The organism is Citrobacter sp. Cf118, assembly GCF_030334095.1.
Taxonomy (GTDB): domain Bacteria; phylum Pseudomonadota; class Gammaproteobacteria; order Enterobacterales; family Enterobacteriaceae; genus Citrobacter; species Citrobacter freundii.
This window is the reverse complement of sequence record NZ_JAOWES010000088.1, coordinates 230687-346029: the sequence shown is the minus strand read 5'-3', so window position 1 is coordinate 346029 and position 115343 is coordinate 230687. Positions and strand designations below refer to the sequence as shown.

General features: G+C 52.2%; 109 protein-coding genes, 1 other RNA gene, 2 pseudogenes and 1 other annotated feature (1 of these 113 cut by a window edge). Of the genes and pseudogenes, 59 read left to right on the top strand and 53 right to left on the bottom strand.

Features of this window, described 5'->3' with window-relative positions:
• The first annotated feature begins 73 nt into the window (after positions 1-73).
• The 3 genes from purE to mnmH all read left to right on the top strand — a co-directional run bounded on the left by purE (position 74) and on the right by mnmH (position 2829).
• On the top strand, positions 74-583 hold the full coding sequence (purE, locus tag OGX67_RS21795; protein ID WP_032948733.1) for a 5-(carboxyamino)imidazole ribonucleotide mutase: 510 nt from the start codon (positions 74-76) through the stop codon (positions 581-583).
• Positions 580-1647: a 5-(carboxyamino)imidazole ribonucleotide synthase gene (gene purK, locus OGX67_RS21790; RefSeq protein ID WP_003835757.1), complete on the top strand. Its 1068-nt coding sequence runs from the start codon at positions 580-582 to the stop codon at positions 1645-1647. Before purE ends, purK begins: the two co-directional genes overlap by 4 nt.
• Before the next feature lie 96 nt (positions 1648-1743).
• Positions 1744-2829 carry a tRNA 2-selenouridine(34) synthase MnmH gene (gene mnmH / locus OGX67_RS21785; RefSeq protein WP_128298725.1) on the top strand — a complete coding sequence of 362 codons (1086 nt, stop codon included), beginning with the start codon at positions 1744-1746 and terminating at the stop codon, positions 2827-2829.
• On the opposite strand, the gene OGX67_RS21780 is transcribed toward mnmH, so the two are convergent.
• From OGX67_RS21780 to ybbA, 6 genes and pseudogenes are all read right to left on the bottom strand, one after another.
• Positions 2830-3489, bottom strand: a complete 660-nt coding sequence (locus tag OGX67_RS21780) for a methionine ABC transporter permease (protein ID WP_003021866.1) — start codon at positions 3487-3489, stop codon at positions 2830-2832.
• Positions 3482-4498, bottom strand: coding sequence for a virulence-associated ABC transporter ATP-binding protein SfbB (sfbB, locus tag OGX67_RS21775; protein WP_257651678.1), 1017 nt, complete (start codon positions 4496-4498; stop codon positions 3482-3484). The genes OGX67_RS21780 and sfbB overlap by 8 nt, the downstream gene beginning before the upstream one ends.
• 63 nt (positions 4499-4561) lie before the next feature.
• The gene (locus OGX67_RS21770) at positions 4562-5392 is read right to left on the bottom strand and encodes a MetQ/NlpA family ABC transporter substrate-binding protein (RefSeq protein WP_071696856.1); all 831 of its coding nucleotides are present in this window, start codon (positions 5390-5392) and stop codon (positions 4562-4564) included.
• Between the two features lie 275 nt (positions 5393-5667).
• A pseudogene (locus OGX67_RS21765) lies at positions 5668-6801 on the bottom strand (porin).
• A gap of 188 nt (positions 6802-6989) precedes the next feature.
• Positions 6990-9404 carry a putative ABC transporter permease subunit YbbP gene (ybbP, locus tag OGX67_RS21760; RefSeq protein WP_268043477.1) on the bottom strand — a complete coding sequence of 805 codons (2415 nt, stop codon included), beginning with the start codon at positions 9402-9404 and terminating at the stop codon, positions 6990-6992.
• Positions 9401-10087, bottom strand: coding sequence for a putative ABC transporter ATP-binding protein YbbA (gene ybbA / locus OGX67_RS21755; protein WP_003021853.1), 687 nt, complete (start codon positions 10085-10087; stop codon positions 9401-9403). The genes ybbP and ybbA overlap by 4 nt, the downstream gene beginning before the upstream one ends.
• Between ybbA and tesA the strand changes: the two genes are divergently transcribed.
• Genes tesA through OGX67_RS21740 form a run of 3 tightly spaced genes read left to right on the top strand, consistent with a single transcriptional unit; the run spans position 10058 to position 12393 of the window.
• Positions 10058-10681 carry a multifunctional acyl-CoA thioesterase I/protease I/lysophospholipase L1 gene (gene tesA, locus OGX67_RS21750; protein ID WP_502873750.1) on the top strand — a complete coding sequence of 208 codons (624 nt, stop codon included), beginning with the start codon at positions 10058-10060 and terminating at the stop codon, positions 10679-10681. The two genes, ybbA and tesA, sit on opposite strands and share 30 nt — an antisense overlap.
• 28 nt (positions 10682-10709) lie before the next feature.
• On the top strand, positions 10710-11480 hold the full coding sequence (locus OGX67_RS21745; RefSeq protein WP_003835790.1) for an SDR family oxidoreductase: 771 nt from the start codon (positions 10710-10712) through the stop codon (positions 11478-11480).
• A gap of 58 nt (positions 11481-11538) precedes the next feature.
• Positions 11539-12393 (top strand): co-chaperone YbbN, encoded by an 855-nt coding sequence (locus tag OGX67_RS21740; RefSeq protein WP_003847508.1) that lies wholly within the window; start codon positions 11539-11541, stop codon positions 12391-12393.
• 78 nt (positions 12394-12471) lie between these two features.
• Here OGX67_RS21740 and fetB read toward each other — a convergent pair whose 3' ends face one another.
• Both fetB and fetA read right to left on the bottom strand, forming a co-directional pair.
• A complete protein-coding gene (gene fetB / locus OGX67_RS21735) occupies positions 12472-13251 on the bottom strand; it encodes an iron efflux ABC transporter permease subunit FetB (protein ID WP_003835795.1) in 780 nt (259 codons plus the stop codon).
• Positions 13238-13915, bottom strand: a complete 678-nt coding sequence (gene fetA / locus OGX67_RS21730) for an iron efflux ABC transporter ATP-binding subunit FetA (RefSeq protein ID WP_257651681.1) — start codon at positions 13913-13915, stop codon at positions 13238-13240. Before fetA ends, fetB begins: the two co-directional genes overlap by 14 nt.
• Before the next feature lie 134 nt (positions 13916-14049).
• Between fetA and OGX67_RS21725 the strand changes: the two genes are divergently transcribed.
• Genes OGX67_RS21725 through OGX67_RS21710 form a run of 4 tightly spaced genes read left to right on the top strand, consistent with a single transcriptional unit; the run spans position 14050 to position 18272 of the window.
• Positions 14050-14967 carry an SPFH domain-containing protein gene (locus tag OGX67_RS21725; protein ID WP_003021835.1) on the top strand — a complete coding sequence of 306 codons (918 nt, stop codon included), beginning with the start codon at positions 14050-14052 and terminating at the stop codon, positions 14965-14967.
• Entirely contained in the window at positions 14964-15422 is a 459-nt protein-coding gene (locus OGX67_RS21720) for an NfeD family protein (RefSeq protein WP_003021832.1), read from the top strand. Before OGX67_RS21725 ends, OGX67_RS21720 begins: the two co-directional genes overlap by 4 nt.
• A gap of 19 nt (positions 15423-15441) precedes the next feature.
• Positions 15442-17586 carry a PA5441 family protein gene (locus OGX67_RS21715; protein ID WP_257651682.1) on the top strand — a complete coding sequence of 715 codons (2145 nt, stop codon included), beginning with the start codon at positions 15442-15444 and terminating at the stop codon, positions 17584-17586.
• Positions 17556-18272 (top strand): DUF3142 domain-containing protein, encoded by a 717-nt coding sequence (locus OGX67_RS21710; RefSeq protein ID WP_003021825.1) that lies wholly within the window; start codon positions 17556-17558, stop codon positions 18270-18272. The genes OGX67_RS21715 and OGX67_RS21710 overlap by 31 nt, the downstream gene beginning before the upstream one ends.
• Here the strand turns inward: OGX67_RS21710 and cueR are convergent.
• On the bottom strand, positions 18269-18679 hold the full coding sequence (gene cueR, locus OGX67_RS21705; RefSeq protein WP_003021822.1) for a Cu(I)-responsive transcriptional regulator: 411 nt from the start codon (positions 18677-18679) through the stop codon (positions 18269-18271). The two genes, OGX67_RS21710 and cueR, sit on opposite strands and share 4 nt — an antisense overlap.
• Before the next feature lie 289 nt (positions 18680-18968).
• Between cueR and OGX67_RS21700 the strand changes: the two genes are divergently transcribed.
• The 10 genes from OGX67_RS21700 (at position 18969) to ybaK (ending at position 30463) form a co-directional block, all read left to right on the top strand.
• Positions 18969-21113, top strand: a complete 2145-nt coding sequence (locus OGX67_RS21700; protein ID WP_257651683.1) for a TonB-dependent receptor plug domain-containing protein — start codon at positions 18969-18971, stop codon at positions 21111-21113.
• Between the two features lie 2 nt (positions 21114-21115).
• Positions 21116-21940: a heme/hemin ABC transporter substrate-binding protein gene (locus OGX67_RS21695; RefSeq protein ID WP_257651684.1), complete on the top strand. Its 825-nt coding sequence runs from the start codon at positions 21116-21118 to the stop codon at positions 21938-21940.
• Between the two features lie 18 nt (positions 21941-21958).
• Positions 21959-23296, top strand: a complete 1338-nt coding sequence (hutW, locus tag OGX67_RS21690) for a heme anaerobic degradation radical SAM methyltransferase ChuW/HutW (protein WP_046669822.1) — start codon at positions 21959-21961, stop codon at positions 23294-23296.
• Between the two features lie 12 nt (positions 23297-23308).
• The gene (gene hutX, locus OGX67_RS21685) at positions 23309-23803 is read left to right on the top strand and encodes a heme utilization cystosolic carrier protein HutX (protein ID WP_032948717.1); all 495 of its coding nucleotides are present in this window, start codon (positions 23309-23311) and stop codon (positions 23801-23803) included.
• On the top strand, positions 23803-24426 hold the full coding sequence (chuY, locus tag OGX67_RS21680) for an anaerobilin reductase (protein ID WP_044699392.1): 624 nt from the start codon (positions 23803-23805) through the stop codon (positions 24424-24426). The genes hutX and chuY overlap by 1 nt, the downstream gene beginning before the upstream one ends.
• A gap of 51 nt (positions 24427-24477) precedes the next feature.
• The gene (locus OGX67_RS21675; protein ID WP_003021806.1) at positions 24478-25470 is read left to right on the top strand and encodes a FecCD family ABC transporter permease; all 993 of its coding nucleotides are present in this window, start codon (positions 24478-24480) and stop codon (positions 25468-25470) included.
• On the top strand, positions 25467-26237 hold the full coding sequence (locus OGX67_RS21670; RefSeq protein WP_071696863.1) for a heme ABC transporter ATP-binding protein: 771 nt from the start codon (positions 25467-25469) through the stop codon (positions 26235-26237). Before OGX67_RS21675 ends, OGX67_RS21670 begins: the two co-directional genes overlap by 4 nt.
• A 148-nt stretch (positions 26238-26385) precedes the next feature.
• On the top strand, positions 26386-28887 hold the full coding sequence (gene copA, locus OGX67_RS21665) for a copper-exporting P-type ATPase CopA (RefSeq protein ID WP_016149721.1): 2502 nt from the start codon (positions 26386-26388) through the stop codon (positions 28885-28887).
• A 100-nt stretch (positions 28888-28987) separates the two neighbouring features.
• Positions 28988-29782, top strand: coding sequence for a TraB/GumN family protein (locus tag OGX67_RS21660; RefSeq protein WP_057063198.1), 795 nt, complete (start codon positions 28988-28990; stop codon positions 29780-29782).
• A gap of 201 nt (positions 29783-29983) precedes the next feature.
• Entirely contained in the window at positions 29984-30463 is a 480-nt protein-coding gene (ybaK, locus tag OGX67_RS21655) for a Cys-tRNA(Pro)/Cys-tRNA(Cys) deacylase YbaK (protein WP_003021794.1), read from the top strand.
• A gap of 107 nt (positions 30464-30570) precedes the next feature.
• Here ybaK and ushA read toward each other — a convergent pair whose 3' ends face one another.
• Positions 30571-32223, bottom strand: coding sequence for a bifunctional UDP-sugar hydrolase/5'-nucleotidase UshA (ushA, locus tag OGX67_RS21650; RefSeq protein WP_003021791.1), 1653 nt, complete (start codon positions 32221-32223; stop codon positions 30571-30573).
• Between the two features lie 174 nt (positions 32224-32397).
• Here ushA and fsr point away from each other — a divergent pair, with 174 nt between their 5' ends.
• Positions 32398-33618 (top strand): fosmidomycin MFS transporter, encoded by a 1221-nt coding sequence (gene fsr / locus OGX67_RS21645; protein WP_003021788.1) that lies wholly within the window; start codon positions 32398-32400, stop codon positions 33616-33618.
• A gap of 225 nt (positions 33619-33843) precedes the next feature.
• Positions 33844-35523: a YbaL family putative K(+) efflux transporter gene (gene ybaL, locus OGX67_RS21640; RefSeq protein WP_003021783.1), complete on the top strand. Its 1680-nt coding sequence runs from the start codon at positions 33844-33846 to the stop codon at positions 35521-35523.
• 44 nt (positions 35524-35567) lie between these two features.
• Here the strand turns inward: ybaL and gsk are convergent, their stop codons facing one another.
• Positions 35568-36872: an inosine/guanosine kinase gene (gene gsk, locus OGX67_RS21635; protein ID WP_003021781.1), complete on the bottom strand. Its 1305-nt coding sequence runs from the start codon at positions 36870-36872 to the stop codon at positions 35568-35570.
• A gap of 152 nt (positions 36873-37024) precedes the next feature.
• Here gsk and aes point away from each other — a divergent pair, with 152 nt between their 5' ends.
• Positions 37025-37984: an acetyl esterase gene (gene aes / locus OGX67_RS21630; RefSeq protein WP_032936962.1), complete on the top strand. Its 960-nt coding sequence runs from the start codon at positions 37025-37027 to the stop codon at positions 37982-37984.
• On the opposite strand, the gene hemH is transcribed toward aes, so the two are convergent.
• The 8 genes from hemH to OGX67_RS21590 all read right to left on the bottom strand — a co-directional run bounded on the left by hemH (position 37981) and on the right by OGX67_RS21590 (position 46133).
• Complete coding sequence (gene hemH / locus OGX67_RS21625) at positions 37981-38943, bottom strand: ferrochelatase (RefSeq protein ID WP_286527221.1); 963 nt, start codon at positions 38941-38943, stop codon at positions 37981-37983. The genes aes and hemH overlap by 4 nt on opposite strands.
• Positions 38944-39106: 163 nt before the next feature.
• Positions 39107-39751 carry an adenylate kinase gene (gene adk, locus OGX67_RS21620; RefSeq protein WP_003021773.1) on the bottom strand — a complete coding sequence of 215 codons (645 nt, stop codon included), beginning with the start codon at positions 39749-39751 and terminating at the stop codon, positions 39107-39109.
• A gap of 232 nt (positions 39752-39983) precedes the next feature.
• Positions 39984-41858, bottom strand: a complete 1875-nt coding sequence (gene htpG, locus OGX67_RS21615; protein WP_003021770.1) for a molecular chaperone HtpG — start codon at positions 41856-41858, stop codon at positions 39984-39986.
• A gap of 110 nt (positions 41859-41968) precedes the next feature.
• Positions 41969-42574, bottom strand: coding sequence for a recombination mediator RecR (gene recR / locus OGX67_RS21610; protein ID WP_003021767.1), 606 nt, complete (start codon positions 42572-42574; stop codon positions 41969-41971).
• Positions 42574-42903 carry a YbaB/EbfC family nucleoid-associated protein gene (locus OGX67_RS21605; protein WP_003021764.1) on the bottom strand — a complete coding sequence of 110 codons (330 nt, stop codon included), beginning with the start codon at positions 42901-42903 and terminating at the stop codon, positions 42574-42576. Before OGX67_RS21605 ends, recR begins: the two co-directional genes overlap by 1 nt.
• A gap of 57 nt (positions 42904-42960) precedes the next feature.
• Positions 42961-44892: a DNA polymerase III subunit gamma/tau gene (dnaX, locus tag OGX67_RS21600; protein WP_032948710.1), complete on the bottom strand. Its 1932-nt coding sequence runs from the start codon at positions 44890-44892 to the stop codon at positions 42961-42963.
• Positions 43564-43628: a sequence feature (DnaX frameshifting element), on the bottom strand. Its footprint overlaps the gene before it by 65 nt.
• A 118-nt stretch (positions 44893-45010) precedes the next feature.
• Complete coding sequence (gene apt / locus OGX67_RS21595) at positions 45011-45562, bottom strand: adenine phosphoribosyltransferase (RefSeq protein ID WP_003021759.1); 552 nt, start codon at positions 45560-45562, stop codon at positions 45011-45013.
• Between the two features lie 193 nt (positions 45563-45755).
• Complete coding sequence (locus tag OGX67_RS21590) at positions 45756-46133, bottom strand: DUF454 family protein (RefSeq protein ID WP_003847534.1); 378 nt, start codon at positions 46131-46133, stop codon at positions 45756-45758.
• 69 nt (positions 46134-46202) lie between these two features.
• Between OGX67_RS21590 and priC the strand changes: the two genes are divergently transcribed.
• Together priC and rsmS are read left to right on the top strand one after the other, a co-directional pair.
• On the top strand, positions 46203-46730 hold the full coding sequence (gene priC / locus OGX67_RS21585) for a primosomal replication protein N'' (protein WP_257651685.1): 528 nt from the start codon (positions 46203-46205) through the stop codon (positions 46728-46730).
• Between the two features lie 14 nt (positions 46731-46744).
• Entirely contained in the window at positions 46745-46906 is a 162-nt protein-coding gene (gene rsmS / locus OGX67_RS21580) for a pleiotropic regulatory protein RsmS (RefSeq protein ID WP_003021750.1), read from the top strand.
• Positions 46907-46981: 75 nt separating this feature from the next.
• On the opposite strand, the gene mscK is transcribed toward rsmS, so the two are convergent.
• Positions 46982-50347 carry a mechanosensitive channel MscK gene (gene mscK / locus OGX67_RS21575; RefSeq protein ID WP_048219469.1) on the bottom strand — a complete coding sequence of 1122 codons (3366 nt, stop codon included), beginning with the start codon at positions 50345-50347 and terminating at the stop codon, positions 46982-46984.
• Between the two features lie 126 nt (positions 50348-50473).
• Positions 50474-51124 carry a multidrug efflux transporter transcriptional repressor AcrR gene (gene acrR, locus OGX67_RS21570; RefSeq protein ID WP_003021744.1) on the bottom strand — a complete coding sequence of 217 codons (651 nt, stop codon included), beginning with the start codon at positions 51122-51124 and terminating at the stop codon, positions 50474-50476.
• A gap of 141 nt (positions 51125-51265) precedes the next feature.
• Here acrR and acrA point away from each other — a divergent pair, with 141 nt between their 5' ends.
• The 6 genes from acrA to OGX67_RS21540 all read left to right on the top strand — a co-directional run bounded on the left by acrA (position 51266) and on the right by OGX67_RS21540 (position 58185).
• Positions 51266-52459 (top strand): multidrug efflux RND transporter periplasmic adaptor subunit AcrA, encoded by a 1194-nt coding sequence (gene acrA, locus OGX67_RS21565; protein WP_003835922.1) that lies wholly within the window; start codon positions 51266-51268, stop codon positions 52457-52459.
• Positions 52460-52481: 22 nt separating this feature from the next.
• Positions 52482-55631 (top strand): efflux RND transporter permease AcrB, encoded by a 3150-nt coding sequence (gene acrB, locus OGX67_RS21560; RefSeq protein ID WP_286527216.1) that lies wholly within the window; start codon positions 52482-52484, stop codon positions 55629-55631.
• Between the two features lie 488 nt (positions 55632-56119).
• Positions 56120-56494 (top strand): Hha toxicity modulator TomB, encoded by a 375-nt coding sequence (gene tomB / locus OGX67_RS21555; protein WP_003021733.1) that lies wholly within the window; start codon positions 56120-56122, stop codon positions 56492-56494.
• A gap of 27 nt (positions 56495-56521) precedes the next feature.
• On the top strand, positions 56522-56740 hold the full coding sequence (gene hha, locus OGX67_RS21550; RefSeq protein WP_002892050.1) for a hemolysin expression-modulating protein Hha: 219 nt from the start codon (positions 56522-56524) through the stop codon (positions 56738-56740).
• A gap of 306 nt (positions 56741-57046) precedes the next feature.
• On the top strand, positions 57047-57598 hold the full coding sequence (gene maa / locus OGX67_RS21545; protein WP_003835924.1) for a maltose O-acetyltransferase: 552 nt from the start codon (positions 57047-57049) through the stop codon (positions 57596-57598).
• A 116-nt stretch (positions 57599-57714) separates the two neighbouring features.
• A complete protein-coding gene (locus tag OGX67_RS21540) occupies positions 57715-58185 on the top strand; it encodes a YlaC family protein (protein ID WP_003021724.1) in 471 nt (156 codons plus the stop codon).
• A gap of 78 nt (positions 58186-58263) precedes the next feature.
• Here the strand turns inward: OGX67_RS21540 and ykgO are convergent, their stop codons facing one another.
• Complete coding sequence (ykgO, locus tag OGX67_RS21535; RefSeq protein WP_005125190.1) at positions 58264-58404, bottom strand: type B 50S ribosomal protein L36; 141 nt, start codon at positions 58402-58404, stop codon at positions 58264-58266.
• Position 58405: 1 nt separating this feature from the next.
• Positions 58406-58666 (bottom strand): type B 50S ribosomal protein L31, encoded by a 261-nt coding sequence (locus tag OGX67_RS21530; protein WP_003021719.1) that lies wholly within the window; start codon positions 58664-58666, stop codon positions 58406-58408.
• A gap of 188 nt (positions 58667-58854) precedes the next feature.
• Here OGX67_RS21530 and pdeB point away from each other — a divergent pair, with 188 nt between their 5' ends.
• The gene (gene pdeB / locus OGX67_RS21525; protein ID WP_257651688.1) at positions 58855-60408 is read left to right on the top strand and encodes a cyclic di-3',5'-guanosine monophosphate phosphodiesterase PdeB; all 1554 of its coding nucleotides are present in this window, start codon (positions 58855-58857) and stop codon (positions 60406-60408) included.
• A gap of 51 nt (positions 60409-60459) precedes the next feature.
• Here the strand turns inward: pdeB and OGX67_RS21520 are convergent, their stop codons facing one another.
• Together OGX67_RS21520 and yczE are read right to left on the bottom strand one after the other, a co-directional pair.
• Positions 60460-60813, bottom strand: coding sequence for a DUF1428 domain-containing protein (locus OGX67_RS21520; RefSeq protein ID WP_003831033.1), 354 nt, complete (start codon positions 60811-60813; stop codon positions 60460-60462).
• Positions 60814-60877: 64 nt separating this feature from the next.
• Positions 60878-61507, bottom strand: a complete 630-nt coding sequence (gene yczE, locus OGX67_RS21515) for a membrane protein YczE (protein WP_003021707.1) — start codon at positions 61505-61507, stop codon at positions 60878-60880.
• 87 nt (positions 61508-61594) lie between these two features.
• Here yczE and yczR point away from each other — a divergent pair, with 87 nt between their 5' ends.
• Positions 61595-63022 (top strand): MocR-like transcription factor YczR, encoded by a 1428-nt coding sequence (gene yczR, locus OGX67_RS21510; RefSeq protein ID WP_071696872.1) that lies wholly within the window; start codon positions 61595-61597, stop codon positions 63020-63022.
• A 58-nt stretch (positions 63023-63080) separates the two neighbouring features.
• On the opposite strand, the gene OGX67_RS21505 is transcribed toward yczR, so the two are convergent.
• From OGX67_RS21505 to OGX67_RS21495, 3 genes are all read right to left on the bottom strand, one after another.
• Complete coding sequence (locus OGX67_RS21505; protein ID WP_003831030.1) at positions 63081-63299, bottom strand: hypothetical protein; 219 nt, start codon at positions 63297-63299, stop codon at positions 63081-63083.
• Positions 63296-63547, bottom strand: a complete 252-nt coding sequence (locus tag OGX67_RS21500; RefSeq protein WP_003021699.1) for a hypothetical protein — start codon at positions 63545-63547, stop codon at positions 63296-63298. Before OGX67_RS21500 ends, OGX67_RS21505 begins: the two co-directional genes overlap by 4 nt.
• Positions 63548-63918: 371 nt before the next feature.
• Positions 63919-64641, bottom strand: coding sequence for a hypothetical protein (locus OGX67_RS21495; RefSeq protein WP_061547909.1), 723 nt, complete (start codon positions 64639-64641; stop codon positions 63919-63921).
• A 948-nt stretch (positions 64642-65589) separates the two neighbouring features.
• Between OGX67_RS21495 and OGX67_RS26890 the strand changes: the two genes are divergently transcribed.
• From OGX67_RS26890 to OGX67_RS21480, 4 genes are all read left to right on the top strand, one after another.
• The gene (locus OGX67_RS26890; RefSeq protein ID WP_080296601.1) at positions 65590-65952 is read left to right on the top strand and encodes a helix-turn-helix domain-containing protein; all 363 of its coding nucleotides are present in this window, start codon (positions 65590-65592) and stop codon (positions 65950-65952) included.
• Between the two features lie 96 nt (positions 65953-66048).
• Complete coding sequence (locus tag OGX67_RS21490) at positions 66049-66540, top strand: hypothetical protein (protein ID WP_162648391.1); 492 nt, start codon at positions 66049-66051, stop codon at positions 66538-66540.
• Positions 66537-66686 (top strand): hypothetical protein, encoded by a 150-nt coding sequence (locus tag OGX67_RS21485; RefSeq protein WP_203237410.1) that lies wholly within the window; start codon positions 66537-66539, stop codon positions 66684-66686. The genes OGX67_RS21490 and OGX67_RS21485 overlap by 4 nt, the downstream gene beginning before the upstream one ends.
• Positions 66687-67483: 797 nt before the next feature.
• Positions 67484-68110 (top strand): recombinase family protein, encoded by a 627-nt coding sequence (locus OGX67_RS21480; RefSeq protein WP_061547912.1) that lies wholly within the window; start codon positions 67484-67486, stop codon positions 68108-68110.
• A gap of 203 nt (positions 68111-68313) precedes the next feature.
• Here the strand turns inward: OGX67_RS21480 and OGX67_RS21475 are convergent, their stop codons facing one another.
• The gene (locus OGX67_RS21475) at positions 68314-68895 is read right to left on the bottom strand and encodes a hypothetical protein (RefSeq protein WP_156485345.1); all 582 of its coding nucleotides are present in this window, start codon (positions 68893-68895) and stop codon (positions 68314-68316) included.
• A gap of 304 nt (positions 68896-69199) precedes the next feature.
• Here OGX67_RS21475 and OGX67_RS21470 point away from each other — a divergent pair, with 304 nt between their 5' ends.
• Genes OGX67_RS21470 through OGX67_RS21460 form a run of 3 tightly spaced genes read left to right on the top strand, consistent with a single transcriptional unit; the run spans position 69200 to position 71881 of the window.
• Positions 69200-69535 carry a type II toxin-antitoxin system HigB family toxin gene (locus OGX67_RS21470; RefSeq protein WP_231877185.1) on the top strand — a complete coding sequence of 112 codons (336 nt, stop codon included), beginning with the start codon at positions 69200-69202 and terminating at the stop codon, positions 69533-69535.
• Complete coding sequence (locus OGX67_RS21465; protein WP_040236485.1) at positions 69525-70733, top strand: ImmA/IrrE family metallo-endopeptidase; 1209 nt, start codon at positions 69525-69527, stop codon at positions 70731-70733. The genes OGX67_RS21470 and OGX67_RS21465 overlap by 11 nt, the downstream gene beginning before the upstream one ends.
• A 20-nt stretch (positions 70734-70753) precedes the next feature.
• Positions 70754-71881 (top strand): beta family protein, encoded by a 1128-nt coding sequence (locus OGX67_RS21460; protein WP_061547913.1) that lies wholly within the window; start codon positions 70754-70756, stop codon positions 71879-71881.
• 249 nt (positions 71882-72130) lie between these two features.
• Here the strand turns inward: OGX67_RS21460 and OGX67_RS21455 are convergent, their stop codons facing one another.
• From OGX67_RS21455 to ffs, 3 genes are all read right to left on the bottom strand, one after another.
• Positions 72131-73084, bottom strand: coding sequence for a hypothetical protein (locus tag OGX67_RS21455; protein ID WP_003021675.1), 954 nt, complete (start codon positions 73082-73084; stop codon positions 72131-72133).
• A 183-nt stretch (positions 73085-73267) separates the two neighbouring features.
• Complete coding sequence (locus OGX67_RS21450; RefSeq protein WP_061547929.1) at positions 73268-74356, bottom strand: site-specific integrase; 1089 nt, start codon at positions 74354-74356, stop codon at positions 73268-73270.
• A gap of 108 nt (positions 74357-74464) precedes the next feature.
• Positions 74465-74561: signal recognition particle sRNA small type (gene ffs, locus OGX67_RS21445), an RNA gene on the bottom strand.
• Positions 74562-74645: 84 nt separating this feature from the next.
• Between ffs and OGX67_RS21440 the strand changes: the two are divergent.
• Positions 74646-75035 (top strand): annotated as a pseudogene (locus tag OGX67_RS21440) (MGMT family protein).
• A 31-nt stretch (positions 75036-75066) separates the two neighbouring features.
• Here OGX67_RS21440 and OGX67_RS21435 read toward each other — a convergent pair.
• Entirely contained in the window at positions 75067-75636 is a 570-nt protein-coding gene (locus tag OGX67_RS21435) for a YbaY family lipoprotein (RefSeq protein ID WP_286527185.1), read from the bottom strand.
• 212 nt (positions 75637-75848) lie between these two features.
• Between OGX67_RS21435 and tesB the strand changes: the two genes are divergently transcribed.
• The gene (gene tesB / locus OGX67_RS21430) at positions 75849-76709 is read left to right on the top strand and encodes an acyl-CoA thioesterase II (protein WP_003021663.1); all 861 of its coding nucleotides are present in this window, start codon (positions 75849-75851) and stop codon (positions 76707-76709) included.
• 50 nt (positions 76710-76759) lie between these two features.
• On the opposite strand, the gene amtB is transcribed toward tesB, so the two are convergent.
• The 5 genes from amtB to OGX67_RS21405 form a co-directional block, all read right to left on the bottom strand.
• Positions 76760-78046 (bottom strand): ammonium transporter AmtB, encoded by a 1287-nt coding sequence (gene amtB, locus OGX67_RS21425; protein ID WP_121539794.1) that lies wholly within the window; start codon positions 78044-78046, stop codon positions 76760-76762.
• A 31-nt stretch (positions 78047-78077) separates the two neighbouring features.
• Entirely contained in the window at positions 78078-78416 is a 339-nt protein-coding gene (gene glnK, locus OGX67_RS21420) for a P-II family nitrogen regulator (protein WP_003021657.1), read from the bottom strand.
• Between the two features lie 256 nt (positions 78417-78672).
• The gene (locus tag OGX67_RS21415; RefSeq protein ID WP_003021654.1) at positions 78673-80451 is read right to left on the bottom strand and encodes a SmdB family multidrug efflux ABC transporter permease/ATP-binding protein; all 1779 of its coding nucleotides are present in this window, start codon (positions 80449-80451) and stop codon (positions 78673-78675) included.
• The gene (locus OGX67_RS21410) at positions 80444-82216 is read right to left on the bottom strand and encodes a SmdA family multidrug ABC transporter permease/ATP-binding protein (RefSeq protein ID WP_257651689.1); all 1773 of its coding nucleotides are present in this window, start codon (positions 82214-82216) and stop codon (positions 80444-80446) included. Before OGX67_RS21410 ends, OGX67_RS21415 begins: the two co-directional genes overlap by 8 nt.
• 44 nt (positions 82217-82260) lie before the next feature.
• Positions 82261-82719: an Lrp/AsnC family transcriptional regulator gene (locus tag OGX67_RS21405; RefSeq protein WP_003021649.1), complete on the bottom strand. Its 459-nt coding sequence runs from the start codon at positions 82717-82719 to the stop codon at positions 82261-82263.
• Between the two features lie 116 nt (positions 82720-82835).
• On the opposite strand from OGX67_RS21405, the gene OGX67_RS21400 reads away from it, so the two are divergent.
• Complete coding sequence (locus OGX67_RS21400; RefSeq protein ID WP_220133005.1) at positions 82836-83891, top strand: PLP-dependent cysteine synthase family protein; 1056 nt, start codon at positions 82836-82838, stop codon at positions 83889-83891.
• Between the two features lie 50 nt (positions 83892-83941).
• On the opposite strand, the gene cof is transcribed toward OGX67_RS21400, so the two are convergent.
• A complete protein-coding gene (gene cof, locus OGX67_RS21395) occupies positions 83942-84760 on the bottom strand; it encodes an HMP-PP phosphatase (protein ID WP_003021643.1) in 819 nt (272 codons plus the stop codon).
• 226 nt (positions 84761-84986) lie between these two features.
• Between cof and OGX67_RS21390 the strand changes: the two genes are divergently transcribed.
• Both OGX67_RS21390 and queC read left to right on the top strand, forming a co-directional pair.
• On the top strand, positions 84987-86687 hold the full coding sequence (locus tag OGX67_RS21390; protein WP_257651691.1) for an SgrR family transcriptional regulator: 1701 nt from the start codon (positions 84987-84989) through the stop codon (positions 86685-86687).
• 65 nt (positions 86688-86752) lie between these two features.
• Complete coding sequence (gene queC, locus OGX67_RS21385; protein WP_204583979.1) at positions 86753-87448, top strand: 7-cyano-7-deazaguanine synthase QueC; 696 nt, start codon at positions 86753-86755, stop codon at positions 87446-87448.
• A 117-nt stretch (positions 87449-87565) separates the two neighbouring features.
• On the opposite strand, the gene fadM is transcribed toward queC, so the two are convergent.
• The 9 genes from fadM to bolA all read right to left on the bottom strand — a co-directional run bounded on the left by fadM (position 87566) and on the right by bolA (position 97981).
• Positions 87566-87964 (bottom strand): long-chain acyl-CoA thioesterase FadM, encoded by a 399-nt coding sequence (gene fadM / locus OGX67_RS21380; RefSeq protein ID WP_003021636.1) that lies wholly within the window; start codon positions 87962-87964, stop codon positions 87566-87568.
• Between the two features lie 102 nt (positions 87965-88066).
• Entirely contained in the window at positions 88067-88441 is a 375-nt protein-coding gene (locus tag OGX67_RS21375) for a helix-hairpin-helix domain-containing protein (RefSeq protein ID WP_003021633.1), read from the bottom strand.
• 146 nt (positions 88442-88587) lie between these two features.
• The gene (gene ppiD / locus OGX67_RS21370; protein ID WP_016149702.1) at positions 88588-90462 is read right to left on the bottom strand and encodes a peptidylprolyl isomerase; all 1875 of its coding nucleotides are present in this window, start codon (positions 90460-90462) and stop codon (positions 88588-88590) included.
• A 267-nt stretch (positions 90463-90729) separates the two neighbouring features.
• Positions 90730-91020 carry a nucleoid-associated protein HU-beta gene (gene hupB, locus OGX67_RS21365; RefSeq protein ID WP_219352570.1) on the bottom strand — a complete coding sequence of 97 codons (291 nt, stop codon included), beginning with the start codon at positions 91018-91020 and terminating at the stop codon, positions 90730-90732.
• Positions 91021-91210: 190 nt separating this feature from the next.
• On the bottom strand, positions 91211-93565 hold the full coding sequence (gene lon / locus OGX67_RS21360; RefSeq protein WP_003021627.1) for an endopeptidase La: 2355 nt from the start codon (positions 93563-93565) through the stop codon (positions 91211-91213).
• Positions 93566-93749: 184 nt separating this feature from the next.
• Complete coding sequence (clpX, locus tag OGX67_RS21355; protein ID WP_003831013.1) at positions 93750-95024, bottom strand: ATP-dependent protease ATP-binding subunit ClpX; 1275 nt, start codon at positions 95022-95024, stop codon at positions 93750-93752.
• 126 nt (positions 95025-95150) lie between these two features.
• Positions 95151-95774 (bottom strand): ATP-dependent Clp endopeptidase proteolytic subunit ClpP, encoded by a 624-nt coding sequence (gene clpP, locus OGX67_RS21350; RefSeq protein ID WP_003021624.1) that lies wholly within the window; start codon positions 95772-95774, stop codon positions 95151-95153.
• A 247-nt stretch (positions 95775-96021) separates the two neighbouring features.
• Positions 96022-97320 carry a trigger factor gene (gene tig, locus OGX67_RS21345; RefSeq protein WP_003021622.1) on the bottom strand — a complete coding sequence of 433 codons (1299 nt, stop codon included), beginning with the start codon at positions 97318-97320 and terminating at the stop codon, positions 96022-96024.
• Positions 97321-97663: 343 nt separating this feature from the next.
• The gene (gene bolA, locus OGX67_RS21340; RefSeq protein WP_003021619.1) at positions 97664-97981 is read right to left on the bottom strand and encodes a transcriptional regulator BolA; all 318 of its coding nucleotides are present in this window, start codon (positions 97979-97981) and stop codon (positions 97664-97666) included.
• A 305-nt stretch (positions 97982-98286) separates the two neighbouring features.
• Between bolA and OGX67_RS21335 the strand changes: the two genes are divergently transcribed.
• From OGX67_RS21335 to cyoE, 7 genes are all read left to right on the top strand, one after another.
• The gene (locus tag OGX67_RS21335) at positions 98287-98865 is read left to right on the top strand and encodes a lipoprotein (RefSeq protein ID WP_003021617.1); all 579 of its coding nucleotides are present in this window, start codon (positions 98287-98289) and stop codon (positions 98863-98865) included.
• A 44-nt stretch (positions 98866-98909) separates the two neighbouring features.
• Positions 98910-100385, top strand: a complete 1476-nt coding sequence (ampG, locus tag OGX67_RS21330) for a muropeptide MFS transporter AmpG (RefSeq protein ID WP_003021615.1) — start codon at positions 98910-98912, stop codon at positions 100383-100385.
• A gap of 458 nt (positions 100386-100843) precedes the next feature.
• Positions 100844-101791 carry a cytochrome o ubiquinol oxidase subunit II gene (gene cyoA / locus OGX67_RS21325; RefSeq protein WP_003847580.1) on the top strand — a complete coding sequence of 316 codons (948 nt, stop codon included), beginning with the start codon at positions 100844-100846 and terminating at the stop codon, positions 101789-101791.
• Between the two features lie 19 nt (positions 101792-101810).
• Entirely contained in the window at positions 101811-103802 is a 1992-nt protein-coding gene (gene cyoB, locus OGX67_RS21320) for a cytochrome o ubiquinol oxidase subunit I (protein ID WP_003831008.1), read from the top strand.
• Positions 103792-104406 (top strand): cytochrome o ubiquinol oxidase subunit III, encoded by a 615-nt coding sequence (locus tag OGX67_RS21315; protein WP_003021608.1) that lies wholly within the window; start codon positions 103792-103794, stop codon positions 104404-104406. The genes cyoB and OGX67_RS21315 overlap by 11 nt, the downstream gene beginning before the upstream one ends.
• Entirely contained in the window at positions 104406-104735 is a 330-nt protein-coding gene (locus tag OGX67_RS21310) for a cytochrome o ubiquinol oxidase subunit IV (RefSeq protein WP_003021607.1), read from the top strand. Before OGX67_RS21315 ends, OGX67_RS21310 begins: the two co-directional genes overlap by 1 nt.
• Before the next feature lie 11 nt (positions 104736-104746).
• Positions 104747-105637 (top strand): heme o synthase, encoded by an 891-nt coding sequence (gene cyoE / locus OGX67_RS21305; RefSeq protein ID WP_003835956.1) that lies wholly within the window; start codon positions 104747-104749, stop codon positions 105635-105637.
• Between the two features lie 56 nt (positions 105638-105693).
• Here the strand turns inward: cyoE and OGX67_RS21300 are convergent, their stop codons facing one another.
• The 3 genes from OGX67_RS21300 to OGX67_RS21290 are packed head-to-tail and all read right to left on the bottom strand — an operon-like array spanning position 105694 to position 106978.
• On the bottom strand, positions 105694-106017 hold the full coding sequence (locus OGX67_RS21300) for a DUF1493 family protein (protein WP_071696878.1): 324 nt from the start codon (positions 106015-106017) through the stop codon (positions 105694-105696).
• Positions 106017-106484, bottom strand: a complete 468-nt coding sequence (locus tag OGX67_RS21295) for an STM2901 family protein (RefSeq protein ID WP_071696879.1) — start codon at positions 106482-106484, stop codon at positions 106017-106019. Before OGX67_RS21295 ends, OGX67_RS21300 begins: the two co-directional genes overlap by 1 nt.
• An 11-nt stretch (positions 106485-106495) precedes the next feature.
• Positions 106496-106978, bottom strand: coding sequence for an Hcp family type VI secretion system effector (locus tag OGX67_RS21290; protein WP_003021598.1), 483 nt, complete (start codon positions 106976-106978; stop codon positions 106496-106498).
• Between the two features lie 182 nt (positions 106979-107160).
• Here OGX67_RS21290 and OGX67_RS21285 point away from each other — a divergent pair, with 182 nt between their 5' ends.
• Entirely contained in the window at positions 107161-108525 is a 1365-nt protein-coding gene (locus OGX67_RS21285; RefSeq protein ID WP_257651692.1) for an MFS transporter, read from the top strand.
• 80 nt (positions 108526-108605) lie between these two features.
• Here the strand turns inward: OGX67_RS21285 and OGX67_RS21280 are convergent, their stop codons facing one another.
• On the bottom strand, positions 108606-109097 hold the full coding sequence (locus OGX67_RS21280; RefSeq protein WP_003831002.1) for a YajQ family cyclic di-GMP-binding protein: 492 nt from the start codon (positions 109095-109097) through the stop codon (positions 108606-108608).
• Between the two features lie 174 nt (positions 109098-109271).
• On the opposite strand from OGX67_RS21280, the gene panE reads away from it, so the two are divergent.
• Genes panE through OGX67_RS21265 form a run of 3 tightly spaced genes read left to right on the top strand, consistent with a single transcriptional unit; the run spans position 109272 to position 111851 of the window.
• The gene (gene panE, locus OGX67_RS21275; RefSeq protein ID WP_040232714.1) at positions 109272-110183 is read left to right on the top strand and encodes a 2-dehydropantoate 2-reductase; all 912 of its coding nucleotides are present in this window, start codon (positions 109272-109274) and stop codon (positions 110181-110183) included.
• The gene (gene yajL, locus OGX67_RS21270) at positions 110146-110736 is read left to right on the top strand and encodes a protein deglycase YajL (RefSeq protein WP_003021591.1); all 591 of its coding nucleotides are present in this window, start codon (positions 110146-110148) and stop codon (positions 110734-110736) included. Before panE ends, yajL begins: the two co-directional genes overlap by 38 nt.
• Before the next feature lie 32 nt (positions 110737-110768).
• A complete protein-coding gene (locus tag OGX67_RS21265) occupies positions 110769-111851 on the top strand; it encodes a hypothetical protein (protein WP_257651693.1) in 1083 nt (360 codons plus the stop codon).
• A 65-nt stretch (positions 111852-111916) separates the two neighbouring features.
• On the opposite strand, the gene thiI is transcribed toward OGX67_RS21265, so the two are convergent.
• The gene (gene thiI, locus OGX67_RS21260) at positions 111917-113365 is read right to left on the bottom strand and encodes a tRNA uracil 4-sulfurtransferase ThiI (protein WP_032948689.1); all 1449 of its coding nucleotides are present in this window, start codon (positions 113363-113365) and stop codon (positions 111917-111919) included.
• 196 nt (positions 113366-113561) lie between these two features.
• Between thiI and xseB the strand changes: the two genes are divergently transcribed.
• The 3 genes in view from xseB to dxs are tightly spaced (at most 24 nt apart) and all read left to right on the top strand, a layout consistent with a single transcriptional unit that may run on beyond the window.
• The gene (gene xseB, locus OGX67_RS21255) at positions 113562-113804 is read left to right on the top strand and encodes an exodeoxyribonuclease VII small subunit (RefSeq protein WP_003021586.1); all 243 of its coding nucleotides are present in this window, start codon (positions 113562-113564) and stop codon (positions 113802-113804) included.
• Complete coding sequence (gene ispA, locus OGX67_RS21250) at positions 113805-114704, top strand: (2E,6E)-farnesyl diphosphate synthase (RefSeq protein WP_003021584.1); 900 nt, start codon at positions 113805-113807, stop codon at positions 114702-114704.
• A 24-nt stretch (positions 114705-114728) separates the two neighbouring features.
• A protein-coding gene (gene dxs, locus OGX67_RS21245) for a 1-deoxy-D-xylulose-5-phosphate synthase (RefSeq protein ID WP_286527174.1) crosses the window boundary here: on the top strand, positions 114729-115343 show its 5' portion. 1248 nt of this gene lie beyond the right edge of the window; the window shows 615 of its 1863 coding nt (coding positions 1-615); it begins with the start codon at positions 114729-114731; its stop codon lies beyond the right edge, outside the window.

The following is a 115343-nucleotide window of genomic DNA, read 5'->3' as shown; positions in this document are numbered from 1 at the left end:
CTTGAAGGTTAATTATGCTATTCTCTGTGGCCTCAAAAGTCGAGTGTAGTGCACCACAGGAGTTTTCAGACGCATGTCTTCCCGCAATAATCCGGCGCGTGTCGCCATCGTGATGGGGTCCAAAAGCGACTGGGCTACCATGCAGTTCGCCGCCGAAATCTTCGAAATCCTGGACGTTCCGCATCATGTTGAAGTCGTCTCCGCCCACCGCACCCCAGACAAATTGTTCAGCTTCGCCGAAAGCGCTGAAGAGAACGGTTATCAGGTGATTATTGCCGGAGCCGGTGGCGCAGCGCATTTGCCAGGCATGATTGCGGCGAAAACGCTGGTGCCAGTTCTCGGCGTTCCGGTGCAAAGCGCAGCGTTGAGCGGCGTAGATAGCCTCTACTCCATCGTTCAAATGCCGCGCGGTATTCCGGTCGGCACGCTGGCGATCGGCAAAGCGGGTGCGGCCAATGCGGCCCTACTGGCAGCGCAAATTCTGGCTACACACGACAACGCATTACACCAGCGTCTGGACGACTGGCGCAAAGCACAAACCGATGAGGTACTGGAGAATCCGGACCCGCGAGGTGCGGCATGAAGCAGGTCTGCGTACTCGGTAACGGTCAGCTAGGACGCATGCTGCGCCAGGCCGGCGAGCCGCTGGGCATTGCGGTCTGGCCCGTCGGGCTGGACGCTGAACCGGCTGCTGTCCCTTTTCAGCAAAGCGTGATCACCGCTGAGATTGAGCGCTGGCCGGAAACGGCACTCACCCGCGAACTGGCGCGCCACCCGGCGTTTGTTAACCGCGACGTCTTCCCGATTATTGCCGACCGTCTGACGCAAAAGCAGCTTTTTGACAAGCTCGGTCTGGCGACCGCGCCGTGGCAACTGCTGGCAGATAAAAGCGAATGGTCTGCGGTATTCGACAAACTCGGCGAGCTGGCGATCGTCAAGCGTCGCGTCGGCGGCTATGACGGTCGTGGACAGTGGCGTTTGCGCGCAAATGAAACCGCACAACTGCCGGATGATTGCTATGGCGAGTGCATCGTCGAGCGAGGAATCAACTTCTCTGGCGAAGTCTCACTGGTTGGCGCTCGGGCGCATGACGGCAGCACCGTTTTCTATCCCCTGACCCATAACCTGCATCAGGACGGTATTCTGCGCACCAGCGTGGTGTTCCCCCAGGCTAACGCCAGACAGCAGGCACAGGCCGAAGCGATGCTCTCCGCCATCATGCAGGAGCTGGGCTATGTCGGCGTGATGGCGATGGAGTGTTTTATCACCCCGGAAGGTCTGCTGATCAACGAACTGGCTCCGCGCGTGCACAACAGCGGACACTGGACGCAAAACGGCGCCAGTATCAGCCAGTTTGAGCTGCACCTGCGCGCCATTACCAACCTGCCGTTACCGACGCCGGTGGTGAATAATCCTTCGGTGATGGTAAACCTGATTGGTAGCGACCTGAACTACGACTGGCTGAAGCTGCCGCTGGTACACCTGCACTGGTATGACAAAGAAGTGCGTGAAGGGCGTAAGGTGGGTCACCTGAACCTGAGCGACAGCGATACCGCGCGCCTTAGCGCGACACTGGAAGCGCTTATCCCCCTGCTGCCGCCGGAATATGCCAGCGGTATTATCTGGGCGCAGTCAAAGCTGAAATAAGCCATTAATGCCGGGGAATGGATTTTATCCTTCCCCGGCCCCTCCCCTGGCGCGTAAAATCCCCTCCATTGCTGTTTTGTATTTTCAGGATCAAACATGAACGATGGAACGGACTATCGCGCAATTCTGCTCGCCGGTACGCCTTTAATCGATGTACGCGCCCCCGTCGAATTTCAGCAGGGCGCCATGCCGGGCGCAATAAACCTTCCTTTAATGAACGATGACGAACGTGCTGCCGTGGGTACCTGTTATAAACGTCAGGGGCCTGAGGCCGCCCTCGCGCTCGGCCATCAACTGGTCTGTGGCGAGACTCGCCAGCAACGTATGAAGGCCTGGCTGAATGCCAGTCGTCAAAATCCTGCGGGCTACTTATGCTGCGCGCGCGGCGGCCAGCGTTCGCACATTGTGCAGCAATGGCTGCACGAGTCCGGTACTGACTACCCGCTAATACAAGGCGGTTATAAAGCATTGCGTCAGGCGGCGATTCAACTGACTGAAGAGCTGGTACAAAAACCGATCGTCTTAATAGGTGGCTGTACCGGGAACGGTAAAACGCAGCTAGTGCAACAGCAGCCAAACGGTGTGGATCTCGAAGGTCTGGCGCACCATCGCGGTTCCTCGTTTGGTCGCACCGTTGAGCCGCAGCTGAGCCAGGCAAGCTTTGAAAACCTGCTGGCGGTCGAAATGCTGAAAACCGACAGCCGTCAGGATCTGCGTCTGTGGGTACTTGAGGACGAAGGCCGCATGATCGGCGCTAATCATCTGCCCGAATGTTTGCGCGAACGCATGAGCCAGGCTGCTATTGCGGTGGTGGACGATCCTTTTGAGCTACGGCTGGAGCGGCTGCGCGAAGAGTATTTTGTGCGCATGCACCACGATTTCACTCACGCTTATGGCGAGAGTCAGGGCTGGCAGGAGTACAGCGAGTATCTACACCACGGTCTGTTTGCTATCCGCCGTCGTCTGGGTTTGCAACGTTTTGCCGAGCTGACCACCCTGCTCGACGTGGCTCTGCGCGAACAGCAGGCAACGGGCAGCACCGACGCGCATATGGGCTGGCTGGTGCCGTTGCTCAACGAGTATTACGACCCGATGTATCGCTATCAGCTGGAAAAGAAAGCCGCGAAAATCGTCTTTCACGGCTCATGGCAGGAGGTGGCTGACTGGCTTAGCGTACAGTAATCAATGTCTGTCGCGCTTGTCTGCGCGTTTCGCCAACCAGTCGCCCAGCACCTGAACGACTTGCACCAGAATAATCAGCGCCACCACGGTGACGATCATGACCTGGGTTTCGTAGCGGTAATAACCAAAGCGAATCGCCAGGTCGCCGACTCCACCGCCGCCAACGATACCGGCCATTGCGGAGTAACCGATCAGACTCACCAGCGTTATCGTCAGCCCACGCAGCAGACCCGCGCTCGCCTCCGGTAACAGAACGGTGCAGATGATGCGCATCGGGCTGGCGCCAAACGCTTCCGCCGCCTCGATAATGCCTTTATCGACTTCACGTAGCGCGCTATCAACCAGACGGGCATAGAAAGCAATTGCAGCTACCGAAAGTGGGACCGATGCCGCGATGGGTCCAATGGTATTGCCGAGCAAAAACTGGGTTAGCGGCAACAACAGAACCAGCAGGATCACAAACGGCACCGAGCGGATAATATTCACCAGCACGGAGCTGAGCAGATACACAAAACGGTTCTGCCAGAATAAATGCCGGTCGGTAACGAAAATAAGAAAACCGAGCGGCAGACCGCCAATAATCGCCAACAGCGTAGAGATGCTCAGCATCTGGAAGGTTTCATTAAACGCCAGCGTCAAATCAGGCAATAAATCATCCACGAATCACCTCCACCTGTGCAGTACGTTGACGAATATGTTCCACGGCGACATCCACCGCAGAAGGGTTATGCGGCGCGGTCAGTTGCACCACCAGAATCCCCAGCGCACGTTCGCCGATATATTCAATTTTGCCGTGCAGAATGTTCACCGCCACGCCAAATTTAACCGCCACTTCTGACAACACCGGCTGTTCTGCCGAATCGCCGATAAAAAGAATTTTCAGCAACTGGCCGGGCAGATGCTGGCGCAGACGCTCGGGTAGCGTCAGATTGAGGGTATGCGACACCAGTTGCTGAGTGAAAGCGTGCTGCGGGTGAGCAAAAACATCAAACACCTCACCAGACTCCACCACCTTGCCACCGGACATCACCGCCACGCGATCGCAAATCGATTTGATCACGTTCATCTCATGAGTGATCAGCACGATCGTGATCCCCAACTGTTGGTTGATCTGCTTAAGCAACGCCAGAATCGTGGCCGAGGTTTCGAGATCTAACGCGGAAGTGGGTTCATCACACAGCAGCACATCCGGGTGATTGGCAATTGCGCGGGCAATACCCACACGCTGCTTTTGCCCACCGCTGAGCTGAACCGGAAAGCGGTTCGCCTTGTCTGACAGCCCCACCAGCGACAGGATTTCGCTCACGCGCGGGCCAATTTTACTGCGTTCCCATCCGGCAGCCTTCAGGCTAAAGGCGACGTTTTGTGCCACGGTACGGGTATGCATCAGATTAAAATGTTGAAAAATCATCCCGATACGCTGACGGGCTTTACGTAGATGCACGCCTTCCAGTGCGGAAATTTCTACGCCGTTCACCTTCACGCTTCCCTGGCTCGGACGCGTTAAGGCGTTCAGGGTGCGCAGCAGCGTACTTTTTCCCGCGCCGCTGGTCCCGACAATGCCAAATATCTCACCTGCGTCAATGCGCAAGCTAACGTCATCAACCGCTCGGGTTGATGCTCCACGGCCTGCGCTAAAATCCACGCAAACTTTCTCAATCTCAATCATAGCCACCTCAGAAATGCGAAAAGGGCAGTCGTCGCTGCCCCTGGTAACCCTTGTGCGCAGCAATTATTGGGCTGCCGACATCCATTCCGGTTTCTGGAAGGCGCTGTAGATATTTTGCGGATCGTCGATCACCGCACGATACGCCGGAGATTTCACCGCCTCGATAATATCTTTCGCGAATGGTTTATCCGCATCTTCACTGCGTACCGCGATGATATTTTTCAGATTTTCGTCCAGGTGTTCCTGCTTGATGGCGCTGGCGAGATCCAGTTTTGCCGCTACGGCAAAGTTGCCGTTGACCAGCGCACCGGTCACACCGTCCAGCGTACGCGGCAGCTGTGCCGCTTCCAGCGGTTTAAACACCAGCCCTTTCGGGTTGCTGGCAATATCGCGCTCGGAGGCTTTAGTTGGATCGATGTTATCTTTGATGGTGATAAGGCCAATAGACTGCAGGAAACGCAGACCGCGAGCCAGGTTGGTGGGATCGTTGGAAAGCGTGATCACATCCCCTTTTTTCAACTCATCCAGGCTTTTGATTTTATGTGAGTAAAAACCCATCCCGGCCGTCGGGACCACAATCAGCTTGCTCAGTTTCAGGCCTTTATCGGCGGTGAATTTGTCAAAGTAGAGTGAATGCTGGAACAGGTTAGCATCGATGCTGCCATTGGAGAGCGCCATGTTAGGCTGCACGTAGTCGCTGAATTCGCGTACTACTACCTTATAGCCTTTCTCTTTCAGCGTAGGGGCAATGGCTTGTTTTACCATATCGCCGTACGGCCCAGGTGCGACGCCAAATACGATGGTGTGCGGATCACTGTTCGCATGAGCAAATTGTAATCCACAGGCCAGTAACAGCGCCCCGGTCGCGACGCGTAAACTCTGACGCAATCCCATAATCTCTCCATTTTAACGTTGTGGTGTCATGTCTCACGCCGTTCTTGCGGCGTTGTTCTTGTTGGCCTGTTAACAGGCTGATTGTTAACATGACACAGATCACAACCTGCTGTCCTTGAAATTATTTCATGATGTTGCAGAGTGTGTTTTTAAATGTGAGAAGGCATGAAAAAGCCGGATGTCGGCACAAGTGCCTTATCCGGCCTACAAATAACGCGATCCCCCTGCTCTCGTAGGCCCGATAAGCGCAAGCGCATCGGGCGGCAGGCGTTCGATTAGAAGTCGTAACGCAGACGCACCAGGTTCATGTCGCCCAGATTGTCGGTGCTGGAGGTGAAGACGTGTTCGTAATCCACACGGAAACCGTAATCCAGCTGGAAGCTGATACCCACACCGTTGTCGGTACGCAGGTAGTTACGGCCATTCACGTATTCAATACGATCGCCCATAAAGTATGGCTGCACGGATTTCAGCGCATACTGGCCAACCGGGAAGGTATATCCCGCAAAGTATTCCAGACCCCAGGCGTCACCGGCAAAATAGTCATTAACAGAGACTTTTTTGGTGGTCATGAAGTTTTGATACCAACCGCCGCCCAGCGAGAAAGTCCAGTTGTCCGGTTTCCAGCTCAGCGCAGTACCGACGATGTTTTGATCGTAGGTTTTGCTGGTGTTGCCACGCATTTCCGCGCGGGTGTAGTTCCACGCCGTACCCCAGGTCAGGTCATCGGTGATGTGATAATCCACACCCAGGGAGCCGCCGCCTTTACGTTTGTAGCGCAAACCGTTGTTCGGATTGTAGTCATCGCTGAACAGATAAGACGCGTAAAGATCAACATCGCCTACCGTATTTTTATACTTCAGTGACTTACGTGTACGATAGGAACCGTCGTAGTCGCCATTGATACCGTTACCTGGCGCCTGGCCGATCATGTCGTAGTCCCAGATATCCGTTTTCGCGCCCACCACATCATAGTAAATGCTGTTCTGTTGACCGAAGGTCAGCGTACCCCAGGTCGCGCTCTTCAAACCGGTGTACAGCATACGACGCGTAGTATCGTTGGCGCCGTTAGCATAGTGATTGTCCCAGTTGAACATCGCCGGGAAGTTAACGCCCAGCTCGTAATAGCTCACCCAACTGATGTCATCAAACAGATAGTAGTCAGCAGCGAAGCGGAAACGCGTTCCACCGTCGAAGCCATTACGTTTGTAGCCATTCTTACCATCGTCACCGGCCATATTCTGGAACTGCGGACGAATACTCCCGCCGACGGTGAAATTAAGACGGCTCAGCGGGTTGCCCGCCTACGGATCTTGTTTCAGGACCGTGATTTCCGCCTGGGAGGCGAAAGTCGTTAATGCCACTGCTGCGCCGATCGATACCGCCAGCGCCGTTTTTTTTATAGTCATTATTTGTACCTTGATAGATAGCCTGCCAATTATTCAGCATACAAATATTAACGTTTATTAATACACTCGTGTTGTCGGGTTTTTATTGTTCTGTGCTGTTAAATATCAATGAGTTATCATTTTGTGCTACATAGATAAAAAAAAGCACCGATTTAAAAAAACCGGTGCGTAATCATCACGAATATGAATTAACTGCTGAACTGACGGAACAGCGCTTTGCCTTTAAGAAGACGTGAACCGAGCCATCCGCCACAGAGAGAGAGCAGCAATGCCCCACAAAGCGGCAACACAACCCACAGCCGCCAGTCTGGCTCCCAGGGGAAATCAAACACGCGGGTTTGCAGCACCGCCAGCGCAGTTTCCGCCCCGATGGCCGCCACCAGTCCGGCGACCATCCCGAGCATGGCGAACTCGCACCACAGCGTGGTACGCAGCAGCTTCTTGCCCGCGCCCAACGTGCGCCAGACCACCAGTTCCTGATGACGCTGACGCATCCCGACCTGCACCTGCGCCAATAGCAGCAACATACCGCAAGCGGTGACCAGCACTACCATCACCTCCAGCGCGCGGCTCACCTGCTCCAGCACCTGACTCACCTGTTTGAGAATAGCGCCAATATCCAGCAGGCTGATAGTCGGGAATTCGCGGTTAAGCTGCGTCAGCATGCCGTTGCCGTTCTCCCAGCGAAAGCTGGTTAACCAGCTTTGTGGCTGAGCATCCAGCGCGCCGGAAGGGAAGATAAAGAAGAAGTTGGGCCGCAGGCTTTCCCAGTCCACTTTGCGCAGACTGCTGACCGTGGCGCTGAAATCCTGGGTATCCCCCATAAAGGTCACCCGATCGCCAAGCTTAACGTTCAGCCGTTTCGCCAGCCCCTCTTCCATCGACACTTCGCCCGCTTTTGGCGGCCAGCTCCCGGCAACGATCGGGTTATGATCCGGGCGGGTATCCTGCCAGGTCAGATTAAGCTCGCGGTTCAGCGCTTCATCCTGATTGCCTTCGGTCGATTTCTCATTGATCGCCGTCAGACGCGCCCGCACTATCGGGTAGAACGACTCCGGGATCACCTGATGCTCAGCAAGGAAAACCTTCAGCGGAGCCACCTGCTCGGTGGCAATGTTGATCAGAAAATAGTTTGGACTTTCCGGCGGCATTTGCTGCTGCCAGCGGTCGAGGAGATCGCCGCGCAGCACCAGCAACAGCGCCAGCAGCATAAAGGACAGCGAAAATGCCGACAGCTGGCTCAGCGTTGACCACGGCTGGCGCAACAGCCGGCTGACCGCCAAACGCAGCGGCAACGAGGTCAGCGTCAGACCACGCAGCAAGTTAAGCAGCATCCAGCCCAACACGCCGCACAGCAGCGCCAGCACCACCGCCCCGGCCAGTACCGCCCACAGCAGCATACTTCCGCCCATCAATCCGGCCAGCAGCGCAACCACAACTATCGTTGCTACGGGAAGATAGACCTTAAGCGGCCAGACGTTTGCCACCACGTCGCGACGCAGTACCCGCAGCGGCTGCGTCGCCAGCAGCAAGCGATAAGGGCGTAGCCCCACCAACAGAGAAATGACGGTCATCGTACCGAGTGCCCACAGCCACGGCCAAAGGCTGGCGGGCGGTAGCTCACCGGGCAGAACTGGCTTCAGTAATACCACCAGCACCCGCTCAAATAACAGCCCGAACAGCCCGCCGGTCAAGCCAGACAGCGCCAGCACCATCAGCCACTGGCCAATAATCAGCTTGCGCAGCTGCGCCCTGCCCGCACCGAGCGTTTTTAATATCGCCACCAAATCGTAACGACTGCGACAGTAATGATTCATCGCCACGGCAACGGCAGCAACCGCCAGCAGTAGCGTTAACAGTGCCGACAGCAGCAGGAACTGTTGCGAACGCTCCAGTGATTTCCCCAACGCCCCTTCATCCTGCTCCAGCCCATACCAACGCTGTTCCGGCTTTAACTGCGGAAGCAGCCATTTTTCATAGGCTTCCAGTTGCTGTGGCGTACCGCCAAATTTATAGCGCCAGGTCACACGGCTTCCCGGCTGGACCGCCGCCGTTTTTTCGACATCCGCCATGTTCATCATCAGGCGCGGCGCTATCTGGAAGGGATTAAAACCGGAATCCGGTTCCTGCACCACTTCTCCGGCGATGCGCAGGGTGGCATCGCCAACGTCGATGGAATCACCGATTTTTAAGTTGAGTAGCGCCATCAGACGCGGGGCCAACAGCACTGAGCCCGGCTGCGGTTTCAGCCCCGGCGGATTGGTTTGCAGCGTGCCGTACATCGGATACACATCATCCACTGCTTTGACGTTCGCCAGTTGCGGCGTATCCCGGGCAAAGGTCATGGTGGCAAAGGTGAGCTGTTCACCCACCTTCAGACCACGCTGTCGCGCCTCGTCAATCCACGCTTTCGGTACGGCGCGCGAACTTTGCAGCGACCGATCGCCCGCCATAAACTCACGACTTTGCTGGCTCAACCCTTTTTCCATGCGATCGCTGATATTGCCAAGCGCCAGTACACAGGCCACCGCCAGGCTTAACGCCAGCCAGACAATCAGTAATGAAGGCGAGCGCCATTCGCGCCAGAACCAGCGTGCAATCATGCCTCCTCCTGCAACTGTCCGTTCACCAGGCGTAAACGCCTATCGCAACGCGCCGCCAACTGCGGGTCATGGGTCACCAGAATCAGGGTGGTACCGTGTTCCCGGTTCAGAGAAAACAGCAGGTCGGCGATTTTGTCTCCGGTCTGGCGGTCCAGATTGCCCGTTGGTTCATCGGCAAACAGCACATCAGGCCGTCCGTTAAACGCCCGTGCCAGCGCTACGCGTTGCTGCTCCCCGCCGGAAAGCTGGGCCGGAAGATGATCAAGGCGTTTTCCCAACCCCAGTTGCTCCAGCAGCGTTTTTGCCCCGTCACGACTTTTTCCGCTATTTTCGCCGCGTAGCAGCGCGGGCAGCTCAACGTTCTCCAGTGCGTTCAGGGTCGGAATTAACATGAATGACTGGAAGACAAAGCCTACGTGTCGCGCCCGCAGCTGCGCCCGGGCTTCTTCGTCCATAGTGTGCAGCGCCTGCCCCACCAGGCTGACTTCACCGCTGGAGCCATCGTCCAGCCCGGCGAGGATCGCCAGCAGCGTGGATTTCCCCGATCCCGACTCGCCAATCAACGCAATGGTCTCGGCGCGTTTGACAACCAGTTCAACTCCGGTAAGGATGGATAGCTCTTGATCACCCTGACCGACGGATTTCTTAAGATGATGAACTTCAACAATGTTTTCCGCTGGCATTGGCCTTTCCTGTTCCTGGTCCTGTTAACTTTCCGCGCCGCCACTGCGGACACGTTATTAATTCTGGGTGACAGCCTGAGCGCCGGATACCGTATGTCCGCCAGCGCCGCGTGGCCTGCGCTACTTAATGATAAATGGCAAACCAAAACGCCAGTGGTGAATGCCAGCATTAGCGGCGACACCTCGCAGCAAGGTCTGGCCCGTCTGCCTGCATTACTCAAGCAGCACCAGCCGCGCTGGGTGCTGGTCGAACTTGGCGGTAACGATGGCCTGCGCGGCTTTGCGCCTGCGCAAACCGAACAAACCCTGCGCACGATTCTGCAGGATATCAAAGCGGCAAATGCCGAACCGCTGCTGATGCAAATTCGTCTGCCGGCAAACTATGGCCGCCGTTATAATGAAACCTTTAGCGCGATTTATCCAAAGCTCGCCAAAGAGTTTGATATTCCTCTGCTGCCATTTTTTATGGAAGAGGTTTATCTGAAACCCCAGTGGATGCAGGATGATGGTATTCATCCTAACCGTGACGCTCAGCCGTTTATTGCCGACTGGATGGCGCAACATCTCACTCCTCTAGTAAATCACGACTCATAAAACAACGGAGATCCTGACAGGTAAAGTTATGCAAAAATCGGTCTTAATAACAGGATGTTCCAGCGGAATCGGTCTGGAAAGCGCGCTTGAACTAAAGCGCCAGGGTTTTCAAATTCTGGCAGGCTGTCGCAAACCTGACGATGTCGCGCGTATGAACAGTATGGGATTCACTGGCGTATTGCTGGATCTGGATTCACCCGAAAGCGTGGATCGTGCCGCCGATGAAGTGATCGCCCTGACCGATAATCGTTTATATGGGATCTTTAACAACGCCGGATACGGTGTCTATGGTCCCCTGCCCACCATCAGCCGTGAACAGATGGAACAGCAATTTTCCGCCAACTTCTTTGGCGCACATCAGCTTACCATGCGCCTGTTGCCCGCTATGCTCCCTCACGGCGAAGGACGTATCGTGATGACTTCATCGGTGATGGGATTGATCTCAACGCCAGGACGCGGCGCCTATGCCGCCAGCAAATATGCGCTGGAAGCCTGGTCCGACGCGCTGCGTATGGAACTGCGCCACAGCGGCATTAAGGTCAGCCTGATTGAGCCCGGCCCCATCCGTACCCGCTTTACCGAAAACGTTAACCAGACCCAGAGCGATGCTCCCGTGGAAAACCCCGGCATTGCCGCGCGTTTTACGCTGGGACCAGAAGCGGTTGTCGCCAAAGTACGTCATGCCTTTGAGAGCGATAAACCGAAGCTACGTTATCCGGTTACGCTGGTGACCTGGGCAGTGATGCTACTTAAACGCCTGTTGCCAGGCCGCATAATGGACAAAATTTTACAGGGTTGAGTTGAAGCACGCGCGTCAGCCCCCATGTAACAAGAAATCGACAAAAGAGAGTAACTCCATGTCCACACAGAATATTGTTAACATTAACGAATCGAACCTGCAGCAGACCCTTGAACAGTCGATGACCACGCCGGTCCTGTTCTATTTTTGGTCTGAGCGCAGCCAGCACTGCCTGCAATTGACGCCGGTACTGGAGAGCCTTGCCGCCCAGTACAACGGCCAGTTTATTCTCGCCAAGCTCGACTGCGACGCCGAGCAGATGATCGCTTCTCAGTTTGGCCTGCGGGCCATCCCTACGGTTTATCTGTTCCAGAACGGTCAGCCAGTGGACGGATTCCAGGGCCCGCAGCCGGAAGAGGTTATCCGCGCACTGCTGGAAAAAGTGTTGCCGAGCGAAGAAGAGCTGAAAGCGCGTCAGGCTATCGAATTCATCGAAGCCGGTAATCACGCGGATGCACTGCCGCTGCTGAAAGAAGCCTGGCAGATCTCCAACCAGAGCAGCGAAATTGGCCTGCTGCTGGCGGAAACGCAAATCGCCCTCAATCGTTCTGACGATGCCGAAGCGGTGCTGAAAACCATTCCGTTGCAGGATCAGGACACCCGCTATCAGGGACTGGTGGCGCAGATAGAACTGCTGAAGCAGGCGGCGGATACGCCGGAAATCCAACAGCTGCAGCAGCAAGTCGCCAGCAATCCGCAGGATGCGGCGCTGGCAACTCAACTAGCCATCCAGTTACATCAGGTCGGACGTAACGAGGAATCACTGGAACTGCTGTTCAGCCACCTGAAGAAAGATCTCACTGCTGCCGACGGTCAGGCACGTAAGACCTTCCAGGAGATCCTTGCCGCACTCGGGACCGGCGATGCGCTGGCCTCAAAATACCGCCGCCAACTATACGCACTGTTGTACTAATCCGTTTGATTTTGCCCGATGGCGCTTGCGCTTATCGGGCATACAAATTCTACCAATACCGATCCCTCCGGCATCACATCACGTCTTCTTCAAATGCGTTACGACTAATTGGTGGCGCGAATTATAGAACTTCCGATAAGTCAGGTAGCAGGCAATAATGGTCGACAGGCTGGCGGTAGAAAGCAGCATAAACGTCACCATAATCTGATACTTAATCGCTTTTACTGGATCAATACCCGCGAAGATCAACCCGGACATCATCCCCGGTAAACTTACCAGCCCTACCGTTTTTGCAGAGTCGATCGTTGGGATCAACGAGGCGCGAATGCTGTCGCGAATCAGCGGCGCAGAGGCCACTTTCGGCGTCGCGCCGAGGCTAAGTTTTTCCTGAATTTGCTGCTGTTCGCTGTTAAACCGCTGTCCCAGATTGTTGTAACACAGCCCCACTGCCACCATCGCATTGCCTGCAATCATGCCGGAGATCGGGATGACCTGCATCGGCGTGAACTCGATAGAGCCAGACAAAACCAGCACCGCCAGCGTTAATCCCGCCCCCACCGTGATAGCGATAAACGACGAGAGGAAAGCTTTATCAATATATTTACTGCGCTTTTGTGCGTTATAAGCCGCGTTAAAGCAGATAAACAGCACCATCAGTAAGGTCAGAATACTGTGGTTAACGCCAAAAATATATTTCAGCACATAGCCGACGATAATCAGCTGAACCACTGCCCGGCAAACGCTCCAGAGAATATCTTTCTCCAGCGCCAGTTTTTCTTTGTGGCTAATCAGGATCGCCACCACCACCAGCATCATCGCTAATGCCAGGGACTCATTGGTAATATTATGCTCGTTCATTGCGTGCTTCCTGCATTTCTCCGGCGTGCGGTCGAAGGGTTATGACATTATCCGCATGCGTAATTTCATCTTTGTCGTGCGTCACCCACAGCACCGCAATATTCTTATCGCGAACATAGTGGTGAATTAATTCGTTCACATTACGTTTATTAGCCTCATCCAGCGCGCTGGTGATTTCATCAAGCAGCAGGATTTTGGGCAGAAACTGCAAATTACGAATTAGCGAGACGCGCTGCTTCTCGCCACCGGACAGCTCATTGATGCTTTTTCTGAGGATCGTCTCGGGAAGATCAAAACGGACCAGATCGCTCAGAAACGTATCCGGTTCCGGACGTTTGTTACGGATTTGCCAGGGGAAAATGAGGTTGTCGTAAACGGTGTCACCAAACAAAGCGGGCGTTTGCGCACAATAGGAGACCTGCTGGCGATACGTTTCCGGCTTGAGGGTATTTATCTCCTTGCCTTCAAAGAGAATTTCACCGGCAGTCGGACTCATTAATGACGCCACAATCTTGAGTAACGTACTTTTCCCACAGCCGGACTGGCCGGTAATCAGCTTAAATTCTCCGGCGCGGAGATCAAAACAGATGTTATTGAGAACCTGCGTCTCCCCTGCCTGCCATGCGACATTTTTTAACTGAAGCAAAATACTGCTTTCTTCCATTACCCATTCCTTTTTTACATCTTTCGTGCAGACAGTCTATGCCTGTAATTTATTATAAGGGAGCCCACCTTGATAAATCGGGTATAATTTGATTAATGAGGCAGTAAAGGACAGCACAACAGGAGGTTTCATCAATGCTCATTTTTATTCCTATTCTTATTTTTGTCGCGCTGGTGATCGTCGGCGCTGGCGTCAAAATCGTCCCGCAGGGATATCAGTGGACGGTAGAGCGTTTTGGCCGTTACACCAAAACCCTGCAACCGGGTTTAAGCCTTGTTGTGCCGTTCATGGATCGCATTGGTCGTAAGATCAACATGATGGAACAGGTGCTTGATATCCCTTCTCAGGAAGTCATCTCCAAAGATAACGCCAACGTCGCGATTGATGCCGTGTGCTTTATTCAGGTGATCGACGCGCCGAAAGCGGCCTATGAAGTCAGCAACCTGGAACTGGCGATCATCAACCTGACCATGACCAACATTCGTACCGTTCTCGGTTCGATGGAACTCGATGAAATGCTCTCCCAACGCGACAACATCAACACGCGCCTGCTGCATATTGTTGATGAAGCCACGAATCCCTGGGGCATCAAAATCACCCGTATCGAGATCCGCGACGTGCGTCCTCCGGCAGAACTTATCGACGCGATGAACGCGCAGATGAAAGCCGAACGTACCAAGCGCGCCTACATTCTTGAGGCCGAAGGGATCCGTCAGGCAGAAATCGTCAAGGCCGAAGGTGAGAAACAGTCGAAGATCCTTAAAGCGGAAGGTGAACGCCAGTCCGCGTTTTTACAGGCTGAAGCGCGTGAACGTTCAGCAGAAGCCGAAGCTCGCGCAACGCAGATGGTGTCTGAGGCCATTGCCGCTGGGGATATTCAGGCAGTGAACTACTTCGTGGCACAGAAATACACCGAAGCGCTGCAGCATATCGGCTCGTCGAATAACAGCAAAGTGGTGATGATGCCGCTGGATGCCAGCAGCCTGATGGGCTCTATTGCCGGGATCGCCGAACTGGTTAAGGACAGCGCCAGCGAGCGGAAAAAATCATGATAGCGATGATTCTGGTGCACCCGCACATCTTCTGGCTCAGCCTCGGCGGTTTGCTACTCGCCGCCGAGATGCTGGGCGGCAACGGCTATCTGCTGTGGAGCGGCGTGGCAGCGGTGATTACCGGTCTGGTCGTCTGGCTCGTTCCGCTAGACTGGGCGTGGCAGGGGGCAATGTTCGCCGTCCTCACCCTGCTGGCGGCGTGGCTGTGGTGGAAATGGCTGGCAAGGCGCGTTCAGGAGCAGAAACCCGCCGACAGCCATCTTAACCAGCGCGGACAGCAGCTGGTTGGCCGACGATTTATTCTGGAAACCGCCCTGGTCAATGGTCGCGGACACATGCGCGTCGGCGATAGCTCATGGCCCGTTAGCGCCAGCGACGATTTGAGCGCCGGAACGCAGGTTGAAGTCATTGCCGTTGAAGGGATAACCCTGATTATTAAAGCGGTATCACACTAAAAAGACAGGAAATAAGACTATGGTCAGGAAGACACCCCTTGCCTTTGCCCTTTGCACATTACTGACCGCCGCCCCGCAGGCATTCGCCTCTTTCGATATGGAAGACTGCAAATGGAGCGACGACAGCTGCCTGCTGAAAGGCACGCCGACCTTCAACCCTGAAAACGACAGTCGCGACAACCTGCTGCGGCTGCTGAGCCAGGAAAAATCATTTGCTCTGCCGGTGCAATCAATGCCAGCAGATATCACCCGCTCCCGGGATTTCTATTTTGCCTATCACCCGCAATGGGATGAGGCAACCTCGCAGCCAGCCGCTGCTCCGGTATCCGCCGCAGACAGCCCACTCTCCCGACAGATGGCCGAACTGAACATTAGCGCAGACGAAATAAACGTCAACGACGCTGAGCTTGAGAACCGTCATGTTTCGAATAACACCGAGAGCGTCAGCGCATTTTTTGCCGCACTGCTGGCCGACTCGACGTTAACGGCGGAACAGCGCCAGGCCTTAGCCCAAGCGCGTACGGGGCTGCTATCCGGGGCAACCCGCGAGCAAATTGAGTCTTCACTTGCCACCCTCCCGGCTGATTCACCGGCTCAGTCCTATAAAAATTATCTGGCCGCAGCTGCCAGTTTCTATGCCGGTGATTATGCCAGCGCCGAACGGGATTTCACTCAGCTTGCCAAAAGTGAGCGCCCGTGGCTGGCAGAGACCGCGCAATACATGCTGATGCGTGCGGCCTTGAACAAGAGCAGCCAGAACAGCGTAGGCGAGTACGGCGATTTTGATATTGCAAAAATTAACCGCGAGGACGCGACTCAGGCTCAGACGCAGGCACAAGCCTACCTGCAACGCTTCCCGCAAGGCCTGTATGCCGACTCCGCGCGCGGTATGCTGCGTCGCATCAACTGGTATTTACAGGCGTGGCCGCAGCTGGCCGGGTTGTATGAGCAGACGCTCCAGCAGTCGGCTGACGCTCGGCAACTGCGAGAAATAGTCATCGAATACGATAATGTCTACGGTATGGCGTTCTACGAACAGTCCGTGGTGGAAGCATTCCCCGATGCGCCGCTTGTCAGCTATATCGAACTACTGCGCGCGCTGCGTCTGGATAACAACAGTAAACCCACGCTGACCCAGGCGCAGCTCGATGCCAGCAAACCGGTGTTTGAGCAGAGCCAAAAACTACCGCTATGGCGCGATCTGCAACTGAATCTGTGGCTGGCGACGGAGAACTACGCGGCGATTATTCAGGCAGTTACGCCAGCGCAGAAACTTGCCGTTCACGATACCCTCGCCTTCAGCGAACAAGTGCTGTACGGCGAAGCGCTGATGGGCCAGAAGAACTGGAGCGCGGCGCGTGATTTCTGGCTGCAGTTGCTAAAACTCAGCCAGGACAACGAACAGCAGCAGTATGTACAGGCTAAGCTCGCCGCAACGCTGGTTTATAGCGGCGACGTGGCGGCGGTATTTGCCCCAGAAAGCGCAGTAACCAACCTGCGTTTTCGCTCGCAGATACTGAAAACACAGGCCTCGCCTGAACTGCTGCGCCAGCAGGCCGTCCATGGACCTAACAATGAAGAGCGTACCATCGCCCTGCATACGCTGCTGGTACGCGATCTTACCGAAAACCGCTTTGGCGACTGGTTGAATGACAGAAAACTGGCCAGCGCCATTACTCCGCCGGTTATTGGCGACGCGTTTGATGACGTTAATCTGAGTATTTTCGACTGGAACGGCGACGCTGCCGAGCGCGGTTACACCTGTCGCAGCCTCAATGAAACGGTAACGGTATTGAGCAAAAAAGCGGATGATGCCCACGCGCTGAACTGCTTAGGCGAATTCTTCCGCACCACGCAAACCCACGTCGATTTGTGGAAAAACAGTGCTGGCAACGACGTTCTTGAATCAGCAATATCGCGCAAGGAGCCGTTCGGTCAGTTCGACAGGCAACGCTACTATCAGCAGGTGATCACTTCGCCGAAAGCAGAGGTTGAAGACAAGAGCTTCGCGCTGTATCGCGCCATCATGTGCTATGCGCCGTCAGGCTCTAACGAGTGCGGCGGTGAGGAAGTGGATAAACTGCAGCGTAAAGGCTGGTTCACCCAACTGAAAACGCAGTATCCGGGAAGTCCGTGGGCGCAAAAACTCAAATACTACTGGTAACCGCGCTGCTGACAGGCCAGCCGCAGGCGGCGGATATCGTCGCCGCCCGTGAGCATCCGGCCTTCTGGCTGTGGTCCGGCGTGAAGGCCAGTGACGAACTGAAAGACGCGCAAACGGTCTATCTGCATCAGGGTGAGGTGCTGGTTCGTTCGGGTAACGTGGTTTTCCAGCGTCTCGGGCTGCCGGTCAGCCGCCTGTCTTTTCCCTCTATCTGGCTGACCGTGCGCTTTACCACGCTCGACGTACCGGAGGCGATCCCGGCTCGCATCATAAGATTGATGCAACGCTGGCAGGCCGCCGGGAATCATGTAGTCGGCCTGCAGGTTGATTTTGACGCGGCGACCCATCAGCTTGCCGATTACGCCCGCTTTCTGCAGCAATTACGCCAACAGTTACCGGCCGAGTTTGCACTTGGCGTGACTGGACTGCTGGATTGGGCAAAAACGGGCGACGTCGCCACGCTGAATGCGCTGGCGGTCGATGAACTGGTGGTCCAGAGCTATCAGGGCCGTCATACGGTAACGAATTATCAGGCGTATCTGCCCGCACTCAGTCGTCTGCGCATTCCGTTTAAGCTGGGGCTGGTGCAAAACGGTAGCCGGGACCCGCAGGCTGAAGCGCAGCTTGAGAAATCCCCGTGGTACCGCGGCACGGTGGTATTTATGCTTAATCCCCCTCGCCGTTAAGCCTTCGCTTTATGGTGGCAGCAGCCGGAGAGGTTATCAATGATCGGGCATTCGGCGCTGTCATCGCCAGGGCAACTCTCCGCCAGTGCCAGCAAATGCAAGCGCATGGCCTGCAGCTCGCTGATATGCCGCTCAATGTCCGCGACCTTTTCTAAGGTACGCTTTTTCACATCTGCGCTATGACGCGCCGGATCGTTAAACAGATTCACCAGTTCGCCGCACTCTTCGAGATTAAAACCCACCTGGCGTGCCTGGCGCAGCAGCGTAAGTTCATTCAGATGCTGTTGGTTGTATGTGCGATAGCCATTTTCGCTACGCAGCGGCGGCGTCACTAAGCCTTTTTCTTCATAAAAGCGTATCGCTTTGCTGGTCAAACCGGTTCTTTTCGCAACATCGCTAATATTCACATTTCCCCCGCGGATCTTGTTGGTACTGAGCCCATTATAGCCCAGATTGTCCTGATGATTTACCCGTGAACCCTGCACATTCCCCACCCTCACCACGATGCACAAATCCTTTTAATTCACATTGTTATATCCGATTTAGATCACATTTATGCATTTAATGACTGCACGAAATTGACTCAAATCAAAAGATATATTGGTTCTACATCTTTCATCTTGAACAAAGGGAAACAATTTTATATATAAACGCGAATGATAATGATGATCATTTACATTCAATAAAGGTTCTCTTATGTTGCCACGGAATAACCAAAGGCCATTTATTCTTTCAGCCCTGACATTATGCATGTCCGGCACCGCTTTTGCCGCTACCTCTCCAACACACGCTTCTACGTCCGACGAAGACACGGTTATCGTCACGGCTAACCGCACAGAAAGTAGCCTTTGGGATAGCCCTGCAACCATCCAGGTTATCGATCGCCAGACACTGCAAAACTCCACCAGCGTTTCTATTGCTGATGATTTACAAGATATTCCCGGCGTCGAAGTCACCGATAACGCCCTCGCAGGGCGGAAACAAATTCGTATCCGTGGCGAAGCGTCTTCGCGGGTGCTGATTTTGATCGACGGCCAGGTCGTCAGTTACCAACGTGCCGGACAAAACTACGGAGCCGGTTTGCTGATTGACGAATCCGCGCTGGAACGGATTGAAGTGGTCAAAGGCCCCTATTCTGTCCTCTACGGTTCGCAGGCGATTGGCGGCGTCGTAAACTTTATTACCAAAAAAGGCGGTGATAAGCCTCTCGGCGGCAGCGTTAAGGCTGTTTATAACTCCGCAACGGCAGGATGGGAAGAGTCGGCAGCGGCCTGGGGTAGCATCGGAAACTTTGACTACCGCATCAATGGCAGCTATTCCGACCAGGGGGACCGCGATACGCCTGACGGAAGATTGCCCAACACCAACTTCCGTAATAACGGCCAGGGCGTATGGCTGGGTTACAACTTCGATCGCCACAAAATTGGGCTCTCCCTCGATCGTTACAAACTGTCTACTCAAACCTGGTTTGACGATCCAGAGGGCCAGTTCGACGACTTTAGCGTCAAAATACCTAAGCTGGAACGCGAGAAAATCGGTCTTTTCTACGACTACGCGGCCGATGGGGATTACCTGAAGAACATCCATGTTGACGCATACAGCCAGACAATAGAGCGCAAATTTGAAAACCGGGTCAAAACGACCCAGGTTATCCCCAGCCCGATGATTAAAGCGCTGACGGTCAGCAATCAGACCAATACCAACGACAAACAGTATACCCAAGGGGTAACGCTACAGAGCAACTTCTCCCTGCCTGCTAACAACGAGCTGGTGATTGGCACTCAATATCAGCATGACAAAATAAAACAGGACACGGACGGCAGTACGCGCCAGACCGCAGCTACCGGCTTCTTCGATACGCAAACACGTACCCTGTCATACAACGAAGCGGAGCAAAGCAACACCTCATTGTTCGCGCAAAACGACTGGCGCTTTGCCGATGACTGGACGTGGACCGTGGGCGCACGCCAGTACTGGCTGTCTTCGAAGCTCAATCGCAACGATACGCAAACCCTGCAAAGCAGCGGCAGCACCTGGCAATCCACCGGAGGAAATTCCGTTCACGATGATGAACTGGTGACCTCAACCAGCCTACGCTATTCCGGTTTTAAAGATCTTGAACTTCGGGCTGCATATGCCCAAGGCTATGTCTTCCCCACGCTGACTCAGCTGTTTATGCAGACGTCCGCAGGCGGCAGCGTAACCTACGGCAACCCAAACCTGAAGGCGGAACACTCGAATAACTATGAGCTGGGTGCACGGTATAAAGGGAATATGTGGCTGATTGACGGCGCCATTTATTACTCCGAAGCCAAAGACTATATCGCCAGCCTGGCCTGTTCAGGTCAACCCGTATGCAGCGGTAATACCACCTCTTCACGGGGCGGCTATTACTACTACGACAACATCGATCGGGCCAAAACCTGGGGCATGGAACTCACCGCAGAATACAACGGCTGGGCAGTTTCACCTTACCTGAGCGGTAATCTCATTCGCCGTCAGTACGAAGGCAATACCCTTAAAACCTGGGATACCGGCGAACCCACTCTGACCGGGCGCGTCGGCCTGAAACATACCTGGTTGATGAACGCCGCTAACCTGACGTCCGATGTCTTTATCCGCGCGGCGTCCAGCGCCAAAGATAATACCGGCACCACGGAAATCAACTACCCAGGCTGGGCCACGCTTAACCTTGCATTCAACACCGAGTTCGGTCCGCAGGATCAGTATCAGGTCAACCTCGCGCTCAACAACCTGACCGACAAGCGTTACAGAACCGCGCATGAATCTATTCCAGACGCTGGTTTCAATGCCGCCGTTGGCTTTGCGTGGAATTTCTGACGATGAAAAAACTCTTGATTGGCTTACTGAGCCTCGCCTGCGTTTTCAGTGCCCAGTCCGCCGACCGCCTGGTGGTGGCGGGCGGCTCTCTTAGCGAACTGATATACGCCATGGGCATCGGCAACCGGGTGGTCGGCGTTGATGAAACCACCTCGTATCCACCCGAAACTGCCGCACTCCCGCATATCGGCTACTGGAAGCAGTTAAGCAGCGAGGGCATTTTATCGCTGCATCCGGACAGCTTTATCACCTGGCAGGATGCTGGCCCTCAAATCGTGTTGGATCAGTTGCGGGCGCAAAAAGTTAACGTCGTGACGTTGCCGCGCGTACCGGCCACCGTCGAACAGATGTACGCCAACATTCGGGAACTGGCTCAAACCCTGCGCATTCCCGAACAAGGTGAGACGTTGATCGATCGCATACGTCAACGTCTGGATCGCGTTCAGCACAACGTGGCAGCGAAAAACGCGCCGGTCAAAGCCATGTTCATTCTCTCCGCTGGCGGCAGCGCGCCACAGGTCGCCGGAAAAGGCAGCGTTGCCGATGCCATTATGACCCTCGCAGGCGCACAAAATGTCGCCACCCATGCGCAGTATAAAAGCTACAGCGCGGAATCGCTGATCGCCGCCAACCCAGAGGTGATCGTGGTGACGTCGCAAATGGTGGATGGCGGTCTGGCTCGTCTGAGCGCGATTGCCGGGATTACCCACACTGCGGCCTGGAAAAACCAGCGCATTGTGGCGGTTGACCAGGCGCTGATTCTGGGTATGGGGCCGCGCATCGCCGATGCGGTTGAAGCCCTGCACCAGCAATTCTGGCCTCACTAACTGGATTTATAAAGAACAATGAAAACTGAACACTCGCTGGATCTCACTGCGCATTTTGCGCTCGAGGGAAGTCAGCCATTTAAGGATCGCCGCGCCACGATGCCCTGGCGTGGGGCGATCCCGGTTGCCAAAGAGCTATTGTCACAAACCTGGCAGGAGGTCATCAGCCAGCCAACCCCACCGCGGAAACGGTTGGTGTACTTGCATATCCCTTTCTGTGCAACACATTGTACTTTCTGCGGTTTTTATCAAAATCGCTTTGAAGAGGATCACTGCGCCCGCTACACCAACGCGCTATTACGCGAAATAGAGATGGAAGCCGATAGCGCATTGCATCAGTCGGCCCCGATTCACGCCGTCTATTTTGGCGGCGGTACACCGTCTGCGCTGTCGGCACGGGATCTGGCCAGAATCATCACCGCACTACGTGACAAGCTACCGCTGGCGCCGGACTGCGAAATCACCATTGAGGGGCGGGTACTCAATTTTGACGATGCGCGAATAGATGCCTGCCTTGACGCTGGCGCCAATCGATTTTCGATCGGCATTCAGTCATTTAACAGCCGGATCCGCAAGAAAATGGCGCGCACTTCGGACGGCCCGACCGCGATGGCCTTTATGCAGGGGTTGGTAAAACGGGATCGAGCCGCCGTGGTCTGCGATCTGCTGTTTGGTCTGCCAGGACAGGACGCAAAGGTGTGGAGCGAGGATCTGGCAATTGCCCGCGACATCGGCCTCGACGGCGTAGATCTTTATGCTCTGAACCTGCTCCCTAATACACCGCTTGGCAAAGCGGTTGAAACCGGGCGCACAACGGTTCCCTCTCCTGCCGAACGTCGCGACCTCTATCTTCAGGGCTGCGATTTTATGGACAGCGCGGGCTGGCGCTGCATCAGCAACAGCCACTGGGCGCGCACCACACGGGAACGCAATCTGTACAACCTGCTGATTAAACAGGGCGCAGACTGTCTGGCATTCGGTTCTGGCGCAGGAGGGTCAGTCAATGGCTATTCCTGGATGGTCGAGCGCAATCTGACCACATGGCATGAATCCATCGCCGCCGGAAAAAAACCGCTCATGATGATGATGCGCACCGCCGAGCGTGGTTTCCAGTGGCGACACACCCTCCAGGCCGGCATTGAAACGGCCCGCGTCCCGCTGGATGAACTGACGCCTCATGCACAAAAACTGGCCCCGCTACTGACCCAGTGGCATCACGCAGGACTGACGCGAGATGCCAGCACCTGTGTACGCCTGACTAATGAAGGGCGTTTTTGGGCGAGCAATATTTTGCAGTCTCTTGATGAACTGATTCAAACACTTAACGCGCCGCGCATTGCGGTAGAGCAACCATAAAAGGAGTGAAGTATGAGCCATGTCTCTTTACAGGATTTTTTGAAAACTGAGCCGGACGGTACGCTGGAAGCAATCGCAGCCCAGTACAACACCACGCTGCTGGAGGTGGTGAAAAACCTCCCCTCCCCGACGCTGGTTTCCGGCGATCAATTTGATACCGTCTGGGAAACCGTCAGCGAATGGGGCAAAGTCACCACCCTGGTCCATACTGCTGATGTCATACTGGAATTCACGGGTGAATTACCTTCAGGATTCCACCGCCACGGTTACTTCAACCTGCGCGGCAAAAAAGGCATGACCGGTCATATCAAGGCAGAAAACTGCACACATATCGCCCTGATTGAACGCAAATTTATGGGCATGGACACCGCGTCCATTCTCTTCTTTAACCAGGCGGGTAGCGCTATGTTCAAAATTTTCCTCGGTCGGGATGAGCATCGTCAGCTATTGGCCGACCAGGTCAGCGCCTTTCACGCGCTGTCTTCATCCTTAAAGGAACAAGCCTGATGGCTCCATGGCTCATTTTTGGTGCAGGTGGTAGCGGCGTCGGCGCGAAAACACTGGCACTCGCACTGGCGGAACAACGTCCGGTGATTGCCGTCGTTCGCAACGCGCAGGTCGCTGCCGGGTTGCAGGAAAAAGGTGTGCAGGTCTTCATTGGCGACGCCTGCGACAGCCAGGTCACCGCCTGTGCCTGTCGCGCAGCGGGTCAACATGCCACGGTGATCTCCTCCATGGGCGGTGCCCAGGATTATCTGGCGCACAGAACCGTCATTGATGAAGCAGAAAAAGCGCAGATCAAACGCATGATTCTGGTGACTTCGCTTGGCTGTGGCGACAGTTGGCCCTTTTTGTCCCCACGCGCCAGGGCCGCATTTGGTCAGGCTGTACGGGAAAAATCGTTGGCTGAAAGCTGGCTACAAACCAGTCAACTGGACTACGCCATTCTCCGCCCCGGCGGTTTGCTGAACGGTGCAGCCACAGGTCAGGCGCAACGGATACAGGCCGAGGAGTGCCATGGTTTTGTGATGCGTGCAGATGTTGCAAGGCACATTCACGAACTGGCTACAGCCCCGTCACTCAATAACCAGATTTACAGTTTGGTTGAGCCAGGACTGAAACCCGCGTAAACCCCTCGCGGCGCGGGAACTTCGCGCCGCAAAGACGTTATGGAGCGTTGCGTGCTTAAGGACTCGCTTTCTTCCGTCAGCATTCTGACGGGTCTTTCTCTGTTGTTGGTCGCTCTGATGCTCTTCGGAGCCAGCCAGGGGGCGCTGAACATTAGCTTCAGCGCGCTGTTCAACGACGAATACCGTGACATCTGGTTGAACATCCGCTTGCCCCGTGTGTTGCTGGCCGTTCTGGTAGGCGCAGCGCTGGCAACGGCAGGGGTTATCATGCAGGGGCTTTTTCGCAATCCGATGGCCGATCCTGGCCTGCTTGGTGTCAGTAGCGGCTCCGCGCTGATGGTCGGTATCGCGATAGTTATCCCCTTTTCGTTTCCCGTGGTGCTGGTGCTGTATGAGCAGATGATTTTTGCCGTCGCGGGCAGCATGGTGGTCTGCACGATTATTTTCCTGATAAGCCAGCGTCATAGCCACGGCGGAATGATGCAACTGCTGTTAGCCGGTATCGCTATCAATGCTTTGTGCGGTTCGGCTATTGGCGTACTGAGCTATGTGGGCGATGAGCAACAGCTACGTCAACTTACGCTGTGGATGATGGGCAATCTCGGCCAGGCCCAGTGGCCAACGCTGCTGGTTGCCAGTACCTTTGTTCTTCCAGCCATTGCTGTCACCGTCTGTATGGCGGGCACCCTTAATTTGCTGCAATTGGGTGATGAAGAGGCGCATTACCTCGGCGTGAACGTCAAACGTAAGCGCCAGCAGTTACTGTTGCTCAGCTCGCTACTGGTTGGTGCTGCCGTTTCCGTCAGCGGCGTAATTGGCTTTATTGGCCTGGTGATCCCACATCTGATCAGAATGACTACCGGCGCCGATCATCGCTGGTTGATTCCCTGCTCGACGCTGGCGGGCGCCTGTCTACTCCTGATTGCCGATACGCTGGCCCGCACTCTGGTGCAGCCTGCCGAAATGCCCGTTGGTCTGTTAACCAGCCTGATCGGAGGACCGTATTTTCTGTGGTTAATACTGCGTAGCCGGAGGGTGTCATGATCGTTGCTGAAAATCTGGTTTACCACATTCAGGGCAGACGATTGACCGACGATGTTTCCCTGACGCTACCTGAAGGAGAGATTATCGCGATTCTGGGCCCGAATGGCGCCGGGAAATCAACGCTGCTCCGCCAGCTCACGGGTTATCTGCAACCTCACAGTGGGCGCTGTAGCTTATTCGGCAAGCCGCTGAACGAGTGGTCAATCACCGAGCTGGCAAAAACCCGTGCGGTGATGCGCCAGAATAGTCATATGGCCTTCCCGTTTAGCGTTCAGGAAGTCATTCGCATGGGCAGGCATCCGTATCGCACGCGCAATACCGGCGATGAAACGGAGCACATCATGACGTTGTGCGACTGCCAGGCGCTGGCCGCGCGCGATTACCGGCATCTGTCGGGAGGAGAACAACAGCGGGTACAGCTGGCGCGCCTGCTGGTTCAGCTTTGGGAGCCCGTGCCTCGGCCCAAATGGTTATTTCTCGATGAACCTACCTCCGCCCTGGATATTCACCACCAGCAGCACCTTTTTCGTCTGCTGCGTCGCCTGGTGCGTGAACGGCAGTTTAGCGTCTGCTGCGTCCTGCACGATCTCAACCTCGCAGCGCGTTATGCCGACCGCGTGGTATTGATGGAACGCGGCAGGATTGTTGATAACGGGTATCCGCAGGATGTCCTGAAGCAACGGGCGCTGAACGCGCTGTACGGTGCCGATCTCACGGTCATAAATGAACCGGAGCATCGAACGCCGCTTATCGTCCTCAATAAATAACAGACCGGGAACGCTCTGAGGTGACGTTCCCGTTTTTTCCCCCCTTCGCCCCTTTTTTCATCTTTTCTAAAAACACCCTTGACCTTCCCCTTGCTGGAAGGTTTAACCTTTATCACAGTCAGTTAAACCTGCAATGAAGGAGTTGGTTATGTCTCAAACAATCGATCTAACCCTGGACGGTTTGTCCTGTGGTCACTGCGTAAAACGCGTTAAAGAAAGTCTGGAACAACGTCCGGATGTTGAGCAAGCGGATGTCTCCGTGACAGAGGCGCATGTTACCGGGAGCGCCAGCGCAGAAGCGCTGATTGAAACCATCAAACAAGCCGGTTACGGTGCGGAGTTAAGCCACCCAAAGGCTAAACCGCTGACGGAGTCATCAATCCCGTCGGAAGCACTGGCAGCGGTCCCTTCCGAGCTTCCGGCAGCTACGGCTGATGATGACAGCCAACAGTTGCTGTTAAACGGCATGAGCTGCGCCAGTTGTGTGACCCGTGTACAAAATGCATTGCAAAGCGTACCGGGTGTCACCCAGGCACGGGTAAACCTGGCGGAACGCACTGCGCTGGTAATGGGCAGTGCCTCCGCCGCAGATTTAGTGCAGGCGGTGGAAAAAGCAGGCTACGGCGCAGAAGCCATTGAAGATGATGCTAAGCGCCGCGAGCGTCAGCAAGAAACCGCCGTGGCAACCATGAAACGTTTTCGCTGGCAGGCGGCCGTCGCGCTGCTGCTGGGTATCCCTGTCATGGTATGGGGAATGATTGGCGACAACATGATGGTGAGCGATGACAACCGCAGCCTGTGGCTGACGATTGGTCTGGCAACGCTTGCGGTGATGGTTTTCGCGGGCGGTCACTTTTACCGCAATGCGTGGAAAAGCCTGATGAACGGCACCGCGACTATGGATACGTTGGTCGCGCTGGGTACAGGGGTGGCATGGCTCTATTCCATGAGCGTCAACCTCTGGCCGCAATGGTTCCCGATGGAAGCGCGACACCTCTATTATGAAGCCAGCGCCATGATTATTGGTCTGATTAACCTCGGACACATGCTGGAAGCGCGGGCTCGCCAGCGCTCGTCCAAAGCGCTGGAAAAACTGCTTGATCTGACGCCACCGACCGCACGCGTCGTTACTGACGAAGGTGAAAAAAACGTGCCGCTGGCAGACGTTCAGGCGGGAATGTTGTTGCGCCTGACCACTGGCGACCGCGTGCCAGTCGATGGAGAAATTACGCAGGGCGAAGCCTGGCTGGATGAAGCGATGCTGACCGGTGAGCCGATTCCGCAACAAAAAGGTGAAGGCGATAGCGTCCACGCCGGTACGGTCGTACAGGACGGCAGCGTGCTGTTCCGCGCCAGCGCCGTTGGCAGCCACACCACGCTGTCACGCATTATCCGTATGGTGCGTCAAGCGCAAAGCAGCAAACCGGAAATTGGCAAACTGGCCGACCGTATCTCCTCGGTGTTCGTTCCGGTCGTGGTCGCCATTGCGCTGGTCAGTGCGGCTATCTGGTATTTCTTTGGACCAGCACCGCAGATTGTCTATACGCTGGTCATTGCCACCACCGTTCTGATTATCGCCTGCCCTTGTGCGTTGGGTCTGGCAACGCCGATGTCGATTATTTCCGGCGTGGGGCGTGCCGCTGAGTTTGGGGTACTGGTACGCGATGCCGATGCGCTGCAGCGCGCCAGCACGCTCGATACTCTCGTCTTTGATAAGACCGGGACGCTGACTGAAGGCAAACCGCAGGTTGTCGCCATCAAAACGTTTGGCAACACCGATGAAGCGTGGGCAATTCGTCTGGCTGCAGCCCTTGAACAGGGTTCCAGCCACCCGCTGGCAAGGGCGATTCTGGACAAAGCTGGCGATGTCTCGCTGCCGCAGGTCAACGGTTTCCGTACGCTGCGCGGGTTAGGCGTCAGTGGCGAGACCGAAGGTCATACGTTGCTGCTGGGAAATCAGGCACTGCTCAATGAACAGCAGGTAGATACCACTGAAATGGAAGCTGAAATCACCGCTCAGGCTTCCCAGGGTTCAACTCCGGTCCTGTTGGCGATTGATGGTAAAGCGGCGGCGCTGTTAGCGGTGCGTGATCCACTGCGTAGCGACAGCGTGGCAGCGCTCCAGCGCCTGCACCGCGCCGGGTATCGTCTGGTGATGCTGACCGGCGACAACCCAACGACCGCCAACGCCATTGCCAAAGAGGCGGGCATTGACGAGGTGATTGCGGGCGTTCTGCCGGACGGTAAGGCCGAAGCGATCAAGCGTCTGCAGAGCCAGGGGCGTCAGGTCGCCATGGTCGGTGACGGTATCAACGATGCACCTGCGCTGGCTCAGGCCGATGTAGGGATCGCCATGGGTGGCGGCAGCGATGTGGCGATTGAAACAGCCGCGATTACGCTGATGCGTCATAGCCTGATGGGCGTTGCGGATGCGCTGTCTATCTCCCGGGCAACACTACGCAATATGAAACAGAACCTGCTCGGCGCGTTTATCTACAACAGCATCGGCATCCCGGTTGCCGCTGGGATCCTGTGGCCGTTCACCGGCACGCTGCTCAACCCGGTAGTCGCCGGGGCGGCGATGGCGCTTTCTTCCATTACCGTGGTGAGCAACGCGAACCGACTGCTGCGCTTCAAACCTAAAGAGTAACCCTTTACCGGATGGCGCTATCAACTGCGCCATCCGGCAATTCACGCATTGCGACTTTTCCGGCCACGCGCTAGCATGGTTCTCCACTTAGGGAGGTCGTATGGATTTGTTATACCGGGTAAAAGCATTATGGTCTGCACTGCGCGGCAACCACTATACCTGGCCTGCCATCGACATCTCTTTGCCCGGCAACCGCCATTTTCATCTGATTGGCAGCATTCACATGGGCAGCCGCGATATGGCGCCTCTGCCTGCCAAATTACTCAAAAAACTCAAGCATGCCGATGCGCTGATTGTCGAAGCGGATGTTTCCGGTGACGACACGCCGTTTGCCGACCTGCCGACCTTTGCCGCACTCGAAGAGCGCATCAGCCCGGAGCAGTTAGATAATCTGCATAAGGTCACCGATGAACTGGGCATTTCTCCTTCCCTGCTCTCCACTCAGCCGTTATGGCAAATTGCCATGGTATTACAGGCAACGCAGGCACAGCAGCTAGGGCTGCGGGCGGAATACGGGATTGATTATCAACTGTTGAATGCGGCTAAGCAGGCGCATAAACCGATAATTGAACTGGAAGGCGCATCCAGTCAAATCGAGCTGTTATGTCAGTTGCCTGATAACGGACTGGCCCTGTTGGACGATACTCTGACGCATTGGCATACCAATGCCAGACTGCTACAGCAGATGATGGGCTGGTGGCTTGAAACGCCGCCGCGCAATAGCGAACTGACGCTTCCCAATACCTTTAGCCAGTCGTTGTATGACGTATTGATGCATCAACGCAACACAGCCTGGCGCGATCGGCTCAGAGCGATGCCTGCTGGTCACTACGTCGTGGCCGTTGGCGCGCTGCATTTATACGGAGAAGGAAATTTGCCGGAGATGTTACGGTAAAAAAAATGGCCAATATCTCTATTGGCCCGTCAAAGAGGAATTTCATCATTATTATGATCCCGGCGCTTAAAGCGTCGGTGTAGTTCGATTGTCGCTCAAAGTCATCATCCTGCCAATACTATTGCGCAAGATGGTACTATTTTTTAGACAGACATCAGGCGTATGCTTGAGTCGTATTTTGTCTGGGCCAGGAAAATTGCTATGACACCCGCCGTTAAATTACTCGAAAAAAACAAAATTTCTTTCCAGATCCACACCTACGATCACGATCCGTCCGAGACGAACTTTGGTGATGAAGTGGTGCGAAAGTTAGGTCTGAACGCGGACCAGGTTTACAAAACGCTGCTGGTTGCCGTGAATGGCGACATGAAGCATCTGGCGGTCGCCGTCACACCGGTAGCAGGTCAACTGGATCTCAAAAAGGTTGCCAAAGCATTGGGTGCCAAAAAGGTCGATATGGCCGATCCCATGGTCGCGCAACGCACTACCGGCTATCTGGTAGGCGGTATCAGCCCGCTGGGGCAGAAAAAAAGATTGCCGACGCTTATCGACGCGCCAGCCCAAACGTTTGACACCATTTATGTTTCCGGCGGCAAACGCGGGCTGGATATCGAACTGGCAGCGAGCGATCTGGCGAAAATTCTGGATGCGAAATTCGCCGATATCGCCCGCCGGGATTAAGCGGTTATAGAATGAATGCCTGATGGCGCGCAGCTTTAAGGCCTACAAATCGCACTGACCTGTAGGCCGGATAAGGTGCCAGCACCGCCATCCGGCACTCCTCCCTGTTACTGCCAGCTCACCTCACCCTTCGGCTCATACGCACTGGCATCCAGCGGTGAGTTCTTCTGTACGTACTCTTTCAGCACTTCCGCATCAATAAACCCGGTATTCACATAGCCTGGTTTGTTATCAATGCGCGGATAGCCATCACCGCCGGTGGCGTTGAAGCTCAGCGTTGCCATACGATAGGTTTTGGCTGGGTCAACAGGTTCGCCTTTGATTTTCAAATCGTTAAGTTTGCCGTCTTTCGCTACAAAGCTGACGTTGGCAAACTGCGGGTAGGCTCCGGAGTCCGGCTTCATTTGCGCCACCGCGGTCAGATAATCAATCACTTCTTTCCCGCTCATATCGGCGTACACCACGATGTTGCCAAACGGCTGTACCTTCAGCACGCTCTTATAGGTGATATCGCCGCCTTCGATGGAGTCACGGATACCGCCGCCGCTCATCACGCCAAAATCAGCGCTGGTTCGCGCCATTTGCGCAGCCAGCAGCAAGTGCCCCATATTGGTTTGCACGAAACGGACTTTGCTACGGTCGCCTTCGAGGCGCGCATTGACGCTACCGATTTTCACGTCGAGCTGCGCTTTACCTTTATTCTGGAACGGCGTCAGCAGCGAAAGCATTTGCTGATTTTCAACAATCTCCGGGGTGTAGAGTACGCGCTCACTTTTACCGTTGTCCCAGGTCACTTTTTTCTTCAGATTAACGGGAATGAGCTGGTAGTTAACCATTTTCATTTCGCCGTTACGGAACTCAAAGTCCGCCCGGCCCACGTATTTCCCCCACTCGTGGGCCTGTACAATCCAGATCCCATTTTGCTTATCTGGCGCACACGGCGTACCCGGTACGTAATCAACCTGCTTCTTATTTTCCGCAGCCATACACACCGGATCCTGCGAGTGGCCACCGACAATCATCGCCAGCGAACCTGCTGGCAGGCTGCGCGCCATTTCGACATCGCCAGGGGCGTTCGAGCCGTGGTTGCCGTTGTCATAATGTCCCATATGGGTGGTCGCGATAATGATGTCTGGCTTTTCACCCATATGCAGTTCCTGAATAACCAGTTTGGCTTCATCAGCAGGTTTACGGAATTCGATATCGGTAAAGAACTCAGGGTTGCCAATTTTTGCCGTATCGTCAGTGGTTAAACCAAGTACGGCAATTTTTAAATCCTGGCGCTTAAAGATGGCCCACGGCTTAAATAAACGCTCGCCGGTGCTTTTCTGATAAATATTGGCCGAGAGAAACGGAAATTTGGACCATTTTTCCTGCTGGCGCAATACGCTAAGCGGATTATCAAACTCGTGGTTTCCGACCGCCATCGCGTCATAGCCAATCAGGTTCATCCCGCGAAAATCAGGTTCCGCATCCTGCAGATCGGACTCCGGTACGCCGGTATTAATATCACCACCAGAAAGCAGCAGTACGCTGCCCCCTTCCTCAGCCACCTCTTTACGAATACCGTCCACCAGCGTTTTTTGCGCCGCCAGTCCGTATTCCCCATATTCGCTACGCCAGAAGTGACCGTGATGATCATTGGTATGCAGAATGGTAATTTTGTAGGTTTTATCTTTTTCATACGCTTGCGCTGGCTGACCTGCCAGCGTAAATGCGGCTAATAACGCCAGCGCCACGCCCCGTTTTAAAAACTTCATATTTCTCTCCCTGAGCCAAAATCAACGACTGAAATTACAATGATATGAAATAATAGTCGAAAATGTTTTCAGAAATGAGACTTCCTTCAAACACCTTCCGCAGGTATGTTAGTCAGGTAATAATAACAAATTAGATTACCCTCATAATCGCAACCCAAACAGAAGTGACTTTCTATGGCAATAAGTGAACCAACCCAGCCTGTGGCTGGCGCGTCAGCGTCGGTTGCTAAAGCACGCACCTCATTTGGCATTTTAGGAGCGATCAGCCTCTCCCATTTGCTAAACGATATGATTCAGTCGCTGATCCTGGCGATTTATCCGCTATTGCAGTCAGAGTTCTCGCTGACGTTTATGCAGATCGGGATGATCACCCTAACCTTCCAACTAGCTTCTTCGCTGCTGCAACCGGTGGTGGGTTACTGGACGGACAAATATCCGATGCCATGGTCGCTGCCCATAGGAATGTGCTTCACGCTGAGCGGGCTTGTTTTGCTGGCCATGGCCGGCAGCTTCCATATGGTGCTGCTCGCCGCGGCGCTGGTTGGCACCGGCTCTTCGGTATTTCACCCGGAATCGTCCCGTGTGGCGCGTATGGCCTCCGGCGGTCGCCACGGCCTTGCCCAGTCGATTTTCCAGGTTGGCGGCAACTTCGGCAGCTCACTGGGACCGTTGCTGGCGGCTGTCATCATCGCGCCATATGGTAAGGGTAATGTGGCCTGGTTTGTTCTGGCTGCGCTATTAGCGATTGTCGTCCTGGCGCAAATCAGCCGTTGGTATGCCGCGCAGCATCGGATGAGTAAAGGAAAGCCGAAGGTCGCTATCGTTAATCCGTTGCCGCGTAATAAAGTGGTGCTGGCTGTAAGCATCCTGCTGGTACTGATTTTCTCCAAATACTTCTATATGGCGAGCATCAGCAGCTATTACACCTTTTATCTGATGCAAAAATTCGGATTATCGGTACAAAACGCCCAGTTTCACCTGTTTGCCTTCCTGTTTGCCGTCGCGGCCGGGACGGTGATTGGCGGACCATTAGGCGATAAAATTGGCAGAAAATATGTTATTTGGGGGTCTATCCTCGGCGTTGCGCCATTTACCCTCGTTTTACCCTACGCAACGCTGGAATGGACCGGGATTTTAACCGTGATCATTGGTTTTATCCTCGCATCGGCGTTTTCTGCCATTCTGGTTTACGCACAGGAGCTGCTTCCTGGGCGTATCGGCATGGTTTCTGGGTTATTTTTCGGTTTTGCCTTCGGCATGGGCGGCTTGGGAGCCGCGGTGCTAGGGCTGATAGCCGACCATACCAGCATCGATTTGGTCTACAAAATATGTGCTTTCCTGCCACTTCTGGGGATACTGACCATATTCTTACCTGATAACCGACACAAAGCCTGATTTTCTGATGGCCAAAAGTAAATTTTGGCCGTCATTACTTACAGTAGCCATCAGCCTTTACCTCTCACATATCACCGTACTTTTCCTATCCGTGCTTTTTTACGCTTAAAATCCCGTTTTCTTCAAAATTCAATAATTATTCATAAACATAAACATTAAAATTGTCATAAACTATTACTCGTAGTTTGGGTTTTTAGGATCATCACAGCAACCAAAGGAGACGGAATGCATCACGCCACCCCGCTTATCACCACCATTGTCGGCGGCCTTGTGCTCGCTTTTATATTAGGCATGATTGCCAATAAACTACGTATTTCTCCTCTGGTGGGATATCTGTTAGCGGGCGTTCTGGCCGGTCCATTTACACCTGGTTTTGTTGCTGATACTAAGCTTGCGCCTGAACTGGCCGAGCTTGGCGTTATTCTGCTGATGTTCGGCGTCGGGCTGCACTTTTCCCTGAAGGATTTGATGGCGGTAAAGTCAATCGCCATCCCCGGCGCGATTGCCCAGATAGCAGTGGCAACGCTGCTGGGTATGGCGCTTTCAGCTGTATTAGGCTGGTCGCTGATGGTGGGGATCGTGTTTGGTCTGTGTCTTTCAACCGCCAGCACAGTGGTGCTACTGCGTGCGCTTGAAGAACGACAGCTCATTGACAGCCAGCGCGGGCAAATTGCCATTGGCTGGCTGATTGTCGAAGATCTGATGATGGTGCTGACGCTGGTTCTCCTGCCAGCAGTCGCCGGAATGCTGGAAAAAGAAGATGTCGGCTTCGCTTCGCTGGCCGTCGATATGGGCATTACCATCGGTAAGGTGGTGGCGTTTATCGCGATTATGATGCTGGTGGGGCGTCGCCTGGTACCGTGGATTATGGCCCGCAGCGCCGCAACCGGTTCACGCGAACTGTTTACCCTCTCAGTCCTCGCCCTCGCCTTAGGTATCGCCTTCGGCGCAGTAGAGCTGTTTGATGTCTCCTTTGCGCTGGGCGCATTCTTCGCCGGTATGGTGCTGAATGAATCTGAGCTGAGCCACCGTGCGGCGCATGACACCCTGCCGCTGCGCGATGCGTTCGCCGTGCTGTTCTTCGTTTCCGTCGGAATGCTGTTCGATCCGTTAGTCCTGATCCAGCAGCCGTTGGCAGTACTGGGCACGCTGGCGATTATCATCTTTGGTAAATCCCTTGCCGCCTATTTCCTGGTGCGCCTGTTTGGTCACTCTCAACGCACGGCGCTCACCATTGCCACCAGTCTGGCGCAGATTGGTGAATTTGCCTTTATCCTGGCGGGTCTGGGAATGGCGTTAAACCTGCTGCCGCAGGCCGGACAGAATCTGGTGCTGGCAGGGGCAATCCTGTCCATAATGCTCAACCCGGTGCTGTTCGCGGTGTTAGAAAAATATCTCGCCAAAACAGAAACGCTGGAAGAGCAGACTCTGGAAGAGGCTATCGAAGAAGAGAAGCAAATTCCGGTGGATATCTGCAATCACGCCCTGCTGGTTGGCTTTGGTCGCGTCGGCAGCCTGCTGGGTGAGAAATTGATGGCTGCGGGGATCCCGCTGGTGGTTATCGAAACCTCACGTACCCGGGTGGATGAACTGCGCGAGCGTGGGATCCGCGCGGTGCTAGGAAATGCCGCTAACGAAGAGATTATGAATCTGGCGCATCTGGATTGCGCACGCTGGCTGTTGCTAACCATTCCGAATGGCTATGAAGCGGGTGAAATTGTCGCTTCCGCTCGTGAGAAGTGCCCGTCAATTGAGATCATCGCCCGCGCGCATTATGACGATGAGGTGGAATATATTACCGAGCGCGGCGCCAATCAGGTCGTCATGGGCGAGCGTGAAATCGCCCGCACCATGCTGGAGCTAATTGAAACACCGCCTGCCGGTGAAGTTGCTACCGCCAGTTAATGTTACGCGTAGGCCCAATAAGCGTAGCGCCATCGGGCAAGAACTCAGCGATCCCAGTACGACTCTTCAAGACTGTCTTCACGTTCCGGCAAACCGCGCGTCAGGCGCGGTGAATGCTGGTTCAGCACCTGGTAACTCACGCGGTTAGCATATTTACACACCTGGGCTAGCGACGAATAGGTCAGCCAGGTGAACTTGTGCTTGCTGGAGTTAGGCACGTTACTGCGGTGATAGCTGTTGGCGGTAATATCATGCAGCAATGCCGCCAGCGCGCCGTCGCCAGCACCGTTGGTATTCATTATCTTTTCAGGCCCGCCCATATACGGTGCAATGTGCGAATACACACGCAGCGGATTGGTACAGTCTTTATGGCGCATGGCGCGGCTGAATTCGTACTGATTGAATTCGGCAATCGCTCCAGGCAGCAGCGGATGCTGGGTTTTACGTTTGACTTCTTCTTCCGTAAAGCCCGCCATATACAGACCTGCCGGACCCGCAGTGCACAGCACCAGATCCACCCAATCCAGCGCTTTGTCGGACGCCAGTAGCGGATCGTTCTCGCCGGTCAGCGCTTCAGCCTCTTCTTCATTCATCGCCAGAATAGAGACATGCTCTTTGAGGAATGCCTGCCACCACTGCGGGTTATCGGCAATGACGAATTTGGTGCCCAGCGTCAGTACCACCGGCACATTGTGTTTTTTAGCGTATTCAATCGCCTTCATGGTCGCTTCCGGCATCGGCTCACCCGGCTCGCAGCGCACCAGATAGGACGTCAGCACCAACGCGGACGCTCCGGCAATTACCGATTCAGGGATGCTATCCGCCCGTAGCTTATTCATATGCCCAGGGCTAATGGCGAAGGTACGCTCTCCGGATTCACCAATCAGCGTAAAGCAACGACCAATCGGTCCATTAACGCCTTGCAGGTAGTTCAGATCGGTACGGCTGGAGGTATTGCATAAATAACGGTACGCATAGCTGCCAATCTCGATATTGCTGCACATCACGCCCAGCAGCACCGAGCGGTCATCCGCCAGCACGGAGTAGTTGTGCATCGTGTTACCGATCGTACCGCCCGCAAACTGATGGGTGATCAAATTTTCACGCACCAGTTCCTGATAGAGCGCTTCTGCGACATCATCGGCAATCACCAGAGAATGCCCGGCGCTTAATCCATAACGTTTTACAAAGTCATCATCCACTTTGGCTTCAATATCCACCAACGTCTGGTCGATGCCCACCACCCAGGCTGCGCTGGTTTCATTTTCTGGCTGAATTTGTTGCAGCAACGGATCGCGCGCGCTGACGGGAAAATAGTGTTTGGATTTACGTTTACCGGGAAATTTCATGGTCGATTTTACGGGTGGTTAACTGAGCGATGCATGGTAGCACATTCCCTGCAGCGCATGCGATGCGACGCTGAGTTTCAATATCGGACGGTGAGATCGCAGTTTATCCGGGATTAATTTCTACAATAACTCACCTTCACAAGGAGCGTTTTATGAAGCCGGAAAACAAAATCCCCGTACTCGACAAAATTTCGGATGAAATGAAAAGCGTGGTGAATTTTCATCGCGACGATTTGCCGCCGTGGCCCGCTGCCGATGACTTCGTGGCCCAGCGCCAACACTACATTCATGAGCGGCGATTGTGGAATACCGATGCCCCGCAGATGCATACCCGAGAATGCGTGATTTCTACCGCGTGCGGCCCCGTTGCCACACGCATCTACGCTCCGCAACCCCAAAGCCAGGCCACGCTGTATTACCTGCACGGCGGCGGTTTTATTCTCGGTAATCTGGATACCCATGACCGGATTATGCGTTTACTGGCGCACTACACCCAGTGCACAGTTATTGGCATCGACTATTCGCTGTCGCCGGAAGCGCGCTACCCACAAGCCATCGAAGAGATCGTCGCCGTTTGCCAGTACTATCATCAACATGCTGGCGACTATTCCCTCAATATCAATACGATTGGTTTTGCGGGCGATTCCGCCGGAGCCATGCTGGCGCTTGCCAGCGCGCTGTGGCTGCGGGATAAACGCATTGCCTGCGGCAAGGTGGCTGGCGTGCTGTTGTGGTATGGGCTTTACGGGCTGCAGGATTCACTGAGCCGACGGCTGATGGGCGGAGCGTGGGATGGGTTAACCCGCGAGGACTTGCAGATGTATGAAAACGCGTACCTACGTAGCGCTGACGATCGCGAGTCACCGTACTATTGCCTGTTTAATAACGATCTGACGCGTGACGTACCGCCGTGTTTTATCGCCGGTGCGGAGTTCGATCCACTGATTGACGATAGCCGCTTATTATTCCAGACGTTACAAGCGCATCAGCAGCCCTGCCAGTACAAAATGTATCCCGGTACGCTGCACGCCTTCCTGCACTATTCGCGGGTGATGAAAACCGCCGATGAAGCTCTGCAGGACGGCGCGCGTTTCTTTAAGCAACAGCTTTAGCGGTAGGCGGCGGTCAGTTTAACCATCATTTCGATATGTTCCGGTGTGGCATTCAACGCCGGAATATACTCATATTGCTTACCGCCAGCCTCAAGGAAAATTTCCCGGTTTTGCACCGCTATCTCTTCCAGCGTTTCGAGACAATCAGCCGCGAAGCCCGGACACATAACCTGGATATGTCGGGTTCCTTTCTCCGCCAGCATTTTTAGCGTTTCATCGGTATACGGCGTCAGCCAGGGTTCGCGGCCAAAGCGAGACTGGAAGGTCATCATGACTTTTTCCGGCGGCAGACCAAGCGCTGAAACCAGCTCACGCGTCGTATCGCGACAGCGCTGCGGGTAGTCATCGCCTTCATCGGCGTAGCGCTGCGGAATGCCGTGGTAGGAGAGCAGCAGTAAATCAGGTTCGCCATGTTGAGCGAATGAATCCCGGGCACTCTTGGCCAGCGCATCAATGTAGCTGCTGTCATCGGCGTAATCACGAATAAAAGAGACGCCGGGAATACCGCGTTTACGCGCTAAGATGCGCGCCAGCTCGTCCCAGACTGCTGCAACCGTCGAACAGGAATATTGCGGGTACAGCGGTAACACCACCATGTGTTCCACTCCGCTTGCCAACAGTTCATCGACCGCGCTTTCGAACGATGGCGAACCGTAGCTCATCCCCAGCGCGACAGGGGTATCAGGCAGACGTTGTGCCAGCGCCTGCTGTTGCGCCTTGCTGTAGACCATCAGTGGGGAACCGTCTTCCATCCAGATTGACTGGTACAGCTTTGCCACACGCGGCGCTCGCAGCGGCAAAATCACACCACGCAGCAGCGGCCACCACAGCGCAGGGGACGTATCGACTACGCGTGGATCGCTTAAAAACTGGCGCAGGTAGCGCTTAACGGCTTCGGGAGTTGGGGCATCGGGAGTGCCGAGGTTTGCCAGCAGGATACCGGTTTTCGTCTGACGCATTACCGCCTCTTATCGATTCAAATTGTTGATAATTGTAGCGGAAAAGCGATAAAGAAGAACTAATTGCTGTGAGAGGTAAGACGAGAATTTGCCTGATGGCGCTGCGCTTATCAGGCCTACGAGATATTGGCAGACCTGATAAGAGGTTTATTACGCGAAAAAATTAGCCGAGGATTTTTTCCAGCGCTGCGCGCACATCAGCCACGGCCTGAGTGCCGTCAACTTTCGCGTATTTGGTGTTACCCGCCTGCGCTTCTTTAGAGTAGTAGCCGATCAGCGGTGCGGTCATCTGATGGTATTCCACCAGGCGCTTACGTACGGTCTCTTCCTGATCGTCTTTACGGGTGGTCAGCTCTTCGCCGGTCACGTCGTCTTTGCCTTCAACCTTAGGCGGGTTGAATTTGATGTGGTAAACGCGGCCAGAAGCAGCGTGTACGCGGCGACCGACGATACGGTCAACGATCAGTTCGTCAGGTACGTCAAACTCCAGAACGTAGTCCACGTTGATGCCCGCTTCTTTCATGGCGTCTGCCTGCGGAATAGTACGCGGGAAGCCATCAAGCAGGAAACCATTACGGCAGTCTTCCTGAGCAATACGCTCTTTTACCAGCGCGATCACCAGCTCATCAGTCACCAGCTTACCGGCGTCCATGATGTCTTTCGCTTGTTTGCCCAGCTCGGAGCCAGATTTCACGGCGGCACGCAGCATATCACCGGTGGAGATTTGCGGAATACCATACTTCTCCATGATGAACTGAGCCTGAGTTCCTTTACCCGCGCCCGGAGCGCCAAGCAGAATGATACGCATTACGAAAATCCCCTTAAAGGTTGTCGATATTTTTTAAAAAGCGCTAAACGATACCACCATCACGCAATTGGCTCAAGGAAGGTAGTCTGCGCTGAAACGGTTAATGGCGGGAAAATTGAAAATAAGGAAAGAAATTGCCGGATGGCGGTGTAAACACCTTATCCGGCCTACGATCAAAAAGATGTTGTAGGCCGGATAAGCGTTAGCGCCATCCGGCATTACATTACAGGTATCAGGATACCAGCAACTGGTTCATACGACGAATGAACTGGTTCGGGTCTTCCAGCGTGCCGCGCTCGGCAAACAGCGCCTGATCCAGCAGCAGCTCAACCCACTCTTTGAACTGTGCTTCGTCCTGAGTATCCGCCGTGCGTTTTACCAGCACGTGGTCCGGGTTCAGTTCAAAGATATATTTCACTTCCGGTACGGCCTGGCCCGCAGCGGCAAAGAGTTTCGCCATCTGGGTGCTCATTTCATCCGCATCGGTGGTAACGATGGCTGGCGTGTCGGTCAGACGGTGAGTCAGACGCACTTCTTTCACGCGGTCACCCAGCAGGGTTTTCACACGCTCAACGAACGGCGTCAGCGCTTTTTCCGCTTCTTTTGCCGATTCGTCAACTTCATCCGCCAGCTTGTCGATGGACTCGTCAGCTTTAGCAACGGACTGGAATGCCTTACCGTCGAACTCGGTCAGGTAGTTCATCATCCACTCATCGATGCGGTCAGAAAGCAGCAGCACTTCGATGCCTTTCTTACGCAGCAGTTCCAGGTGCGGGCTGCTCTTCGCCGCCGCATAGCTGTCTGCAGTGATGTAGTAGATTTTCTCCTGCCCTTCTTTCATTCGCGACACGTAATCTTCCAGCGACACGGTTTGCGCGGAGGAGTCAGTGTGCGTAGACGCGAAGCGCATCAGCTTAGCGATAGTTTCCTGGTTGGCGTGGTCTTCCGCCGGGCCTTCTTTCAGCACCAGGCCGAATTGCTTCCAGAAAGTCTGGTATTTTTCCGCGTCGTCTTTTGCCAGTTTTTCCAGCATCTGCAGTACGCGTTTGGTCAGCGCGCTGCGCAGGTTACGGGTGACGGTGCTGTCCTGCAGGATCTCGCGAGAAACGTTCAGCGGCAGATCGTTAGAATCTATCAAACCACGGACAAAGCGCAGGTAGTTCGGCATGAACTGCTCGGCATCGTCCATGATGAAGACACGCTGGACGTACAGTTTCAGACCATGCTTGTGATCGCGGTTCCACATATCCCACGGCGCCTGCGACGGGATATACAGCAGGCTGGTGTACTCCTGCTTACCTTCCACACGGTTGTGGCTCCAGGTCAGCGGGTCAGTGAAGTCGTGGGCGATGTGCTTGTAGAATTCGTTGTACTCGTCGTCTTTGATTTCCGACTTGTTACGGGTCCACAGCGCCTGCGCCTTGTTGATTTTTTCCCAGGAAACCACGGTCTCGCCGTCTTTCTCTTCGGATTTTTCGATCTCTACCGGCAGCGCGATATGGTCGGAATATTTGCTGATGATGGAACGTACGCGCCAGTCATCGAGGAACTCGTCTTCGCCTTCGCGCAGATGCAGAGTGATTTCGGTACCACGGTCTTCTTTGGTAATATCAGCAACGGTGTACTCGCCTTCGCCCGCAGATTCCCAGAACACGCCGTTTTCCGGTTTATCACCCGCAGCACGGGTACGCACGGTGACTTTGTCCGCCACGATGAAGGCAGAGTAGAAACCAACCCCAAACTGACCGATCAACTGGCTGTCTTTCGCCTGATCGGAGCCCATGGATTCGAGGAAAGATTTGGTGCCGGATTTCGCAATGGTCCCCAGATGATCGATAACGTCATCACGGTTCATCCCCACGCCGTTATCGGCAATGGTCAACGTACGCTTATCTTTATCGAAGGAAACACGCACACGCAGTTCACCGTCACCTTCATACAGGTCCGGGTTAGACAGTGCGCGGAAACGCAGCTTGTCTGCCGCATCCGAGGCGTTAGAGATAAGCTCACGCAGGAAGATTTCTTTATTGGAATACAGAGAATGGATCATCAGGTGCAGAAGCTGTTTTACTTCTGACTGAAAACCACGAGTTTCTTGTCCTTTCATGTAGATCTACCTCAACAATGCCATATTCAATGGTAAAAACACGTTGAGGGTGAAATGGGGACAAGCGGGAAGGATTTCAAGCGGAAGCCGCCGTCGCGGCCTCCGTTTGTTCAGAATTTAATCTTGTGTCGTCCTGCCAGAGAGTGCGACAGCGTGGTGCCATCGACCATTTCCAGCTCGCCGCCTACCGGAACGCCATGGGCGATACGGCTGGCTTCAACGCCATATTGCATGCAAAGCTCAGCAATATAGTTGGCGGTCGCCTCTCCTTCGACCGTGGGATTGGTCGCCAGAATCAGTTCGTTGATTTGCTCAGACGCCAGTCGCTGTTCAAGACGATCCAGCCCGATATCATCAGGTCCGATACCGTCCAGCGGCGACAGGTGTCCCATCAGCACGAAGTAACGTCCGGAAAATTGCCCGGTTTGCTCAATGGCGTAGATGTCCGCCGGACTCTCCACCACGCAAATCTGACCGTTTTCCTGGCGACGCGGGTTCGAACAGATGTTGCAGACGTCTTGCTCTGTGAAGGTGCGGCAATCGGCACAGTGGCCGATTTCCGACATCGCCTTCGTTAACGCCTGCGCCAGACGCATCCCGCCGCTGCGATCGCGCTGAAGCAGCGTGAACGCCATGCGCTGCGCCGACTTCGGGCCAACGCCCGGCAGACAGCGCAGTGCTTCCATAAGCTGAGTTAACAGCGGGCTGGTTTGCATCAGAACGGCATCTTAAAGCCAGGCGGCAGCTGCATTCCGGAAGAAACAGAGGCCATCTTCTCTTTCTGCGTCTCTTCAATGCGACGCGCCGCGTCGTTGAATGCCGCAGCAACCAGGTCTTCCAGCATCTCTTTGTCGTCTTCCAGCAGGCTTGGATCGATCTCCACGCGACGGCAGTTATGCGCGCCGTTGATGGTCACTTTTACCAGACCCGCGCCAGATTCGCCGGTCACTTCCAGCTTGGCGACTTCTTCCTGCATCTGCTGCATTTTTTCTTGCATCTGCTGGGCCTGTTTCATCAGGTTACCCAGACCGCCTTTACCAAACATAGGCTTCTCTCTCAATCACGTTAAGGGATGACGACCGTCAAACCATTAGGCTGACGATCAAATGGGGCGAATACTCTCTTCGTCCAGCTCCGCATCGAAAAAACGACGCAGCGTCTGGATGTTATTATCCGCAATAATCGACTCACGCGCCTGCGCGAGCTTCTCTTCATAAATGGCCTGACGCCACTCCAGCGGCGTGCGCACCGCAGGATTATCATCTTCAACGATGGTCAATTCAACCGTTGACCCCGTTAAGGTACTCAGTGCTTCGGCCAGTTTTTGCTGCGCGCCGCTGGAATTAAGGTGTCGCTGCGTGGAACGCAGGTGCAGGCAAACCACGTTGCCATTCTCTTCTTTCCAGGCATTAAGCGCCACCTGCTCTACCAGTTTAGGCAGCGAGAGCTGGCTCACCTGGGCGGCCCACGGGTCGCGTTCAATGGCTTCAGCCGCAAGCTTTGCCGCCAGTTCCGGCGTTTTTTCATGCTCAAGCGCTTTTTTCAGCGCTTTCGGCGTGGCGACGACTTCTTTGACTTCTGCAACAGGATTGGTCGCTTTCCAGCGATACGCTTCTTTCTTCGCCGGTGCTTTTTCCAGCGCAGAGACTGCCGGACGCGCCTGAACACGTTCCGACACCGAAGCCAGTCTTTCCAGCGCAGCATTATTCACCGGCCGCGCGCGGGAAGCGGCTGCCGGTTCACTCTTTTTTGCTTTGGTTGCTCCCTGAGCACGTTGCAGTTGACTGCGCGCCGCCAGCACCTGACTGGTGGCATCGGAAAGCGGCACATTCTGTTGCTGTTGCGCTGGCGCAGGTTGCTGCTGTGGCACCTGCGTCGGGGTCATTACCGCTGTGGGTGCGACCGGGGCAAACGACTGGCGCGGGACTTCAGGTTCCGGGAGTGGCATGCGCGGATGAAAAGCCAGCGCACGCAGCAGCGTCATTTCGACGCCCATTCGCCTGTCCGGCGCATACGGCAGTTCTTTGCGCCCGATTAACAGGGTCTGGTAGTAAAGCTGCACATCGGTAGGCGGTACAATTCGCGCCAGTTCACGCATACGCTGTTCAATGGCGGCCATATCGCTACCGAGCGCAGCAGGTGAAAGCTGAACCATGGCAATACGATGCAGCAAAGCCGACATCTCAACCAGCAGCGCTTCCCATTCGATACCACGCGCGGCGGCGTCGTTCACCAGCGTCATCACGCGTTCGCCGTCCGCAGCCACAACCGCTTCGACAAGCGAGAGCGCCTGGTCGTCGTCCAGCGTGCCGAGCATGGTGCTGACCGCGTCGGTCGAGACCTGACCATCGCCGCTGGCAATCGCCTGATCGGTCAGGCTTAGCGCATCGCGCAGGCTGCCGTCCGCGGCACGAGCCAGCAGTTGCAGCGCACGCGGTTCATGGGCGATATGCTCTTCTTTGAGAATATGCTCAAGCTGATGGCGAATCTGTTCGACATCCAGCGCTTTAAGATGGAATTGCAGACAGCGCGACAGGATGGTCACCGGCAGCTTCTGCGGATCGGTGGTCGCCAGCAGGAATTTGACGTGCGCGGGCGGCTCTTCGAGCGTTTTCAGCAAGGCGTTAAAACTGTGGCGCGACAGCATGTGCACTTCGTCGATCAAATAGACCTTAAAGCGCCCGCGCGCGGGCGCATACTGAACGTTATCCAGCAGATCGCGAGTATCTTCGACTTTAGTGCGTGAGGCGGCATCGATTTCAATCAAATCGACAAAACGCCCCTGCTCAATTTCCCGACAGTTATCGCACACGCCGCACGGCGTAGCGGTGATGCCAGTTTCACAGTTTAATCCCTTCGCCAGCAAGCGGGCGATAGAGGTTTTTCCGACGCCACGGGTACCGGAAAACAAATAAGCATGATGAATACGCCCTAACGACAAGCCGTTCGCCAGTGCCGTCAGCACATGTTCCTGGCCGACGACGTCAGCAAAGGTTTGTGGGCGCCATTTTCGGGCTAAGACCTGATAACTCATTGGCAGGCTCTGAAAGGCTGGAGGGTGGATTCACAGGAGGGTAATGCTAACACAACCTCGCAGCAACGGCGAGGTTGTGTGTCTCGGTATTACTTCAACCGGGATAAGATAGCCCGACTTAGTGGCCCGGGAATGGAACCAGGCTATAACAAGTCAGCCCCTGCTTTTCCAGACGCTGCTCGCCGCCCAGATCAAACAGGTTAATGATAAAGGCAGCATCGGTCACTTCGCCACCCAGACGGCGGATCAGCTTCACGGTCGCTTCAATCGTGCCGCCAGTTGCCAGAAGATCGTCCACAACCAGGACTTTATCACCCGGTTTGATGGCATCAACGTGGATTTCCAGCTGATCGGTGCCGTACTCCAGCTCATAGGTCTCAGCAATAACTTCACGCGGAAGCTTACGCGGTTTGCGTACCGGAACAAAGCCGACACCCAGCCCCAACGCTACCGGCGCGCCAAACAGGAAGCCACGCGCTTCGGTGCCAACCACTTTAGTGATCCCCGCATTTTTGTAGCGCTCAACCAGCAATTCAATGCTGAGGGCGTAGGCTTTCGGATCTTCCAGTAAACTGGTGACATCACGGAAAAGAATGCCCGGTTTTGGGTAGTCGTGGATGCTTTTGATGCTATTTTTGAGAAACTCAAGCTGCTGTGCAGTCGCGGTCATAAGTTTGTGCCTGATTAATACAGTATTACTTCACGGCGCACTATACACTTCATCCTCGACGTATCTTGAATGATTTTGTGTCTATATTAGGGCCAAGGTTACACTTGGTTAACCTTTGACCATCTGCGCCTGTGCTCGAAAACGGTCGAATTTACTGGCTGCGAGAGACAATTGCAACAGCGATTATTGCGCTTTACTGCTTTTGTTGTTTTTCATCAATCACCGGGATCCGCCACATAAAAATCAGTAAACAGGCGAGAATAACCAGCAGCAGGCCGCGTACCCACATCATATTGACCAGCCAGAGGGAAATAGCAAACGTCACCAGGATCAACAAAATAGCGCGCGGTTTTGCTCCCGGCGGCATCGCGCGGTGCTTTTGCCAGTGACGCAGATACCCGCCGAACCACGAACGGTAAAGCAACCAGTCGTGAAAACGCGGCGATGAGCGGGCAAAACACCAGGCGGCCAGCAGTATAAACGGCGTCGTCGGCAACAGAGGCAATACTACGCCCAGCGTACCTAGCACTACCGCTATCCAGCCAATGATGATTAGAATAATGCGTTGCATAATATCAGTACTTAACACAGAGAATCGCTACTTTAGCATAACAGTTCTCATTTTCATCGGAGTGTTGTTGTGAAAACCGCCATGCTGTTACAGACGCTCGAAAACCAGCTTAACCGCCTGCGACAGCGTTGTGCTCCACAGGCGCACCACACAACGCTTAGCGCCCGCTTTGACAGGCATCTGTTTCACACGCGCAGCACATTGCTGCAGGCCTGCCTGGATGAAGCTGACGATAATCTTACTGCCCTACGTCGCGCCGTTGAGCAGCAACAACTACCACAAATCACCTGGCTTGCGGAACACCTTGCCTCACAGTTAGAGGCGATTTCACGTGAAACTGCCAGTTGGTCGCTACGCGAGTGGGACAGTGCATCTCCAGGTCTGGCGCGCTGGCAGCGTAAGCGGGTCCAACATCAGGAGTTTGAACGCCGTCTGGTTGAAATGACGCGTGAACGCAAAGAGCGTCTGGCTCAGGCTACCGGCTTTGCAGAACAGCAAAAACTGCATCGTGAAGTAGAAGCATTCGAGGCGCGACTGGCGCGCTGCCGTCATGCTCTGGCAAGAATAGAAAACGTGCTGGCGCGTTTAACCCGTTAATCCCCGGAGAATTTATGTCATTAGAGAACGCCCCGGACGAGGTCAAACTGGCCGTCGATTTGATTGTTTTACTTGAGGAAAATCAGGTTGCACCTGAAACCGTACTGAAGGCGCTGGAGATTGTTAAACGGGATTACGAAAAGAAACAGCTCTCTTCTTCAAAAAACGCGCTATAGCTGAAATGCCTGATAGCGTTGTACTTATCAGGCCTACGAATGAATCGAAGCTCGCAGGCCTGATGAGCTTTTCTATTAACCTACCGAAGGCGTCGGATCATCACCTTTAATGATGTCACGCTTAACCTCGGTCACGGTGTCGCCCTTCGCGTTGTGCAGGTGCACTTCGAGCTGGTTAAAGGCGATATCAATGTCGTTTTCACGGCACAAACGATCGACCGCACGGTTCAGTTCATCAACCGTGTGGCTACGATCGCGCAGTTCACGCACGTATAAACGCAGCTCATGATCCAGCGTGCTGGCGCCGAAGGCGGTAAAGAACACCGCAGGCTCCGGATCGTGCATCACTTTCGGGTGTTCCATCGCCGCCTGCAACAGCACTTTCTTCACTTTGTCCAGATCCGAACCGTAGGCCACGCCGATGCGGATCACCAGACGCGTGGTGGTATCGGAAAGCGACCAGTTGATCAAACGCTCCGTCACAAAGGCTTTGTTCGGGATGATCACCTCTTTGCGATCGAAGTCGGTAATGGTGGTGGCACGGATACGGATCTTGCTGACCGTTCCTGAGAACGTACCGATAGTCACGGTATCGCCAATGCGGACCGGGCGTTCAAACAGAATAATCAAACCCGAAACAAAGTTACCGAAGATTTCCTGCAAACCAAAACCAAGACCAACCGACAGGGCTGCTGCCAGCCACTGTAGCTTATCCCACGAAACACCGAGCGATCCGAAGACCGTCATCGCGCCGATGGCGATGATCGCGTAGTTAAGGATCGTGGTGATCGCATACGAAGCGCCCTGACGCATCTTCAGTCGCGAGAGCACCAGCACTTCCAGCAGGCCGGGTAAGTTACGGATCAGCGCCCACGCGACCATTGAGGCAATAATCGCAAACAGCAGGCTACCCATGGTGACGTCTTTCACCACTGCCGCACCCGCTTCGGTACCGTTGTAATGCCAGAGCGTAATGCTGTCGAGATAGCTGAACACGGTGATCAAATCAGACCAAATGGCCCAGAACAAGACACCAAACAGGGCAACCATCACCAGCATAGTTATACGCAGCGTTTGCTGGTTAACCTGCTCAAGCGCGATGGTCGGTTCTTCCTGCGGTTCGGCACCTTCCGCTCCTTCTTTCACCAGGTTCTGACGACGTGCCAGCGCGCGACGCCAGGCGATACGGCGTGCCGCGACGCTCAACCCACGCAGCACGGTCTGGTACAGCAGGTTCCAGAGAATGACCAGATAAACCGTTTCAATCCAGCGTCCCGCCAGGCGCAGCGTGGTGTAGAAATAGCCGGTCGCCGTCAGCACCATTAATGCTATCGGGATAATAGACAGCACGGTAATCGTCACCAGACGCAGACCATGCGACTCTTTATCACGCCAGCTTTCGCGGCACATTGGCCATACCAGGAAGGCGATCAGCAGCAGGTTGAGGAAAATCACCACCTGACCCAGCACATCGTCCATCAGATTGAGCGGTGACAGTTCAGCAATGACCGACCAAAAATTAAGCGGCAACAGCGCCAGGCTAATACGCACGATTTGGCGGCGCCAATGGCTAGTTTGTTTTGCTGGCATACCAAAATGACGAATTGCCACGCCATCTTTTTCCAGCACCTTCCAGCACAGACCAAACACCAGCCAGAAGACGGTCATCTTCTTACTGAACGCCCACAGCAGGTCGCTGATATTCAACTGCATGGTAAGCAGAATCAGACCTACCGCGAGGATAATCAGGCACGCCGGCAAGGCTCTGATGAGATCGATCAGAATCGCTTTTGGCGTGTTGAGCTGACTGTCATTACGCAGGTTACCCACCGCAGCGGCTAATTTCGCCTGATACTCTTTCAACCATTTCAGACGCCAGCGGATTAACCCAGCAATGAGCAGCAGCGGCAATCCCGCCAGGAACGCAATAAATACTGCAGGCCACGCTTTTTCCCAGTTCACCGTGATTTTCATCGACTTAAACTGGTCTTTAAGTGTTTGCGGGAAAGCTTTGATCCAGTCCCAGTCCATCGGACGGTTACTGTTAACCCAGAAAATCTGCTGCGTGAGGATCCCTTTCAGGTTTTTCGACACGCTCATTAACTGCTGCTGGTTAATTTGCAGATTAATCGCCATCATCAGTTGGTTGCCCAGTTGCTTATTGAGCTGATCCAACAGTTCACGACGCATATCCACAACCTGCAGTAAGGCATCATGGACTTCGCCGTTAACTTCGTTGCTGTGCCCTTCTTCCAGTTTGGCGACAAACGCATCATTCTGGAACAGCGCGTCGCGCTGCTGGTTGACCTCGAACTGCTCCAGACGCAAGTCGGCGATCCGGTTGGTCATATCGGCAAGTTCATCCGCCGACGGCAGCGTTTGTTGTTGCTGATACAGAATACGCGACAGCAGCAGACTGCCTTTCAGAACGGCGATCTGTTCTTTAATGTTGCGTTCGGATTGCAACGCGCGGTCAAGCCAGTTTTTGACTTTGATATTTTGCTGCATCAGGCTGTTGCCGTTTTCGGTCGCGGCAATCAGACGCTGGCTGAGCTGATGGTTAACATCAAGCTCCTGCTTCACCAACGGATTGGACTGAATACGCTCGGCTTCATCCGGCGTGACTGCTTCCTGCGCCGTTTTTTCGGTTAACGTCAGTCGCTTGCTGTTCACCGCTTCCTGCAGGAGCTGGAGCTGATGCTCAAGGCGGTTACTGTTCGCCGTCACGTAATCACGTTGTTTTTGCAAGGTATCCTGCAAAATCGTATTACCTTCGAGGCTCTTTCGCTGTTGGTCGATCTGCGCATTCAGCAGCGCCTGCTGCGCCTGTAACAGTACCTGCTGGCTGGGGCGTAAAGCACCTTCGCCTACATTAGTGCCATCAAGTCGGTTGCGGATTTGCTGCATCTGCTGCGACGCAGTGTACATCGCATTTTGTACGCGCTCTGGCTGGGTCTGGAGCGACACCAGTTGGCTGTTGTAGGCAGCAAGATCGTTTTGCGAGCTTTGCAGGTCATCAAGCACCTGCGCGACGCGTGACTCAAGCTGTCGTAAGGAAAGCGTGCTCAGCGTTTTTCGCGTTTCGTCGTCATTGTCGACATCGCTGAGCGAATTTAGCGCATCCGTCGCCTGGCGCATTTTCTCCGGCGCCTGGGCCACTTTCTGGCGAAGCTGTACGGTCTCATCTTTCACGCGATCAATTTTATCCAGCGTGGCTATAGTATCGATGAGATCCTGTTGGACCAGCTTATCCTGCGCGGAGAGATCTTTTTGTTTACTCAGTGCGTCCAGTTGGCTCTGAATATCTGCTTTGGTCGGCAGTTCACCACTCTGTTGCGCCCGCGCAAATGCAGATGACTGGCAGGATAACAATAGAATGAAGAAAAGTATGCTAATAGCAATTACATGCTGTGAACGTTTATAGAGCTGCAACATAGTCATGAGAATGAATGTTTCTGAACCGGGAAAGTGACCGGAAATAGTCAAGCGGCAAGAATATCACGGCTGTGACCGGCAGAATAGCAGCAGGCAAAACGACCAGGAGAATTCCTGGTGCAGAATGGCAAACTAGCTTGTCTCTCCAGCCTGCAGGCGCAAGCTTGGACAAAGCAGACACATCTCCAGCAGCACCGCCACGTACTGGCGAGCCTCATTCTTCAGATCAAACGATTCGGGAGCAAATAACCAGTTCTCCATGATCCCGGAAATATAGCTACGCATTAACACCGCTACACGACGTGTGTTCAGGTTTTCCGGCAACATGTTGACATCCATACAGTGGCGTAACGTTTTTTCTATACGGTCATAGTTTTCCAGACACAGGCTACGTTCGACTAACTGAACTGATGCTATTTCCCCGACAAATTCGCATTTGTGGAATATAATCTCCATCAATAAACGTCGGCGTTCTTCTGTCACGGTAGTTTCAAGAACGTAAATTAAAATTTCTCTTAATACTGATAGTGGATCGTCAGGGAATTTTGCCTGATACTCAGTCTCTAACTCATCAATGTTAGGTTTTGCTAGCTCCCAGATTTCACTGAATAAATCCGATTTGTTTTTGAAATGCCAATAGATTGCACCGCGCGTCACACCAGCGGCTTTTGCGATCTCAGCCAGCGAGGTGGATGAGACCCCTTGTTGCGAAAACATACGCAGAGCGACATCAAGAATGTGTTGTCGTGTTTCCTGTGCTTGTTGTTTGGTTTTTCGTGCCATAGGTCAGTGAATTTACAGGCGTTAGATTTACATACATTTGTGAATGTATGTACCATAGCACGACGATAATATAAACGCAGCAATGGGTTTATGGGCTTTAAGCCATTGATCAATTTGAAATCGGACACTCGAGGTTTACATATGAACAAAAACAGAGGGTTAACGCCTCTGGCAGTCGTTCTGATGCTCTCAGGCAGCTTAGCGCTAACAGGATGTGACGACAAACAGGCCCAACAAGGGGGCCAGCAAATGCCAGAGGTTGGAGTTGTTACGCTCAAAACTGAACCTCTACAGATCACAACCGAACTTCCGGGTCGCACCAGTGCGTTTCGTATTGCTGAAGTTCGTCCTCAGGTTAGCGGGATTATCCTGAAACGTAATTTCACGGAAGGTGGTGACATCGAAGCGGGTGTATCTCTCTATCAGATTGATCCTGCTACTTACCAGGCCGCTTATGAAAGTGCAAAAGGCGATCTGGCTAAAGCACAAGCCGCAGCAAACATTGCTCAACTGACGGTGAAACGTTATCAGAAACTGTTGGGTACTAAGTACATCAGCCAACAGGACTACGATAGCGCGTTGGCTGACGCACAGCAGGCAAACGCCGCCGTCGTTGCCGCGAAAGCTGCGGTAGAAACTGCACGCATCAATCTGGCTTACACCAAAGTGACGTCACCGATCAGCGGTCGCATTGGTAAATCATCCGTTACGGAAGGCGCTCTGGTGCAAAACGGTCAGGCGACCGCACTGGCGACCGTTCAGCAGTTGGATCCCATCTATGTAGACGTGACGCAGTCAAGCAACGACTTCCTGCGCCTGAAACAAGAGCTGGCCAACGGCACGCTGAAGCAAGAGAACGGTAAAGCGAAAGTCGAACTGGTGACCAATGACGGCATTAAATACCCGCAGTCCGGTACGCTGGAATTTTCTGATGTGACGGTAGATCAAACCACTGGGTCGATTACGTTACGCGCAATTTTCCCGAACCCGGATCATACCTTACTGCCGGGTATGTTCGTCCGCGCACGTCTGGAAGAAGGGATTAACCCAACAGCATTACTGGTTCCACAGCAAGGCGTTACCCGCACACCGCGTGGCGATGCCAGTGCATTGGTTATCGGTGCAGACAACAAAGTTGAAACTCGTCAAATTGTCGCCGCACAAGCGATTGGCGACAAATGGTTAGTCACTGATGGACTTAAGCCGGGCGACCGCGTGATTGTTACTGGGCTGCAGAAAGTACGTCCTGGCGCGCAGGTAAAAGCGCAGGAAATCACCGCTGATAACAACCAGCAAGGCCAAAGCGGTAGCCAGCCTGAACAGTCCAAGTCTTAACTTAAACAGGAGCCGTTAAGACATGCCTAATTTCTTTATCGATCGCCCAATATTTGCGTGGGTGATCGCCATTATCATCATGTTGGCAGGGGGGCTCGCGATCCTCAAATTGCCGGTAGCGCAATATCCGACTATTGCACCGCCAGCAGTGACGATCTCCGCGACCTATCCTGGCGCTGATGCCAAAACAGTACAGGATACTGTTACGCAGGTTATCGAACAGAATATGAACGGTATCGATAACCTGATGTACATGTCCTCTAACAGTGACTCCACGGGTACCGTGCAGATCACCCTGACCTTCCAGTCTGGTACTGATGCGGATATCGCACAGGTACAGGTGCAGAACAAACTGCAGCTGGCCATGCCGTTGCTGCCTCAGGAAGTACAGCAGCAAGGGGTTAGCGTTGAGAAGTCATCCAGCAGCTTCCTGATGGTTGTCGGTGTTATCAACACCAACGGCACCATGACGCAGGAGGATATTTCCGACTACGTTGGCGCCAACATGAAGGATGCCATTAGCCGTACTTCAGGCGTGGGCGACGTTCAGCTGTTTGGTTCTCAGTACGCGATGCGTATCTGGATGGATCCGAACAAACTGAACAACTTCCAGCTGACACCGGTTGATGTAATCAGCGCCATCAAAGCGCAGAACGCCCAGGTTGCAGCCGGTCAGTTAGGTGGTACGCCGCCGGTGAAAGGTCAGCAACTTAACGCATCGATCATCGCGCAAACCCGTCTGACCTCCGCTGATGAGTTCAGTAAAATTCTGCTGAAAGTGAATCAGGATGGTTCCCAGGTTCGTCTGCGTGACGTGGCGAAAGTGGAACTGGGCGGTGAGAACTACGACATCATTGCGAAGTTCAACGGTAAACCGGCATCCGGTCTGGGTATCAAGCTGGCAACAGGTGCTAACGCCCTGGACACCGCAAACGCTATCCGCGAAGAACTGAAGAAGATGGAGCCGTTCTTCCCGTCAGGTCTGAAGATCGTTTACCCGTATGACACCACGCCGTTCGTGAAAATTTCTATTCACGAAGTAGTGAAAACGCTGGCAGAAGCAATCATCCTCGTGTTCCTGGTAATGTATCTGTTCCTGCAGAACTTCCGCGCGACGCTGATTCCGACTATCGCCGTGCCGGTGGTACTCTTGGGTACGTTTGCCGTCCTGGCGATTTTCGGCTTCTCAATAAATACCCTGACGATGTTCGGGATGGTGCTCGCCATCGGCCTGCTGGTGGATGACGCCATCGTGGTGGTCGAGAACGTTGAACGTGTAATGGCTGAGGAAGGACTACCGCCGAAGGAAGCAACGCGAAAATCGATGGGCCAGATTCAGGGCGCATTGGTGGGTATCGCGATGGTGCTGTCAGCGGTATTTATCCCAATGGCGTTCTTCGGGGGGTCGACCGGTGCAATTTACCGTCAGTTCTCCATCACCATTGTTTCCGCGATGGCGCTGTCTGTACTGGTGGCATTGATTCTGACCCCTGCCCTGTGTGCGACCATGCTAAAACCGATTGCTAAAGGCGATCACGGAGAAGGCAAAAAAGGCTTCTTCGGCTGGTTTAACCGCATGTTCGATAAGAGCACGCATCATTACACCGATAGCGTGGGCGGTATTCTGCGCAGCACCGGTCGTTATCTGGCGCTGTATCTGATTATCGTTGTGGGCATGGCCTATCTGTTCGTTCGTCTGCCAAGTTCGTTCCTGCCAGATGAAGACCAGGGGGTATTCCTGTCTATGGCTCAGCTGCCAGCGGGTGCGACGCAAGAGCGTACCCAGAAGGTACTGGACGAAATGACGGATTACTACCTGACCAAGGAAAAAGCGAACGTTGAATCGGTGTTTGCCGTTAACGGTTTCGGTTTTGCTGGTCGTGGTCAGAACACCGGCATCGCGTTCGTTTCTCTGAAAGACTGGAGTGAACGTCCTGGCGAAGAGAACAAGGTTGAAGCGATTACTCAGCGTGCAATGGGCGCATTCTCGCAGATTAAAGACGCAATGGTCTTTGCCTTTAACCTGCCAGCGATTGTGGAGTTAGGGACCGCAACCGGTTTTGACTTCCAGTTGATTGACCAGGCGGGTCTGGGCCATGAGAAGCTGACTCAGGCGCGTAACCAACTGTTTGGTGAAGTCGCGAAGCATCCTGATCTGTTGGTCGGTGTTCGTCCTAACGGTCTGGAAGATACGCCGCAGTTCAAGATCGATATCGATCAGGAAAAAGCGCAGGCTCTGGGCGTTTCCATTAGTGATATTAATACAACGCTGGGTGCAGCATGGGGCGGAAGCTACGTGAATGACTTCATCGACCGTGGTCGTGTGAAGAAAGTTTACGTCATGTCTGAAGCGAAATATCGTATGTTGCCGGAAGATATTGGAAACTGGTATGTCCGCGGTAGCGATGGACAGATGGTACCGTTCTCCGCCTTCTCCACCTCACGTTGGGAATACGGTTCGCCGCGTCTGGAACGCTATAACGGTTTGCCTTCCATGGAAATCTTAGGCCAGGCCGCTCCGGGTAAAAGTACCGGTGAAGCCATGGCGATGATGGAGCAACTGGCCAGCAAACTGCCATCCGGTATCGGTTATGACTGGACTGGTATGTCCTACCAGGAACGACTGTCCGGCAACCAGGCTCCAGCCCTGTATGCTATTTCACTGATCGTCGTATTCTTGTGTCTGGCAGCGTTGTACGAGAGCTGGTCAATTCCATTCTCCGTAATGCTGGTTGTACCGCTGGGTGTTATCGGTGCATTGCTGGCAGCAACGTTCCGCGGCCTGACCAACGACGTTTACTTCCAGGTAGGCCTGCTCACAACCATTGGGTTGTCGGCGAAGAACGCGATACTTATCGTAGAATTCGCCAAAGACTTGATGGATAAAGAGGGTAAAGGTCTGATAGAGGCGACGCTGGACGCAGTACGCATGCGTTTACGTCCAATCCTGATGACGTCACTGGCCTTTATTCTGGGCATAATGCCGCTGGTCATCAGCTCCGGCGCAGGTTCCGGTGCGCAGAACGCCGTTGGTACTGGCGTAATGGGTGGGATGGTGACGGCAACCGTGTTGGCGATCTTCTTTGTTCCGGTGTTCTTTGTGGTGGTACGCCGCCGCTTTAGCCGCAAAAATGAAGATATTGAGCATAGCCACTCAGTAGAGCATCATTGATACATCTCTAAAGATAAGGCCGCGCAAGCGGCCTTTTTTCTGAAAAAATCATAAAAATCACTTATTGCCATTCCGTTTATTTTCTATCGGGTAAATAAGCGATATAATCCTTGCAGCCTTAAAGGCTATTCTTAAAAAAACAGCGAGAGTTCTTATTTACTTTAATAAATATTAAGATTAATCCTATCCACTGGTTTTCATTGTCGGTTGTTGCCTTTCGTTGCTAAACCTAAACAAGATAACCCGATGATTGCCCGAAGAATAAAGAAATTGTCCCATTTCGAATAGCGGCATTTATCTGTTAAAATGTAAAAATGACGTAGCATCATAATTTTACATAATTGTAATTTTTCGTGATATGACGATGAAATCTTTTTTAGAGTAGATTATAGTTAAATCATCAGGAGTCGCGGGCAAGTTCCAGGTAGTTGTTGTATCCATCCCGAAAGGTGTTCGGTTAGTTTAAGCCACTAAGAAGGGGATGCGTTATGGATGAATACTCACCCAAAAGACATGATATCGCGCAGCTTAAATTTCTCTGCGAAACTCTGTATCATGACTGTCTTGCAAACCTTGAACAAAGTAACCATGGCTGGGTTAATGACCCTACCTCTGCAACCAGCTTGCAGCTCAATGAACTGATAGAGCATATTGCAACCTTCGCACTTAATTATAAAATTAAGTACAATGAGGACAATAAGCTGATCGCGCAGATAGATGAATACCTGGATGACACTTTTATGTTGTTCAGCAGTTATGGTATTAATACGCAGGATCTGCAGAAATGGCGGAAGTCAGGTAATCGACTGTTTCGCTGTTTTGTCAATGCCACCAGGGCTAATCCTGTTAGTTTGTCTTGTTAAAAATTATTACAATCATAGGTAAGAGTTATGTCCGATAAACCATTAACTAAAACAGATTATTTGATGCGCCTGCGACGTTGCCAGACAATTGATACGCTAGAGCGCGTTATTGAAAAAAATAAATATGAATTGTCCGACAACGAACTGGCTGTATTTTACTCAGCAGCAGATCATCGCCTTGCTGAATTGACCATGAATAAGCTTTACGACAAGATTCCAACTTCTGTTTGGAAATTCATTCGCTAATTGCACTCAAGGTTAAGTCAGGTATAGCGGTACATTTGTCTGGCTGACCGTTTTCGTATTTATACCTGTCATACTTCAAGTTGCATGTGCGTTGGCTTTCCTCGCTCACCCTAGTCACGTACTAATGTACGCTCCCAGGGATTCGCTGCGTCGCCGCCTTCCTGCAACTCGAATTATTTAAGGTATACAATGGTTATTTAATTCAAATCACGTGACTATGATCACAGCAAAGAAGCGGGAACGTTCCCCTTGCTTGCATTACGTTTTACTGTGCTGAAATAACCTTCAGTACACAGGGAAATCGTAATGCGTAATGAAAAGCAAAAAATGATCGCCGGCGAATACTATCGCCCGGCAGATGAAACACTGCGCAGTGACCGACTACGCGCTCGTCAGTTGATCCATCGCTACAATCTCACCGCTCCCGATGAAAAAAATGAGCGTCAGGCAATCCTCCATGATCTGTTAGGGCAGAGTGAGGGTGCCTATATTGAACCCTCTTTCCGGTGTGATTACGGTTATAACATCTATCTTGGTAAAGACTTTTACGCTAATTTCGACTGCGTTATGCTCGACGTCTGTCCAATTCATATTGGCGACAACTGCATGCTGGCACCTGGCGTTCATATCTATACCGCGACCCATCCGCTGGATGCTACCGAGCGCAACAGTGGCCTGGAGTTCGGAAAGCCCGTGACTATCGGCAATAATGTCTGGATAGGTGGCCGTGCAGTGATCAATCCTGGCGTCACGCTGGGCGATAACGTGGTTGTGGCATCAGGTGCAGTAGTCACTAAAAGCGTTCCAGCGAACACCGTGGTTGGGGGCAATCCCGCAAGGATCATCAAAACGCTGTGATCTTAAATGTAACTGTTATGCTAAATTACGGTTAATCTGTTACTTTCTTCAAAGGGTATCCCCTTTTAAAATAGGGCGATCCCTCCTGAATTTTGCAGATATCACGAAGGCAAGAGATGACAGAAATACAGCGCCTGCTTACTGAAACAATCGACGACTTAAATATTCGCGAGAAGCGCGACAACAAACCGCGCTTTAGCATCAGCTTTATTCGCAAACACCCAGGGCTGTTTATCGGCATGTATGTTGCCTGGTTTGCCACGCTGGCGGTGATGCTACAGTCAGAAACGTTAGTCGATTCAGTATGGCTGCTGGTGGTACTGTTCGTTGTACTCAACGGCTTTTTCTTTTTCGACGTTGCGCCACGGTACCGCTTTGAAGATATCGACGTTCTGGATTTTAGAGTTTGCTATAACGGAGAATGGTACAACACGCGCTTTGTCCCCTCCTCGCTCATCGATACTATCCTGCACTCACCGTCCGTGGATAGCGAACATAAAGCACAGCTGCAAAAGATGATATCGCGTAAAGGCGAACTCTCGTTTTACGATGTCTTTACGCTTACCCGCGCCCAGACCACCCAGTAACAGCATCTCAGCGCAGATAAAAAAAGTGCGTTCCAGCCCAGGCAACGCACTTTAATCCCTGAAATGCTGGCAAAGAAACTAACGTCTCTTTTTACGCCCCTGTACTGCTTTAAAGCGCGGATTCGTTTTGCAGATAACGTACAAACGCCCTTTGCGTTTTACTATCTGGCAGTCAGGATGGCGCTGTTTTGCGCTGCGAAGTGAATTGAGTACCTGCATTTTAACCCCGCTTAACGCCAATAAAATGACCAAAACGTTTTTGGAAACGTGCTGCACTACCTTCATTATCAAAGGTTTTTTGTTTCCCGGTATAATACGGATGCGATTTAGAAGAGATATCGAGGGTCACGTACGGGTACATTTCCCCCTCAAACTCAATTTCACGCTCAGTCTTAATGGTCGAACCGACCTTAAAGAATTCATTGGCACTGGTATCGTGAAACACCACGGTACGGTAAAAAGGATGAATATCCGGTTTCATGGTAACCTCAATTTGTTACGTTATAACATAACCAACAAAGTACACCACTCTTGTACAAACCACAACCTGATTTACGCTACAGGGAGTTAAACGGGATGATAAGTGGCCGTAAATATATGATGTCAATCGAATAGCTTTTCGGGGTTTCAGATATACTTTCCCTACGCTGTGTAAATAAGGATATCACTGTGACAACACGACATCTGATAAGCCTGGTGACTGGGGTACTGTTCCTTTCCATCCTCGCGCCTGTAGGTTTAAGCCTGTGGCTTGCACATCGTCAGGTCGAAACGAAATTTATCGATGAACTCGACATGTTCTCAACACGAGTCGCATTACGTACGGAACGCGTAGGCGAGCAGGCGAAAAAAGCATTACGCCATATTGAAGCATTTCAGGGGGTGCCTTGCAGTGATGAGCATCTGCTGGAAATGCGTCGTTTGTCATATAGCTATCGCTATATTCAGGAAGTGCTGTACCTCAAAGATAACATTCCGCAATGCTCATCTCTGGAAAAAAGAAGCCAGGCAGACGCATTTCCACCCGCAATGAAAGTCACTCCTGATGGATATCGCGCATGGCTTACCACGCAAAATGATTTGGGCATCAAGCGCTTTATAGCAGCATTAGGGAGCGAACATTATATTGTGATGGTCGATCCGGGTTCTTTCATTGACGTCATCCCGTTTGGCTCATGGCCGATTGAAGTGACTATCATTGGCACCATGCGCAACGTCGTAGTTGCCAGTAGCGCCGATCTGCCATCGGACGTTTTGCAGCATATACAGCAAGAACGATCGATTACTCATTTTAACAAAGATGGCAGCATTTATAACGCCCGCCCCTTTCCTGAGTTGGGCATCACGATCGTAACCTGGGCGTCTACCCTACCATTGCAAAAAACCTGGCACCGGCAGGCACTGATCTGGCTCCCGGCAGGTATTCTTATCGGCTTGCTCACCGCCGCCTTTGTTTTGCGTATTTTGCGCCGCTTACAGTCGCCCCATCACCAGTTGCAGGACGCTATCCAGCATCGGGACATCAAAGTCCACTATCAACCAATTATCTCGCTCAAAACGGGGAAAGTGGTTGGGGCAGAGGCGCTGGCTCGCTGGCAGCAGGCCGATGGGAGTTATCTGTCACCTGAAATTTTCGTCGCGCTGGCGCATGAAACCGGGCTGACAGAGTCCCTCACCCGGTTGATTATTGAAAGCGTATTTGAAGATTTAGGCAAATGGCTGCGTCAGCATCCTGAGCAGCATATATCCATCAACCTTGAGTCAGCCGATCTGTCCTCCGAAACGCTTCCGGCCCTGTTAAGCCAGAAGGTGAACCACTGGCAACTTAAGCCTGCGCAAATCGCGCTGGAGCTAACTGAACGCGAATTTGCTGACCCAAAAAACAGCGCGCCGTTTATTGCCAAATACCGTCAGGCGGGTCATTCAATCTATATTGATGACTTTGGTACCGGCTATTCCAGCCTGAGTTATTTGCAGGATCTGGATGTAGACATTCTGAAGATAGACAAATCGTTCGTCGATGCACTGGAGTACAACAACGTCACACCACATATCATCGAGATAGCAAAAGCGTTGAAACTTGAGATGGTGGCGGAAGGTATCGAAACCGAGAATCAGGAAACCTGGCTACGCAAGCACGGAGTGCAGTACGGTCAAGGCTGGCTTTACAGCAAAGCGCTGCCGAAAACGGAATTTATACTGTGGGCAGAAAAACGGCTTTAACATGGCTGTTGATGTTGAGATGGCTGGCGGCACGCCGCACAGCCAGTCACATCACTCTTCCATAATGGGCGCAAATCCACCGTAGATCATTCGCTTGCCATCAAATGGCATAGATTCACCGAATTCCTTCATACGGGGATCGGACATCATCTTCTGATTCGCCGCGTCGCGGACCTCTTTGGAAGGGTATTCAATCCAGCTGAATACCACTTCTTCATGATCCTGCGCTTTCACAGCCATGCGAAAATCGGTCAATTTGCCGTCAGGGACATCATCTGCCCAGCACTCCACCACGCGCAATGCACCGAACTCCTTGAAAAGCGGAGCTGCTTTTGCCGCCATCGCAATGTACGCCTCCTTGTTTTCAGCGGGTACGGCAACCACAAAGCCATCAACATACTTCATGAGAAAAACCTCCGAAGTGTACTGCGCGGCAAGCCGATTCCAGCCGCGTCAGTCGAGGTTAAGTTTAGTCGCCAGCAGGCGATCGCGCCCCAGGCGTATTCCTGATGCGAATACGTGCCTGCGGCTGATGGCGAAACCACGGCAGGCAAAGCTGAATGAGCGGTCCGATAGCCAAGGCATACAGCACCGTACCAACCCCCACGGTTCCTCCCAGCAACCAACCGATAAGCAGCACCGACACTTCAATTGCGGTTCGAATTCGTCGTACTGGCCAGCCGGTACGTGCGTGGATACCGGTCATCAGACCATCACGCGGACCGGCGCCAAAACCGGCACCAATGTACAGGCTGGTTGCTAACGCATTCAGGATCACCGCTGACACCAACAGCCCGCTGCGCGCCAGCAGGGATTCAAATCCCGGAATCACCAGCAGCGCGGCATCTGCCGCCAGCCCGATCATAATCACGTTGCTCAACGTGCCAAACCCTGGACGCTGGCGCAGCGGTATCCACGCCAGCAGTACCAACACACCCACGGCAATAATCACCACGCCAATATTCATCGACAATAAATTGGCCACGCCCAGGTGAAACACGTTCCACGGATCGGCCCCTAAATCGGCACGGACAAACATCGCCGTCGACACACCGTACAGCGTCAGCCCGATAAACAGCTGAAGTAAACGACGCAGCATGCTTTTCCCCTCTCACTCTCAGATAACTTTCATCATCACCGCAATTGGCACTATGATTAATGTCCAGTTTTCAAAAAGTGGACTGCTATGTCATCACGCCGTTACGGAAGCCAGTCTTTGCAGCGCCTGCTCGGACACTGGCAGGAAAACCCCTCACGAACGCCCATCTGGCGACAGCTGGCAGAAGCGTTACGTCTGCTGATCCTTGATGGTCGACTGGCACTGGATAGTCGCTTACCCGGCGAACGCGAGCTCGCTGCCGTTCTGCAAGTGAGCCGAACCACCGTCGCCAGCGCCATGGCGCAACTGCGTGAAGAGGGATATCTGGAAAGCCGTCATGGGAGTGGCTCACGGGTGATCCTGCCGGAACACATTCGTCATGTGCCTACACGAACCAGTACCGGTACAGCGCTGGACTTGTCCACGGCGGCGCTGAGTGCCGGTCCCGAAATTCACCATGCTTACCAACAAGCGCTGTTTGCGATGCCGCAGCATTTGCTGAGCTCCGGGTATCTACCGCAGGGACTGGCGGTTTTGCGTGAATCCATCGCCCGGCATTATTGCGAACGCGGACTCCCGACGCAGCCCGATGAGATTATGGTCGTGAACGGCGCGGTCAGTGGCCTGGCGCTGATCCTGCGTTTACTCACCGGCCCAGGCGATCGCGTGGTGGTCGATCATCCCACGTATCCGCTGGCGATTGCCGCGATTCAAGGCGCATCATGTCGTCCCGTCGGTGTGTCGCTGCCCGAACACGGTTGGGATACGGCAGGTCTGGTAGCCACCATCGCGCAAACCGCACCGAGAATGGCCTATCTGATGCCGGACTTTCACAATCCGACCGGGCGTTGCATGGACGCTGCAACTCGCCAGGTCGTGGCAGATATTGCTGAAAGGACCCGCACCACGCTGGTGATTGATGAGACCATGGTGAACCTGTGGTATGACGCCCCGCCACCACCGCCGCTTGCCGCATTCAACCGCGATGCGCCGATCATCCTGCTGGGATCTGCCGGGAAAAGCTTTTGGGGAGGATTACGCCTGGGCTGGATTCGGGCGTCGGCGCGAACCATTGCGGCGCTGGTACAAACTCGCGACACCTTCGATTTAGGCTCCCCGGTGCTTGAACAACTCGCCACCAGCTGGCTGCTGGATAATGCCGCCGACTTTCTTCCTGACAGAAGACGGCTACTCACATCGCAGCGAGAACTGTGCTCGGATCTGATGAACGCACATTTCCCGGAGTGGCAGTTTACCCAGCCACAGGGAGGACTCTCTTTTTGGGTTGAACTGCCCGATACGCTGGCAACGCTATTCGCTACGCGCGCCGAAATCGCAGGCATTCAGTTGGGAACCGGTACGCGTTTCGGTCTTGATGGTGCATTTGACCGCTTTTTGCGTATGCCCTTCACATTACCGGATGACACAACGCGTGCCGCCTTCCGGGTGTTGCAACCCATTTGGGATAACCTGCGTTTACAGGCCAGCAGCGGGAAAATACGTAAAATAATCTAAACGACGAGTCAAAGGACTCGTCCTTGAATGCCGTGATGGACGAGGATGTCCCGTCAAATTACTGCTGAGGAGGAACCGGAAACCCCTTCAGAGAAATCACGAAATTCTCACCGTCTTTCTTAATTTTTGCCCCGGCATCACACCAGTCGGAGGCAATACGGAAGAACTCATCGCTGCCGACGTTCCAGCTCAGACGAACATGTTTCACATAACCGGAACGCAGCATTTCACAGGCTTCGCCATAATTACAGGCGGTTGAGAGCGGTTGTTGTTTCATTTTTTCTTCTTCAGTAGTCTTCGCAATGCTTTGATTTCTTTAGGAGTCAGTGCTTCAACCACGGATTCTTCCGTATGCTGGCTATCGATATCCTCAGCGGAGACTCCCGCCTCTTCAACGGCGGAAAACGCGATCAGCAGTAGTTTTTCCGTCGCGATACTTAAATTTTCACTATGCACTTCGGCGTAATGGCGAAGCTTTTCTTTTAGCGCCTCATCAATTTTGACATTCAGTACAGCGGTCGACATCGTAGAAAATCCTTGTGGTCAGCCAAAACACACCGAATGTAAGACCCTGTCGTTACAGTGCGATGGCGGTGGCAAAAGCATCAAATAACATCCCCGAAACACATTGACAGCATTTGATGACATTAAAATGACAATACGATGACAAAGAAAAGAAGATAGGCAGAAGGAAAATTGCCGGACGGCAGAATTAGGTGGGGGCCCTGCCAGCTAAGCTTGTTCTAATAAAACCTATGTATTTCAATGCACTAAAAAGCGGTGGGGCAATGATTTTGTATCACCAAAAGTATACACTGGCAAGCCGTTTTCTCATGCGACAGACACAAAAAAACCGGGGCTGACCCGGCTTTGTATGGCTTTTGACCAAACTCCATCTAAGCTACATTTTCCACTACCATGTAGGATCGCCCAACCTCTTCAATCAGTGGTTGGAGGTTCGTATTGCTGCCTTTGACTGTAAATAGGTCTTCTGGCTGTTCATCTTTTACGGTTTTTTTAACATAACCATAATACGGACGACTAACCGCAGTCCTTAAAGATACCTCCGTACAAGAAGATAAAGCGACCACATTTTCCCCTGTGTACTTGAACACTGGCGGCTCATAGTTTTTGATCACGCTCCGGCAAGAGTTCACAAATTGTGTGAACGCTTCAATTCTACCTGCCAGAGCCAAACGACGGGCATGTTCGATCTCATCTATCGTGAGATCGGGAGCGGAAATCTGGACCACCTCGTCTTCACGCGACAATCCGTTACACAATTTCAAATGATGATACAGTGCCCTAGAAGCACATCTTAGAACCCTTGTCATGCGTTCCGTGTTCCGTTTGGATGGCTCAGTATTTTTACCTTGAGAAATATTATAATCCCACATCTGCCGATGTACTGTTGGCGTATCGATATGATCCAGTTGTTCTAAGATTGCAAGAATTCGCTCTCCCTTGAACCTTCTTGTCTCTTCTTCCTGCCCCAATGCACCGCAGATACAATCTTCCACAATGCGTGGCAACTCCCCCAAAGAGCCATACCCTCGTAAGAAAATGCGTACAGCTGTATTATCAACCCCTTTTGCTACAGCACCCTTAGTTCTCGCCATATTGTTCTCCTTTTTAAATAGACATAAGTAATCCTCCGCTATCGCTGGTAGCGATCAGGATATGTGGCCTTCCTTTGTGGATGGCATTTGGTTTAAAGTACCGTGTTTACGGTAGCTTGATATGTCTCGCTGTGCGCCAGACGACGTTAACGCTTATACGATAAGAATGACCAACATACGATTGCAGTCGCGCTGACCACCATTCTCGTACAGAGCGATCTAAATCGCTTTTCCACACACATGCTGGCACAGCCAATGATGTAAACATCAGCAAGGAATTTCAGTACCATGATGTAAACACATAGCGGGGTATCAGCTAGGTTACCTGAGTCCACGATTGGAACAGACCACACAGAGACAGGCTATCAGCCTGTTGATGTTGTGGGATGCAACAGAGTGGTAAACGAAGGTTATGGTATGGACAGACAAGTCTGTTCACGTCTGGACAGACCATTACCATTATATCTTCTAAAGTGGCGTAGCCGAGTTGTCACGGAGTGACGTAAGTAAATAACTAAACAACCATCCAGATGACACCAGTCATCCTGCTGTTGGTTTTCACTCTTTTGCTTTTTTGCTTTTGTTTCGACGAGATTATGAGTGTTAGTGTGTATAAATGTCGAAACGAGATACAAGGAGACCGAAGCCCGTATGGGTGATGTTACGTGAGTTTTCATTCCTGGAGAAGGAAGGAAAAGACAGAGTAACGAAGTCTCTTATATTATTGTGGCGTTTTATTCCTATCACCCAGTATGGACGAAAAGGAATGAAGGAATACTATATTGTGGCGTTTTATGGCACATCTTCGCTATCTGATGTGAGCGAACGCCCCTCAAGCCACCCCGAACTTCAACCCGCCATTATCCACTTTCTGAAATCATTGTCAAGCAAAATGCATGCCACTAGTATATCTTTTTACGTTTATATGATAAAATACTTATGTGATGAATGACTTACAGAGAGGTTATTTTGTGCTTTGCCTTTAGACCACCAGCATTTTTTCTGCCATCGGTAGAAGAACGTAAGGAGCTGGTCAGAACCCTGAATGATTTCGGGCTAACGCTAACAACTTCAAGAATCCATCTTCTTCACCACATGAAGCAAACCCAGATCCCGCTTACGGCTTCAGACTTGTCAAAACAAATTGAACTCCCGCTATCAACAACACACAGGACTCTTTCGACGTTCGCTGACTGCGGACTAGTCGATTTCATTGTTGATCGCGCAAGCGTCTGTCGTTGGTATTTTCTTTTCGCAGACCGCCCTAACTTCTGCCCAACTTGCAATCAGACTTACAACGCCGCTCGCTGATACAACCAAATGACCGCATAAAGCGGCTGAGACTGACGCATACAAACAGCGCCAGCGAGCAACCACGCCCCTTTAATACCGATACGGAGTTCCAACATGACTACAAAAAAGAAATCACAGGCCCAGATTTCGCCGGAATTGAAAACTTATCTCGACAACATCGCAGCGAAGTACAAACCAGATCCGGGGGCTCTAAAGCGTCAAATTGATAATGCGGAAGCTCGCTACAGCCGAACACAACAGTTTTCTGACATTCCAGCGCGGCTGGTGGTTAAACTCCAGAGCCTGATCCTAGACGGCTGGCGGTTTTGCCCTTCAGCTAATTCTTCAGTGCTTTCCAATGCTGCGATGATTTCTGTTAAGTTGCAGAAACCGGAGGCCTTGATCGAAGAGGAGTTGAAGACGCTACGCTCCAGAGTCTCCAACGCTTACCACGATCAACTTTTTAAAGCGATGGAGCGTGAGATTGACGAACTGATACATGAAGCAGCACAGGACGCACAACAGAAAGCAGTTCAGCAAGCAGCTGCCGAAGAAGCTGCAATGCGTGACCAGTTGAGGTCTGCCCTCGGTATGGTGAAAGCATGACAGCGCAATGCAGCCAGACCAAGGGGCAAGAGAGCCCCGTTACCGTCATCGACGAAGGCGCATTGAAACGAGCCATTCAGAAAGCAAAGGATATTGCAGACGCTAACCCGGAAAAATACCGTCGGATACATCCAACTTTACAATAACGAAACAAAAGCCATGATCGCGAAGTCCTTCATATAACGCCCCATGCGCCCTCGAAAATCAAAAGCAGCACCTACCATTACCTACACCATAAAACGCGCTCACGATGGCGCATGTTGCGTTTAACAAGGGTTTATCTCTTATACTTTTGGTTAACTTTTAAAAGTAGCTGTTTATTCTCAACTTCGCCAGAGAATTTCCAATCAGAAAATGCTCTTTGTCTGTGAAACAGTCGGGGACTTTCCCGGAACATTTAAACGAAAAAGCTGGTAAATATCGCTTTCATGAGCGCAAAAGCGATAAAAAACCTGTAACTGGTATCTGGAAGTGATTAAATTGTTCTGAATACAACTTGCTCATAGAGGGTCAATTGATGACACACAAAATTTGTCCAGTAACAAACCGCCCAATCAAATTGAATCGCGGTGGGATTAAACATATGCCTCGGTACTGCGTTGTTGATGGTAACCGATATGAGAGCTTTCACCAGTTCGGAACAAGCATATTGAAAAAATCAGTGAGTGAGATTATTGAACTGCGGAACGAGCACTTCATTGAAAAACATAAATCCACAGTCTGCGGTTACACCGTCGAAATGTTTTACAAATGCGACGAACCGAAAAAGCCTTAGGGCGATCATCCTCTCGTGTATTGAGATAGGATTGTGGTATTCACAAAGGGTATACCTGAAATGAAAGGTACATTCGTGAACAATATCATTCACAATGAATAGTAAAAATTGACTCTATGTAGAGTATTCACGTAAAGTTTAATTACATAAACCCAATGTGAAAAGACAATGACTACACACGAAATCACGACCCACGTTTACCTCAGAGCATCCACTGACGACCAGGACGCAACACGCGCCCGTGACACCCTCAATCAGTTTGCACAGCAGCATCAACTTGTGAATGTTGAGCATTACGTTGAAAACTTTTCTGGTGCCAAGCTGGAACGACCGCAACTTACCCGCCTGATTGCCGCAGCGAAGAAAGGTGACTTTTTGCTGGTGGAGTCCATAGACCGCTTAACCCGACTCCCGGCGGCTCAGTACGAAGCCCTCAAGGCTCGCATTGAAAAGCAGGGTTTACGCGTCGTCGTTGTGGATCTGCCTACTTCTCATGATGCATTAAAGTCTGTACCAGGTGACCGCATAATAGAGCTTATCAACGGCCTGATGATGGACATTGCAGCCCACTACGCACACGAAGATTACACCAAGCGCCGCCAGCGTCAGGCACAGGGCATAGCCAAAGCAAAGGCTGAGAATAAGTACAAAGGCAGACCAGCAGATACCAATCTGCGAAGTAAGATTGAGTCGTACTTAACCAAAGGCGGGAACACATATGCGGAGATCGCGAAACTGTGTGATTGTTCCGTTGGCATGGTCGCCAAGGTGAAGAAGATCCTTGAAACCGCCTGACATGTGATGACCACCAGCAACACTCTACTGATATTTGGCAAAGATCGGGGGATACTCTTGCAGCCAGGGAAAAACTGCCTGACCGATCAGACATTGCGCCTGTGATATTTTCGCCGCTGGTTATATATAAGGAGGGGAACTTCGGAAGCCATATCGCCGGGGGCGATGCGGTATCGGGGGATTACTCCCCCTGTGTAGGTCAACTACTCAAGCAAACCACTCAACGGCGCTAACGTCACGTAAATATAATTGTCGTCGCGTTCTTCTATGGTGATGGGCATATCAACGCCGTTACTCAACACCGCTTTCGCTCGATAGTTTTTGTCTGAAACCTTCTTCACGTCCTCCACAACCAGACACTTCACCTCACTCCCCTTGTCTTTGAATATCGAAGTCGTAATCTCACACGCGCTCGCCTTTAGTGCTTCGCTGTTATCCCAAACAACGGCGATGGAGGAGCAACCCAACGAAATTGCAATGTATGCGAAGAACCACGCCCATCGTTTACTCAACTTCTCGCCAGCAGCTTTAACCCTGCCGTAAACGTAAAGAGGGGGAAAAATGAGAATCCCCAGAGCCGAACCGACAAAATGCGGTTCGGATTCGTAGCCAGACTTAACCATCTCTTTTTGGTCGAAAATCACACAGACGATGGCGGTCACATAAAATACTGCGAGAGCAGCCTTATCGTTCATGGTGAGAAAGTAAGTTGTCGGGAACAATAGTGGGATCGCCATGTAGAGGTAGAAGTACAGATCGTTAATTTTCAGTTTGTTAGTGCGCAAGTTCGCAATCCTTTCATGCTGTGGAAGTCAAAATTCGAAGACATAATCCTAACCACTTTAATTAATTAAATCGATCTTATCGATATGTATTTTCGATCGATTAAAATAAAATATCTTCATGCTGAGACTCTGCAATGAGTCGGCAGTGAGAACAACGAGGAGATGTGTTTAGGAGCATAATGTGGTGTTCACATTTTTCTCTTGCGTCCGTAGGTAGCTCTTTACATTGATGAATTTTTATTCTCAGTATGGTATATGTGGGTATTGAGTTAAAAAATGTCACCTTGTTCCATTTTTGGGAACAATGGTTGACATTATCGATGATGAACATTATTATGTTCCCAGATTAGGAACAAAGTGTATGGCTATGCGGCTACTCGGAAGAGATAAGTTGGAAGAACTTAAGCGCTATGAGCCTTCCAGTAAAAACTGGATTGATGCGTGGTCAACAGAGCTAAGCTTAAGCAATTGGAAATCAAAGGAAGAAGTGAAAAAGCACTTTCCCAAAGTAGAGAATATTGGTGATCAAATCTTTGTTTTTAAGGTGGATTGCTGTGCTTCTTATGTTGAAACGATCATTGATTTCAATCGGTTGTTGGTTTTTGTTACCTCTGTGAAGGGTAATGATAATGGATATTAGAGTAATTAGAACAGATAGGCAGCATCAGGAGTATTTGGAACGTATACATTCGTTATTGGTTATGATGCCGTCTCCTGGAACTGATGAAAATGAAGAGTTAGAGTTACTTATCACACTTGTAGAAGCATACGAGAACTCTAAATATCCTATAGAGCCACCAGACCCAATCGATGCTATTACGTTCCGTATGCACGAGAAAGGGTTAAAGCAAGTTGATCTTGTACCCTATTTGGGAACAAGAAGTAGAGTTTCTGAAATTTTGTCAAGGAAAAGACCTTTGACCGTTCCGATGATAAAAGCTCTTTCAATCGGACTTGGCATTTCTACTGATACGTTGATAGGTATAAATGCTGATCAGAACAAAACAGGTGATGATAATGTTGACTGGTCTAAGTTTCCGATAAAAGAGATGATTGGAAGGGGATGGATTTCTGAAGCTAGTGATACGATTAAAAAATCCACAGAAGAACTCATTAAAGGATTTATTAATCAAATTGGCTGGCAAACAGGTAATGTCGCATTTAAGAGAACCCTTTCTGGGGATGCGTATTCTCCTTCAACAAAATATGCACTTTATGCATGGGTTAGTAGAGTCGTTCAGAGAGCACGTGAACGTAAAAATCTGCTTGGGAACTTTGACCCAGCAATTTTTTCTACAAGCTTCTTGAGGGATTTGGCACAACTAAGCTGGTTTGAAACAGGCCCCTTACTTGCTCTTGAATTTCTTGAAAAACATGGAATAGCCGTTGTTATCGAACCAAGCTTAAAAGGCACTCGTATAGACGGAGCAGCATTAAAGGATATTGACGGCATGCCGATTGTTGGTTTGACATTGAGACATGACCGTCTCGATAATTTTTGGTTCACACTACTCCATGAAGTTGCTCATATATGGAAACACGTTCATTCTGAAGAGACATTTTTAGATGATATTGATGCTACTTCTGACGATAGGCAGGAATCTGAAGCAAATCGGCTTGCTAGGGAAGCATTTATACCTAGGGCGGTCTGGAAGAGAAGTGATGCATACTCTTCTCCGTCTAAAGAAACCATCGATTGTCTTTCTAGGGAACTGAAGATTAATCCGGCAATCATTGCTGGAAGAATAAGACGTGAAAGTGGTAACTACCGCCTGTTTGCTGATCTCATAGGGCAAGGCGAAGTAAGTAGAATATTAAACGCTTCAAACATGAATTGAAACCTCAGGAGAACTGAACCATGTACCCTACATACGTGCCGATCCTAAGAGCAAAAGCTGGTGAGTTTGAAGCATTGAAAAGACTGAAACCTGCTTACTCGCAAAAAATTTGGCCATTTTTTGAAATTCCCCAATTAACTGAGAACGATAAGAAATCTAAGGCCTTAAGCGGCTCATCTCAGATGAAAAAGGATTTTCTTACTAAGATTGCGGATGGAATCAATAACGCGAATTCATCATCATCAATATTTTTCGACTTTTTTGATTGGAAAGCAGATAGCTACATTGAAACAGGTGAGCATGTTTTGAGCTACATGTACAGAGCCTTAGCCTCAAGTGGATCACTTGTACATCCAGTTATAGGATTCGACCGTTGGGATATCCTAGACTATCAAAATGCATTGAAAGGATTAGTTGTACCCGAAGGGACAATGTACTGTTTACGTATTGATTCTACATCTATAGATGATGCGTACGACGTAGATTATTTTACAGATACGATTCATGAGATTCTGGATTCGCTTGGGCTTTCCGGTGCTGAAGTGATGGTAATGTTTGATTTTGGTGATGTTACTCATAAGTCTATTGTATCAATGCATGCCGATATGCAGCATCTCATTACCGCCGTTGATGAGTTTGGCTTTGCTACTATCATGATAGCGGGTTGCTCGTTCCCAATAATCATAAATGATGCAGTAAAGGAAGTGGATTCAACAGACCTCGTTGAACGTAAGGAAATGCATGTTTGGAAGGCAATCTATTCTGATATGAAATCACCATTTCTTTTTGCTGATTATGGTATTCGAAATCCCAAAGGTGCTGATGGTGTAAAAGCAATTCATGCTAACGGGAAAATTAGGTATACCATTGAAAACAAATATTTTGTTGCAAGGGGTCACTCTAAGCAAAAGGGTAATAAAGGGGCGCAAATGTATGACCTGGCAAGAGTCATTGTCAAATCTCCTTACTATTTAGGGGCTGGCTTTAGTTGGGGGGATGAGAGAATTGAGGCTTGCAGCAGAGAGGAAATTAAGGGTGGCCCGACCCAGTGGATTAGCTACGATACCAACCATCATATGAGTTTTGTTGTTGAGGAAGTCTCAGAGTTTCAACGCAGTCGTATTACGCCAAGAATTGTTACCGCATAAATCATCTTAAAATTATGGTAGCGTACTGTAAACAGAATGGCTGGGCTTTGTCCCGGCCTTTCTTTTGTCTGTTAACCTGCTTTATCTGCCACACAAACTGAGATACAGTCTGCGACACAAGACAACTTCAGCGCCATAGATGCCTGACGTACAGATGAACGAAGCCGCCTTATCGATCAGCTTTACACATAAAAAAACCCTGCTTCAGCAGGGCTTATAATCTTGTCGATTCCTCACACCAATCGAAAATTAATGATTGTCCTTACGAGATGACGCATAATCACTGATTAAAAAATCATCATATTTTGCAGGCAAAAGTGCCACCTCCCCCCACCCTAACTGGGGTGTCATATAACCCATGCCGACCTCATCTACTCGACTATAAAAAACGGTTATCCTCCCACGATTTTTATCATTAAAAAATCCTCTCCCTTCAGCGGTATCATTAGTGATACGTACTCTGAAATCCCTAAATGATGTTCCTTGGTTGATCTTTAACCAGACATTACTATGGCCTGTAAACGTCTCAATTTTCCAAAACGTACCAAAAAAGAATGCTGGATCAGGAGAACCCTCAGTTATGTCATTGATTTCTTTTAGTGAGTCACAAAATCTGTAGCGCTTTGCTTTACCATCTGCGCCAACAAGGTAAATCTCACGGTAATAATTATGATCGAAATTAACGCATAAAGACTGGACACTAGTTACTTGGCTCGGAACCTTGAAAGACTCACCATGATGGCGGGAAATAGGCAATGAAACCTCTTTGCCATTTTTTCTCTCAAAATGAGAATCGACAGGTACCTCACTGCCCTCAGAATCGATCCTTGGATTGTTATCAGGACGAGACTCGAGAAAACCGCTTATGACTATAAGCTCTTCATCTTCAACGGCTTTTTTTGCATCCTCTTGAGATGCGTATTTTTTGTACTGAATGGGGCCACATCTCAAACTACAGAAAGGCGCATTATCATCTTTAAGGTGTTTGTAATAGGCCGGAACTTCATTCGTAGTCATGCCCTTGTCAGGATCGGCAGGCACTCGAGTTATATGTTCATAGCAAGAAGGACAAAAAATATATCCTTTCATAGACAGTGAATAAGCAAGCGGCTCGACAGTATTCCTTTTGAGGGCGAGAAGCGTATGCTCGCCTTTAATCCAATCAGGATCGTAGTATGCATAAGCGATTCTACGAGTTGGCATAATTATCCTACCCCCATCAATAGTGCATTAGCATGATTTCCAGACTATCACTTTTGGAAACCTCGCTAAAACAACACGGATCACAAAACCTCTATATTTAAAGGGGTTATGATTGGCACTCAAGATTTTCGAAGCGTATTTATCCCCTTTGGAACCAGCGTGAATTTGCTTATCCAGATAACTTTAGAGTACCTCAATTAACTCGACGAGCGTCCTGACAGCAATCCCCTTCCCGTATCGGTTGTACGTGATCGTTGCGTTCGAGTGTCCGAGCACCTGCGAAGCGAATTGTTCAGGGAAGCCATTCTGTTTAAATGTTGTGGCGGCATAGTGGCGCAGTGAATGATATTCAGGCAGGCTATGCTTGCCTCTGAACCTCGTAAACCAACGGCTGAAATAGTGACCATAGCTCCCAAGATGCAATGTTAGCTCAGGGAACAGATGGCCTTTTCTTTCTTTGATAAAATCAAGTAGACCAAGTGTCAGCAGTTGCGAATTGATCGGAACGAATCGGCGCGAACTGTCCGTTTTAAGCGTCTGATTCGGATTCAAGTTATCAACACGGAAGCACCAAACTCCGTCAACTTTCATCACGTCATTGTGGTAAAGCTGGCAGATCTCATTCTGCCTCATCCCCGAATAGCGACCAATCAGAATGATCCACCGTTTCCAATCCTTCACGCCATGTAAAGCAATGTGCAATCGTTTCAGATCGTTGAGCGTGTATGCTGGACGGCGATCCATTGGTGCGGTTATTTCCTTAACACCCATTCCCTCAAATGGGTTTCGAATCTCATCATCCGTGCGAGTTGCAAGCCATTTGAAAAACGCCGAGTTCTTTTTGATGTAACGGTTTCTGGTGGATGCTGAACCTTCAAGGCCATCAACAAACGCCGCCGCGCTTCGTTTGCTGAAAGGCTCTTTTGTAGAATTCAGATATGCATTTACGCACCTATTGATCGTCAGTATTTCCCGTTCACCAACCTCTCCTGTTTTAGCCTTGGTATACTTATCAAGCTCGCTCTTCAGGCTCTTGAAAGGCTTTTTCTGTTGTGGTTGTTGGAAGGAAGCAGACGGGGTTGCAGTGTGTGCCGGGATGGACTGCGGAACGCAGTGGAAAGGTTGTGAGGTGATATATTTCTCCACACGGAGCAAAGCTTCACGCTTGGAACGTGTGCGAAGAGAAATACGAATTTCACGGCGTTTCCGAGGTGTCAGGTAGACCCTACGGTAGTACCAGATCCCGTGACGGGAAAGCATCAGATGCGACATTGATTAGCGTCCTAAGTGATACACGAAAGTTGTATCACCGCCGTTTCAATGCACGAAAAAAGAGGGTTACATGATGGATATCATGCACTTAGCAGAAATGGGTGGGGGCCCTGCCAGCTACATCCCGGCACACACGTCATCTGCCTTGGCTGCTTCCTTCCGGACCTGACCTGGTAAACAGAGTAGTGTTGCGGGAGAACCAACAGAGCCCCCATTGAGAGCGTTGTTAACCAACGCGCAGGCGCATTATCACTGCTGCACCCTGTAATTGCAACCCATCCAGCATCGGATGCTGTTTTCTTGTGCAATGCGGCTTCACTCCTTCGCCGTTCAGCATTATGCTGGAGGATTAGCGCAGGAATAAATGATGGATATACAAGACACTTTCCCCCAACGCGTCTGGCAAATCGTCGCGTCAATCCCCGAAGGTTTCGTCACCACCTATGGCGATGTTGCCAGGCTTGCCGGTTCGCCGCGTGCTGCGCGCCAGGTAGGCGGCGTGCTTAAGCGTCTCCCCGAAGGCAGCACTTTGCCCTGGCATCGGGTGGTTAATCGTCATGGTGCCATTTCGCTGACAGGCCCCGACCTGCAACGGCAGCGTCAGGCGTTGCTGGCTGAAGGAATAGTGGTTTCAGGAAGCGGACAGATCGATTTACAGCGCTATCGCTGGGTGTACTAACCCTCTCTGGGCGGAGAGGGTTACGACTGCCTTAGTACTGTGTGGGAGCAGGGACGGCAGAAGACGGATTCACCTGGGTTGGTGACGTTGACGGCACCGTGGTGGCAGCCCCACCGCTCGCCTGAACCGGTACTGCCGTTTGCTGTACAGGGACCAGCGTCAGGTCAGCGTTTGTCCCCCCCTGATTAATGACCGTCTGCACGGTATCAGTAATGAAGACCAGTTTGTCATTAACCGTAATTGCCGCACTTAGCAGAATACGGGCGTTAGGTTGAATATCAGCCGGGTTAAACGGTAATACGAAGCTGAATGGCGCCTGTTTACCCTCAGTACGGACCGCTTTTTGCGACAGCACTTTTGACGGTGCATCGGCCAGTGAAGCATCTGACAGCGTTACGGTCAGCACCGCATCAGGTGGCAAGGCCACTTTCTGGCGGATCCATACTGTACCGGAGACATTAGGCTGCTGAATTTTAGACTGTGTGTCAGCAATTGACGTATTAGGGCTTGGCGCAGGTGTCTGAATATCCGCGCTTTTATCGGCGCAGGCTGCCAGAGCGACCGCAACCGCTAAACCACTTACCATGTGCACGAGTTTCATTAAATTCTCCTTTTCATCTATGCACCAGCGAGAACTTTCCTCGCCAGAAGAGTGGTTAACAAAAACATAACGTGATTAAGTGTGGCACAAGACAGCTGTTTTTGCTTGTAATAGGCCTTTAATTCAGACAATTGCACCCATCGGACCACTTTCAAAATTGCGTTATACTCTGCCTATCTCGCTGCGAGATCGATATAACCTGGAGAGCACGTATGAGTCTGGCGCTGAAAAATTTGCTGACATTGTTAAATCTGGAAAAAATTGAAGAAGGACTCTTTCGGGGCCAAAGTGAAGACTTAGGGTTACGTCAGGTTTTTGGGGGACAGGTTGTCGGTCAGGCGCTGTATGCCGCAAAGGAAACCGTACCAGAAGAGCGTCTGGTCCACTCCTTTCACAGCTACTTTTTACGCCCCGGCGATAGCCAAAAGCCGATCATCTATGATGTAGAAGTCCTGCGTGATGGTAACAGCTTCAGCGCGCGCCGCGTTGCCGCAATCCAGAATGGTAAACCTATTTTTTACATGACAGCCTCTTTCCAGGCGCCGGAAGACGGATTTGAACATCAGAAAACCATGCCGGATGCGCCGAGTCCCGATGAGCTTAAATCAGAAACAGAAATTGCCCGCTCAGTGGCGCATTTGCTGCCGCCGCTGTTGAAAGAAAAATTTATCAACGATCGTCCATTGGAAGTGCGCCCGGTTGAATTTCATAACCCCTTAAAAGGTCACGTCGCACCTCCGACGCGCCAGGTTTGGATCCGCGCAAACGGCGAGCTGCAGGACGATCTGCGCGTCCATCAATATCTGCTGGGTTATGCTTCAGATCTGAACTTCCTGCCTGTTGCGCTGCAGCCGTACGGAATTGGTTTTCTGGAAAAAGGGATTCAGATCGCCACCATTGACCACTCCATGTGGTTCCACCGTCCGTTCAATATCAATGAGTGGTTGTTGTATAACGTCGAGAGTACTTCGGCCTCCGGTGCCCGGGGTTTTGTACGCGGGGAGTTTTATACGCAGGACGGCGTGCTGGTCGCCTCTACCGTGCAGGAAGGGGTAATGCGTAATCGTAATTGAGAATTACCGGATGGCGGCGCAAAAGCGTTGCCATCCGGCAGATTGAAACATCAAGCGTTGTAAGCGTTCTCGCCGTGGCTGTTCACATCCAGACCTTCGCGTTCCTGCTCTTCCGGTACACGCAGACCCACCGTCATATCCGCCAGCTTATAGCCAATGAAAGCCACCACACCGGACCAGACGATGGTAATCGCCACGCTTTCCAGTTGCACCAGCAGCTGATGCCCCATGGTCACGCCCTCGGCAAAGCCCACGCCGCCCAGAGAGCTGGCAGCGAACACCCCGGTCAGGATGCAGCCGACAATGCCGCACACGCCGTGCACGCCAAACACATCACACGGATCGTCCACGCGCAGAATACGCTTCAGCATGGTCACACCCCACAGGCCAGCCAGTCCCGCAACGACACCAATAATCAGCGCGCCGCCGACACCAATATAACCACATGCCGGTGTTACCCCCACCAGACCCGCAATAGCGCCAGAACACGCGCCCAGCAGGGACGGTTTGCCACGCAGCGCCCATTCACCGAAGATCCATCCGAGGATGGCTGCGGCGGTGGCAACCACGGTATTGACGAAGGCCAGTGCGGCAATCTCATTCGCCGTTCCCGCTGAACCGGCGTTAAAGCCAAACCAACCAATATAGAGAATAGCGGTACCGGTGAAGACCATCGGCAGGTTATGCGGTTTAAAGGCTTCTTTGCCAAAACCGACGCGTTTGCCAATCAGATACGCCCCAACCAGACCGGCAATCGCCGCGTTGATATGCACGACTGTTCCGCCGGCAAAATCCAACGCACCGTGGGAAGCCAGCAAGCCGCCGCCCCAGACCATATGGGCAATGGGGATGTACGACAACGTTAACCATACCACTACAAAAATCAGCACCGCAGAGAAGCGAATACGTTCAGCCAGCGCCCCAACAATCAGCCCAACGGTGATGCAGGCGAAAGAACCCTGAAAAGCAACGTGAATGTACTGGTAGAAGCTCCCCGTGACCGCCGTCAGCGCGATGTTCTTCAGCAATACCCAGTTGAAGTTGCCGAAGAAATTATTCCCTTCGCCAAAGGCCAGCGAGTAGCCATAAACCACCCATAGAATACAAACCAGAGCGAATGTCACCGTCACCTGAGTCAGCATCGACAGCACGTTCTTACCGCGAATCAAACCGCCGTAGAACAACGCAATGCCAGGGATAGTCATAAACAGCACCAGCGCGGTACAGATCATCATAAAAGCGTTATCTGCTTTATCCGCAACCGCCGGTGCCGCCATTGCCAGTCCCGGCAGTAGCGCCAGTGAAGCAATACCTGTTTTCATCGTTGCTATCTTCATTTTTTGGTTTCCTATCACTGTGTGCCAGAAGTTACAGTGCGGCTTCGTCGGCTTCGCCGGTACGAATACGAATCACACGTTGCAGCTCGGCGACGAAGATTTTGCCGTCGCCAATTTTTCCGGTGTATGCCGCTTTACTGATGACATCAATCACGCCATCCAGTTGGTCGTCGGCAATCGCCACATCAATCTTCACCTTTGGCAGAAAATTGACGCTATATTCAGCCCCACGGTACAGCTCAGCATGACCTTTCTGTCGGCCAAAGCCCTTCACTTCGGTGACGGTCAGCCCCTGAATACCAATAGACGATAGTGCTTCACGGACGTCTTCCAGTTTGAACGGTTTGATTACCACGGTAACCAGCTTCATAGATCCCCTCCAGTCAGAATTCAGTAGTGGCTGCAGATACACGAGAGGAATATTGCAAGGGGTGTGCCAGGAATGAAAAACGCGGAATAATTCAGGCTTGCAGGGTATTGCCGGGGGAGAAAAAGAAAAAACGCACTATGACGGTGCATAGTGCGTTACATTTTTGCACCAGATTGTTGATTGCCGGATGGCGGCGTAAACGCCTTAGCCGGCCTACAAAATCGCGTTGACCGTAGGCCTGATAAGCGCAGCGCCATCAGGCGATAACCGAATCCTCATGTGCGCTGGCCGCCAGCTCTTCACCCGCCAGTTGCAGCTGATACATCTGCCAGTAACGGCCTTGCGCCGCCAGTAGTTGCTGGTGCGTACCACGCTCAACCGCCTGCCCGCGATGCAGCACCAGAATGGTATCCGCATCGACAATTGTCGATAACCGATGTGCAATCACCACCAGCGTGGTGTGTTCACGCACCGCCGCCAGCGCGTGCTGAATGGCCTGTTCAGTACCGGAATCAATACTGGCCGTGGCTTCATCGAGAATCAGTACCTGCGGCGTTTCCACCAATACCCGCGCCAGCGCCAGCAGCTGTTTCTGCCCAACGGAGAGATTATTGCCCTGCTCGCCCAGCCGGGTATGGATCCCCTCGCTCAGCCCCCGCGCCAGTGCTGCCAGTTGCACAGTCTCCAGAGCCTGCCATACCCGCTCTTCTGAGATATCACGACCCAGCGTGACGTTTGCCAGAAAGGTATCCGCCATCACCACCGGATCCTGCTGCACCATCGCGATGCCCTGACGTAACGCACTGTGGCTCAGAGAAGACAGCGGACGTCCGTCAAGGCGGATTTCGCCCTGCGTCAACGGGTAGTAACCCATCAGCAGACTGGCCAGCGTACTTTTGCCGCTACCGGTGTGTCCGACCAAGGCTACGAAGCTGCGCGAAGGCACGGACAGACTGATGTTTTGCAGCACCAGATTGTCGTCACGATAGGCAAATGAAACGTTATCCACCTCAATGTCCCCGCTCTTCAGCGGTCGATCATCGTCACCATAGCGCTGACGAGGCCCGTCCATCAGTTCGAACACTCGCTCGCCGGCGACAACCGCCTGCTGCAGCATGGATTGCTGGGTGGTCAGCTCGATCAGCGGCTCGTTCAAACGGCCGAGGTAGCTGATAAACGCGTACAGCACGCCAACCTCAATGGAGCTGCCAGAGGTAAAGCTGAACAGCATCAGCAAACCGCAGAGGATCAGCGCCGAGAAAAGGCTCAGCAGCGGGCGCAGCAAAAAGCCATCCAGTCGCAGGGTTTGCATACGCGCCATATAGTGCGAGCGGCTGGCCTCCCCCATTCTCTCGCCAAATCGCGCCTGCTGGCGGAACTGCTGGATAACGCTCATGCCGTTGATGACTTCGTTAAAGCCATCGTTAATATCCGCCAGATAAGCGCGCACCCGACGCACAATCGGGGTGCTGTAGCGTTGATAAATCACCATCACCACCATCACCGCCGGGAAAATGGCCATCGCCACCAGCGCCATACGCCACTCGAGGCTGAACATCGCCACCAGCATGGCACCGATTAAGGCCGCGCTGCGCAGGACCGTTGCGACCACCGTCACGTACAGGTCGCGAATAACTTCGGTGTCATTGGTCACACGTGAGATAAGCTGCCCGACGGGCTGAGTATCAAAGGCGCTGAGCGGCTGGCGCAGCGCAGCGTCCATTACGTCAGTGCGTAACTGTTGTACGACGCCAACCGCCGCCTGGTTAAACAACAACGACTGCGCGTAATGCAGGCCTGCCGCCAGCAGTTGCAGACCGACATAGGCCGCAACCAGCCCGACAACCATCGCCAACGGCAGATTGTTCTTCGCCACCATGTTATCGATAAAATAGCTAATCAACAGCGGACCGCTGACTTCCGCCGCAGCCGCCACCCACAGCATAACTACCGCAATCGCCAGCTGTTTTCGCCATGGTGAACCATACGCCAGCAATCTTTTCAGGGTCGGCCATAGTTGCCCAAAACTACGCATTAGCCGCCTCCTCGTTTATTTCTGGCGCATCAGACAGCGCCGCTTCCAGTTGCTGATAGCGGTACATATCGCGATACCAGCCGGGCTGTTGCACTAAAGATTCATGCTCACCGCGCTGGGCAATATGCCCATGCTGCATCACGATAATCTCGTTGGCTTCCGTCAGAGCCGATAAACGGTGGGCGCTGATAATCACGGTTCTGCCTTCGCCCCACTGACGCAGGTTATGCAGGATCTGATGCTCGGTACGACCATCTACCGCCGACAACGCATCATCCAGAATCAGGATTTCAGCGTTCAGCAGTAGCGCCCGGGCGATAGAAATACGCTGTTTTTGTCCACCAGACAGCATCACCCCGCGTTCGCCCACTTCGGTGTCATAGCCCTGAGGAAGACGTAAAATATCCTCATGAACGCTGGCAAGGCGCGCCACATGCTCGATCTCTGCCTGGGTGGCCTGCGGGCGTCCTAAGGCGATGTTATTGCCGACGGTATCGGAAAACAGGAATGGCGTCTGGCTGACAACCGCCAGCCGGCTGCGCCAGCTATCCAGCTGTAAGCGCGTTAATGGGATATCATGAAAGCGTACATCGCCTTGGGTGATATCAAAATGACGCTGGATCAGCGACAGCACCGTACTTTTCCCCGCGCCGGTCGGACCACAGATGCCCAGCATCTGCCCTGGTTTAAGCTGAAAATTCACATTTTCCAGCGCCGGGTGGGTGGTTTGCGGGTAACAAAATTCGCGAATCGCTACCGCCAGCTCGCCGCGTCCTTCCGGCACCAGTTCAGTACCGTCATCCACTACCGGCGCTTCTGCCAGCATGGCGCGAATTCGGCTATACGCGGCGCTGCCGCGCTCGACGATGTTAAACATCCATGCCAGCGCCAGCATCGGCCAAATCATCAGACCGAGATACATCATAAAGCTGGTGAGCTGGCCGAGCGTCAGCGAACCGTGAACCACCATCCAGCTTCCCCCGGCAATCGCCAGCAGGTTAGCCATTCCAATGGCGATATAAATCGTGGGATCAAAGCGGGCGTCAATGCGCGCCACGCGCAGGTTTTTCTTACCTGTATCTTCAGCATCAGCGGCAAATAATGCCGACTGCCGATCCTCCAGACCAAAGGCCTTGATCATACGAATACTGGTCAGGCTTTCCTGAGTACGATCGTTGAGGCTGGAAAACGCCGCCTGCGCCAGCTTAAAGCGGTTATGGAGTCGATCACCGTAACGTTTGATCATTATCGCCATCACCGGCATCGGCAGCAGCGCAATCAACGTAAGTTGCCAGCTTATCTGCGTTGACATCACGATCAGCACCGCACATCCCATGACCAGCGAATCTACCAGCGTCAGTACGCCTTCCCCGGCGGCGAATACCACGCGGTCAACATCGTTAGTTGCACGCGCCATCAGATCGCCCGTGCGGTGACGCAGATAAAACTCTGGATGCTGACGACTCAACTGACGGTAATAATCTTCCCGCAGCTCAACCGCCAGTTGGTAGGATGCGCCAAACAGCAGCACGCGCCAGACATAGCGCAGTAAATAAACCACCACGGCGATCAGAGCAATGGTTCCCACCCACATCAGCAGCCGCTCGGTGGTGAAGCGTTGTATCGTTACGCCATCCACAATGATCCCCACCACTTTCGGCGGAATAAGCTGAAGGATAGCGATGATGATAAGCAGGGCCACCGCCCCGAGGTAGCGACGCCACTCCCGGCGGAAGTACCAGCTTAATTGAGCAAATAATCGCACGCGTTATGTCCTGACAAAATTTCCGGCAATAAGCACCGGGAGAATTATTCAATAGGGAGAGCAGTTGTGTATTTAATCTGTTCCATGGCAAAGCTGGAGGTGACGTCAGACAGGCCCGGTACGCTGTTCACCAGGCGCTTATAAAATTCATCGTAGCTTTTCATATCAGCGACCTGCACTCGCATCAGGTAATCATACTCCCCTGCCATACGCCAGAACCCCAGAACCTCGGGCATTCCGGTCACTTCAGTGACAAAGCGGCAATACCATTCGCTGCTGTGATGCTGAGTTTTGATCAGCACAAACGCGGTTAAGCCCAGCCCCAGTTTTTCCGGATCCAGCAAGGCGACTCTACCCAGCAGAACACCGTCATCCTCGAGCCGTTTGAGGCGTTTCCAACAGGGAGTGGTAGTCAGATTAACGGCATCTGCTAACGCCTGCAAAGAAAGGGTGCAGTCCTGTTGCAGTAAGCCAAGCAGCTTACGGTCAATTTTGTCTAGCATATCCACTCCACAGAGAAGAATTTTCTACTTACATTCTATTTTAAAGGCTAAATGGCAACAATTTTTTCCGTGCTTTTCGCTATTCTGGGCACAAAATGACAAACGGATATCTATTAATGATGAATAGCTCCTGGGTTAAAAACGCCATCAATGAAATCAACGCGGATTATCAGCGTTCTGCAGATACGCATCTCATTCGTCTGTCGCTACCGGCGTTTCCGGGCATTCAGATCTATTTAAAAGATGAGAGCACGCATCCGACCGGGAGCCTGAAGCATCGTCTGGCGCGCTCACTGTTTCTGTACGGATTGTGCAATGGCTGGATCAAAGAAGGCACCACCATCATTGAATCATCGTCCGGTTCAACGGCGGTATCTGAGGCTTATTTCGCTCGACTGTTAGGGCTGCCTTTTATTGCTGTCATGCCTTCCTGTACAGCAAAACGTAAAGTTGAACAGATTGAATTTTACGGCGGTCGCTGTCATTTCGTGCAAAGCGCCTGCGAAATCTACGCGGCCTCTGAACAATTGGCGCGTGAGCTGAACGGTCATTACATGGACCAGTTCACTTATGCTGAGCGCGCCACCGACTGGCGTGGCAATAATAATATTGCCGACAGCATCTTTCGTCAGATGCAGTGCGAGCCCAACCCCGTTCCCCGCCATATCGTGATGAGCGCCGGCACCGGCGGCACCTCAGCAACCATTGGCCGCTATATCCGCTGTCAGGGCTACGATACTCGCCTGATGGTAGTGGATCCGGAGAATTCGGTTTTTATGCCCTTCTGGCAGGATCGCGATGCGACATTGCGCAGCCCGGTAGGAAGCAAAATTGAAGGTATCGGGCGTCCACGCGTAGAACCCTCTTTCATTCCTGATGTGGTCGATGAAATGCTGCGCGTGCCAGATGCCGCCAGCGTGGCTACCGCGCACTGGCTGGAAACGCAGTTGGGTCGTAAAGTCGGTGCCTCAACCGGCACCAACATGTGGGGAACGCTGCAACTTGCCGCGCGCATGCGCAACGCCAGAGAAACCGGTTCACTGGTGACGCTGCTCTGCGACAGCGGTGAACGCTATCTGGAAACCTACTACAACCCGCAATGGGTTGACGCGCACATCGGTGATTTAACGCCGTGGAAAGCGGAACTTGCCCAGTTGCTGAATACACACTAAGCAGACAAAAAAAAGCCAGACGCGAAGTCTGGCTTGCTGGAAGGGATCTCTCATTCGGGGGAATAAGGTAGATGCGGATTGTCCAGCCAATGCGTCAAAAAGTGTGACACCGCCTGATTACGGCAATGTCCAATCACCGATAAATGAGGCAGTTCAGCCATCAGTTGCGGCATTGCGTTACCCATAATCAGGCCGCGCCCAACGCTGCCTAACATTTCGCGATCGTTCATAGCATCGCCAAACGCCATACACTCGGACATTGAATATCCTAAGTGGTCACTCAACACCGCCAGTGCGGATCCTTTGTTACAGCCCAGCGGTAGTACCTCAAGGCAATCAACCGCGGAGAAACAGAGATTCGCCTGTTCTCCCAGCGCTTCATTCAGTTGAATGCGCAACTGGATCAGAGACTCATGATCGCCGCAGAAACAGATCTTCGTTACCTGATGAGCCGGAATACGTTTCACATCGACGATCTGGTAGCGAAATCCGCTATACACATGCGCCTGTAGCAGCGAGGGGATCTCTTGTCCGGTAAACCAACCGTTGTCATTAAAGACATGCATGCTGGCGGTGGTATCCCATTTCTGATGTAACACGATATCCGCAACATTCGGATCCAGATCCTGACGGTGCAACACATCGCCCTCAAGAGAGTGAATGCGCGTGCCGTTACCGGTGATCAAAAAGGCGTCCAGTGAGATAGAACCCAAAATGTGGCGCATTTCCAGCACATGGCGGCCAGTGGCAAATGTCAGAGTGATATCGCGTTCACGCAAGCGCGCCAGCGTTGAAAGCGTTTCGTCACCTAAATGGTGATTCGGCATCAACAGGGTGCCATCCATATCAAATGCAGCCAGACGAGCCATTTCTTTCTCCACACTGTGACGCGGTTAACTTGTGATTCAGTATCACCTGAGATATACGGAAGTAATAGTGAATATATAAAATGAATTGTTCCGGGTTTATTACAGAAAATCATTCAAGTTGCATCAAGGCGGCAAGTGAATGAACGCCCAGGAGCATACATTTCAGTATGTGACTGGGGTGAATAAACGCAGCCAACAAAGAGGCAGCTTGAAGGATGAAGTGTATATGAGATTGTTGAATCGCCTGAACCAATACCAACGCCTGTGGCAGCCTTCGAACGGCGAACCGCAGTCGGTGACCGTCGGGGAACTGGCCGAACGCTGTTTTTGCAGTGAGCGCCACGTGCGTACCCTGCTGAAGCAAGCGCAGGATGCTGGCTGGCTGGAGTGGCACGCCCAGTCTGGGCGTGGGAAACGCGGGCAATTACGCTTTTTGGTGACGCCGGATTCCCTGCGCAACACCATGATGGAACAGGCGCTGCAAAAGGGAGAACAGCTTAGCGTGCTGGAACTGGCTCAGTTAGCACCGGGAGAATTAAGAACGTTGCTACAGCCGTTTATGGGCGGCCAATGGCAAAACGACACGCCAACCCTGCGTATCCCCTATTACCGCCCGCTTGACCCTTTGCACCCTGGATTTCTCCCCGGTCGCGCGGAGCAACACCTTGCTGGACAAGTTTTCTCTGGCCTGACCCGATTTGACAGCACTACGCAACGTCCCTGTGGAGACTTAGCCCACCACTGGAATATCTCCGCTGACGGCCTGCGCTGGGATTTCTATATTCGTTCCACCCTGCATTGGCATAACGGCGATACGGTAAGCAGCACGCAACTACATCAACAGTTGCTGAAGCTGTTAGAATTACCTGCGCTGAATAAGCTGTTTATCAGCGTAAAGCGCATTGAAGTGACGCATCCCCAGTGTCTGACCTTTATTCTGCATCGTCCCGACTTCTGGCTGGCGCACCGTCTGGCGAGCTACAGCAGTCACCTGGCGCATCCTGAGCACCCGTTTGTGGGTACCGGCCCGTTCCGGTTGACACTGTTTACTCCTGAGCTGGTGCGTATCGAGAGTCACGATCACTACCATCTGAGTCATCCGCTGCTAAAAGCCATTGAATACTGGATAACCCCGCAGCTCTTCTCCCAGGATTTGGGCACCAGCTGCCGCCATCCGGTGCAAATTGCGATTGGTAAACCCGAAGAGTTACCTATGCTAAGCCAGGTAAGCAGTGGGATCAGCCTGGGTTTTTGCTATCTCACGCTAAGAAAAAGCGCGCGCCTGAATACGCGGCAGGCTCGTCGACTGGTCGATATTATCCACCGTTCTTCCCTACTACAAACGCTTGAAGTGGATGAAAATCTGATCACGCCAAGCAATGCACTGCTGCCCGGATGGAGTATCCCGCAATGGGATGAACTCGACGAGGTGGCATTACCGGAAAAGCTGACGCTGGCTTATCATCTACCGGTAGAACTTCACGCTATGGCTGAACAGCTTTGCCATGCGTTGGCTCTGCTCGGCTGTGAATTAACGCTTATTTTTCATAATGCTAAAAACTGGGATGGCAATCATCCCCTAGCCCAGGCCGACCTGATGATGGGCGACAGGCTGATTGGTGAAGCACCTGAATATACTCTCGAACAGTGGTTGCGCTGCGATCAGCTCTGGTCACATGTATTGAATGCACCAGCATACACACATTTGCAAACGACCCTGGATGCCCTACAAATCCAGGCCGATGAGGACGATCGCCACGCGGCTTTACAACAAGTTTTCGCCACGCTAATGCATGACGCTACCCTGACGCCTCTGTTCAATTATCACTATCGCATCAGCGCGCCACCAGGGGTGAACGGCGTACGCCTGAATCCTCGTGGCTGGTTTGAGTTTACCGAAGCCTGGCTGCCACCTCCTTCAGCGTGAAGAAGCTGGTCGGCGACACGCCCAGGCGCTACCATAAGGGCTTCGTTATTTTGTCAGGAAAAGCCATGAAACGTGCCGTTGTTGTATTCAGTGGAGGTCAGGACTCCACGACTTGTCTGGCGCAAGCGCTGCATCAGTATGATGAAGTGCACTGCGTGACCTTTGATTATGGTCAGCGCCATCGCGCTGAGATTGATGTCGCACGTGACCTGGCCTTAAAACTTGGCGCACGCGCGCACAAAGTGCTTGATGTCACGCTGCTCAGTGAACTGGCTGTCAGCAGCCTGACCCGCGATAATATTCCGGTACCCGATTACGAACCGGATGCGAACGGCATTCCCAATACCTTTGTGCCAGGACGCAATATTCTGTTCTTAACGCTGGCAGCAATTTACGCGTACCAGGTGCAGGCAGAGGCGGTCATTACCGGCGTTTGTGAAACGGATTTCTCTGGATACCCGGACTGTCGCGATGAGTTCGTCAAAGCCCTGAACCATGCCGTAAACCTGGGGATGGCGAAAGATATTCGCTTTGAAACCCCACTGATGTGGATCGATAAAGCCGAAACCTGGGCGCTGGCTGATTACTGGGGCAAGCTGGACCTGGTACGCGAAGAAACACTAACCTGCTATAACGGCATCAAAGGTGACGGTTGCGGTCACTGTGCGGCGTGTAATCTGCGTGCCAACGGCCTGAACCATTATCTGGCGGATAAACCGGCAGTGATGGCGGCAATGAAGCAGAAAACCGGCCTGAAATAATTGAGTGAATAGTGCCGGATGGCGGCGTAAACGCCTTATCCGGCCTACCGACAGCATTCATCATACACAATATCGCCCGTAGGCCTGATAAGCGAAGCGCCATCAGGCAACGTTGAGCTACTGCACCATCTGCTCCAGTTTTTCGCGTAACTCCCCTTCCAGCGGCAGCGCTTTTTGCGTTTTCAAATCAATACAGACGAAGGTAATCAACGCGTCGGCCACTACCTGCCCTTCCGGTTCCAGGGTAATTGTCTGGTTTAACACCCCGCTTTTGCCATTTAGCTGTTGCACCTGACTAGTGATGGTCAGCAGGTCGCTTAGCACCGCTGGACGACGGTAGTTAATATTTATATTCACGACCACAAAAGCGATGTTGTGTGCAGTCATCCATTGAAAGCTGTCGCTGTTTTCCAGACCATCCCAGCGAGCTTCTTCCAAAAACTCGAGATAGCGGGCGTTGTTGACGTGCTGATAGACATCAAGATGAAAACCACGGACTTTGATTTGTGTTTGCATAGCGCAGGAACCTTACGTTTTTATAGGAATATATTCAGGGTAGTGAGGCCATAACTGGTATGACCTCTCTAGTCTGGCAAATTTTCAGCGCTGTGCAAGTTATTAAAGTGTTAAAACTGCCAAATTACGCTCCACCAGCGAACTGCCCATACCCGGTACCTGCTTTAAATCCTCCACCGTTTTAAACGGTCCGTACTCCTCACGATAGCTCACAATCGCCTGCGCTTTCTTCAGACCTACGCCATTCATGACTCGCGCTAAATCCTCCGCAGAAGCGCTGTTGATGCTTACCCTGGTGCCTTCATCGTCGCTTGCTTTAGCGGGCAGTGTGGCTTTGCTTTGTGCCGCCCCTGAGTTTTCCGCTTTGGTTTGTGTCGCCTGGCTTTTGGCGACAGGCTCAGCCGCCAATGCAGTTTGGGCCATACCGGCGCAGGTCAATGAAAGAGTGATAAGCAGGGCTTTGATTCCATGTTTCATACTGTTTTCTCCTTGTTTGTTAACAGTGGAATCACGATAGCGAGGTGCAGAACGGCAGACAAATGGCAAATATCAGAAATGGAAAAGGCCGCGAAAGCGGCCTTTGGTAGATACAACTTTTTGCAATTTTTTGCGAACTGCCTCGGTTATTGCTGCTGTTCCAGCGCATCACCGATTTTAATTTTTGCAGCTTTACGCAGGTTGCTCATCAGCGCTTCGAAGACAATCTGCGCGTTGTTCTGAGTGATCCCCTGAACCATCGCTTTCTTCTGCGCTTCAGGCATAGAACCGGCTTTCACCTCGTCCAGCGCCAACAGAACAACGTTACCCTGCATGTCGTTCGCTACGCCGTAGCTCGGCTTGTCTTTCGCCGGCAGGCTCAGACCAAAGGCAGCCTGGCTCAACGGATCCTGACCCGTACGGCTCAGCGTTTTTGCCTCGCCAAAGCTCAGACCCGCAGCTTTCATCGCTTCATCGCCTTTACCGGCTTTCAGATCCGCCAGCAGTTTATCGGCATCAAGCTTCGCCTGCTGCTCTGCTTTATTGTGCTTAACGAGCGCAGTTACCTGCTCTTTCACTTCAGCCAGTGGCTTCACGGCTTCGGCTTTGTGCTCTGCAATACGCAGCACGAACGCGCGATCGCCATCTACGGTGATGATATCGGAGTTACTGCCAGGTGTACCGTTCTCGCCTACCAGACCACCATTGAAAATGATGTCAGCGACTGGTTTGAAATTCAGTTCTTCCGGCAGGCTGTCACGGCTGAACCAGCCCGTTTCAACCGCTTTCATACCTGCTGCCTGCTCTGCACCCGCCAGAGATTCGTTATCGTTGCTGGCCGCATCGCTGACTTTCTGTTGCAGCGCATAGTAGGCATCCAGCGCTTTTTCCTGCTTCACTTTTGCCGCAATGTCGTCACGGGCTTCGCTCAGCGGTTTAACCTGTGCAGGCTGTACGTCGTCAAGACGCGCAACGAGGAAACCAACGGAAGACTTAATTACGCCAGACAGTTGGCCTTTTTCTTTCAGACCGGCATTTTTCAGCTCATCCGGGGTGGTGGAATCTTCCAGCCATCCCATATCGCCGCCTTTACGGGCAGAGATGATATCGGCAGATTTTTCTTTCGCCAGCGCAGCAAAATCACCGCCTTTATTCAGCTCGTCCAGTACCGCTTTGGCTTCATCTTCAGTTTTGGTCTGAATGATGCTATAGCGGTTACGCTGCGGCTGAGTGAACTGATCCTGATGCTGGTCATAGTAAGACTGAATATCAGCATCGCTGGCCGTCTCCTGCATAGCAGCAGCATCCAGCTTGATGTAGCTCACACGGAACTGTTCCGGCGTCATAAAGTTGTTTTTATTCTGCTCGTAGTAGCTGGCAACTTCCTGCTCGGTAACAGACTGCTTCGCGGCCAGTGCGTTAACGTCAATCGTCGCCTCGCGCACGATCCGCTGCTGTGCGACCAGCGCCGCCAGTTCGTCCGTTTCGCCTTTCAGCATAAAGTCTGTACCGGCAACGCCATTAATCAGCTGCTGGGTAGTAAGCTGATTACGTAATGCCTGAGCGTACTGATCTGCGGTCATGCCCATCTGATTAACAATTGCGTTATAGCGGTTGTTATCAAATTTACCGTCGACCTGGAAAGCAGGCGTGGCAAAAATAGCCTGTTTAATCTGATCGTCGCTGATGTTGAGCTTAAGCTCGCGGGAATACTGATCCAGCAGCGCTTCGTCAACAAGACGATTCAGCACCTGCTGACGCAGCGTTTTCATGTAACCTTCGTTCGCGGCCAGCTCGGAGTATTGATCGCCCAGCTGTTGCTGCATGCGGTTACGTTCGCTGTTGAACGCATTCTCGAACTGCCCGCGGCTGATCTCCTGGCCATTCACTTTGGCGGCGAAGTTATTGCCCCCGCCAATCAGGTAACCACTCACGCCGGTCAAAATGAACGACACGATAATGATACCGAAAATAATCTTGAGCACGAGACTGTTAGCAGCCGTGCGTAAGCTGTCCATCATGGTGTAACCACACTCCGCTGTAGATGACTATACGCGTTATCTCTAAAGCCGCCTGCGCGTTGACACAACAACGGCGGCAAGGATTATGAGTATATATGCTTCACGCAGCATAGCGTTTCCTGAACGCTGCGCACAAAGGCCTATTGTGACAAGAAACAGGGGTAATTGTCAGCCCACAACACGTAGAAAGTACCGGAATTACAAATAAAAAAGGCACATCAGTCGATGCGCCCTTGTACTTCGTCACATCCCCAAAGGGGAAATCACTTAGTTTACCGCGTCTTTCAGTGCTTTACCTGCACGGAAGCCCGGTACTTTAGCCGCGGCAATGGTGATCTCTTTACCTGTTTGCGGGTTGCGACCAGTACGGGCAGCACGCTCTTTAACGGCAAAAGTACCAAAACCTACCAGCGCTACGTCATCACCTTCTTTCAGAGATTCGGTAACAGAAGCAATAATTGCATCTAACGCACGTCCAGCCGCAGCTTTAGAGATATCAGCCCCTGCAGCAATTTTGTCGATCAGTTGAGATTTATTCACTCTTCTCTTCCTCTTTATAATTTATATCGCACCTGAATCCTTCAAAGTGCGACCGCGCAGCAGTTATATCAGGCCTGCCATGCCCTTACAACACCCGTTAATGATGGCAAGCCTAATCCGTCATCTAAATTAGCTATACAAAAAAAGGCTGGCAAGCCCGAAATGGCCTGCCAGCCCTGTTTTTATTAATGCTCTTTGCGCGAGGTCACTATTTTGCCGTCACAACCTGCATTCCAGAGGGTTCATTTTGCAACGCAAGAGCCAGAACTTCCTCAATGCGTTTCACCGGATGGATGTCCAGATCGGCAATTACGTTATCCGGAATCTCTTCCAGGTCACGTTTGTTCTCATCAGGAATTAAGACCGTTTTAATACCGCCACGGTGTGCCGCCAGCAGTTTTTCTTTCAAACCACCGATTGGCAGAACCTGACCACGCAGGGTGATCTCGCCGGTCATCGCCACGTCGGCGCGAACCGGGTTACCGGTAAGACAAGAAACCAGCGCGGTACACATCGCAATACCCGCACTTGGGCCATCTTTCGGCGTCGCTCCTTCAGGTACGTGAACGTGAATGTCGCGTTTTTCGTAAAAATCCGGATTAATACCCAGTTTTTCCGCACGCGCACGCACAACGGTCAGTGCAGCCTGAATGGATTCCTGCATGACTTCACCCAGAGAACCGGTGTAGGTCAGCTTACCTTTACCCGGTACACAGGCGGTTTCGATGGTCAGCAGATCGCCGCCCACTTCCGTCCACGCCAGGCCGGTTACCTGACCAACGCGGTTTTCGTTGTCCGCGCGGCCATAATCAAAGCGCTGTACGCCCAGATAGTCGTGCAGATTATCGCCATTAATCTCGATATGTTTCAGCGACTTGTCGAGCAGCAGCTGTTTCACCGCTTTACGGCACAGTTTGGAGATTTCGCGCTCCAGACTACGCACACCCGCTTCACGGGTGTAGTAACGAATAATGCCTACAATGGCGCTATCGTCGACCGTCAGCTCACCTTTTTTCAGCGCGTTACGCTCAATCTGTTTCGGCAACAGGTGACGTTTTGCAATATTCAGCTTCTCGTCTTCGGTATAACCGGACAGACGGATCACTTCCATACGATCCAGCAACGGCGCCGGAATATTCATGGAGTTAGAGGTCGCAACGAACATCACGTCGCTGAGATCGTAGTCCACTTCCAGGTAGTGATCGCTGAACGCCACGTTCTGCTCTGGATCCAGCACCTCAAGCAGTGCGGAAGCCGGATCGCCACGCATGTCGGAAGACATTTTGTCGATCTCATCAAGCAGGAACAGCGGGTTTTTAACGCCCACTTTAGCCATTTTCTGGATCAGTTTACCCGGCATAGAACCGATATAGGTCCGGCGGTGACCGCGAATTTCAGCCTCATCACGCACGCCGCCCAGCGCCATACGGATGTATTTACGCCCGGTCGCCTTGGCGATGGACTGCCCCAGAGAAGTTTTACCTACCCCCGGCGGCCCAACCAGACACAGGATCGGCCCCTTGATTTTATTCACACGGCTTTGGACCGCGAGATACTCAAGGATACGATCTTTGACGCGTTCCAGACCGTAATGGTCGGTATCGAGGATTTCCTGCGCCTGACGCAGGTCTTTTTTGACCTTGCTACGCGCATTCCACGGTACCTGAACCATCCAGTCGATGTAGCCACGCACTACGGTCGCTTCCGCCGACATCGGAGACATCATTTTCAGCTTCTGCAGTTCCGCTTCCGCTTTCTCTTTTGCCTCTTTCGGCATTTTCGCCGCGTCGATCTTACGCTTCAGCGCTTCGTTTTCGTCCGGCGCATCGTCCATCTCGCCGAGCTCTTTCTGAATAGCTTTCATCTGCTCGTTCAGATAGTACTCACGCTGGGATTTTTCCATCTGCTTTTTCACGCGGTTGCGAATGCGTTTCTCAACCTGCAGCAGATCGATTTCAGACTCCATCATCGCCATCAGATATTCCAGACGTTCGTTAACGTCGGACATCTCCAGCACGGACTGTTTGTCAGCCAGCTTCAGCGGCATGTGCGCTGCGATGGTGTCCGCCAGACGTGCAGGATCGTCGATGCTGTTCAGCGACGTCAGCACTTCTGGTGGGATTTTCTTGTTCAGCTTGATGTAGCCTTCAAACTGGCTGATAGCAGTACGCACCAGCACTTCCTGTTCGCGCTCATCAATAGCAGGCGAGTCAAGGTACTCTGCTTTCGCAGAGAAGTGCTCGCCGTTGTCAGACAGCGCTGAAATACGCGCGCGCTGTAACCCCTCGACCAGCACTTTTACGGTGCCGTCAGGCAGTTTCAGCATCTGCAAAATAGAGGCCACGGTCCCGACGGTGAAAAGATCGTTTACACCCGGCTCATCCGTTGACGCTTCTTTCTGTGCGACCAGCATGATTTTTTTATCATGGTCCATAGCCGCTTCCAGACAACGGATAGATTTTTCCCGCCCTACAAATAAGGGTATGACCATGTGCGGATAAACCACCACATCGCGCAACGGCAATACGGGGATTTCAATGCGTTCAGAACGCTCAGGATTCATAGAGCTCTCTCTTAGTTTAGTTTCCGCCAGGTAATCAGGTGGTACGACTGTGCTTCACACCACCTTTAACATGTATGTCAGTATATGGGGATGTTTCCCACACATTCAACGCCATGTTTACGGAAAAATAAAAGGGGAGATAAAATCCCCCCTTTTTAATTAAATGTCTGTATGAATTGATGAATTATTCGCCAGATGCCTGTTGTGCTTCCGGCTTACCGTAAATCAGCAATGGCTTGCTCTGGCCGCCAATCACCGACTCGTCGATCACCACTTTTTCGACGTCTTCCATCGAAGGCAGATCGTACATGGTGTCGAGCAGCGCGGCTTCGACGATAGAACGCAGACCACGGGCGCCGGTTTTACGCGCCATCGCTTTCTTGGCGATCGCATCCAGCGCTTCCTCACGGAACTCCAGATCAACACCTTCAAGATTGAACAACGCCTGATACTGCTTGGTCAGGGCATTTTTCGGCTCTTTGAGGATCTGAATCAGCGCTTCTTCACTCAGTTCGCTCAGGGTTGCCACAACCGGCAGACGACCGATGAACTCAGGGATCAGACCAAATTTGATCAGATCTTCCGGTTCGACCTGCGACAGCAGTTCACCTTCGCTGGCTTTATCAGACTGTGCTTTTACCGTTGCGCCAAAACCAATGCCGGAGCCAGTTTCAACACGGTTAGCAATCACTTTATCCAGACCGGCAAAGGCACCACCGCAGATAAACAGGATCTTGGAGGTATCAACCTGCAGGAATTCCTGCTGAGGATGTTTACGACCACCCTGCGGCGGAACGGCAGCAACCGTACCTTCGATCAGTTTCAACAGCGCCTGCTGTACGCCTTCGCCAGAAACGTCACGGGTAATGGACGGGTTATCAGACTTACGAGATATCTTGTCGATTTCATCGATATAGACGATCCCACGCTGTGCTTTCTGCACGTCGTAATCGCACTTCTGCAACAGTTTCTGAATAATATTTTCAACATCTTCACCCACATAACCGGCTTCGGTCAGCGTGGTGGCGTCGGCCATAGTGAACGGAACGTCCAGCAGGCGCGCCAGCGTTTCAGCCAGCAGCGTTTTACCGGAACCCGTCGGGCCAATCAGCAGGATGTTACTTTTGCCCAACTCAACACCATTGCTGGTGTCGCCGTTGCGCAGACGTTTGTAATGGTTGTATACCGCGACCGCCAGCACTTTCTTCGCCTGCTCCTGACCGATAACGTAATCGTCCAGGTGGTTGCGAATTTCATGTGGCGTCGGCAGCGCACTGCGTTCACGGTGCGGTGCTACTTCCTTAATCTCTTCGCGAATGATGTCGTTGCATAAATCAACACATTCGTCGCAGATATACACGGATGGACCGGCAATCAGCTTACGCACTTCATGCTGGCTTTTGCCGCAAAAAGAGCAGTACAACAATTTGCCCGAGCCATCTTTGCGTTTATCTGTCATGGGTCAAAACCTCTTCTTTGTTCTTTGTGCCGCACACGACGACGCAAATGCCATTCTCAGGCGCAAGACGCTAGTCAGCGTTGTGCCGCTCCAGGTAATTATAGCGGCACACCTGCGCACTGGGCATTAATTACGATGGGTCAAAATCGAGTCGACCAGACCGTACTCTACCGCTTCAGAAGCGGAGAGGAAGCGATCGCGCTCGGTATCACGTTCAATCTGCTCAAGAGATTGACCCGTATGATGCGCCATAAGTTCGTTCATGCGCCCTTTTACCTTCAGGATTTCACGGGCATGAATTTCAATATCCGTTGCCTGGCCCTGGTAACCGCCCAAAGGCTGGTGGATCATGACGCGAGAGTTAGGCAGGCAAAAACGTTTGCCTTTCGCCCCGGCGGTCAGCAGGAACGCCCCCATTGAGGCCGCCTGGCCCATACAAATGGTGCTGACGTCCGGCTTAATAAACTGCATGGTGTCATAGATAGACATCCCGGCAGTGATCACTCCACCAGGGGAGTTGATGTACAGGTAGATATCTTTTTCTGGGTTTTCTGCTTCCAGGAACAGCATCTGCGCCACGATCAGGTTAGCCATATGGTCTTCGACCTGGCCGGTCAGAAAAATGACGCGTTCCTTAAGTAGACGAGAATAGATATCAAAAGAGCGCTCACCACGTGAGGTCTGTTCAATGACCATCGGCACCAGCGCCATATGGGGTGCAAAGTTATCTCGTTCGCCGCTGTATGACATTTCCGTCTCCTGGATAAAATTTGAAAAAACCTGCTGTGCTGATTGTAACCTTATGGACGGATTATCAGCTAGTCCCTCAGTAATGGGTACGACATCGCCATAATTCAAGCATAACAATCTTTTGTTGTAACGCTAACACTGAAACGCTGTTTTCGCACTCTTCCCATGCAAAATGCGTGACAAAAAAAAACCCGCCACCAAAAGGTGACGGGCTTGCGTACGAAATTCGAGCTAAAAAAGCGACGAATTACGCCTGCTGGTTCATCAGCTCGTTAAAGGAAGTGGCTTTTTCAGTCACTTTCGCTTTCGCCAGAACGGCTTCAACAGCCTGCTCTTCCAGAGCGACGTTACGCATGTTGTCCATCAGCTCTTTATTTTTGCTGTAGAACTCAACCACTTCTTTCGGATCTTCGTAAGCAGAAGCCATCTCTTCGATCAGGCCTTTAACGCGATCTTCGTCAGCTTTCAGTTCGTTGGTGCGAATCACTTCGCCCAGCAACAGACCAACAACTACGCGACGCTTAGCCTGTTCTTCGAACAGTTCACGCGGCAGTTCCAGAGCTTGTTTCTCGTTGCCGCCGAAACGCTGTGCAGCCTGACGACGCAGAACGTCGATTTCGCTGTCGATCAGCGCAGCCGGAACGTCGATGTCGTTAGCTTTTACCAGACCTTCGATCGCCTGAGACTTAACGCGGTTACGCACAGCGCCTTTCAGCTCGCGTTCCATGTTTTTGCGTACTTCAGCGCGCAGACCTGCTACGGAACCATCTTCAACGCCGAAACGTTTGATGAATTCTTCAGTCAGTTCCGGCAGTTCGCGTTCTTCAACTTTCTTCAGGTTGATAACGAACTTAGCGGCTTTACCTTTCAGGTTTTCAGCGTGGTACTCTTCCGGGAAAGTCACGTCGATAGTGAACTCTTCGCCAGCTTTGTGGCCTTTAACGCCTTCTTCAAAGCCTGGGATCATACGACCCTGGCCCATCGCCAGTACGAAGTCAGACGCTTTGCCGCCTTCGAACTCTTCGCCGTCTACAGAACCGGTGAAGTCGATGGTTACACGGTCTTCTGCATCAGCAGCGCCGTCTTTGTCTTTCCAGGTAGCCTGCTGCTTACGCAGGGTATCCAGCATCACGTCAACGTCAGCGTCGGTGACTTCAACAACCGGTTTTTCAACTTCGATTGCTTCCAGACCAGTCAGCTCAACTTCCGGGTAAACTTCGAACTCTACCGCGTAAGTAAAATCTTCACCCAGTTTGTATTCGCCCGGAACGTAGTTCGGTGCGCCAGCCGGATTGATTTTTTCTTTGATGATCGCGTCAACGAAGTTGCGGCTCATCAGGTCGCCCAGAACGTCCTGGCGAACAGATGCGCCATAACGCTGAGCAACAACATTCATCGGTACTTTTCCTTTGCGGAAACCGTCAATACGCACTTTCTTCGCTACGTTGACCAGCTCGCTTTTCACAGCGGTCTCGATGCTGTCAGCAGCGATAGTAATCGTTACACGGCGGCCAAGGCCTTGAGTGGTTTCAACTGAAACTTGCATCTTGTTACCTCAAAAAATCACAGTGCTCGGTCAACTCTTCTCCGCAAGCACAGGTTGTTGGCTTCGCGGAACTGGGATGTTCTCATAAGCAATCACATTCCCTGTCGTCAGAATCATCCCGAAGACATTCCGAAAAATAAGACGCGCATTATAGCGGCATCACTTTTATGAGTCGAGAACGGTTATCGCGCGTTGCTGCGGCTTTTTTCACAATTCCCGGCTAATTTTTGTCTGAATACTGTACGACTGCCCCAGAATTCAGACAAAACAAAACGGCCCGCAGGCCGTTTTCACATAATCTGTAGCAACATACTGGAAAAGCGTCGGTTGTTGCAAATCCGTTTTACGCGATGCTTCCCGCCCCACGACACGGAGGTGATGCAAAAATCGTATCCTGCAACGCTTCCCACTCCTTAATGGTGTAGGTATGCAGGGCAAGTGCGTGAACGGTTGTGGAAAGCTCCGCCGTTAACGTGCTGTAAATCATCCGATGACGATTAAGAAAACGTTCACCTGTAAAGCGATCGCTAACCAGCACAACCTTAAAGTGGCTTTCAGAACCAGCCGGGACATTGTGACGATAGCTTTCATCCACAACTTCGAGGAACACGGGTTCGAACGCTGCCCTTAATTTTTCTTCTATTTGCTCACGAATCATCATGAAATTTTCCTCCGACAACGCTGAGATGTCACCCATCCCTTTAAATACTAGCCGCTTTTACCGTTTTCATTACACCTTAGCAACAAAAAATTAGCGCTTGTCTGATTTTCTCAGCCAAACGGATGAAGTTCACTGAATCCTCACTTCGTTTTATTGCAAAAAGTCCGTTTATGGCCTCCACAAAGTCATAAAACGGACAACACAATGAATTTACATGCGTTACCCACTTCCCCTCATCGTTGGCGATGTTATGATGGCGGGAATTTTCTCTAACCATACAATTTAGATTCGCTGAGAGCCCTGGCATGTTTAAAAAAATCCTCTTCCCGTTAGTCGCGATGTTCATGTTAGCTGGATGCGCAACGCCGCCGACCACTATTGAAGTCTCCCCGAAAATTACCCTGCCACAGCAGGACCCAAGCCTGATGGGCGTGACTGTTAGCATCAACGGTGCCGACCAGCGTCAGGATCAAGCGCTGGCAAAAGTCACCCGCGACAACCAGCTGGTTACGCTGACCGCGTCCCGCGATCTGCGCTTCCTGCTGCAAGAAGTACTGGAAAAACAGATGACCGCACGCGGTTATATGATTGGACCAAACGGCGCTGTAAACCTGCAAATCATTGTTAGCCAGCTGTACGCTGACGTGTCTCAGGGTAGCGTGCGCTATAACATTGCCACCAAAGCAGATATCGCCATCATTGCGACCGCTGCTAACGGCAACAAGATGACCAAAAACTACCGCGCAAGCTATTCTGTTGAAGGCGCACTGCAGGCCTCTAACAAAAATATCGCTGACGCCGTTAACAGCGTGCTGACCGACACCATCGCTGATATGTCTCAGGACACCAGCGTTCACGATTTCATCAAGCAGAACGCTCGTTAATTTCTGCCCATATGGCCCGGCGTTCGTCGGGCCTATAGAAGCCCATGTCCAGTCATTACTTACGTATTTTTCAGCAACCACGCTCAGCTATCCTGCTTATTCTGGGGTTCGCCTCCGGTTTACCGCTCGCACTCACCTCCGGTACGCTTCAGGCGTGGATGACGGTCGAGAATATCGATCTTAAAACCATCGGTTTCTTTTCCCTGGTAGGTCAGGCCTACGTATTTAAGTTTCTCTGGTCCCCGTTGATGGACCGTTACACGCCACCGTTTTTAGGTCGACGTCGCGGCTGGCTGCTGGCGACCCAGGTGCTGTTGTTAATTTCTATCGCCGCGATGGGCTTTCTGGAGCCTGGCACACAGTTACGCTGGATGGCCGCACTCGCAGTAGTGATCGCTTTTTGCTCGGCCTCGCAGGATATCGTCTTTGATGCCTGGAAAACCGACGTGTTGCCCGCAGAAGAGCGCGGCACCGGCGCGGCTATCAGCGTGCTGGGCTATCGATTAGGGATGCTGGTTTCAGGCGGACTGGCCCTGTGGATGGCCGATCGCTGGCTGGGCTGGCAAGGGATGTACTGGCTGATGGCAGCGCTGTTGATTCCTTGTATCATCGCCACCCTGTTAGCACCTGAACCGACTGACACCATTCCGGTACCTAAAACGCTGGAACAGGCGGTTGCGGCTCCGCTGCGAGACTTCTTTGGTCGTAACAACGCCTGGCTGATCCTGCTGCTTATTGTGCTGTATAAGCTCGGGGATGCCTTCGCCATGAGCCTGACCACCACCTTTTTGATCCGCGGCGTTGGATTTGATGCGGGTGAGGTTGGTGTGGTGAATAAAACGCTCGGGCTTCTGGCAACCATCGTTGGTGCATTGTACGGTGGGATCCTGATGCAGCGCCTTTCGCTGTTCCGCGCATTGCTGATATTTGGCATCCTGCAAGGGGCGTCAAATGCAGGCTACTGGCTATTGTCCATCACTGACAAACACATGTTCAGTATGGCGGCCGCCGTCTTCTTTGAAAACCTGTGTGGCGGAATGGGCACAGCGGCGTTTGTCGCTTTATTAATGACGCTGTGCAATAAGTCCTTCTCAGCGACCCAGTTCGCCCTGCTCTCCGCGCTTTCAGCCGTTGGTCGCGTTTATGTTGGCCCGGTAGCGGGTTGGTTTGTCGAAGCACACGGCTGGCCGACGTTTTATCTGTTCTCCGTGTTTGCCGCGATCCCCGGCCTCATACTGCTGCTGGTATGTCGCCAGACCCTGGAACATAGCTGGCAAAATGAAAGCTTTATTCCGCGTACGGAATTTCGTGGAGCGTACAGTCTGGCATTAATGACGTTGGTAGTGGGCTGCTGCCTGCTGCTGGTTTGGCTGCTACTGTTAACCATGAACGCGCTGGATTACACCAACTTCTCCTTCCTGCCGGAACTGCTTGAAGTCTCGGTGGCAGTCGCGGTCTGCGGGGTGATTTTTGGTGGATTGCTGGATTATCTGGCTCTGCGCAAAAACCGTCTGGCGTAAAAAAACGTATTAATAAGCCGTTGTAATCACCCTGCGTAATTATAACGGCTAAATAAACAACAATTGATAAAAATAATATTTGTTATTTTGTGCGCCAAAGAATTTGGAAATTATTGACGCCTTTTATATATTTTATTTTCCTTACTCGATTCAGCCACTACAGATTTATTTTTTGTTCCCAATTTGTCTTTTTATTGATAATCAATTGTTAAACAATTGTTTTATTTTCGTATTGGTTATACCAATTGCCCTCAGCCTGTCCCCCACCTGCCTGCTTTCGTTATAACGTGATGTTGCAACAGGTTCTTAAAGTCAAAGCGACATATATTGCAACATATGTGACATGCACGGCAGAACCCAGTAACACAGATCCAAGGATGTTTACAGTAATGTAACCTTCCCGTAAAATGCCCTCACACTTTAAACGCCACCCGGTCCCGTGGAATTGAGGTCGTTAAATGAGACTCAGGAAATACAATAAAAGTTTGGGATGGTTGTCATTAATTGCAGGCACTGCGTTACTCAGTGGCTGTAATTCTGCGCTGCTTGACCCTAAAGGACAGATTGGACTGGAACAACGTTCACTGATACTGACGGCATTTGGCCTGATGTTGATTGTCGTTATTCCTGCCATCTTGATGGCTGTTGGTTTTGCCTGGAAGTATCGTGCAAGCAATAAAGATGCGAAGTACAGCCCGAACTGGTCACACTCCAATAAAGTGGAAGCTGTGGTCTGGACGGTGCCGATCTTAATCATCATTTTCCTTGCCGTTCTGACCTGGAAAACCACTCACGCTCTTGAGCCAAGCAAACCGCTGGCGCATGACGAGAAGCCCATTACCATCGAAGTGGTTTCCATGGACTGGAAATGGTTCTTCATCTATCCGGAACAGGGTATCGCTACCGTGAATGAAATCGCCTTCCCGGCGAATACTCCGGTTGAGTTCAAAGTGACATCCAACTCCGTGATGAACTCCTTCTTTATCCCGCGTCTGGGTAGCCAGATTTATGCCATGGCCGGTATGCAGACTCGACTGCATCTGATCGCCAACGAAGTCGGTACTTATGATGGTATCTCCGCAAGCTATAGCGGACCAGGCTTCTCCGGTATGAAGTTCAAGGCTATCGCAACAAAGGACCGCGCCGAATTCGACCAATGGGTTGCTAAAGCTAAACAGTCCACGAACACCATGAGCGACATGGCTGCGTTCGAGAAAGTGGCTGTGCCAAGCGAATACAACCAGGTGGAATACTTCTCCAACGTGAAACCCGATTTGTTTAAAGATGTTATTAACAAATTTATGGCTCACGGTAAGAGCATGGACATGACCCAACCCGAAGGTGAGCACAGCGCACACGAAGGCATGGAAGGCATGGACATGAGCCACGCGGAATCCGCTCACTAAGGGGCCGAGGAAGAATACGATGTTCGGAAAATTGACGCTGGATGCAGTGCCGTTCCATGAACCCATTGTCATGGTTACGATCGCTGCCATTATCATCGGTGGTGCGGCCTTACTGGGCCTAATCACTTACTTCGGTAAGTGGACCTACCTGTGGAAAGAGTGGCTGACTTCGGTTGACCACAAACGCCTTGGCATCATGTATGTCATCGTCGCAATCGTCATGTTGATTCGTGGCTTTGCCGACGCCATCATGATGCGTAGTCAGCAAGCGCTGGCTTCTGCAGGTGAAGCGGGCTTCCTGCCTCCTCACCACTACGACCAGATCTTCACGGCTCACGGCGTGATTATGATCTTCTTCGTGGCAATGCCATTTGTTATCGGTCTGATGAACCTGGTGGTTCCACTGCAGATCGGTGCACGTGACGTTGCATTCCCGTTCCTGAACAACCTGAGCTTCTGGTTCACCGTTGTCGGCGTAATCCTGGTTAACCTGTCTCTGGGCGTGGGTGAATTCGCGCAGACCGGTTGGCTGGCGTATCCGCCGCTCTCGGGAATAGAGTACAGTCCAAGCGTCGGGGTCGATTATTGGATATGGGCAGTCCAGTTGTCCGGTATTGGTACAACCCTGACCGGTATCAACTTCTTTGTGACCATCATTAAGATGCGTGCACCAGGAATGACCATGTTCAAGATGCCGGTATTTAGCTGGGCGTCTCTGTGCGCGAACATCCTGATTATCGCCTCTTTCCCAATCCTGACGGTTACCGTCGCGTTGCTGACCCTGGATCGCTATCTGGGCACCCATTTCTTTACCAACGATATGGGCGGCAACATGATGATGTACATCAACCTGATTTGGGCCTGGGGCCATCCGGAAGTGTACATCCTGGTTCTGCCGGTCTTCGGGGTGTTCTCCGAAATCGCGGCAACCTTCTCACGTAAACGTCTGTTTGGTTACACCTCGCTGGTGTGGGCAACCGTGTGTATCACCGTTCTGTCGTTCGTTGTTTGGCTGCACCACTTCTTCACCATGGGTGCAGGCGCTAACGTAAACGCCTTCTTCGGTATTACCACCATGATTATCGCCATCCCGACCGGGGTGAAGATCTTCAACTGGCTGTTCACCATGTATCAGGGCCGTATCGTATTCCACTCAGCGATGCTGTGGACGATTGGCTTTATCGTGACCTTCTCAGTCGGCGGCATGACCGGCGTACTGTTGGCGGTTCCGGGTGCAGACTTCGTACTGCACAACAGTCTGTTCCTGATTGCGCACTTCCATAACGTTATCATCGGCGGCGTCGTATTTGGCTGCTTCGCAGGTATGACCTACTGGTGGCCAAAAGCGTTTGGCTTCACGCTGAACGAAACCTGGGGTAAACGCGCATTCTGGTTCTGGATCATCGGCTTCTTCGTGGCATTTATGCCGCTGTACGTGCTGGGCTTCATGGGTATGACTCGTCGTCTCAGCCAGCAGATTGACCCACAGTTCCATCCAATGCTGGTCGTTGCCGCCTGCGGTGCCGCGCTGATTGCACTGGGTATCCTGTGCCAGCTGATTCAGATCTTCGTTTCTATTCGCGACCGCGAGCAGAACCGTGACCTGACCGGTGACCCATGGGGTGGTCGTACGCTGGAGTGGGCAACCTCTTCCCCGCCTCCGTTCTATAACTTTGCCGTTGTGCCGCACGTTCACGAGCGTGATGCCTTCTGGGAAATGAAAGAAAAAGGTGAAGCGTACAAGCAGCCTGCGCACTATGAAGAAATTCATATGCCGAAGAACAGCGGTGCCGGTATCGTCATTACCGCCTTCGCAACACTGTTTGGTTTCGCCATGATCTGGCATATCTGGTGGCTGGCGATTGCAAGCTTCGCAGGCATGATCATCAGCTGGATTGTGAAAAGCTTTGATGAAGACGTGGATTACTACGTGCCGGTCCCGGAAGTCGAAAAACTGGAAAACCAGCATTTCGATGAGATTACTAAGGCAGGGCTGAAAAATGGCAACTGATACTTTAACGCACGCGACTGCCCACGCGCACGAACACGGGCACCACGATGCAGGCCAGACCAAGATCTTCGGATTCTGGATCTACCTGATGAGCGACTGCATTCTGTTCTCTATTCTGTTTGCAACCTATGCCGTTCTGGTGAACGGCACCGCAGGTGGCCCGACAGGTAAGGACATTTTTGAACTGCCGTTCGTTCTGGTTGAAACATTCCTGCTGTTATTCAGCTCCATTACTTACGGCATGGCAGCGATTGCCATGTACAAGAACAACAAGAGCCAGGTTATCTCCTGGCTGGCGTTGACCTTCTTGTTCGGTGCCGGATTCATCGGGATGGAACTCTATGAATTCCATCACCTGATTGTTAACGGCATGGGCCCGGATCGTAGCGGTTTCCTGTCTGCGTTCTTCGCGCTGGTCGGCACGCACGGTCTGCACGTCACCTCCGGTCTTATCTGGATGGCAGTTCTGATGGTGCAAGTCGCTCGTCGCGGCCTGACCAGTACTAACCGTACCCGCATCATGTGCCTGAGCCTGTTCTGGCACTTCCTGGATGTGGTATGGATCTGTGTGTTCACTGTTGTTTATCTGATGGGGGCGATGTAATGAGTCATGCTAACGAGAGCGGCGGCGCATCCCATGGCAGCGTAAAAACCTACATGACAGGTTTTATCCTGTCGATCATCCTGACGGTTATTCCGTTCTGGATGGTGATGACAGGTTCTGCCTCTCCGGCCGTCATTCTGGGAACTATTCTGGCAATGGCAGTGGTACAGATTCTGGTGCACCTGGTGTGCTTCCTGCACATGAATAGCAAATCTGATGAAGGTTGGAACATGACGGCCTTTGTCTTTACTGTGCTAATCATCGCCATCCTGGTTGTGGGCTCCATCTGGATTATGTGGAACCTTAACTACAACATGATGATGCACTAAGAGCGGCGATTATGATGTTTAAGCAATACCTGCAAGTAACGAAACCAGGCATCATCTTTGGCAACCTGATCTCGGTGATTGGGGGGTTCCTGCTGGCCTCGAAAGGCAGCATTGATTATCCCCTGTTTATCTACACGCTGGTTGGGGTGTCACTGGTTGTGGCGTCGGGTTGTGTATTTAACAACTACATCGACAGGGATATCGACAGGAAGATGGAGAGGACCAAAAACCGCGTGCTGGTTAAAGGTCTGATTTCCCCTGCGGTCTCACTGGTATACGCCACCCTGCTGGGTATTGCTGGCTTTATGCTGCTGTGGTTTGGCGCGAACCCTCTGGCCTGCTGGCTGGGGGTAATGGGCTTCGTGGTCTATGTGGGCGTCTATAGCCTGTACATGAAGCGCCATTCCGTTTATGGCACGCTGATTGGCTCACTCTCCGGCGCTGCGCCGCCGGTGATTGGCTACTGCGCCGTAACCGGTGAGTTCGATAGCGGTGCGCTGATTCTGCTGGCTATTTTCAGCCTGTGGCAGATGCCGCACTCTTACGCGATTGCGATTTTCCGCTTTAAGGATTATCAGGCTGCCAACATCCCAGTACTGCCGGTGGTGAAAGGCATTTCAGTCGCGAAAAACCATATCACGCTGTATATCATCGCATTTGCTATCGCCACGCTGATGCTAACCCTGGGCGGCTATGCAGGTTATAAATACCTGATTGTTGCTGCGGCGGTGAGCGTCTGGTGGTTGGGCATGGCGCTGCGCGGTTATAAAGTGGAAGATGACAAAGTCTGGGCGCGCAAGCTGTTCGGCTTCTCCATCATCGCCATTACCGCGCTTTCCGTGATGATGTCCGTCGACTTTATGGTGCCAAACTCGCAGAACCTGCTGACTTACGTCTGGTAAAATCTGCTGATACGAAAAGGGTGCTTCGGCACCCTTTTTATTGGCAGGAATGTTATTCAGTCGTAAAGCCATTTTCCAGCCTTTGCTGACTCAATAATCATACCTACTGTCAAAGGCTTCAACTCAATTTCAGGAGGATCTTTTCGCCAGAAAGGGTATTCTTGTTCAATATAATTTCTTCCATCAAACTTCGAATATTCAATATCAAAATGCTCAAATAAATCAGCTAAAAAATCATACGCATCTTCCGGAACAAACTGAAAATCATCCTCAAGGGTCCATTCTTTAGTGACCTGCTTAAGACCTGGTCTGAACCAACGTTCCCTAATTGGGTAATTCTTCATGATGTACTCAATAACTTCAGCTTCATAATTTCTCATCAGAAGGATGTCCACTGTATGCGATCTTTGGGTCGTGCGATGAGATTGTATTTATCGCGGGTGTGTTTTGTCACCGCGAACAAAAGCACGATTAACTGAGCATGCCCGACAAAAGGAACCCAACGGCCTATGTAAGTTGCTATTTGGTTCGTTGGAACCATCTTCAATTTGGAAAACTTCCCCATAGGAGCGTGTAGTCTTAAACCAAACGGGAACCGAGCCCCTTTCAGAAGTTTTCTACATAGCATTGATGCAATACTAGTGCCAGGGGTGTTCGTGGCTGCTGATAGTTTTCCTTTGACAGGAATAAATGGTTGACCGATCAAAACCAGCGTAACCGCTTCCGTGGTGATACCTAATGAATCTGCCAACTGCTCAATGAATATCAAATCAAACAGCTCACCCGACGTTACGTTAGCGTGACCATGATACCAATAGGTTCCATTCGCTTCTTCAGTTGTGTCCATTCAATCACCCATTATGCCGTCTGCCTATCATTCCATGCGTCGGTATAGATAATGTTCCCGTCGCAATGCTTCCATGTGATTTTTTCGTAGCGTAACTCTATGGTTTCAAGGTGATTGTTGTTTTTGTCTTCTGGCCCAGCCATCGTCGGAGAGACCGAGACAATCCGCACGCCCTCGAGCAGCATGTTGAAATACTCCACTTCCTGACCGGCATCATTGATTTTGTACCAACGAATCTCTGCAGACTTAAGATTCTGACCAGAAGCGACCGCTTTGTATAAATAGGGACTCGAGTAGTCAAATTCTTTGACGATCATCATCGGTGAATGTTGGCGTGTGCCTGTTGGTTTACCCGTTGCATTATCAGTTGGAATAGAGAGATTGTGATGAAAACCTTTAAATTCAATACTGTATTCTCTTCCCTTTACGTCACACCCGCCCTTAATCAGCGCGCCACCATCGTCATAAATCCACATATTGCCTGGAATCGCCATTTTCCTTTTCCCTCTTTCCATTAGAAATAACCACAAAAAGACTACACCTGTAATTATCGCAAGTAAATTAGTTGCAGCTGTAACTATTTAAGTTTCCGCGCTACACAATTCCACATATCGTAGAGGTTTACCCCATTCCTTCCCCGCTTTACACTAGGCGCGAAATTAATACAGAGGTGGGAATGAACGATTACAAAATGACGCCCGGTGAGTTGCGCGCCACCTGGGGTTTAGGGACCGTATTCTCGTTGCGCATGCTTGGCATGTTTATGGTTCTACCGGTTCTGACCACATACGGCATGGCGCTACAGGGCGCCAGTGAAGCGCTGATAGGCCTTGCCATCGGCATTTATGGCCTGGCGCAGGCCGTCTTCCAGATCCCCTTTGGTTTGCTCTCTGACCGCATCGGCCGTAAGCCGCTTATTGTCGGCGGACTGGCGGTTTTCGTTCTCGGCAGCGTGATTGCCGCGCTCTCCGATTCAATCTGGGGAATAATTCTTGGCCGCGCCCTACAAGGCTCTGGCGCGATTGCCGCCGCCGTGATGGCGCTGCTTTCCGACTTAACCCGCGAGCAAAACCGCACCAAAGCGATGGCGTTTATCGGCGTCAGCTTTGGTATCACCTTTGCCATTGCGATGGTGCTGGGGCCCATCGTTACCCATGCGCTGGGGCTACACGCGCTGTTCTGGATGATTGCCGCCCTTGCCACCACGGGTATCGTGCTGACCATTTGGGTCGTTCCCAATAGCACCAGCCACGTACTAAACCGTGAATCGGGCATGGTAAAAGATAGCTTCAGCAAAGTGCTGGCGGAGCCCAAACTGCTGAAGCTCAATTTCGGCATCATGTGTCTGCACATTTTGCTGATGTCCACTTTCGTCGCGTTACCAGGACAACTGGCGAAAGCCGGTTTCCCCGCCGCAGAACACTGGAAAATTTATCTGGTGACGATGCTGCTGTCCTTTGTTTCCGTGGTGCCGTTCATCATTTACGCCGAAGTAAAGCGCAAGATGAAACGCGTATTCCTCGCCTGCGTGTTACTGATCCTTATTGCAGAGATTGTATTGTGGAGCGCTAACATTCGTTTCTGGGGTCTGATTGCGGGCGTGCAGATTTTCTTCCTCGCCTTTAACCTGATGGAAGCCCTCCTCCCCTCGCTTATCAGCAAAGAATCACCTGCAGGTTATAAAGGCACGGCGATGGGCGTTTACTCCACCAGCCAGTTTCTTGGCGTGGCGATTGGCGGTTCACTCGGTGGTTGGGTGGTCGAAATGTTTGATGGTCAGGCCATATTCCTGGCTGGCGCGCTGCTGGCAGCCATTTGGTTACTGGTGGCAAGCACAATGAAAGAACCGCCGTACGTCAGCAGCCTGCGCGTGGAAATCCCACCAGAGATTGCCGCGGATGACACGTTGAAGCAGCGTCTGCTGGCGAAAGAAGGGATAAGCGAAGTGTTAATTGTCGCAAAAGAGCACTCGGCCTACGTGAAAATCGACAGCAAAGTCACCAATCGATTTGAGGTTGAGCAGGCCATCAGCCAGGCGTGATAATTGCCGGATGGCGACTATCGTCTTATCCGGCCTACAAATAGCGTGTGCGACCTGTAGGCCGGATCAGGCATTACGACTTAATCGCGGAAATTTTTAAACTGGAACGGCTGGCCGAGATCGCCACCGCGAACCAGCGCCATGACGGATTGCAGATCGTCACGCGCCTTACCGGTCACACGAATTTCTTCACCCTGAATCTGCGCCTGCACCTTCAGCTTGCTGTCTTTGATCAGCTTAACGATTTTCTTTTGCACCGCACTTTCAATGCCCTGCTTCAGCTTAGCTTCAACAAACCAGGTTTTACCGCTGTGCACGAAAGTTTCTGGTACGTCCAGCGAGGTGCCTTCAATACCGCGTTTCAGCAGCTTGGCACGCAAAATATCCAGCAGCTGATTAACCTGAAAATCAGACTCGCTCAGCACCTTAATCGTCTTATTTGACTCATTCAGCTCAAAAGTGGCTTCAACGCCACGAAAATCAAAGCGTGACTCGACTTCACGGCTGGCGTTATCCACCGCGTTACGGGCTTCCTGAAGATCAACTTCAGAGACAATATCGAAAGATGGCATCTTTTCCTCTCCCTTCATTTTTGATGCGAAGCATAATACCTGCAAAGTTACTCAACAGACAGCGCTATACTAGGCTGTATCCTTTCATTGTACGTGGTAGCGACATCTGCGAACAATAATAGGGTGCGGTCGATATGGATTAACACCTGGTGCTGTTGCAGGTGAGGAGGAAGAATGAAAATTACCGTACTGGGATGTGGAGCGTTAGGACAGCTATGGCTTACAGCGCTGTGCAAACATGGACATGAGGTGCAAGGGTGGCTGCGCGTACCGCAACCCTATTGCAGCGTAAACCTGATCGACACGGATGGCTCAGTTTTTAATGAATCCCTGACGGCAAATGACCCCGACTTTTTGGCAAAAAGCGACCTGCTGCTGGTCACCCTGAAGGCCTGGCAGGTTTCTGATGCGGTAAAAGGCTTGGCCGCAATTCTGCCTGAAACCACGCCAATTCTGCTTATTCACAACGGCATGGGGACGATTGAAGAGTTACATAACATTAAGCAACCCTTGCTGATGGGAACCACCACCCACGCAGCACGCCGTGACGGGAACGTCATCATTCATGTCGCTCAGGGAACAACGCGTATTGGGCCGGCGCGTGAGCAAGACGGCGATTTCAGCTATCTGGCTGAAACCCTGCAAGAGGTGCTGCCGGACGTCGCCTGGCACAACACTATTCGCGCCGAGCTATGGCGCAAGCTGGCCGTCAACTGCGTCATTAACCCGCTGACCGCATTATGGGATTGCCCAAACGGTGAGTTACGCCATCACCCTGAAAAAATAGCGCTCATCTGCGAGGAAGTGGCAGCGGTCATCGAACGCGAAGGCCACCACACATCAGCGGATGATTTACGCTATTATGTCGAGCAAGTGATTGACAGTACGGCGGAAAATATCTCATCTATGCTGCAGGACATTCGCGCCATGCGTCATACCGAGATCGACTACATTACCGGTTATTTGTTAAAACGTGCACGCGCGCACGGCATCGCCGTTCCGGAAAATGCCCGCCTGTTTGAAATGGTTAAAAGAAAGGAAAGTGAGTATGAGCGCTCAAGCACTGGTATGTCTCGCCCCTGGTAGTGAAGAAACCGAAGCGGTTACTACTATCGATCTACTGGTTCGCGGCGGAATTAAGGTCACAACCGCCAGCGTCGCCAGCGATGGCAACCTGACGATCGTGTGCTCGCGCGGTGTGAAACTGCTGGCGGATGCGCCATTAGTCGAAGTTGCTGACGGCGATTTCGACATTATCGTACTGCCGGGCGGTATTAAAGGCGCCGAGTGTTTTCGCGACAGCCCTCTGCTGGTCGAAACCGTGAAGCAGTTTCATCGCTCCGGACGCATTGTCGCGGCAATCTGTGCCGCGGCTGCCACCGTCCTCGTCCCACACGACATTTTTCCCATCGGCAACATGACCGGCTACCCGGCGCTGAAAGACAAGATCCCCGCTGATCAATGGCAGGACAAGCGCGTCGTATGGGATCCGCGAGTTAACCTGTTAACCAGCCAGGGACCGGGAACCTCAATCGATTTCGGTTTGAAAATCATTGATCTTCTGGTCAGTCGTGAAAAGGCTTACGAAGTTGCATCACAACTAGTGATGGCAGCGGGAATCTATAACTACTACGAGTAAATCTTCAGGCCACTCCCTTATAAGGAATCATAATGAAAGGATATCTAAGTGGAGTGGCTTTATTGCTCCTTTCCGGTTATGCCACAGCGACGCAACTCGACATAAAGAATATTGAGTATCGCTATCCCGGAAGCACTGAAATGCAATATCGCGTGCCATGGTTTTCCTCGACGGATAACCCCAAGGTTGCGAAACGTATTAACGATTATATTTTCGCAACCTTTATCAATCAGCTACCGGGTAATACTCCGCAGACCACAGTAAACCAGTTTGCGAAATCAGCCATGAATCCCACCGCAAACCTTAACTACACGGTTGAATTTCGCGACGAAAAAATCCTGACCATGAATATGTTTGTCGAAGGCTGCGGAGCGTATTGCGAATCGTACAATGTACCGCTCAGCTTCGATTTAGCCAACGGCGCGGCAATTACCCTCAACGATCTCTTTTCCCGCTCTACGATGGCCGAATTAAATACCCGCATCAGAAAAGATATCCGTGGCCAAATCGATACCTTTGTTGATGCGCATAAATCGCAGACGTCGGCGCAAATAAAAGAAGAGAAAGGCGAAGACTTTGACTATGCCGAATTCTACGCATCGTGCGCAACCTACACCGACGGTTTGTACTACATCGACAAATTCTCCCTGCAAAAAGACCATCTGGCTTTCCTGAACGGGCGCTGTAGCAACCACGCCAGCCGCGCACTCGACGAGTTGGGTGATTTCACCACTAAAATCCCAACCGCAGAACTGCAAAATCGGCTCACGCCGTACGGCCAGTATCTGACTGGAGCAAAGAGTACAACACCGGTTTCGCCAGCGCCCGGCATTGACGGCAAAGTAATGTACGGCACGCTGGGAAAAAGCATGCGTATTGTGTTGAAGGTGGACTGCAAATACGGTGATTTTTTTGACGGGGCTTACTTTTACCAGAAATTTGGCGCACCGATTGAATTAACCGGCAAATGCGATACAGCCGACAATCAACATTATGAACTGAAGACGTCTGCAGCTGAACAATCGCAAGAGAAAATAACACTGGATTTAAAAGACGGGGTTTATCAGGGCGTCTGGGAGTCGAACGGGAAGACGCTTCCTGTGCGTTTTGAATAATATCGTTGCATTGCCGGATGGCGGCGTAACCGCCTTATCCGGCCTACAACACGGTGTTTACTCAATTACGGGCGATACACCTTCACGTTTTCAAAGCCCTGCTCGCGCAGATACAGCGCCTGCAGGCGGCTCATCACCCCGCGTTCACACCACAGCAGCCAGGTTTTGCTCTGGTCCAGATCGCCGAATTTGGTGCTCAGCTTGTAGAACGGCAGAGAAACGACGTCCACGCCGTCAACCTTCAGCGGTTTATCATCCTGTTCATCCACAGAACGGATATCCAGGATCATATCGTTCGGGCCGAAACCGCTCACGGTTTCTACTTCTACCACGGTTTGCTGCGTCTGCTGGGCGATATCGCGAATATCAATATTGTTCGCTTCTTCAACCACTTTATCGAGGATAGAGAAATCGAAGTTTTCTTCTTCGGCCTCAATCTTTGCTTTGATCGCTTTCACCGTCGGGCTTTTTGAAATTACACCGCAGTATTCCGGCATGGTACGAGCAAAATCCTCGGTGCCAATTTCACGCGCCAGATTGATGATGTGCTCTTTATCATGGGAGATAAGTGGGCGCAGGATCAGGGTGTCTGATACGTTATCGATCAAACGCAGGTTGGTCAGCGTCTGACTGGACACCTGACCCAGTGCTTCACCGGTTACCAGCGCCTGTACGCCGTAGCGCTCAGCGACTTTCGACGCCGCGCGAACCATCATACGCTTGAGAACCACGCCCATCTGGCCGTCATCAACTTTCTCCAGGATCTCACCGACCACCGGTTCAAAGTTGATAGCAACAAAACGCACGCGATGCGAACTACCGAAGCGATTCCACAGGTAATGCGCCACCTGGCGAACACCGATTTCATGCGCTGCCCCGCCAAGGTTGAAGAAGCAGTAGTGCACGCGGCAGCCGCGACGCATCAGCATGTAGCTTGACACGCCGGAGTCGAAACCACCGGAGATCAGCGACAGTACGTCTTCCTGCGTACCAATTGGGAAACCGCCAATACCTTCATAGCGGCCTTTAACCAGCAACAGACGGTCGTTTTCGATTTCAAGATTAACCGTCACGTCCGGCTTCGTCAGTTTCACGCGCGCGGATTCAATATGCTGGTTCAGTCCACCGCCAACATAACGTTCCACCTCAATGGAGCTAAACTCATGCTTACCACGACGCTTAACGCGTACGCAGAAGGTTTTACCTTCCAGTTGATCGCGATACTGTACCAGCGCTTTCTCGAAAATATCGTGCATATCGGTAAACGGCACGTCTTCTACTTCGAGAATGTGGTGGATCCCCGGAATACGGGTCAGCGCGTCGCGAATGTCCAGGCGCTGGCTTTCATCTTTAGCGCGAACCTCAACGTGATCCCAGTGACGGACAACGGCAAGGTCTTCATCATAGTGCTTTAAAACGTTACGAATGTTCCCTGTCAGAATTTTTATAAAGCGCAAACGCACAGATTGGCTTTTGATGGTGATTTCTGGGAACAATTTAATGATAAACTTCATGGCGGCAATGGTTCTTAGGCAAGTCTGAATGACTTGTAATGGAAAAAAATACAGCAGCCCATACCCGCGACTGCATCCAGGCGCGCAAGTATATCACCATCACGCGGCTACTGTGCACATTGCGCGTTATTTGCTTATCAGTGCGAGTCCGTTACCATAGTCTTGTGCTGCCAATACAGAGAGTCAGACATTCATTATGCCGAAGAAAAATGAAGCGCCCGCCAGTTTTGAAACCGCGCTGAGCGAGCTGGAACAAATTGTTACCCGTCTGGAAGGCGGCGACCTGCCGTTAGAAGAAGCGTTGAACGAATTCGAACGCGGCGTACAGTTGGCGCGTCAAGGACAGGTCAAATTGCAACAGGCTGAACAGCGCGTACAAATCCTGCTGTCAGATACTGAAGACGCGGCCCTTACGCCTTTTACACCGGATAATGAGTAAATGGATTTTACGCAGCAGCTACAGGCTTGCGTTGAGCAGGCCAACCAGGCACTGAGCCGTTTTATCGCGCCACTGCCCTTTCAGAACACTCCCGTGGTCGAAACCATGCAATATGGCGCATTATTAGGCGGTAAACGCCTGCGCCCGTTCCTGGTGTATGCGACCGGTCAGATGTTTGGTGTCAGCCTGAGTACGCTTGATGCTCCCGCTGCCGCCGTCGAATGCATTCACGCCTATTCGCTGATGCACGATGATTTACCCGCGATGGACGACGATGACCTGCGCCGCGGTCTGCCGACTTGCCACGTAAAATTTGGTGAGGCAAACGCGATCCTGGCCGGAGATGCGCTGCAAACGCTGGCATTCTCCATTATCAGCGACGCTCCAATGCCGGAAGTATCTGACCGTGACCGCATCGCGATGATCTCTGAACTGGCTCAGGCCAGCGGTATCGCCGGTATGTGCGGCGGTCAGGCACTGGATCTGGAAGCTGAAGGTCATCAGGTTGAGCTGGATGCGCTGGAGCGTATTCACCGCCATAAAACCGGGGCATTGATTCGCGCCGCCGTACGTCTGGGAGCATTAAGCGCAGGCGATAAAGGGCGAGAATGCCTGGCAATACTCGACAAATACGCAGAAAGCATCGGTCTGGCCTTCCAGGTTCAGGATGACATCCTGGATGTGGTAGGCGATACTGCAACATTGGGTAAACGTCAGGGTGCTGACCAGCAGCTTGGCAAAAGTACCTATCCTGCACTTCTGGGTCTTGAGCAAGCCCAGAATAAAGCCCGGGATTTAATCGAGGATGCCCGCCAGTCGCTAAGTTTGCTGGCCGCACAGTCACTCGATACCTCGGCACTGGAAGCGCTAGCGGACTACATAATCCAGCGTGATAAATAAACCAACATATCCCATGAGCTTGCGATGAGTTTTGATATAGCCAAATACCCGACCCTGGCGCTGGTCGACTCCACCCAGGAGTTACGTCTGCTGCCAAAAGAGAGCCTGCCAAAGCTTTGCGACGAACTGCGCCGCTATTTGCTCGACAGCGTAAGCCGTTCCAGCGGGCACTTCGCCTCTGGTCTGGGCACGGTGGAACTCACCGTCGCGCTGCACTATGTCTACAATACCCCGTTCGACCAGTTAATCTGGGATGTAGGACATCAGGCTTACCCGCACAAAATACTGACCGGACGCCGTGATAAAATCGGCACCATTCGTCAGAAAGGCGGTTTGCATCCGTTCCCGTGGCGCGGTGAGAGCGAGTATGACGTACTGAGCGTTGGGCACTCTTCAACCTCCATTAGCGCAGGTATCGGTATTGCGGTTGCCGCTGAGAAAGAAGGCAAAAAACGTCGTACCGTATGTGTGATTGGCGACGGCGCTATCACCGCCGGGATGGCGTTTGAAGCGATGAACCACGCAGGCGATATTAAACCCGACATGTTGGTTATCCTCAACGACAACGAAATGTCGATTTCAGAGAACGTTGGCGCGCTGAACAATCATCTGGCGCAACTGCTCTCTGGCAAACTCTAC

Excerpts from the sequence above, each read along its gene's own strand:
- OGX67_RS21450 (WP_061547929.1), bottom strand. The coding sequence starts at position 74,356 with ATGTCGCATCTGATGCTTTCCCGTCACGGGATCTGGTACTACCGTAGG.
- fadM (WP_003021636.1), bottom strand. The coding sequence starts at position 87,964 with ATGCAAACACAAATCAAAGTCCGTGGTTTTCATCTTGATGTCTATCAG.
- OGX67_RS21400 (WP_220133005.1), top strand. The coding sequence starts at position 82,836 with ATGATGAATAGCTCCTGGGTTAAAAACGCCATCAATGAAATCAACGCG.
- OGX67_RS21265 (WP_257651693.1), top strand. The coding sequence starts at position 110,769 with ATGAAAGGATATCTAAGTGGAGTGGCTTTATTGCTCCTTTCCGGTTAT.
- yajL (WP_003021591.1), top strand. The coding sequence starts at position 110,146 with ATGAGCGCTCAAGCACTGGTATGTCTCGCCCCTGGTAGTGAAGAAACC.
- OGX67_RS21720 (WP_003021832.1), top strand. The coding sequence starts at position 14,964 with ATGATAGCGATGATTCTGGTGCACCCGCACATCTTCTGGCTCAGCCTC.
- chuY (WP_044699392.1), top strand. The coding sequence starts at position 23,803 with ATGGCTCCATGGCTCATTTTTGGTGCAGGTGGTAGCGGCGTCGGCGCG.
- recR (WP_003021767.1), bottom strand. The coding sequence starts at position 42,574 with ATGCAAACCAGCCCGCTGTTAACTCAGCTTATGGAAGCACTGCGCTGT.
- cyoA (WP_003847580.1), top strand. The coding sequence starts at position 100,844 with ATGAGACTCAGGAAATACAATAAAAGTTTGGGATGGTTGTCATTAATT.
- OGX67_RS21500 (WP_003021699.1), bottom strand. The coding sequence starts at position 63,547 with ATGTCGACCGCTGTACTGAATGTCAAAATTGATGAGGCGCTAAAAGAA.
- htpG (WP_003021770.1), bottom strand. The coding sequence starts at position 41,858 with ATGAAAGGACAAGAAACTCGTGGTTTTCAGTCAGAAGTAAAACAGCTT.
- ispA (WP_003021584.1), top strand. The coding sequence starts at position 113,805 with ATGGATTTTACGCAGCAGCTACAGGCTTGCGTTGAGCAGGCCAACCAG.
- OGX67_RS21375 (WP_003021633.1), bottom strand. The coding sequence starts at position 88,441 with ATGAAACATGGAATCAAAGCCCTGCTTATCACTCTTTCATTGACCTGC.
- OGX67_RS26890 (WP_080296601.1), top strand. The coding sequence starts at position 65,590 with ATGACTTACAGAGAGGTTATTTTGTGCTTTGCCTTTAGACCACCAGCA.
- OGX67_RS21740 (WP_003847508.1), top strand. The coding sequence starts at position 11,539 with ATGTCCACACAGAATATTGTTAACATTAACGAATCGAACCTGCAGCAG.
- apt (WP_003021759.1), bottom strand. The coding sequence starts at position 45,562 with ATGACCGCGACTGCACAGCAGCTTGAGTTTCTCAAAAATAGCATCAAA.
- maa (WP_003835924.1), top strand. The coding sequence starts at position 57,047 with ATGCGTAATGAAAAGCAAAAAATGATCGCCGGCGAATACTATCGCCCG.
- ykgO (WP_005125190.1), bottom strand. The coding sequence starts at position 58,404 with ATGCAGGTACTCAATTCACTTCGCAGCGCAAAACAGCGCCATCCTGAC.
- yczR (WP_071696872.1), top strand. The coding sequence starts at position 61,595 with ATGTCATCACGCCGTTACGGAAGCCAGTCTTTGCAGCGCCTGCTCGGA.
- OGX67_RS21470 (WP_231877185.1), top strand. The coding sequence starts at position 69,200 with ATGGTTGACATTATCGATGATGAACATTATTATGTTCCCAGATTAGGA.
- xseB (WP_003021586.1), top strand. The coding sequence starts at position 113,562 with ATGCCGAAGAAAAATGAAGCGCCCGCCAGTTTTGAAACCGCGCTGAGC.
- OGX67_RS21660 (WP_057063198.1), top strand. The coding sequence starts at position 28,988 with ATGGATTTGTTATACCGGGTAAAAGCATTATGGTCTGCACTGCGCGGC.
- panE (WP_040232714.1), top strand. The coding sequence starts at position 109,272 with ATGAAAATTACCGTACTGGGATGTGGAGCGTTAGGACAGCTATGGCTT.
- ybbP (WP_268043477.1), bottom strand. The coding sequence starts at position 9,404 with ATGATTGCACGCTGGTTCTGGCGCGAATGGCGCTCGCCTTCATTACTG.
- OGX67_RS21335 (WP_003021617.1), top strand. The coding sequence starts at position 98,287 with ATGTTTAAAAAAATCCTCTTCCCGTTAGTCGCGATGTTCATGTTAGCT.
- OGX67_RS21590 (WP_003847534.1), bottom strand. The coding sequence starts at position 46,133 with ATGCAACGCATTATTCTAATCATCATTGGCTGGATAGCGGTAGTGCTA.
- OGX67_RS21605 (WP_003021764.1), bottom strand. The coding sequence starts at position 42,903 with ATGTTTGGTAAAGGCGGTCTGGGTAACCTGATGAAACAGGCCCAGCAG.
- OGX67_RS21315 (WP_003021608.1), top strand. The coding sequence starts at position 103,792 with ATGGCAACTGATACTTTAACGCACGCGACTGCCCACGCGCACGAACAC.
- ybbA (WP_003021853.1), bottom strand. The coding sequence starts at position 10,087 with ATGCCAGCGGAAAACATTGTTGAAGTTCATCATCTTAAGAAATCCGTC.
- thiI (WP_032948689.1), bottom strand. The coding sequence starts at position 113,365 with ATGAAGTTTATCATTAAATTGTTCCCAGAAATCACCATCAAAAGCCAA.
- ybaL (WP_003021783.1), top strand. The coding sequence starts at position 33,844 with ATGCATCACGCCACCCCGCTTATCACCACCATTGTCGGCGGCCTTGTG.
- OGX67_RS21435 (WP_286527185.1), bottom strand. The coding sequence starts at position 75,636 with ATGAAACTCGTGCACATGGTAAGTGGTTTAGCGGTTGCGGTCGCTCTG.
- fetB (WP_003835795.1), bottom strand. The coding sequence starts at position 13,251 with ATGAACGAGCATAATATTACCAATGAGTCCCTGGCATTAGCGATGATG.
- clpP (WP_003021624.1), bottom strand. The coding sequence starts at position 95,774 with ATGTCATACAGCGGCGAACGAGATAACTTTGCACCCCATATGGCGCTG.
- dnaX (WP_032948710.1), bottom strand. The coding sequence starts at position 44,892 with ATGAGTTATCAGGTCTTAGCCCGAAAATGGCGCCCACAAACCTTTGCT.
- tig (WP_003021622.1), bottom strand. The coding sequence starts at position 97,320 with ATGCAAGTTTCAGTTGAAACCACTCAAGGCCTTGGCCGCCGTGTAACG.
- hutW (WP_046669822.1), top strand. The coding sequence starts at position 21,959 with ATGAAAACTGAACACTCGCTGGATCTCACTGCGCATTTTGCGCTCGAG.
- tesA (WP_502873750.1), top strand. The coding sequence starts at position 10,058 with ATGAACTTCAACAATGTTTTCCGCTGGCATTGGCCTTTCCTGTTCCTG.
- OGX67_RS21530 (WP_003021719.1), bottom strand. The coding sequence starts at position 58,666 with ATGAAACCGGATATTCATCCTTTTTACCGTACCGTGGTGTTTCACGAT.
- fetA (WP_257651681.1), bottom strand. The coding sequence starts at position 13,915 with ATGGAAGAAAGCAGTATTTTGCTTCAGTTAAAAAATGTCGCATGGCAG.
- fsr (WP_003021788.1), top strand. The coding sequence starts at position 32,398 with ATGGCAATAAGTGAACCAACCCAGCCTGTGGCTGGCGCGTCAGCGTCG.
- sfbB (WP_257651678.1), bottom strand. The coding sequence starts at position 4,498 with ATGATTGAGATTGAGAAAGTTTGCGTGGATTTTAGCGCAGGCCGTGGA.
- OGX67_RS21480 (WP_061547912.1), top strand. The coding sequence starts at position 67,484 with ATGACTACACACGAAATCACGACCCACGTTTACCTCAGAGCATCCACT.
- OGX67_RS21280 (WP_003831002.1), bottom strand. The coding sequence starts at position 109,097 with ATGCCATCTTTCGATATTGTCTCTGAAGTTGATCTTCAGGAAGCCCGT.
- OGX67_RS21485 (WP_203237410.1), top strand. The coding sequence starts at position 66,537 with ATGACAGCGCAATGCAGCCAGACCAAGGGGCAAGAGAGCCCCGTTACC.
- adk (WP_003021773.1), bottom strand. The coding sequence starts at position 39,751 with ATGCGTATCATTCTGCTTGGCGCTCCGGGCGCGGGTAAAGGAACTCAG.
- hutX (WP_032948717.1), top strand. The coding sequence starts at position 23,309 with ATGAGCCATGTCTCTTTACAGGATTTTTTGAAAACTGAGCCGGACGGT.
- acrA (WP_003835922.1), top strand. The coding sequence starts at position 51,266 with ATGAACAAAAACAGAGGGTTAACGCCTCTGGCAGTCGTTCTGATGCTC.
- copA (WP_016149721.1), top strand. The coding sequence starts at position 26,386 with ATGTCTCAAACAATCGATCTAACCCTGGACGGTTTGTCCTGTGGTCAC.
- queC (WP_204583979.1), top strand. The coding sequence starts at position 86,753 with ATGAAACGTGCCGTTGTTGTATTCAGTGGAGGTCAGGACTCCACGACT.
- OGX67_RS21495 (WP_061547909.1), bottom strand. The coding sequence starts at position 64,641 with ATGGCGAGAACTAAGGGTGCTGTAGCAAAAGGGGTTGATAATACAGCT.
- OGX67_RS21290 (WP_003021598.1), bottom strand. The coding sequence starts at position 106,978 with ATGGCGATTCCAGGCAATATGTGGATTTATGACGATGGTGGCGCGCTG.
- OGX67_RS21520 (WP_003831033.1), bottom strand. The coding sequence starts at position 60,813 with ATGAAGTATGTTGATGGCTTTGTGGTTGCCGTACCCGCTGAAAACAAG.
- OGX67_RS21460 (WP_061547913.1), top strand. The coding sequence starts at position 70,754 with ATGTACCCTACATACGTGCCGATCCTAAGAGCAAAAGCTGGTGAGTTT.
- OGX67_RS21490 (WP_162648391.1), top strand. The coding sequence starts at position 66,049 with ATGACTACAAAAAAGAAATCACAGGCCCAGATTTCGCCGGAATTGAAA.
- OGX67_RS21745 (WP_003835790.1), top strand. The coding sequence starts at position 10,710 with ATGCAAAAATCGGTCTTAATAACAGGATGTTCCAGCGGAATCGGTCTG.
- mscK (WP_048219469.1), bottom strand. The coding sequence starts at position 50,347 with ATGACTATGTTGCAGCTCTATAAACGTTCACAGCATGTAATTGCTATT.
- OGX67_RS21285 (WP_257651692.1), top strand. The coding sequence starts at position 107,161 with ATGAACGATTACAAAATGACGCCCGGTGAGTTGCGCGCCACCTGGGGT.
- OGX67_RS21770 (WP_071696856.1), bottom strand. The coding sequence starts at position 5,392 with ATGGGATTGCGTCAGAGTTTACGCGTCGCGACCGGGGCGCTGTTACTG.
- OGX67_RS21415 (WP_003021654.1), bottom strand. The coding sequence starts at position 80,451 with ATGCGTAGTTTTGGGCAACTATGGCCGACCCTGAAAAGATTGCTGGCG.
- acrR (WP_003021744.1), bottom strand. The coding sequence starts at position 51,124 with ATGGCACGAAAAACCAAACAACAAGCACAGGAAACACGACAACACATT.
- lon (WP_003021627.1), bottom strand. The coding sequence starts at position 93,565 with ATGAATCCTGAGCGTTCTGAACGCATTGAAATCCCCGTATTGCCGTTG.
- purK (WP_003835757.1), top strand. The coding sequence starts at position 580 with ATGAAGCAGGTCTGCGTACTCGGTAACGGTCAGCTAGGACGCATGCTG.
- OGX67_RS21295 (WP_071696879.1), bottom strand. The coding sequence starts at position 106,484 with ATGGACACAACTGAAGAAGCGAATGGAACCTATTGGTATCATGGTCAC.
- OGX67_RS21405 (WP_003021649.1), bottom strand. The coding sequence starts at position 82,719 with ATGCTAGACAAAATTGACCGTAAGCTGCTTGGCTTACTGCAACAGGAC.
- gsk (WP_003021781.1), bottom strand. The coding sequence starts at position 36,872 with ATGAAATTTCCCGGTAAACGTAAATCCAAACACTATTTTCCCGTCAGC.
- cyoB (WP_003831008.1), top strand. The coding sequence starts at position 101,811 with ATGTTCGGAAAATTGACGCTGGATGCAGTGCCGTTCCATGAACCCATT.
- amtB (WP_121539794.1), bottom strand. The coding sequence starts at position 78,046 with ATGAAGATAGCAACGATGAAAACAGGTATTGCTTCACTGGCGCTACTG.
- OGX67_RS21300 (WP_071696878.1), bottom strand. The coding sequence starts at position 106,017 with ATGAGAAATTATGAAGCTGAAGTTATTGAGTACATCATGAAGAATTAC.
- aes (WP_032936962.1), top strand. The coding sequence starts at position 37,025 with ATGAAGCCGGAAAACAAAATCCCCGTACTCGACAAAATTTCGGATGAA.
- bolA (WP_003021619.1), bottom strand. The coding sequence starts at position 97,981 with ATGATGATTCGTGAGCAAATAGAAGAAAAATTAAGGGCAGCGTTCGAA.
- cof (WP_003021643.1), bottom strand. The coding sequence starts at position 84,760 with ATGGCTCGTCTGGCTGCATTTGATATGGATGGCACCCTGTTGATGCCG.
- cyoE (WP_003835956.1), top strand. The coding sequence starts at position 104,747 with ATGATGTTTAAGCAATACCTGCAAGTAACGAAACCAGGCATCATCTTT.
- ybaK (WP_003021794.1), top strand. The coding sequence starts at position 29,984 with ATGACACCCGCCGTTAAATTACTCGAAAAAAACAAAATTTCTTTCCAG.
- tomB (WP_003021733.1), top strand. The coding sequence starts at position 56,120 with ATGGATGAATACTCACCCAAAAGACATGATATCGCGCAGCTTAAATTT.
- OGX67_RS21670 (WP_071696863.1), top strand. The coding sequence starts at position 25,467 with ATGATCGTTGCTGAAAATCTGGTTTACCACATTCAGGGCAGACGATTG.
- yczE (WP_003021707.1), bottom strand. The coding sequence starts at position 61,507 with ATGCTGCGTCGTTTACTTCAGCTGTTTATCGGGCTGACGCTGTACGGT.
- glnK (WP_003021657.1), bottom strand. The coding sequence starts at position 78,416 with ATGAAGCTGGTTACCGTGGTAATCAAACCGTTCAAACTGGAAGACGTC.
- OGX67_RS21700 (WP_257651683.1), top strand. The coding sequence starts at position 18,969 with ATGTTGCCACGGAATAACCAAAGGCCATTTATTCTTTCAGCCCTGACA.
- ppiD (WP_016149702.1), bottom strand. The coding sequence starts at position 90,462 with ATGATGGACAGCTTACGCACGGCTGCTAACAGTCTCGTGCTCAAGATT.
- tesB (WP_003021663.1), top strand. The coding sequence starts at position 75,849 with ATGAGTCTGGCGCTGAAAAATTTGCTGACATTGTTAAATCTGGAAAAA.
- clpX (WP_003831013.1), bottom strand. The coding sequence starts at position 95,024 with ATGACAGATAAACGCAAAGATGGCTCGGGCAAATTGTTGTACTGCTCT.
- mnmH (WP_128298725.1), top strand. The coding sequence starts at position 1,744 with ATGAACGATGGAACGGACTATCGCGCAATTCTGCTCGCCGGTACGCCT.
- ushA (WP_003021791.1), bottom strand. The coding sequence starts at position 32,223 with ATGAAGTTTTTAAAACGGGGCGTGGCGCTGGCGTTATTAGCCGCATTT.
- OGX67_RS21695 (WP_257651684.1), top strand. The coding sequence starts at position 21,116 with ATGAAAAAACTCTTGATTGGCTTACTGAGCCTCGCCTGCGTTTTCAGT.
- OGX67_RS21465 (WP_040236485.1), top strand. The coding sequence starts at position 69,525 with ATGGATATTAGAGTAATTAGAACAGATAGGCAGCATCAGGAGTATTTG.
- rsmS (WP_003021750.1), top strand. The coding sequence starts at position 46,745 with ATGTCATTAGAGAACGCCCCGGACGAGGTCAAACTGGCCGTCGATTTG.
- hemH (WP_286527221.1), bottom strand. The coding sequence starts at position 38,943 with ATGCGTCAGACGAAAACCGGTATCCTGCTGGCAAACCTCGGCACTCCC.
- acrB (WP_286527216.1), top strand. The coding sequence starts at position 52,482 with ATGCCTAATTTCTTTATCGATCGCCCAATATTTGCGTGGGTGATCGCC.
- OGX67_RS21505 (WP_003831030.1), bottom strand. The coding sequence starts at position 63,299 with ATGAAACAACAACCGCTCTCAACCGCCTGTAATTATGGCGAAGCCTGT.
- OGX67_RS21715 (WP_257651682.1), top strand. The coding sequence starts at position 15,442 with ATGGTCAGGAAGACACCCCTTGCCTTTGCCCTTTGCACATTACTGACC.
- OGX67_RS21540 (WP_003021724.1), top strand. The coding sequence starts at position 57,715 with ATGACAGAAATACAGCGCCTGCTTACTGAAACAATCGACGACTTAAAT.
- OGX67_RS21390 (WP_257651691.1), top strand. The coding sequence starts at position 84,987 with ATGAGATTGTTGAATCGCCTGAACCAATACCAACGCCTGTGGCAGCCT.
- OGX67_RS21455 (WP_003021675.1), bottom strand. The coding sequence starts at position 73,084 with ATGCCAACTCGTAGAATCGCTTATGCATACTACGATCCTGATTGGATT.
- hha (WP_002892050.1), top strand. The coding sequence starts at position 56,522 with ATGTCCGATAAACCATTAACTAAAACAGATTATTTGATGCGCCTGCGA.
- OGX67_RS21725 (WP_003021835.1), top strand. The coding sequence starts at position 14,050 with ATGCTCATTTTTATTCCTATTCTTATTTTTGTCGCGCTGGTGATCGTC.
- OGX67_RS21310 (WP_003021607.1), top strand. The coding sequence starts at position 104,406 with ATGAGTCATGCTAACGAGAGCGGCGGCGCATCCCATGGCAGCGTAAAA.
- ampG (WP_003021615.1), top strand. The coding sequence starts at position 98,910 with ATGTCCAGTCATTACTTACGTATTTTTCAGCAACCACGCTCAGCTATC.
- purE (WP_032948733.1), top strand. The coding sequence starts at position 74 with ATGTCTTCCCGCAATAATCCGGCGCGTGTCGCCATCGTGATGGGGTCC.